At 36.4% G+C, this 115,343-nt stretch carries 100 protein-coding genes and 1 tRNA gene (1 of these 101 running past the window's edge); 13 read left to right on the top strand and 88 right to left on the bottom strand.

Features of this window, described 5'->3' with window-relative positions; genetic code table 11:
• Window positions 1–612: the end of a CTP synthase gene (locus H8S01_RS05110; protein ID WP_021865277.1), read on the top strand. The gene continues 999 nt to the left of window position 1, outside the view; only the last 612 of its 1,611 coding nucleotides appear in the window; its start codon lies beyond the left edge, outside the window; it ends in the stop codon at window positions 610–612.
• A gap of 109 nt (window positions 613–721) precedes the next feature.
• Here H8S01_RS05110 and H8S01_RS05105 read toward each other — a convergent pair whose 3' ends face one another.
• The 8 genes from H8S01_RS05105 to fliB all read right to left on the bottom strand — a co-directional run bounded on the left by H8S01_RS05105 (window position 722) and on the right by fliB (window position 16,310).
• Window positions 722–1,411: a 4'-phosphopantetheinyl transferase family protein gene (locus H8S01_RS05105; protein ID WP_186836425.1), complete on the bottom strand. Its 690-nt coding sequence runs from the start codon at window positions 1,409–1,411 to the stop codon at window positions 722–724.
• Window positions 1,412–1,949: 538 nt separating this feature from the next.
• Window positions 1,950–5,039, bottom strand: coding sequence for a leucine-rich repeat protein (locus tag H8S01_RS05100; protein WP_186836424.1), 3,090 nt, complete (start codon window positions 5,037–5,039; stop codon window positions 1,950–1,952).
• A 73-nt stretch (window positions 5,040–5,112) separates the two neighbouring features.
• Window positions 5,113–7,626 carry a leucine-rich repeat protein gene (locus H8S01_RS05095; protein WP_186836423.1) on the bottom strand — a complete coding sequence of 838 codons (2,514 nt, stop codon included), beginning with the start codon at window positions 7,624–7,626 and terminating at the stop codon, window positions 5,113–5,115.
• Window positions 7,627–7,644: 18 nt separating this feature from the next.
• Window positions 7,645–9,819, bottom strand: a complete 2,175-nt coding sequence (locus tag H8S01_RS05090) for a leucine-rich repeat protein (RefSeq protein ID WP_186836422.1) — start codon at window positions 9,817–9,819, stop codon at window positions 7,645–7,647.
• Between the two features lie 58 nt (window positions 9,820–9,877).
• On the bottom strand, window positions 9,878–11,953 hold the full coding sequence (locus tag H8S01_RS05085; protein ID WP_186836421.1) for a dockerin type I repeat-containing protein: 2,076 nt from the start codon (window positions 11,951–11,953) through the stop codon (window positions 9,878–9,880).
• 128 nt (window positions 11,954–12,081) lie between these two features.
• Window positions 12,082–14,073, bottom strand: coding sequence for a cohesin domain-containing protein (locus H8S01_RS05080; RefSeq protein WP_186836420.1), 1,992 nt, complete (start codon window positions 14,071–14,073; stop codon window positions 12,082–12,084).
• On the bottom strand, window positions 14,070–14,861 hold the full coding sequence (locus tag H8S01_RS05075; RefSeq protein WP_186836419.1) for a cohesin domain-containing protein: 792 nt from the start codon (window positions 14,859–14,861) through the stop codon (window positions 14,070–14,072). The genes H8S01_RS05080 and H8S01_RS05075 overlap by 4 nt, the downstream gene beginning before the upstream one ends.
• Window positions 14,862–15,149: 288 nt before the next feature.
• Complete coding sequence (gene fliB / locus H8S01_RS05070; protein ID WP_186836418.1) at window positions 15,150–16,310, bottom strand: flagellin lysine-N-methylase; 1,161 nt, start codon at window positions 16,308–16,310, stop codon at window positions 15,150–15,152.
• Between the two features lie 131 nt (window positions 16,311–16,441).
• Here fliB and H8S01_RS05065 point away from each other — a divergent pair, with 131 nt between their 5' ends.
• Both H8S01_RS05065 and H8S01_RS05060 read left to right on the top strand, forming a co-directional pair.
• Window positions 16,442–17,938, top strand: a complete 1,497-nt coding sequence (locus H8S01_RS05065) for an ABC transporter permease subunit (RefSeq protein ID WP_186836417.1) — start codon at window positions 16,442–16,444, stop codon at window positions 17,936–17,938.
• On the top strand, window positions 17,928–18,680 hold the full coding sequence (locus H8S01_RS05060) for an amino acid ABC transporter ATP-binding protein (RefSeq protein ID WP_207723025.1): 753 nt from the start codon (window positions 17,928–17,930) through the stop codon (window positions 18,678–18,680). The genes H8S01_RS05065 and H8S01_RS05060 overlap by 11 nt, the downstream gene beginning before the upstream one ends.
• 95 nt (window positions 18,681–18,775) lie before the next feature.
• Here the strand turns inward: H8S01_RS05060 and H8S01_RS05055 are convergent, their stop codons facing one another.
• Window positions 18,776–19,258 (bottom strand): hypothetical protein, encoded by a 483-nt coding sequence (locus H8S01_RS05055; RefSeq protein ID WP_186836416.1) that lies wholly within the window; start codon window positions 19,256–19,258, stop codon window positions 18,776–18,778.
• A 148-nt stretch (window positions 19,259–19,406) separates the two neighbouring features.
• Between H8S01_RS05055 and H8S01_RS14525 the strand changes: the two genes are divergently transcribed.
• On the top strand, window positions 19,407–19,811 hold the full coding sequence (locus H8S01_RS14525; protein ID WP_353964016.1) for a DUF2752 domain-containing protein: 405 nt from the start codon (window positions 19,407–19,409) through the stop codon (window positions 19,809–19,811).
• Here the strand turns inward: H8S01_RS14525 and H8S01_RS05045 are convergent.
• From H8S01_RS05045 to H8S01_RS05015, 7 genes are all read right to left on the bottom strand, one after another.
• On the bottom strand, window positions 19,771–20,568 hold the full coding sequence (locus H8S01_RS05045; RefSeq protein WP_186836414.1) for a prolipoprotein diacylglyceryl transferase: 798 nt from the start codon (window positions 20,566–20,568) through the stop codon (window positions 19,771–19,773). The two genes, H8S01_RS14525 and H8S01_RS05045, sit on opposite strands and share 41 nt — an antisense overlap.
• 68 nt (window positions 20,569–20,636) lie before the next feature.
• Entirely contained in the window at window positions 20,637–21,314 is a 678-nt protein-coding gene (locus H8S01_RS05040; RefSeq protein WP_186836413.1) for a YkgJ family cysteine cluster protein, read from the bottom strand.
• Window positions 21,307–21,954: an endonuclease III domain-containing protein gene (locus tag H8S01_RS05035; protein WP_186836412.1), complete on the bottom strand. Its 648-nt coding sequence runs from the start codon at window positions 21,952–21,954 to the stop codon at window positions 21,307–21,309. The genes H8S01_RS05040 and H8S01_RS05035 overlap by 8 nt, the downstream gene beginning before the upstream one ends.
• Window positions 21,955–22,105: 151 nt before the next feature.
• A complete protein-coding gene (gene hypB / locus H8S01_RS05030) occupies window positions 22,106–22,780 on the bottom strand; it encodes a hydrogenase nickel incorporation protein HypB (RefSeq protein ID WP_021867055.1) in 675 nt (224 codons plus the stop codon).
• Window positions 22,780–23,826, bottom strand: coding sequence for a DUF5692 family protein (locus tag H8S01_RS05025; protein WP_021867056.1), 1,047 nt, complete (start codon window positions 23,824–23,826; stop codon window positions 22,780–22,782). The genes hypB and H8S01_RS05025 overlap by 1 nt, the downstream gene beginning before the upstream one ends.
• Window positions 23,827–23,847: 21 nt before the next feature.
• Window positions 23,848–24,192, bottom strand: coding sequence for a hydrogenase maturation nickel metallochaperone HypA (locus H8S01_RS05020; protein ID WP_021867057.1), 345 nt, complete (start codon window positions 24,190–24,192; stop codon window positions 23,848–23,850).
• A 67-nt stretch (window positions 24,193–24,259) separates the two neighbouring features.
• On the bottom strand, window positions 24,260–26,959 hold the full coding sequence (locus H8S01_RS05015) for an FAD-dependent oxidoreductase (RefSeq protein ID WP_186836411.1): 2,700 nt from the start codon (window positions 26,957–26,959) through the stop codon (window positions 24,260–24,262).
• Between the two features lie 169 nt (window positions 26,960–27,128).
• On the opposite strand from H8S01_RS05015, the gene H8S01_RS05010 reads away from it, so the two are divergent.
• Together H8S01_RS05010 and H8S01_RS05005 are read left to right on the top strand one after the other, a co-directional pair.
• Window positions 27,129–28,337 (top strand): PqqD family protein, encoded by a 1,209-nt coding sequence (locus H8S01_RS05010; RefSeq protein ID WP_186836410.1) that lies wholly within the window; start codon window positions 27,129–27,131, stop codon window positions 28,335–28,337.
• Window positions 28,324–30,090 (top strand): ABC transporter ATP-binding protein, encoded by a 1,767-nt coding sequence (locus H8S01_RS05005; RefSeq protein WP_021867060.1) that lies wholly within the window; start codon window positions 28,324–28,326, stop codon window positions 30,088–30,090. The genes H8S01_RS05010 and H8S01_RS05005 overlap by 14 nt, the downstream gene beginning before the upstream one ends.
• A gap of 77 nt (window positions 30,091–30,167) precedes the next feature.
• Here H8S01_RS05005 and H8S01_RS05000 read toward each other — a convergent pair whose 3' ends face one another.
• Window positions 30,168–30,545, bottom strand: a complete 378-nt coding sequence (locus tag H8S01_RS05000) for a hypothetical protein (protein ID WP_186836409.1) — start codon at window positions 30,543–30,545, stop codon at window positions 30,168–30,170.
• Window positions 30,546–30,741: 196 nt separating this feature from the next.
• Here H8S01_RS05000 and H8S01_RS04995 point away from each other — a divergent pair, with 196 nt between their 5' ends.
• Window positions 30,742–32,112: a sodium-dependent transporter gene (locus H8S01_RS04995; RefSeq protein WP_021867062.1), complete on the top strand. Its 1,371-nt coding sequence runs from the start codon at window positions 30,742–30,744 to the stop codon at window positions 32,110–32,112.
• 87 nt (window positions 32,113–32,199) lie between these two features.
• Here H8S01_RS04995 and H8S01_RS04990 read toward each other — a convergent pair whose 3' ends face one another.
• Genes H8S01_RS04990 through H8S01_RS04975 form a run of 4 tightly spaced genes read right to left on the bottom strand, consistent with a single transcriptional unit; the run spans window position 32,200 to window position 35,866 of the window.
• The gene (locus H8S01_RS04990) at window positions 32,200–33,264 is read right to left on the bottom strand and encodes a Gfo/Idh/MocA family oxidoreductase (protein WP_186836408.1); all 1,065 of its coding nucleotides are present in this window, start codon (window positions 33,262–33,264) and stop codon (window positions 32,200–32,202) included.
• 11 nt (window positions 33,265–33,275) lie between these two features.
• Window positions 33,276–33,968, bottom strand: coding sequence for an SDR family NAD(P)-dependent oxidoreductase (locus tag H8S01_RS04985; RefSeq protein WP_186836407.1), 693 nt, complete (start codon window positions 33,966–33,968; stop codon window positions 33,276–33,278).
• 34 nt (window positions 33,969–34,002) lie between these two features.
• Window positions 34,003–35,031: an SPL family radical SAM protein gene (locus tag H8S01_RS04980; protein ID WP_243204216.1), complete on the bottom strand. Its 1,029-nt coding sequence runs from the start codon at window positions 35,029–35,031 to the stop codon at window positions 34,003–34,005.
• Entirely contained in the window at window positions 35,003–35,866 is an 864-nt protein-coding gene (locus H8S01_RS04975; RefSeq protein WP_186836405.1) for a hypothetical protein, read from the bottom strand. The genes H8S01_RS04980 and H8S01_RS04975 overlap by 29 nt, the downstream gene beginning before the upstream one ends.
• A 318-nt stretch (window positions 35,867–36,184) precedes the next feature.
• Here H8S01_RS04975 and H8S01_RS04970 point away from each other — a divergent pair, with 318 nt between their 5' ends.
• Window positions 36,185–37,285 carry an aldo/keto reductase gene (locus H8S01_RS04970; protein WP_186836404.1) on the top strand — a complete coding sequence of 367 codons (1,101 nt, stop codon included), beginning with the start codon at window positions 36,185–36,187 and terminating at the stop codon, window positions 37,283–37,285.
• A gap of 104 nt (window positions 37,286–37,389) precedes the next feature.
• Here the strand turns inward: H8S01_RS04970 and purF are convergent, their stop codons facing one another.
• The 27 genes from purF to glnA form a co-directional block, all read right to left on the bottom strand.
• On the bottom strand, window positions 37,390–38,829 hold the full coding sequence (gene purF, locus H8S01_RS04965) for an amidophosphoribosyltransferase (protein ID WP_330605495.1): 1,440 nt from the start codon (window positions 38,827–38,829) through the stop codon (window positions 37,390–37,392).
• Between the two features lie 30 nt (window positions 38,830–38,859).
• Window positions 38,860–39,735 carry a phosphoribosylaminoimidazolesuccinocarboxamide synthase gene (locus tag H8S01_RS04960; RefSeq protein ID WP_021867069.1) on the bottom strand — a complete coding sequence of 292 codons (876 nt, stop codon included), beginning with the start codon at window positions 39,733–39,735 and terminating at the stop codon, window positions 38,860–38,862.
• Window positions 39,736–39,860: 125 nt separating this feature from the next.
• The gene (locus H8S01_RS04955) at window positions 39,861–40,352 is read right to left on the bottom strand and encodes a hypothetical protein (RefSeq protein WP_186836403.1); all 492 of its coding nucleotides are present in this window, start codon (window positions 40,350–40,352) and stop codon (window positions 39,861–39,863) included.
• Window positions 40,353–40,497: 145 nt separating this feature from the next.
• Window positions 40,498–41,157, bottom strand: a complete 660-nt coding sequence (locus H8S01_RS04950) for a hypothetical protein (protein ID WP_186836402.1) — start codon at window positions 41,155–41,157, stop codon at window positions 40,498–40,500.
• Between the two features lie 31 nt (window positions 41,158–41,188).
• The gene (locus H8S01_RS04945) at window positions 41,189–41,830 is read right to left on the bottom strand and encodes a hypothetical protein (RefSeq protein WP_186836401.1); all 642 of its coding nucleotides are present in this window, start codon (window positions 41,828–41,830) and stop codon (window positions 41,189–41,191) included.
• Window positions 41,831–41,868: 38 nt separating this feature from the next.
• Entirely contained in the window at window positions 41,869–42,240 is a 372-nt protein-coding gene (locus H8S01_RS04940; protein ID WP_186836400.1) for a hypothetical protein, read from the bottom strand.
• A 460-nt stretch (window positions 42,241–42,700) separates the two neighbouring features.
• Complete coding sequence (locus H8S01_RS04935) at window positions 42,701–44,056, bottom strand: glycoside hydrolase family 28 protein (protein WP_021867070.1); 1,356 nt, start codon at window positions 44,054–44,056, stop codon at window positions 42,701–42,703.
• Window positions 44,057–44,168: 112 nt separating this feature from the next.
• Window positions 44,169–45,602 carry an Asp-tRNA(Asn)/Glu-tRNA(Gln) amidotransferase subunit GatB gene (gene gatB, locus H8S01_RS04930; protein ID WP_186836399.1) on the bottom strand — a complete coding sequence of 478 codons (1,434 nt, stop codon included), beginning with the start codon at window positions 45,600–45,602 and terminating at the stop codon, window positions 44,169–44,171.
• Between the two features lie 15 nt (window positions 45,603–45,617).
• On the bottom strand, window positions 45,618–47,063 hold the full coding sequence (gene gatA, locus H8S01_RS04925) for an Asp-tRNA(Asn)/Glu-tRNA(Gln) amidotransferase subunit GatA (RefSeq protein ID WP_186836398.1): 1,446 nt from the start codon (window positions 47,061–47,063) through the stop codon (window positions 45,618–45,620).
• Between the two features lie 12 nt (window positions 47,064–47,075).
• Window positions 47,076–47,369 carry an Asp-tRNA(Asn)/Glu-tRNA(Gln) amidotransferase subunit GatC gene (gene gatC / locus H8S01_RS04920; RefSeq protein ID WP_021867073.1) on the bottom strand — a complete coding sequence of 98 codons (294 nt, stop codon included), beginning with the start codon at window positions 47,367–47,369 and terminating at the stop codon, window positions 47,076–47,078.
• 125 nt (window positions 47,370–47,494) lie between these two features.
• Entirely contained in the window at window positions 47,495–49,240 is a 1,746-nt protein-coding gene (gene aspS / locus H8S01_RS04915) for an aspartate--tRNA ligase (protein ID WP_021867074.1), read from the bottom strand.
• Between the two features lie 462 nt (window positions 49,241–49,702).
• A complete protein-coding gene (locus tag H8S01_RS04910) occupies window positions 49,703–50,206 on the bottom strand; it encodes a hypothetical protein (protein ID WP_186836397.1) in 504 nt (167 codons plus the stop codon).
• A 127-nt stretch (window positions 50,207–50,333) separates the two neighbouring features.
• Window positions 50,334–50,846: a hypothetical protein gene (locus H8S01_RS04905; protein ID WP_186836396.1), complete on the bottom strand. Its 513-nt coding sequence runs from the start codon at window positions 50,844–50,846 to the stop codon at window positions 50,334–50,336.
• 145 nt (window positions 50,847–50,991) lie between these two features.
• On the bottom strand, window positions 50,992–51,672 hold the full coding sequence (locus tag H8S01_RS04900) for a hypothetical protein (protein ID WP_186836395.1): 681 nt from the start codon (window positions 51,670–51,672) through the stop codon (window positions 50,992–50,994).
• Window positions 51,662–52,318 (bottom strand): hypothetical protein, encoded by a 657-nt coding sequence (locus H8S01_RS04895; RefSeq protein ID WP_186836394.1) that lies wholly within the window; start codon window positions 52,316–52,318, stop codon window positions 51,662–51,664. The genes H8S01_RS04900 and H8S01_RS04895 overlap by 11 nt, the downstream gene beginning before the upstream one ends.
• Window positions 52,319–52,333: 15 nt before the next feature.
• Window positions 52,334–53,776, bottom strand: coding sequence for a hypothetical protein (locus H8S01_RS04890; RefSeq protein WP_186836393.1), 1,443 nt, complete (start codon window positions 53,774–53,776; stop codon window positions 52,334–52,336).
• Between the two features lie 263 nt (window positions 53,777–54,039).
• Window positions 54,040–55,161: a YibE/F family protein gene (locus H8S01_RS04885; protein ID WP_186836392.1), complete on the bottom strand. Its 1,122-nt coding sequence runs from the start codon at window positions 55,159–55,161 to the stop codon at window positions 54,040–54,042.
• A 4-nt stretch (window positions 55,162–55,165) separates the two neighbouring features.
• On the bottom strand, window positions 55,166–59,593 hold the full coding sequence (locus H8S01_RS04880) for a metallophosphoesterase (RefSeq protein WP_186836391.1): 4,428 nt from the start codon (window positions 59,591–59,593) through the stop codon (window positions 55,166–55,168).
• A 139-nt stretch (window positions 59,594–59,732) separates the two neighbouring features.
• Entirely contained in the window at window positions 59,733–60,407 is a 675-nt protein-coding gene (locus H8S01_RS04875; RefSeq protein ID WP_186836390.1) for a hypothetical protein, read from the bottom strand.
• Window positions 60,408–60,440: 33 nt separating this feature from the next.
• A complete protein-coding gene (locus H8S01_RS04870; RefSeq protein WP_186836389.1) occupies window positions 60,441–61,067 on the bottom strand; it encodes a hypothetical protein in 627 nt (208 codons plus the stop codon).
• A gap of 33 nt (window positions 61,068–61,100) precedes the next feature.
• A complete protein-coding gene (locus H8S01_RS04865; RefSeq protein ID WP_186836388.1) occupies window positions 61,101–61,721 on the bottom strand; it encodes a hypothetical protein in 621 nt (206 codons plus the stop codon).
• A 15-nt stretch (window positions 61,722–61,736) separates the two neighbouring features.
• Entirely contained in the window at window positions 61,737–63,311 is a 1,575-nt protein-coding gene (locus tag H8S01_RS04860; protein WP_186836387.1) for a hypothetical protein, read from the bottom strand.
• 209 nt (window positions 63,312–63,520) lie between these two features.
• Window positions 63,521–64,360, bottom strand: coding sequence for a bifunctional 5,10-methylenetetrahydrofolate dehydrogenase/5,10-methenyltetrahydrofolate cyclohydrolase (locus H8S01_RS04855; protein ID WP_186836386.1), 840 nt, complete (start codon window positions 64,358–64,360; stop codon window positions 63,521–63,523).
• A gap of 75 nt (window positions 64,361–64,435) precedes the next feature.
• Window positions 64,436–65,059 carry a cyclodeaminase/cyclohydrolase family protein gene (locus tag H8S01_RS04850; RefSeq protein ID WP_186836385.1) on the bottom strand — a complete coding sequence of 208 codons (624 nt, stop codon included), beginning with the start codon at window positions 65,057–65,059 and terminating at the stop codon, window positions 64,436–64,438.
• A gap of 31 nt (window positions 65,060–65,090) precedes the next feature.
• The gene (dapF, locus tag H8S01_RS04845; protein WP_186836384.1) at window positions 65,091–65,957 is read right to left on the bottom strand and encodes a diaminopimelate epimerase; all 867 of its coding nucleotides are present in this window, start codon (window positions 65,955–65,957) and stop codon (window positions 65,091–65,093) included.
• A 61-nt stretch (window positions 65,958–66,018) separates the two neighbouring features.
• Complete coding sequence (locus H8S01_RS04840) at window positions 66,019–66,573, bottom strand: ANTAR domain-containing response regulator (RefSeq protein ID WP_186836383.1); 555 nt, start codon at window positions 66,571–66,573, stop codon at window positions 66,019–66,021.
• A 19-nt stretch (window positions 66,574–66,592) separates the two neighbouring features.
• Entirely contained in the window at window positions 66,593–67,927 is a 1,335-nt protein-coding gene (glnA, locus tag H8S01_RS04835; protein ID WP_021867083.1) for a type I glutamate--ammonia ligase, read from the bottom strand.
• Window positions 67,928–68,117: 190 nt separating this feature from the next.
• Between glnA and H8S01_RS04830 the strand changes: the two genes are divergently transcribed.
• Window positions 68,118–69,443, top strand: coding sequence for a CapA family protein (locus H8S01_RS04830; RefSeq protein ID WP_243204213.1), 1,326 nt, complete (start codon window positions 68,118–68,120; stop codon window positions 69,441–69,443).
• Window positions 69,444–69,584: 141 nt separating this feature from the next.
• Here H8S01_RS04830 and H8S01_RS04825 read toward each other — a convergent pair whose 3' ends face one another.
• From H8S01_RS04825 to H8S01_RS04810, 4 genes are all read right to left on the bottom strand, one after another.
• Window positions 69,585–71,837: an ABC transporter permease gene (locus H8S01_RS04825; protein WP_186836382.1), complete on the bottom strand. Its 2,253-nt coding sequence runs from the start codon at window positions 71,835–71,837 to the stop codon at window positions 69,585–69,587.
• A gap of 20 nt (window positions 71,838–71,857) precedes the next feature.
• Window positions 71,858–72,556 carry an ABC transporter ATP-binding protein gene (locus H8S01_RS04820; RefSeq protein ID WP_021867086.1) on the bottom strand — a complete coding sequence of 233 codons (699 nt, stop codon included), beginning with the start codon at window positions 72,554–72,556 and terminating at the stop codon, window positions 71,858–71,860.
• Between the two features lie 182 nt (window positions 72,557–72,738).
• Window positions 72,739–74,811: a heavy metal translocating P-type ATPase gene (locus H8S01_RS04815; RefSeq protein WP_021867087.1), complete on the bottom strand. Its 2,073-nt coding sequence runs from the start codon at window positions 74,809–74,811 to the stop codon at window positions 72,739–72,741.
• Between the two features lie 52 nt (window positions 74,812–74,863).
• Window positions 74,864–75,196, bottom strand: a complete 333-nt coding sequence (locus H8S01_RS04810) for a DUF6110 family protein (protein ID WP_021867088.1) — start codon at window positions 75,194–75,196, stop codon at window positions 74,864–74,866.
• Between the two features lie 257 nt (window positions 75,197–75,453).
• Here H8S01_RS04810 and H8S01_RS04805 point away from each other — a divergent pair, with 257 nt between their 5' ends.
• Window positions 75,454–76,293 (top strand): polysaccharide deacetylase family protein, encoded by an 840-nt coding sequence (locus H8S01_RS04805; protein ID WP_021867089.1) that lies wholly within the window; start codon window positions 75,454–75,456, stop codon window positions 76,291–76,293.
• On the opposite strand, the gene H8S01_RS04800 is transcribed toward H8S01_RS04805, so the two are convergent.
• The 13 genes from H8S01_RS04800 to H8S01_RS04740 form a co-directional block, all read right to left on the bottom strand.
• The gene (locus tag H8S01_RS04800) at window positions 76,290–77,450 is read right to left on the bottom strand and encodes an MFS transporter (RefSeq protein WP_186836381.1); all 1,161 of its coding nucleotides are present in this window, start codon (window positions 77,448–77,450) and stop codon (window positions 76,290–76,292) included. The two genes, H8S01_RS04805 and H8S01_RS04800, sit on opposite strands and share 4 nt — an antisense overlap.
• Before the next feature lie 63 nt (window positions 77,451–77,513).
• Window positions 77,514–77,595: transfer RNA gene (locus H8S01_RS04795), tRNA-Leu, on the bottom strand.
• 29 nt (window positions 77,596–77,624) lie between these two features.
• Complete coding sequence (locus H8S01_RS04790) at window positions 77,625–78,848, bottom strand: glycosyltransferase (RefSeq protein ID WP_186836380.1); 1,224 nt, start codon at window positions 78,846–78,848, stop codon at window positions 77,625–77,627.
• 1 nt (window position 78,849) lies between these two features.
• Window positions 78,850–79,674, bottom strand: a complete 825-nt coding sequence (locus tag H8S01_RS04785; RefSeq protein WP_186836379.1) for an Mrp/NBP35 family ATP-binding protein — start codon at window positions 79,672–79,674, stop codon at window positions 78,850–78,852.
• A 270-nt stretch (window positions 79,675–79,944) separates the two neighbouring features.
• On the bottom strand, window positions 79,945–80,886 hold the full coding sequence (cysK, locus tag H8S01_RS04780) for a cysteine synthase A (protein ID WP_186836378.1): 942 nt from the start codon (window positions 80,884–80,886) through the stop codon (window positions 79,945–79,947).
• A 22-nt stretch (window positions 80,887–80,908) separates the two neighbouring features.
• Complete coding sequence (locus tag H8S01_RS04775) at window positions 80,909–81,808, bottom strand: NAD(P)/FAD-dependent oxidoreductase (protein WP_186836377.1); 900 nt, start codon at window positions 81,806–81,808, stop codon at window positions 80,909–80,911.
• Complete coding sequence (locus tag H8S01_RS04770) at window positions 81,802–82,212, bottom strand: M67 family metallopeptidase (RefSeq protein ID WP_186836376.1); 411 nt, start codon at window positions 82,210–82,212, stop codon at window positions 81,802–81,804. Before H8S01_RS04770 ends, H8S01_RS04775 begins: the two co-directional genes overlap by 7 nt.
• 47 nt (window positions 82,213–82,259) lie before the next feature.
• Window positions 82,260–83,066 carry a thiazole biosynthesis adenylyltransferase ThiF gene (gene thiF, locus H8S01_RS04765; RefSeq protein WP_021867096.1) on the bottom strand — a complete coding sequence of 269 codons (807 nt, stop codon included), beginning with the start codon at window positions 83,064–83,066 and terminating at the stop codon, window positions 82,260–82,262.
• On the bottom strand, window positions 83,053–83,271 hold the full coding sequence (thiS, locus tag H8S01_RS04760) for a sulfur carrier protein ThiS (RefSeq protein WP_021867097.1): 219 nt from the start codon (window positions 83,269–83,271) through the stop codon (window positions 83,053–83,055). Before thiS ends, thiF begins: the two co-directional genes overlap by 14 nt.
• A gap of 37 nt (window positions 83,272–83,308) precedes the next feature.
• Entirely contained in the window at window positions 83,309–83,629 is a 321-nt protein-coding gene (gene trxA / locus H8S01_RS04755; RefSeq protein ID WP_186836375.1) for a thioredoxin, read from the bottom strand.
• A gap of 30 nt (window positions 83,630–83,659) precedes the next feature.
• Window positions 83,660–83,911 carry a sulfurtransferase TusA family protein gene (locus H8S01_RS04750; protein WP_243204212.1) on the bottom strand — a complete coding sequence of 84 codons (252 nt, stop codon included), beginning with the start codon at window positions 83,909–83,911 and terminating at the stop codon, window positions 83,660–83,662.
• Between the two features lie 8 nt (window positions 83,912–83,919).
• Window positions 83,920–84,789: a 4Fe-4S binding protein gene (locus H8S01_RS04745; protein ID WP_021867100.1), complete on the bottom strand. Its 870-nt coding sequence runs from the start codon at window positions 84,787–84,789 to the stop codon at window positions 83,920–83,922.
• A 23-nt stretch (window positions 84,790–84,812) separates the two neighbouring features.
• Complete coding sequence (locus tag H8S01_RS04740) at window positions 84,813–86,054, bottom strand: O-acetylhomoserine aminocarboxypropyltransferase/cysteine synthase family protein (protein WP_186836373.1); 1,242 nt, start codon at window positions 86,052–86,054, stop codon at window positions 84,813–84,815.
• Between the two features lie 200 nt (window positions 86,055–86,254).
• Between H8S01_RS04740 and H8S01_RS04735 the strand changes: the two genes are divergently transcribed.
• Entirely contained in the window at window positions 86,255–87,256 is a 1,002-nt protein-coding gene (locus H8S01_RS04735) for a FecCD family ABC transporter permease (RefSeq protein ID WP_186836372.1), read from the top strand.
• Window positions 87,249–88,007: an ABC transporter ATP-binding protein gene (locus tag H8S01_RS04730; RefSeq protein WP_186836371.1), complete on the top strand. Its 759-nt coding sequence runs from the start codon at window positions 87,249–87,251 to the stop codon at window positions 88,005–88,007. The genes H8S01_RS04735 and H8S01_RS04730 overlap by 8 nt, the downstream gene beginning before the upstream one ends.
• Window positions 88,008–88,073: 66 nt before the next feature.
• On the opposite strand, the gene H8S01_RS04725 is transcribed toward H8S01_RS04730, so the two are convergent.
• The 16 genes from H8S01_RS04725 to H8S01_RS04650 all read right to left on the bottom strand — a co-directional run bounded on the left by H8S01_RS04725 (window position 88,074) and on the right by H8S01_RS04650 (window position 104,669).
• Window positions 88,074–89,147: an ABC transporter ATP-binding protein gene (locus tag H8S01_RS04725; protein WP_186836370.1), complete on the bottom strand. Its 1,074-nt coding sequence runs from the start codon at window positions 89,145–89,147 to the stop codon at window positions 88,074–88,076.
• The gene (gene cysW / locus H8S01_RS04720; protein ID WP_186836369.1) at window positions 89,140–89,973 is read right to left on the bottom strand and encodes a sulfate ABC transporter permease subunit CysW; all 834 of its coding nucleotides are present in this window, start codon (window positions 89,971–89,973) and stop codon (window positions 89,140–89,142) included. The genes H8S01_RS04725 and cysW overlap by 8 nt, the downstream gene beginning before the upstream one ends.
• A gap of 6 nt (window positions 89,974–89,979) precedes the next feature.
• Window positions 89,980–90,819 carry a sulfate ABC transporter permease subunit CysT gene (cysT, locus tag H8S01_RS04715; protein WP_186836368.1) on the bottom strand — a complete coding sequence of 280 codons (840 nt, stop codon included), beginning with the start codon at window positions 90,817–90,819 and terminating at the stop codon, window positions 89,980–89,982.
• A complete protein-coding gene (locus H8S01_RS04710) occupies window positions 90,797–91,873 on the bottom strand; it encodes a sulfate ABC transporter substrate-binding protein (RefSeq protein ID WP_186836367.1) in 1,077 nt (358 codons plus the stop codon). The genes cysT (H8S01_RS04715) and H8S01_RS04710 overlap by 23 nt, the downstream gene beginning before the upstream one ends.
• 398 nt (window positions 91,874–92,271) lie before the next feature.
• Entirely contained in the window at window positions 92,272–93,345 is a 1,074-nt protein-coding gene (locus H8S01_RS04705) for a LacI family DNA-binding transcriptional regulator (RefSeq protein WP_186836366.1), read from the bottom strand.
• 67 nt (window positions 93,346–93,412) lie between these two features.
• The gene (locus H8S01_RS04700) at window positions 93,413–95,110 is read right to left on the bottom strand and encodes a sulfate adenylyltransferase subunit 1 (protein ID WP_186836365.1); all 1,698 of its coding nucleotides are present in this window, start codon (window positions 95,108–95,110) and stop codon (window positions 93,413–93,415) included.
• Between the two features lies 1 nt (window position 95,111).
• On the bottom strand, window positions 95,112–96,011 hold the full coding sequence (gene cysD, locus H8S01_RS04695) for a sulfate adenylyltransferase subunit CysD (RefSeq protein ID WP_021867105.1): 900 nt from the start codon (window positions 96,009–96,011) through the stop codon (window positions 95,112–95,114).
• A 20-nt stretch (window positions 96,012–96,031) separates the two neighbouring features.
• The gene (locus H8S01_RS04690) at window positions 96,032–96,346 is read right to left on the bottom strand and encodes a 4Fe-4S dicluster domain-containing protein (protein ID WP_021867106.1); all 315 of its coding nucleotides are present in this window, start codon (window positions 96,344–96,346) and stop codon (window positions 96,032–96,034) included.
• Window positions 96,330–98,084: an adenylyl-sulfate reductase subunit alpha gene (locus H8S01_RS04685; protein ID WP_186836364.1), complete on the bottom strand. Its 1,755-nt coding sequence runs from the start codon at window positions 98,082–98,084 to the stop codon at window positions 96,330–96,332. Before H8S01_RS04685 ends, H8S01_RS04690 begins: the two co-directional genes overlap by 17 nt.
• An 18-nt stretch (window positions 98,085–98,102) precedes the next feature.
• Entirely contained in the window at window positions 98,103–99,164 is a 1,062-nt protein-coding gene (locus H8S01_RS04680) for an ABC transporter ATP-binding protein (protein WP_021867108.1), read from the bottom strand.
• A 14-nt stretch (window positions 99,165–99,178) separates the two neighbouring features.
• Window positions 99,179–100,051 carry a sulfate ABC transporter permease gene (locus H8S01_RS04675; RefSeq protein WP_021867109.1) on the bottom strand — a complete coding sequence of 291 codons (873 nt, stop codon included), beginning with the start codon at window positions 100,049–100,051 and terminating at the stop codon, window positions 99,179–99,181.
• Between the two features lie 48 nt (window positions 100,052–100,099).
• Window positions 100,100–100,954, bottom strand: coding sequence for a sulfate ABC transporter permease subunit CysT (cysT, locus tag H8S01_RS04670; protein WP_186836363.1), 855 nt, complete (start codon window positions 100,952–100,954; stop codon window positions 100,100–100,102).
• A 95-nt stretch (window positions 100,955–101,049) separates the two neighbouring features.
• Window positions 101,050–102,057 (bottom strand): sulfate ABC transporter substrate-binding protein, encoded by a 1,008-nt coding sequence (locus H8S01_RS04665; protein WP_186836362.1) that lies wholly within the window; start codon window positions 102,055–102,057, stop codon window positions 101,050–101,052.
• 25 nt (window positions 102,058–102,082) lie between these two features.
• Entirely contained in the window at window positions 102,083–103,015 is a 933-nt protein-coding gene (cysK, locus tag H8S01_RS04660; RefSeq protein WP_186836361.1) for a cysteine synthase A, read from the bottom strand.
• A 54-nt stretch (window positions 103,016–103,069) separates the two neighbouring features.
• The gene (locus H8S01_RS04655) at window positions 103,070–103,699 is read right to left on the bottom strand and encodes a precorrin-2 dehydrogenase/sirohydrochlorin ferrochelatase family protein (protein WP_186836360.1); all 630 of its coding nucleotides are present in this window, start codon (window positions 103,697–103,699) and stop codon (window positions 103,070–103,072) included.
• Between the two features lie 16 nt (window positions 103,700–103,715).
• Window positions 103,716–104,669 (bottom strand): ABC transporter substrate-binding protein, encoded by a 954-nt coding sequence (locus tag H8S01_RS04650; protein WP_186836359.1) that lies wholly within the window; start codon window positions 104,667–104,669, stop codon window positions 103,716–103,718.
• 130 nt (window positions 104,670–104,799) lie between these two features.
• Here H8S01_RS04650 and H8S01_RS04645 point away from each other — a divergent pair, with 130 nt between their 5' ends.
• Window positions 104,800–107,337 carry a glycosyl hydrolase family 95 catalytic domain-containing protein gene (locus H8S01_RS04645; protein WP_186836358.1) on the top strand — a complete coding sequence of 846 codons (2,538 nt, stop codon included), beginning with the start codon at window positions 104,800–104,802 and terminating at the stop codon, window positions 107,335–107,337.
• On the opposite strand, the gene H8S01_RS04640 is transcribed toward H8S01_RS04645, so the two are convergent.
• From H8S01_RS04640 to H8S01_RS04610, 7 genes are all read right to left on the bottom strand, one after another.
• Window positions 107,317–107,739 (bottom strand): hypothetical protein, encoded by a 423-nt coding sequence (locus H8S01_RS04640; protein ID WP_021867116.1) that lies wholly within the window; start codon window positions 107,737–107,739, stop codon window positions 107,317–107,319. The genes H8S01_RS04645 and H8S01_RS04640 overlap by 21 nt on opposite strands.
• A 180-nt stretch (window positions 107,740–107,919) precedes the next feature.
• Window positions 107,920–108,348 carry a hypothetical protein gene (locus H8S01_RS04635; protein ID WP_186836357.1) on the bottom strand — a complete coding sequence of 143 codons (429 nt, stop codon included), beginning with the start codon at window positions 108,346–108,348 and terminating at the stop codon, window positions 107,920–107,922.
• Between the two features lie 481 nt (window positions 108,349–108,829).
• Window positions 108,830–111,106: an EAL domain-containing protein gene (locus H8S01_RS04630; protein WP_186836356.1), complete on the bottom strand. Its 2,277-nt coding sequence runs from the start codon at window positions 111,104–111,106 to the stop codon at window positions 108,830–108,832.
• Between the two features lie 140 nt (window positions 111,107–111,246).
• A complete protein-coding gene (locus H8S01_RS04625) occupies window positions 111,247–112,407 on the bottom strand; it encodes a hypothetical protein (RefSeq protein WP_186836355.1) in 1,161 nt (386 codons plus the stop codon).
• Window positions 112,408–112,429: 22 nt separating this feature from the next.
• A complete protein-coding gene (locus H8S01_RS04620; RefSeq protein WP_186836354.1) occupies window positions 112,430–113,509 on the bottom strand; it encodes a phosphodiester glycosidase family protein in 1,080 nt (359 codons plus the stop codon).
• Window positions 113,510–113,731: 222 nt separating this feature from the next.
• Window positions 113,732–114,277 (bottom strand): hypothetical protein, encoded by a 546-nt coding sequence (locus tag H8S01_RS04615; RefSeq protein WP_186836353.1) that lies wholly within the window; start codon window positions 114,275–114,277, stop codon window positions 113,732–113,734.
• A 708-nt stretch (window positions 114,278–114,985) separates the two neighbouring features.
• Window positions 114,986–115,177: a hypothetical protein gene (locus H8S01_RS04610; RefSeq protein ID WP_186836352.1), complete on the bottom strand. Its 192-nt coding sequence runs from the start codon at window positions 115,175–115,177 to the stop codon at window positions 114,986–114,988.
• Window positions 115,178–115,343: the final 166 nt, after the last annotated feature.

The following is a 115,343-nucleotide window of genomic DNA, read 5'->3' as shown; positions in this document are numbered from 1 at the left end:
ACTGTTACAGCTGAAAATGCAGCTGAAATTCTTGGCGATGTATCAGGAATCCTTGTTCCTGGTGGTTTCGGCGACAGAGGTATTGAAGGCAAGATTCAGGCAATCCGCTATGCAAGAGAACACAATGTACCATTCCTTGGTCTCTGCCTCGGAATGCAGTTATCTATCGTTGAATTTGCAAGAGATGTAATCGGTTATACAGATGCACACAGCGTTGAATTAAAACCGGATACTACACACCCTGTAATTCATCTTATGCCTGATCAGGAAGGCATTGATGATATCGGTGGCACATTAAGACTTGGCTCTTATCCTTGTGTTCTTGATAAAACAAGCAAGGCTTACGAGCTTTATGGTGAAGAGCAGATTCATGAGCGTCATCGTCATCGTTATGAAGTTAATAATGATTACAGAAAAGTTCTTACAGAAAACGGCATGAAGCTTTCAGGTATTTCTCCTGACGGAAGAATCGTTGAGATGGTTGAAATTCCTTCACATCCATGGTTCCTTGCAACTCAGGCACATCCTGAATTAAAGTCTCGTCCTAACAGACCACATCCGCTTTTCAGAGGATTTATCAAAGCAGCTCTTGATTATCAGGAAAATAAATAAAAATAAATAAATCCCGGTAAAGATCTGAGGTGACACCTCATAATACTACTTTGCCGGGATTTTTCTAATTAAAAATATGATTTGATAACCATACATAAGTATAATAAATTTATTTTTTGACAACACATATTCTATACTCCTCAAATGATTTTTCTATCACATTCAGATTTTTTAAGCCTTGAAAATATGGCTGTTTTAAACATAATGCGATTCCATCACCTGTCATCTTTGAATATGCTTCTTTAAATGTCCATATTTTCAAAAATCTTTCTTTCTGTTCCGATTCCGACTCAGCTATGCACACCCATTCAGCTTCATCTTTATTAAAAAAACGTCTTGCAACGCTGCATACATCTTTTCTGTTTCCTTCCATATCAATTCCTATCGGTTTATCAGAAATAGCACATGCAACATATTTTCCTGAATGTGTAATATTAAAATTCAATTCTTTGTAATCTTTAAAATACGGTTTACCTTTTTTCTGATATTTAATTTTATAATCATATGATTTATCATATCCATCACATGCCTTAATTATGTCCACCATTACAATTTCACTATGATTATCCACTTTTTCTTGTCTTAAAGCATAATTTAATAACAATCCAGCAGCAATACAACGGCATTTATCCTCATTAAATCTCAATTTGTCAGCTTTACAACGTCGCCCTTCAGTAACAATATTATATGCTTTTTTATATAATTTTTCATCAAACACACTATTGCCATCAGCATCCCTATTAAAAAATACTTCTGTTGATGTAATATATATTGTAATTTTATTTAATTTTGCAGCCATACCTATTTCCTCACATATTTTGCTATTTAATTTCATGCCACCGCTGTAAGTCCCGGTACTTTTATCCGGTTTCGCAATTACCTATTTGTTATTTAATTATAACAGACTATCTGTAAAATCAAAATATTTTTACACATTTTCACTTGTAAAATCATTATATATATGTTATAAGTATATTTATAGATATGCATATTTATATATTTTTGTAATTTATACTATTATTATTAAGTCACTTTACATTTTTGACGTGAAAGGAAAAACATCGATGTTAAGGATTTTTATTGAAAAATAAACAAAATAGCTTTTCTTTTTATAACGGCGATAATAATGTCGTTATATCTGATGCAGTGGGCAATTTTGATATGTCGGATCGTCAACATATAATATTTCACGAATTGTCATATAAGCAATAGCTATAGTCTGGCAATATACAATACCAACCCTGACATACCGCAATGAAAATGGCGGTCAAAAAATGACCGCCATAAAAAATAATAAAAATTTACACACTTTACTTGACAAACTCGGGTTGTTAAATTTACGCTTCACCGAGCGTCACATCAAATCCAACTATCTTTTTAAGTATCTTTACTGCATCTCTTGTGTCAACTTTTCCGTCGGCATTGACGTCCGATGCTTCAAGGTCGATTGCAAATCCTGTGAATCCCGCAACGTATTTTTTAATTACTACAGCGTCACGGCTGTCGATTTTTCCGTCACCATTGGCATCACCGTAGGTTATTTCAGAAACTGTCTTTATATTAGTCTCTGTTACAAGATATGTACTAAAATGTCCTGTCTCAAAAATCAGAAATCCATTCTGACAAACTGCATTCATATTAGTAAACTTACCTTTTTCATTCACATAATAAACCTTACAGTTCTCTCCCATGTAACCATCAGGAACAGGTATTTTAACTGTGACTTTTTCGGACGGCTGAACTGTCTGTCCGCTCTCGTTTTTCAGCGAAATCTCATATGTAACAGATTTTACGTTTTCAGGTTTTACATCTGAATCTTCTATTTTTCCTGTAAAATCAATCTTTGAATATTCTTCGTCCGATTCTGTAAGCTGCCTGCTTTCAAGACTAATTTTTTCTTCATTGTCTCCTCCTATTGAAGAATCGTCTTTTGAATATTCTATCTTTATTCCGTCTGTAGTCTCTTTTTCGTTAAGCTCAATAAATCTGATTCCGTTTGCCTCGGCATATTCCTGTGCCTTACTTCCGGCATAGCCTGATATCGTAAAATCATCATATTTTTTATATGTTGCACTCTGTTCATCATAATAATAGCCAAAAGCATAATCCCGTATTGTTGTTACATTTTTAGGAACTGTAATATTTTTAAGATTATCACAATTTTGAAATGCACTTCTTAAAACAGAAGTTAATGTATCAGGCAGTACAATATTTGTAAGCTGCGTGCAATACGAAAACATAAAATCCCCTAAAAACTGCATATTTTCAGACAATACCACTTCCTTCAAATTTGAGCAATACTGAAAAACAGCAGGATTAGGCATTGTTATATTTACGGAAAGTTTTACTTTTTCCAATGAAGTACATTTATAAAATACAGCCTCTCCCATGCTTGTCACAGAATCCGGAATTACTACTTCTTTTAGTCCGCTGCATTCTCCAAAAGCATCCGTGCCAATATTCGTGACGCTGTCAGGAATATTTATGCTCTCCAAAGCCTTTGTGCCATAAAATGCAAAATCCCCGATAGTTTTTACTGTATCAGGCACAAAAAATTCTGTATCTTTAATTCCTGCAGGATAACACAGTATTCTTGTCATAGCTTTATTATATAAAATCCCTTTTTCAGACATATACCTGTCATTTTCACTGTCTACATTAATTGATTGCAAATCATAACAATACATAAATGCAGCCGCATCTATTTTTGTAACTGACTTTGGTATGTTAATCTTTTTTACATTCCCACTAAACAACAGATTACTATCTATTGTAGTAACTCCTTCTTCTATACTGATTTCTTCAACTCCTGATGCAGGAATACAATAAATTGCACTTGTCATAGCTTTGTTGTATAAAATGCCATTTTTTACAGTATAATTGTTATTTGTATCCGAAAGCACTATTTTGGAAAGATTTTTACAACCCCTGAATGTACTGCTTGAAATTATAGCATTATCCGGAAGTTCTACTGATATAAGTGATGTGCAGTTGTCAAATGCACCCGAACCTATTGACATAAGTGATTGTGGCAATTTAATCTGCTCTAGTGACGAACAAAAAATAAATGCCGAACCATCTATCTTTGTAACTCCTTCAGGTATTTCAATGTTTTTTAAGTTCTTACATCTATAAAATGCAGAGTTACCAACAGTAGTTACTGTACCTGGTATACTGATTTCTTCTAATAATTCACAGTCATAGAATGCATACTGTTCAATGCCTGTTATACCTTCATTTAATATAACTTTTTTTAAATTATTGCATTCCCTGAACGTACCATTTTTAATTGCTGTTACACTTCCGGGAACTTGTACCGAAACAAGTCCGTTACATCTATAAAATGCCAACGTCGTAATATTGGTAACACTGTCAGGAATGTCAATATTTTTCAAATTATCAAGTCTTGCAAACGCTTTTTCACCAATGTTTACAACTCCCTGTGGTATTTCAATCTCATAAAGATTATTACAATCAGCAAATGCAGAATAATCTATAGTCTTTGTACATTCGTCTACGATTACTTTTTCTGGTATCAGTGAGTTTACCGCACTGACAAGTATTCCATTTTTCACATCGTATAATATTCCGTCTTTGAATATGAAATTATTATTTTCATCCTCAATCTCAACACTTTGTAAAGCATCGCAATCTCCAAAAATTCCGCCTCCTATTGATTCTACACTTTGAGGTATAAACAGGCCTGTTAATGAGATACAGCCTTGAAAGCAGGTTTTTCCTATAATTTTTAAATTTGACGGAAGCTTGATATTTTTTATTTTTTCACAGTTCATAAATACGTAATTACCCATTTTTTGAACCGTTTCAGGTATAATGACTGTATCTGTTTTTTCAGCATCACCAAATGTTATGTATTCAAGATTTGCATCAGCCCCAAAAAGGCTGTCTGATAAAACAGTAAGATTTGATGGAAGCTTTATCTCTTTCAAATCACCGCAAAATCTAAACGCACCCGTTCCAATGCTTGTAACACTTTCAGGAACCGAAAGACTCGTTATTGACCAGCATTGGCAGAAAGCATAGTTTTCAATCGAAGTAATTCCATCAGGAATTTCTATATTTTTAAGACTTTTAAGTCCATAAAATGCCGAGTTTCCTATAACAGTCACCTTTTTACCGTCTATCTCTGAAGGAATAACAATACTTTCGTCTGTTCCTTTGTATTTTGTTATTTTAACAGTATCATCTGTCAAAATTGTGTAAGTGTACGTTGAATTGCCAACCGTGTAATCATAAGTTATCTGTGCCGCCTGAACCTGCATAAGTCCTGTCGCTGCACTCTCCTGCCATTTACTGTTTCCTGAATTTGCTCCAGCAAACGGAAGTCCTGTAAATACAAGCCCTGCTGACAGTGCAATGCATGCTATGCTTTTACATGTCTTTTTTGTAATTTTTTTTATTCTCATAAACTATCCTCCTGTATTAATTGACATGACGACTCGCAGCCGCCATATCAATATTATTATATTTAAACTTTCATTACGCTTCACCGAGCGTCACATCAAAACCTGCTATCTTTTTAAGTATTTTCACTGCATCTCTTGTGTCAACTTTTCCGTCGGCATTGACATCTGCTGCATCAAGGTCGATTGTAAATCCTGTGAATCCCGCAACGTATTTTTTAATTACTACAGCATCACGGCTATCGATTTTTCCGTCATCATTGGCATCACCGTAGGTAACATCATCTGAAGATACCAAATTAGTCCTAGTCACAAGATATGTGCTGAAATGTTTTGTTGTAAACACCACATATCCTGACTGATACTCCGCATTCATATTGGTAAACTGTCCTTTTTCATTAACATAGTAAACTTTATAATCTTTGCTATTATAATCTGAAAACACTGGTATCTTTACAAGAACACTCCCATCCGGCTGCACTGTCACGCCGCTTTCATTTTTTAATGATATTTCGTAAGCAATAAATTGTACTGTATCAGGTTTTATACCTGTATCTTCTATTTTTCCATCAAAATTAATTTTTGCATATTCAGGGTCACTATTTGAAAGTTCTTTTGTCACAAGACTTATACTTACGTCTTCTTCTCCTATTGTAGTATCATTTGTATATTCAATTTTTATTCCGTCCTCAGAACTTACACTTTTTATCTCTATAAATTCAAAGTTATTATCATTTGCATATCTTTGTGCTGCACTTCCATCTGCTCCATATATTTTAAAATTTTCTTTTTTTACCAAATCTCCATTATCCCAAATATATCCAAATGCCTTCTCGCCAATATCATTAACATCCGATGGTATTGTAATACTTTCAAGATTAATGCAGTCAACAACAGCATAATTACTAATATATTTAACACTTTCAGGAATATTTAGGTTTTTAAGATTATGACAACTCTCGAATGTTTCTGGATATATTTGTTCCAGATTTAATGGCATAATAACATTTTCAAGACTAAAACAGTCACAAAACATGGTATCCTCAAGCACTTTCATATTTGACGAAAGCTTTACATTTTTCAATAATTTGCAATCCAGAAAGACACCCGACGCCATTTCTTGTACTGAATCTGGAATTTCAATATTTTCTAAATTATCACATGCAATAAATGCATTGCTTCCTATGTTTGCCAAACCTTCATTTAGTTTTACATCTTTTAGATTTTTACACCCACCAAATGCCATTGATTCTATTGATTTTACATTTGAAGGAATATCTATTGATGTCATTTTATCATTTCCAGCAAATGCAGAATTTCCTATTGTCACAGTTTTGTCGCTTATAACATACGAATCTGTTTTATTTGCAGGAAAAACAATTAAATTTGACAAGTCTTTACTATATAAAACACCATCAATACTTCTGTATAAAGTATTATTATCAGATATATTTATTGCTTTTAGATTTTCACATTCACTCATTCCATCCGAACTATATATATTATATTTGAAATCTACAAGACTTTCCGGCAATGTAATTATTTCAGTATTTATACAATCAAATAAAATTTGTGCATCTATTTCGGTAACTCCATCTTTAATTATAAAATTTTTCTGTTTGCTTCCAGAAGTATATGTAACAAGATTATTTGTGTTTTTTTCATATATAGCATCATTATCAATAATGTAATTAGCGTTTGAAACCGTCAGATTGATTTTTTCAAGATTAATACATCCTTTAAAAACTCTCTTCCCCATTTTCTCTATATTATCAGGCAGCGTAATCACTGTTAATGATGAACAGCCGCTAAATGCGTAATCCTCTATAGTTTTTACACTCGATGGAAAACTAATATCTGTAAGCGACATACAGTTATAAAATGTACCATTTTTAATATTTGTAAGTTTTGATGGAAGTTTTACCTTTTTTAACCTGCTACAGCCACTAAATACATAATCTCCGCTTATCTCTACTAAATTTTCTGGTATACTTATCTCTATAAGACTACTACAATTTCTAAAAACATAACTATCAATCTGCGTAAGATTTTCTGGCAGCTTAACACTTTCAAGAGAAGAACATCCCTCAAATGTTGAAAAATATAATCTTGTAATATTATCTGGAATTTCTATTTCTTTTAATGAACTACAATTTCTAAATGTTCCATGTCCTATAAATGTTACTGTAGATGGTATATTTATTGATTCAAGGTTCTCGCAAGAATCAAAAGCAAAAGAATCCAATGTTGTAACACCTTCAGGTATACTCACTTTCTCAATTGAAGAATTGTAACTGGTAAAATTCAAACCTATTGTACTTACTTTTTTATCATTAATTTCAGCTGGAATGATTAATTCTTTTGCCGTTTTTACACATTCAGTAAGTTTTATTGTTCCATCATTTAATTCTTCATATTTAAAAGTTGTATTTCCATCTGAATATTGTAATGAATCAGCCGCCAAAACACTTACAAGATTTGTCTCCAATTTTTTTGCATCATAGGAAGCCGTATGTGGTATTCCTGTAAATACAAATCCTGCTGACATTACAATGCATGTAATGCTCTTACATATTCTTTTTAATCTCATTATACATTCCTCCTATGCTTACGCTTCACCGAGCGTCACATCAAAACCTGCTATCTTTTTAAGTATCTTTACGGCATCTCTTGTATCAACTTTTCCGTCGGCATTGACATCTGCTGCATCAAGGTCGATTGTAAATCCTGTGAATCCCGCAACGTATTTTTTTATTACTACAGCGTCACGGCTATCGATTTTTCCGTCACCATTGGCATCACCGTAGGTTATTTCGTTCATTCTGCCCTCAATGAATGTGAATCCGTTATCTTCAGCATATTTTTGTGCTGCTGAGCCTGCTTCACCGTAAATTGTGAAACCATCTGATTTTTCAAAACCATTGTCACCAAATACATATCCAAAAGCATAGTTTTCTATTACATTTACACTTTCAGGTATATATACTGATTTCAATTCTTCACAGTTTAAAAATGCTTCGTAATCAATTCTTATTAATCCATCATTTAATTCTATTTTTTTTATTTTACTGCCTCGAAATCCACCCTCTCCTATAATTTTTACCGTAGACGGAAGAATTACTTTCTCACAGTCAATCGTATTAACATCTCCAATCTTAATTACTTTAAACCCGTTCAAAGTTTCCGGTATATTTAATATCTTACTTCCTATATAATCGCTGGCAGTAATATATGCTCCGTTTCCGGGAATATTATATTTTAAAAATGTATACTCTCCTGATTGTTCTTTGACTGAAAATAATACATTACTACGCATCAGTTTAATACGTTCATTATTTTCATTTAATATGTAATTTCCTTCTTCGTCCTTCAAATCCCATAATAAATCGGAAGAACACGGCTCGCCCAATGTATACGTCCACTCAACACCTGTTTCGTTGTATATATTTTTAAAAGCCGAACTGCATGCAGCAAAAAAAACCTCCGGATATTCATAATACTCAAAATTTTCATATACAATAACCGCTTTAGATATATTATTTTTTAAAAGTTCAATGATTTTATCCGAAACTATTTTTGTTATCTCTTCTTTGCTTAATGTATTTTCCTGTTCCAATGTAATATATACATCATAAAAATTATAATAATCCGAATCGTCGGCATATTCCAATGCTTTAAATGTAAGATTTTGCGAATGTCTCTGTGAAAATGTTTTATATGGCATATTTACAAATGCTGTATTTATGCTGTTCACTCCTGCCGTGTCACTAAAATGATCTTTATCGATTCTTATTGAATCATCACTCCATGTAAGGTCCGATAAGTACCATTTATCATTGTCTAACTTTACTGCATTCCACGCATGTCCGCCGCCATCTGCATATCCTGACAACAATATCGTATCTACACCAATGTAATTAAGATATAGCTGTGCTGCCTTCGCATATCCCTCACATACAAAATCTTTCTTCTCCACACTTCCCATAATACTATGTGTATAATATTGTGTATTTTCATCATCACCGTAATAGTAATCTGAATTCAGACAGATTTCATCAAATACAGCAGTCTGCTTTTCATAATTTGTTGCATATTCTTTTGTCAAATCATAATATTCATGAATTCTTTTTTCTATAAGTTTCCTACATTCTGCTCTTCTTGACTTGTCCCGATAATTTACTGACCACGAATCATCACGGTTTAAGATATATATTATAATATCATCATCATTTTTAATTGTAATTCCCGCTCTTGCAGTTGTATAATCGGTATTTCCGTCTTCATCGTCACCTGTTGAATACATTGAATATAAAAAATAAAATATCGGCATGTCTTCATACAAAGCCGTTTCAACTATTGCGTACTCATCTTCAGTGAGATTATAGTCACTTTTATGCAGTAATTTATCTATACACCACTCATATTCATTATTACTGCTGTCATTTTCATCTTCCCAAAACAAATAATATGTAGCTTCCAGCTCACCATTATAAAAATCCCAGCATATATCCCTTAAATCTTTATAATATCGCTGCATGGTCTCACCAGAATCCCAAGTTGCAAGCTGATTGTAGCAATATAAATAACTTGTGCTTTCAGGTGTTATCTCAGGGTACTTGTTTTCCGTTTCATTATCCGAAATCGTCACTGTGTCATTTTCATGATAAGTGGTTTGTGCCGCATACGCCCTATATCCAATCCCGCCGAATATACCCGAAAATATCAGTAACACTACCATCGCTGCCGAAAGAAATTTAATTTTAATTTCCTGTCTGATACGCATAAATCAATTCTCCTTTTATCTTATAAATACAGTTTTATATGTTATAAATGTTTTTCATTTATGCCGCTCCGAGTGTCACATCAAACCCAGCAATCTTTTTAAGAATCTTAACAGCATCTCTTGTGTCAACTTTGCCGTCGGCGTTGACATCCGACGCTTCAAGGTCGATTGTAAATCCTGTGAATCCCGCAACGTATTTTTTGATTAATACAGCATCGCGGCTGTCGATTTTTCCGTCACCGTTGGCATCACCGTAGGTAACAGGAACAGCAGGTGTATACGCAACCTCAGGAAGTTCAAAAATCTTTGTATTACTTGGGCTGTCAATTTTTATTTTTCCCTGTTTTAATACAAATTCATCAATATAATCAAATCCTTCATTTTCATCGCATTTGAATATAACTTCCGATTCGGATTGATTTTTCATATTGATTTTATATACATCTTTACGCGTTGCAATATACATATAATCATCATAAATATACATACCGATGATTTCCTTAAATGTTTTAAAATCCGTGGCTTCGCTTCCATCTATTTTTGATTTTACAATCGTCTTTGTATTGCATATATAATACCAATAACCATTGTAATAATTAAATTGCTTAGCGTTTTTATTTCTGAAAATATAGCCCTCATATGAATCGCTTTTATCACACTTTACTGTCTCTGACCAACCGTAATGGTTCAATTCTGTAATTTCATCATCACTTTTCAAAAAGTAATCTGTATTATATACACCTTCCCAAAACGAATCTTTTCCCACATCATCCCATGTAGCATCAAGATGATAGTTGATACCATCCAAATTAACTATATTCCATGCGTGATCCAAATCCGATGAAGATGCAATATAATTGGTTATTTTATATTTTCTAAGCATATATTCCATAAAGTCTGCATATCCGCTACACACAGCCAGTCCGTTATAAACCACACCTTCTTTTTGATAACTTTCTGTAGGAATCGTGTCTAAAACAAAATTTTTATAATCATATTCACATTCCCTCATTGCCCATTCATATATCGCCAGCGTTTTTTCCAAATCCGACATACTTTCATCTATCTGTGCCGTAAGGTCTGCTATTCTTTTGTTGAATTTATTATATTTAGCGTAAGATAATTTCTCATCAAATTTGTTTTCTTCGTTAAAAAATTCAGCAGGAACCGTTAATGATAATGCCGCAAGATAATCTTCGTCATATTCCCGTAAAATAAAATTTATGTAAGAATATTGGGGTTTCGTGCTCAAATATCCGACATAATTGTATATATCACCTGCTCTGTCCTTATTTATTTTTAAGTCTCTTAACTGAATAGTATAAACATTATATGGCAAAGCCACCGAATACTTACCTTCAGTTATTCTTTCCTCAATAATTTTCATTTCTTCTCCGTTTTTTAACCGTTTCTGTAATACATCAAAATCATTTCCTGCCTGTTCTTTATTAATCGTCTGATTATTTTCATTTGTGTATTTATCTTTAGCAGAGACAAGCACACTTTTAATATATGTACCATCATCACTGATTTTAACAGAATCAATCCAATAATACTGTCTGTCGGAAACTCTTAAATCATTCAAATATCTATACATTTCCGCAGTTTTTTCTGTGGTGAATCTCCAATCCGAAATATCTATTCTTCCGCATGCTTTATCTATTTCTTCCGCAAGCAATTCTTTCCATTCACCGTTATCAAGTCTTGTATGTAATTTAATATAATCATTTTTTGCTGTTATTTTATCTATTGTATTATCTTTATTTACATATTTATCTTTTACAGAGTACCAAAGAACACTGTTTCCGATAAAATCGCTTATAAAACACAAATTCAGCCAATAATAATCACTCTGCCGCATTAATTCTTCAACATATTTATTTGCCGCATCAATTTCATCACTTTCCAATCCATTAATTATCTCTGTTAAATATGTATTTTCATCATCTGCATCAAATGTATTAATATTGTCTATACATGATTTAACCAGGCTTTCATACCCCTGTGCCGCATGCACTTTTAATACAGATTGGCTCAAAAAGACCTCCGGACATCCCGTAAATACCAATCCCGCTGCCAGCATTACACAGGCCGCACGTTTAATTGTCTTTTTATACGTGTATGCTTTTCCCATAACATTCCCCATTTCAAAAATATTCCTATAAAAAAAAGCGGACGAAAGTTTCCCTCCGTCCACCTGTTTTTAAACATTATTAAGAAACTTACTGTTCTTGTACAGTTTCTTATATTTTTTATTTTCTGTTATTTAACGGCTTTTCTTGACTTTTCAACTATTACTGCTGCAGAAGCCATCATCATTATTACTGCCATAATCATTACATAAATTGATGTATCACCTGTGCTTACTGATGCATTATTATCTGTTGAGGCATCTCCTGATGGTGTTGTGCTGTCATTATTTGTGTTTCCGTTATTTACATTATCAGGTGTTTCTGCCTTTTCTGCTATAGTTATTGCTGTCTTTGATGTGATTGTCACTCCGTCTGCTACCCATTTTCCATCCTTGTAAACTTCACGGTTGTATACAACCTTAAGTTCATAATCACCTGCATTAGCTACTGCAAATGTTGCCGTATACGGTGCAGATGTCCACTCACCGCTCGGATTAATGCTCCATTTTGCAGGTACATATCTCATATCGCCTGCCTGAGGATTTACATTATCCATTCCGATGCCTATAGCAGTAAATGTAATATCTTCGCCCTTTGTATACTGTGATGCCAAAGGATTTTCTGCCTTTTCATCTTTAACTTCCGTTTTTAATGATTCCAGTTTTGGAATTGTTACTTTTTCTGTCTCGCCGCATACAGTACATGTTCTTTCAAGAATACCATCTTCTGTTTCCGTTGCGTCTTTTTTTATAACATAATCGCTATATTTGTGGCCTGTTGCAGGGATTTCTTCTGTTGAAAGTACCTTATCACACACGCTGCACTTTGTTACTTTTTCGCCTGCTGTTGTACATGTTGCTTTCTTTGTTATCTCTGTTACTGCTGTATGTTTTCCTGTTGCCGGTATCTTTACCTCTTCTACCTCGTTACATACACTGCATGTTCTTCTCTTTAATCCGTCTTTTGAACATGTTGCCTCTGTAACTACTTCATACTCACCAAACTTGTGGCCTGTTGCAGGGATTTCTTCTGTTGAAAGCACCTTATCACACACGCTGCACTTTGTTACTTTTTCGCCTGCTGTTGTACATGTTGCTTTCTTTGTTATCTCTGTTACTGCTGTATGTTTTCCTGTTGCCGGTATCTTTACCTCTTCTACCTCGTTACATACGCTGCATGTTCTTCTCTTTAATCCGTCTTTTGAACATGTTGCCTCTGTAACTACTTTGTATTCTCCAAACTTGTGGCCTGTTGCAGGGATTTCTTCTGTTGAAAGCACCTTATCACACACGCTGCACTTTGTTACTTTTTCGCCTGCTGTTGTACATGTTGCTTTCTTTGTTATCTCTGTTACTGCTGTATGTTTTCCTGTTGCCGGTATTTTTACCTCTTCTACCTCGTTACATACACTGCATGTTCTTCTCTTTAATCCGTCTTTTGAACATGTTGCCTCTGTAACTACTTCGTATTCGCCGAACTTGTGGCCTGTTGACTTAACTGTCTTTGTATCAATTAATTCGCCACATTTTTTACATTTTACTTCTGTTACGCCGTCCTTTGTACATGTTACAGCTTCTTTTACAACTTCTTCTGTATCTGCATGCTTGCATAATACTTTTACATAAGAGTTTTTTGAATTTACCGTTATCAAATCACCATTAAAATTAGAAGGTACTAAATCTGTTATTTTTAACTCTGTATTTCCTATTGCGGCACCATCTTTAATTTTAAATTCTACAGTGTACAATTCTCCGCTCTTTTTGTTATCTTTTGCCATTGCAACTGCATAAGATACAAAATTTGTCATTTTTTCATTAGCATTTTTATCTCCCAATATAACTACATCTTCGATAAATACATCTTCCGATAATGTTGTCTTTACTAATTCCAACACATCCGGATCATAATACATTCTGAATTCAAATCCAGCTGTTCCCTGATTATTGTTATATGATACAGTTACTTTTACTGTATCCCCTTCATAGCCCTGTGCTGAAGTTACAGCAAGCTCTCCTACGTTTGCATCGCCTGCAAATGCGTTGCCCGTTGACACAAGAACTGTTGTTGCAATAAGGCATACGCTTAAAAATGCAGCTATAAATGCTTTGCTTTTTCTCTTCATTTTTTAACTCCTCCTGTTTTCCCTGATTTTTTCTTTATTAAAAACAACAATGCCACAATTGCAATTACTACTACAGCTATAACAATTACAATTATTACATTCGTTGATTTAACCGTATCTGATGAATTTACCTCTATTAAAGAAACACTATTTTCTTCTGTACCGTTTATATTTTTACTGTCCGATTTATCCATGCTATCTGATTTATTTATACTGTCTGATTGACCTTTAACTCCAGCCTGTTCTTCCGGCGTATTCTGTAAATTCTGTTTGTTTTGTATATTCTGTGCATTCTTATCTGAAAACTGTACTTTTATGTCTGTATTGACGTCTTCAAGATTGGAATCGCAAGCGTCAAACTCATCAATATAAACCGACTCATAAGTTAATTCTTTCTCATTCTCGCGATTTATTTTAAAGGTTATAGAAAACATAGTTCCCGTGTCTTTACAATCCTTTGCCTGTGCATATGCGTATCCTACAAATCCGTCCCCGTCGGGATTTATAATTGATGATTTAAAACTATCCAAAGTTTCATCAACCGAAACAATACTTAATAAACTGCTGTCATAGCACAGCTTAAACGACATTCCCGCAATTCCGGGATTTGATACCATCTTAAACTTTACATTAACAGTATCCCCTTCATGTAAAATCTCCAAAACCACCGATGCCGAACCTGCTGCTGTCACCGATTTTACAGGTATTGCCATCACTGCCGTGATTACACATAAAACTATCACGCAGATTCGTTCTAACAATCTTTCTAATTTATTTTTAAAAAACATTTTTTCTCCAAAAACAATATTTTATACCAAATTTATTTTACCCCCCCCCCGGTATTTTTCTGTCAATACACTTTTTAATAAATTCAGAATAATTTCTTCCGCAGTTTTTGCTAGATTCATATTTTTTTGCTGTTCTTATTATATATTAAGCAAAAACTAAAATTGTGTAATTCAACGTAGAACGCTGTTTTCACGACGCAGAATGTTTGTTTTTGCAAAAAAAAAAGACAATTATCCTTTTTTTATTGATAATTGTCTTTTTTTATATTTTTTATTTATTTTTATAACTCATACCATCATTCTTCTTAAGCTGCTATATCCGTAACATCTCATGCTCATGAATTTCTCACTATATTTTTCAAAATTAGTATATGAATGTTCAAATTGTCTTGAATAAAGATGTGCAATATCAACCTGCTCGGTCTTTGAAAGTTTTTTGCCATTAGCCGCCCACGCTGCAACATCAAGATGTCGTAATGCTGCATATCCGATTATCGCATTTTTTACTTTAAGCACAATATTAATATCATAAACTGCATCCAGAAAATACCGGTAAATATAGTACATAAGAAGCTGCCTGTACTCAAACTGTCTGTCATTATAATATTCCTCAAACTCAATTACATATTTTTCATATAATGAACCATCATGACAAGATTTCATAAACTTTTCCTGAATATCACAATACTTCAGCCAGTCCGGGTTAATCACTTCCATTCCGTTAAACTTTTCAAAAAATCTGCCTATATCTTTAAAGCCTCTGAATGAATCACATGTTTTCTTTTTCTTTGCATCAGCTATAATCTTATCAAGTATTTTTTCATCTTTAAAAGATTTTACAACATTGGCAATCAAATCGTCCCTTTCATCATCCATATGCTTCTGTATGCGTATAGCATATTCAATAAGTATAAGACAGACTTCATCAGGTGTATATTTTTTATTCTGAATAATATCATATGCACATTTCCTTGCATTACGAAGCTGCATATACAAAAAACCATCTATATCATTATAGCCTGTTAGCGGCTTACCGTCCTCTTCCTCGTCAAATGTCAGAACTTTATCATAATTAAATATTATCTCGCCAGCCGTCTTGCATGATGGTGCAATTCCTATCTCTTTCACACTTCCGTATTCATTAATAAATCGCGGAAATTCCGCACACGTATCACACAGCTTGTCTTCTCCCAATGCAATATACAAATCACACAGATTATTATCGTTAAGAAACGGACATCTTCCGTTTTGAAGTGTAAATGTGCAGCCTCCTTCTTTTTCGGGAACCATGACACTCTTTAACCTTTTGCCAAAATTTCCATCCACAGTCTTATAATATCTGTAGGATTTATCATCTACATCTACGTCCCATCCCGCACAACATGTATCGGTACACGCACCTGCAATGCACTTAAAATCTTTATAATAATGTGGTGTAACTATTTTCATACTTCTGCCTTTCATACATACCATTTATTTCATAAGATTACGATGCCTTACATCCAAATCTTAACTTGATTTACACTATGCAATAATGTTAATATGTTTAGAAGAATATCGCAATACAAAAGGAGGAGAAAATGCGAAAATATATGCTCGCAGCACTATGCTGCATAATGTCGCTTTTTATTCTTACCGGATGTAAATCATCTGTTCCGGAAAATACTGTTTTTTCCGTTGATGACTTATCCGGCAAGAAAATCGGTGTACAGCTTGGAACTACAGGTGACACATTAGTTTCTGACTATGAAGAAGATGGTTCCGGCACAGTAGTTGAACGTTATAATAAAGGTAACGATGCAATCCTTGCATTAAAACAGGGTAAAATCGATGCCGTTGTTATTGATGTCCAGCCTGCACAATCATTTGTCAAGACAAATTCTGAACTTATGATACTTAATGAAGAATTTGTTACAGAAGATTACGCCATGTGTATCTCAAAAAACAAGCCTGAGCTTAAAGCTTCCATTAACGAGGCATTAAATGTAATTAAAGCAAACGGCACTCTTGATAAAATCATTGACAATTATATCGGTGAAAATGCCGGAAAAACACCTTATATTTCACCTGACGGTGTAAAGCGTAACGGCACTCTCGTAATGGCTACAAACGCTTACTTTAAGCCATACGAATATTATGATAACGGTAAGATAGTCGGTATTGATGCCGATATGGCTCAGGCTGTCGCTGATTATCTTGGAATGAACTTAAAGATTGAAGATATGGAATTTGATTCAATCATTACCGCTGTCCAGTCAGGAAAAGCCGACTTCGGTGCTGCCGGAATGACCGTAACAGCCGAAAGACTTAAAAATATTGATTTCTCTGATACATATACAACTTCAAAACAGGTTGTAATCGTAAGAGATAATGATGCCATTAAGAATTCCGGCAATGTAGTTGAAAAATTCAAAAATGATTTCCTTACAGATAACAGATATCAGTTTGTGCTTACAGGTTTGAAAAATACTGTTTTAATTGCATTCTGTGCTGCTCTTATGGGTATCGTGATAGGTTTTGTAGTTGCTGTTATACGTTCAACACACGATAAGACAGGAACTCTTAAAATAGGTAATTTTATATGTAACCTCTACCTTACAATAATCCGTGGTACACCAACTATGGTTCAGCTCCTGATTATTTATTATGTAATATTTGGTTCAGTAAGTATTAACAAAATACTTGTAGCAATTCTTGCATTCGGTATTAACTCAGGTGCTTACGTTGCCGAAATTTTCCGTTCAGGAATTATGTCAATCGACAACGGACAGTTTGAGGCTGCAAGCAGCCTTGGTCTTTCATACAAAAAGACTTTTATATATGTAATACTTCCTCAGGCATTTAAAAATGTACTTCCTGCACTTGCCAATGAATTTATTGTTCTCTTAAAAGAGACTTCAATCAGTGGTTATATCGGTCTTACAGACCTTACGCGAGGCGGAGATATTATAAGAAGCATCACTTATGATGCAATGCTCCCACTTCTTGTTGTAGCATTAGTTTATCTTGTAATGGTTGTAATTCTTTCGGCACTGGTTAAAAAACTTGAAAGGAGATTAAGAAGCAATGAGCGATAATAACTCAAACGATAATATTATCTTAAAAGTTGAAGGCTTGAAAAAAGTTTTCGGCGACCATGTTGTACTTGAAAATATCAATACAACAGTAAAAAAGGGTGAAGTAATTGCAATTATCGGACCATCAGGCTGCGGTAAATCAACATTTTTACGTTCACTCAATCTCCTTGAAAAACCTACAGAAGGCCATATTTATTTTCATGGAACAGATATAACCGATAAAAATGTTAATATTAACAAACTTAGGGAAAAAATAGGAATGGTATTCCAGCATTTTAACCTTTTCCCTAATATGACAGTAAAGAAAAATATCATGCTTGCTCCTGTCCAGTTAAAGCTTATGAGCGAAGAAGAAGCTAATAAGAAAGCATTGGAACTTCTTGAACGTGTAGGGCTTTCCGACAAGGCTGACACTTATCCTAACATGCTCTCAGGCGGTCAGAAACAGCGTGTTGCCATTGCCCGTGCCATGGCTATGAATCCTGATGTTATGCTCTTTGACGAACCAACATCGGCACTTGATCCTGAGATGGTCGGCGAAGTTCTCGGAATTATCAAAGAGCTTGCCGAATCAGGCATGACAATGCTTATAGTTACACATGAGATGGGATTTGCAAAAGAAGTAGCTAACCGCTGTATGTTCTTTGCTGACACCAAAATCATGGAAGAAAATACTCCAAAAGAGCTTTTTGAAAATCCTCAGACACCAAGATTACAGGATTTCCTCTCAAAGGTACTTTAATTTTAACTGTCAGTACTAAACTTCAGGCATAAAAAAACTGCTGACCCGAATAAATAACGGTCAGCAGTTTTTTATGTTCAATTATTTACATTCAATTATTTAATATTCTTCTTCATAGCATCGAGTTCATCATCAATGCTCTTTGCATCATTCTTAAATTCATTGACGGACTTGTTGTTTTTCTTTGAATCGCCATTGTTTTTATTTGATGCAAACAACACTTTGGCAACAAATCCTGCCCCACCAAATATAAGAACAAGAATTAAAACCCACTCATATAAAGACATTGTTACAAGACGGATATCTGTATTAAGTATTACTGCTGCAAGTATAAGAATCACAGAAATAGCAGTAAATACTTTCGATGCAAACGAACTTGTCGCAAACATCCATATAATTCCGATAATAAGCGGAACTATCACAAGACCTGAACTGATACGGATTCCTGCTACTGAAAATCCGCCATAACCAAACCAGCTTGAATGTACAATCACTTTCTGTGAAAAAATAAATAATCCCACAGCAAGCATTACAATCCCTCCAACAAATTGTAACAATTCATTCTTTGTTTCCTTCAATTTTTCTACCCCTTTCAATTTTATTTAATCTATTGTATTATTTATACTAAGATTCTTAATAAATACCCTTCTGCGGCATCTACAACAAAACTTTTGACGGAGGATACCGACATTGAAAAATATACTTAAAAATATCTACAACGATATAATGCACATCAAAACATTCATCATTATATTTATCATTGCATTTATCTCGTTAAATCTATTATTTCATAAAATATGCCTGATTTCAATAATAACCGGATTTCCATGCCCCGGATGTGGTATGACAAGAGCGTTTGTAAACCTTTTGACATTTCATTTCAAAGACGCATTTTACTGGAGTCCATCCATATTTTTATGGGTACCGCTGTTAATTTATGGCATTTTAAACAGATATATTTTCAAGTGCTCAAATAAAATTTTTACAATTCTTTTATGTATAACAGGAATTATTACTATTATTATTTATATTGTAAGAATGATTACACTTTATCCTGACAACGCACCAATGGTTTATTACGAAAATAATATTATGCACTTGCTTTCTTATGGTTTATCACATATAAAATAATACTTCCTGCTACTATAAACAAAGAAATAAACTGTGATGTTGAAAGATTACCAACTGTCCCCCTCACGTCATTTCGTAGAAATTCAACAAGAAATCTTCCTATTCCGTACAAAAACATATAAATGCATCCTATATCTCCTGAAACCATGCCAAATCCCGTTTTTGCCTTCAAACTGCTCTCTTTTGCTTTCTCGAATACAACATCTGCGAGTATAATGAGGATTATCGCTATCGCAAAGTCTCCTACTGCAGATATAAGCTGTGTCGGAATCAGTTTTATTCCTGCCGGTGCAAGACTGTCTTCAGGAAATACCACACCAAACACTGAATCTGTAGGTCTTCCGTAACAACATCCTGCAAGAAAACATCCGATTCTTCCAAAAGCCTGTGCAAGTGCCACTTCCGGCATAACAATATCAAAATAATCCAGGAATTTTAACTTCTTCACTTTGCAATAAAGCATGCAGCAAAGAACACCCGAAATAATTCCTCCATATACTACAAATCCTTCTGAACCGATTACGGCTAGCGGATTTTGCAAAAACTCTTTAAGACTTACAATTATATATAAAATCTTAGCTCCAAGGAATCCTCCGACAGCCGCTATAATTGCAAGATCTATTATCGCTTCTTCTTTCATTCCTTTCTTTTTTGCTCTATATTCTCCCAGAAATAAAGCAAGTATAAATCCAATTCCTATCATAAGCCCGTAGCCGTGAACACTAAATCTGCCTATGTAAAATAAATCTTTTTTCATAAATCCTCCATGTGTGACTATATCTTTATTATTTTTATATAGCCCAGATATTTTATTACTTAAAAATTTTACCGCATTCCCAAATCAGTATATGCTTTCTGGATTCTTTCTCTTACTTCTCTAAAAAATCCATCTGCATCTGATGACATATACGGTGTGACAAAAAATGTTTTTAATGTATACATGCACAAAATTCTTAATTGCTGCTCGTCTAAATTCAATGCAGCACTCTTAATCTGCTTGAGATAAACATGCCATAAAATTATAAATTCCCTGTATGGCTCACCCTCATGCATATCAATCCATTTTTTTACTTTTATCTTAAACAGATTGTCCTTGTTGCACTGTCCTTTTTGAAGAATATATTTAAAATGCGTATCATCTTCCCAATATCTCCCAAGCGGAAACATCCTGCAGACCCCAGGTCTTGCATCATGTATTGCACATCTGTTGTCACTAAGCAGAAATCCACACGCATTAGTATCCGGGTTCATTCTCATATTCGGAAGCATAATACCATCAACAATATTTATCTCTATCTTATCATTAATAAGCTCGTTAAATGACTTTCCCGTCTTTTGTGTCAATCTGTATACATCATATGGGTCAAGCACTATTGAAGCTTCCATTCCCTTACAACATACCTGCCTGCACCCGGCACAATTGCCTGTATCTGCCTTTACACAGTCATTTTCCGAATAAAGTTTTCCGTCAGATATTTCTTCAAGACTTTCCTGTCTAATCATATTCTTTTACTCCGTTTCTTTTGCAAATATCGAAAAGACAGCATTTTGTGCAATGCGGCTTTGTTCTTGCCGTACAGACATCACGCCCGTGACAGACCAGCCTGTGGCACAAATCGCTTCCCTCTTCCGGCGGAACTATCTTCCATAATGCCATCTCAACTTTTTTTGGCTCTTTTTCGTCTTTTACAAGACCAATTCTGTTTGACAGCCTTATGCAATGTGTATCCGTTACTATAGCAGGCTTCCCAAACACATCTCCCATTATAAGATTGGCACTCTTTCTTCCTACCCCCGGCAGATTTAAAAGTAAATCAAAATCATCCGGTACTCTGTCATTAAACTGTTCATGCAGCATTTTCATACATGCACTTATGTCTTTTGCTTTACTTTTGCCGAGTCCGCATGGATGAACTATTTTTTCAATATCATCAACATCTGCCCCGGCAAGTGCTGCCACTGACGGATATTTTTCAAATAATCCGGCAACAACCACGTTGACTCTCGCATCAGTACACTGTGCCGCAAGCCTTACACTTACAAGCAGCTTCCATGCTTCATCATAATCGAGTGTACAGCCTGCATCCGGATATTCTTTTTTTAGTCTATCTATAACTTCAAGTGCTAACTGTTTTTTAGTCATAACCAGTAATACTACTCCTTTATGCGATTACCGCTTTCCTGTCTTTTTAAGTTTATCACGCATATAGATAAAACTCAATAACAAAAGCTGGCAGGTTTTTGATACCTGTACACCGATATCAGAAACCTGCCAGACAATTAAAATAAATAAATTATTTATTCCATTCTGTAACTTTTTCTTTAAGCCAGTTACACCATTCGTCTACTCCCTCACCTGTTTTTGCGGAAATAGGGAATATTTTAAGATTCGGATTGCGTTTGTACGCATACTCACGCACTTTTTCCATATCAAAATCAAAATAATCGCAGACATCAATTTTGTTGATTATCATTGCATCGCAAATTGTAAACATAAGCGGATATTTAAGCGGCTTATCATCACCCTCAGGCACTGACAATATACATACATTCATTGATGCACCTGTGTCAAATTCAGCCGGACAGACAAGATTTCCTACATTTTCAAGGATTGCAAGGTCAAGGTCTTTTGTATCAAGTTCCTTAACGCCCTGTCTTGTCATATCGGCATCAAGATGACACATTCCGCCTGTATGAAGCTGTATTGACTTTGCATTGGTCTTTTCGGCTATTGTATATGCATCTACATCTGAATCTATATCAGCTTCCATAACTCCGATTTTTAAATCTTTTTCAAGACGGTTTATCGTCTGTACAAGCGTTGTTGTTTTTCCGCTTCCCGGTGCCGACATAAGATTTAAAAGAAATGTCTTTTCACTTTTTAACTCTTTTCTCAGCTTTTCAGCATCCGCATCATTATCTGCAAATACACTCTGCTTAACTTCAATAATCTTCATTTTGTCTGTCATTACATATTGCTCCTGTCTGCTGCTGCTTTATAATATCTGAAATCCGTAAAAATTTCACCCTTATACGGATTTGTCTTAGTCTTTACTGACTTATAAATGATGTATGCAAGTGCAATTACATTAACAATGAGTGCTGTAGCAGATACTATTGTCATTGCTGTAGGGTCAGCATTTACTGATGTTCCCGCTGCAATTCCGTTTAATGTTCCGTCAGCATACTGCTTTGTAAGTGTTGCCCATGGATAAATCTGTGTTCCGTCTGACATTGTTTCCTGGAAAAGAGGGAACACCTGTGCAAACATACACCATACACACAATGTGTTTGCCCTGTTCATAATCCAGCCACCCTTGTTCCAGCAAAGTGCTGCAATTGTAGGTGCAAGTAAAAGTGCTACACCACAGAACCATGAATGTGTTGGGAGACAGTTGTATGTATAAGCAAAATTCCATACATCGTAAACAAGGATATATACCCATATCATATCAGGCCATATCATATCTTTTTTATCTTTTGATGAATATACTGCCCACCAGCCAGTCATACAGAATATGTTAATCAGACCTGCAATACCATTCATTACATTGTGCCATCCACCATAAAGCCATACATCTTCTGATGAAAGCCACCATTTATACCATCCGTTGATTGCTGATTCAAAATCACTTGCAACAGCAATAAGAATATTAATTGCAACTATTACAAACGGATATGCCTTAAACCAATGTGTCTTACCGATTCCCCAGCCATACTTTATCATCATAAAACCAATACAACCTGCAAGTGATGCATAAAGCTTCATATAGTGGAACCAGCCGTTCATATAAACATGTGTCTGGTTTTCAACAGCCCATGTCTGCCCTGCTGCCGCACATGCTGCAATGACAATAAAATATATTGTAAGCACAACCGGTACAGCACCAAATATTATAAGGCCACCAAGCTTTGTACGTCTTGCAACCTCATTTAAAAGTATAAGTCCTACAAGGACTAAAATCATTGCTCCCCATTGATAGAGAGCATTTCCTCCGTAAACATGAAATAACATAGATTTCTCCTCCTTTGTTTATCAGCACGCTTCGATTTCTTTTATATTGCACTCATTTCCTACCGCAAGCCACGTATTATAACCTTTACAGTATGGACATTGTCTTCCATATTGCACTGTAGGATAAGTCTTTTCACAGTCATCACAATACGTAACCGCCTCTATTTTTTCAATTATCAACTTTGAGTCTTCAATAAGTTCATCTTTTTTACGGTAGTATTCCCAACAATCTGTGAGATAACTTTCCACTATGCCTGACACTTCTCCGATTTCAAGTGTGACACTGCCGATTTTACTTACATTTTCCTGCAATGCTACATGTTTTAATGTCTTGGCAACATGGACTATAATTCCCAATTCATGCATAAATTTCTCCAATCCGGCACGCTTATGCGTGGCATGCTATACTTGTGTGCACACAAATCCTGCTTGCTTATTTTTTATCTTTGTTAAACTTAATCTTGATTTCTCTCTTAATCATATAAGGAAGAATCTTTTTAAGTTTATCTTCTGATTTTGTCATTCGGCTTGCATCAGGCAGGTCTCTTGAAAGATGTATAGCATCAAATTCGCACTTTGTTGTACAAAGTCCGCATCCGATACATTTGTTAGGGTCTACAACTGTAGCACCACATCCAAGACATCTTGAAGCCTCTGTTTTAAGCTGTTCTTCTGTGAATATCTCACGTAAATCCCTGTATGTTGATGCTGCATCGCCTGATTTTCTGCCCGGTCTTTGTCTCTTTGCATTATCATACTCTTCAATGTCAAGATTATTCTTATCAAGCTCAATGAAATGTCTTAAATCTCTTGCAAGTGTGAGACTATGACCCTTATGTACAAATCTGTGAATTGATACACAACCTTCTTTTCCGGCTGCAATTGCATCTATTGCAAATCTAGGTCCTGTATATACATCACCGCCGACAAAAATATCCGGTTCTGCCGTCTGATATGTAACAGGATCCGCTTTTGCAGTACCATTTTTATTAAGTTCAACTTTTGTTCCTGCTAAAAGATTTCCCCAGATAATCTGCTGTCCAATTGAAAGAAGAACATTATCGCACTCTATTGTAATAGTATCATTCTCGTCATATACAGGAGCAAATCTCTTTTCTGCATTAAATACTGAAGTACACTTTTTAAGAACAACTGCTTTGACTCTGCCATTTTCAGTGATAATCTCTTTTGGTCCCCAGCCGTTGTTAATGCTGATATTTTCTTCTAATGCCTCTTCAATCTCATCTTTTGCTGCCGGCATCTCATCACGGCTTTCAAGACAATACATAGAAACATCATCTGAACCTGCACGAAGTGCTGTTCTTGCAACATCCATCGCAACATTGCCGCCGCCGATAACAACTGTTTTGCCACTAAGCTTCATATGTTCCTCATCTTTATTTACTTTGTTAAGGAACTCTATTCCGCTCATGACGCCCTTTGCATCTTCTCCCGGAACTCCTGCCATTCTTCCGCCTCTCGCACCGATAGCTATATAGAATGCTTTGTATCCTTCATCACGAAGCTGCTGTATCGTCACATCACTTCCGACATCAATGCCAAATCTGAATTCAACACCCATAGTCTTAAGCACTTCTATCTCTGCCGCAATAACATCTTTTTCAAGCCTGAATGACGGAATACCATTAAGAAGCATTCCTCCGGCTTTGTCTTCACGCTCGAAAACTGTTACAGGATAGCCTTTACATCTTAAATAATATGCTGCTGACATACCGGCCGGTCCTGCACCAACTATGGCAATCTTTTCTTCAAACTGTTTACCTTCATGATTTACAGTCTTAGGAATATATCTGTCTTTTTCATTAATCTCTTTTGCTGCGATGAACTTTTTAATCTCATCAATTGCGATAGGCTCATCAATCGTGCCTCTTGTACAGGCATCCTCACATCTTCTGTTACATATTGCACCACATACTGCCGGAAATGGATTTTCATTTTTGATAAGCTTCAATGCATCCATATATCTACCCTGCGATGCCATCTTTATGTAACCCTGTACAGGAAGATGTGCCGGACAGGCGGTCTTACAAGGTGCTGTACCTGTATCATAACAGTTAATCTTTGCATTATCCCTATAATCTGGATCCCATTTTTCTTTGCTCCACTTAACTGCATCAGGAAGCTCCGCCTGCGGATATTTAACCTGACCATCCTTTGTACAAAGTTTCTGTCCGAGCTTTGCTGCTCCTGTAGGACAAAATTCAACGCATCGTCCGCATGCGACACACTTATCTGATTCTACACTTGCACGATATGCTGAACGCGAAAGGTTCGGTGTGTTAAACAGTTGTGAAGTTCTAAGTGCGTTACAGACACCCGGTGCACAGTTACATATTGCAAATATCTTATCTTCACCATCAATGTTAGTAATCTGGTGTACAAAACCATTATCTTCGGCTCTTTGCAATATCTCAAGCACTTCATTGAGGTCTATATAACGTCCCTTTCCGGTCTCAACAAGATAATCAGCCATATCGCCTACACCGATACAAAGCTCACCCTCAATCTCACCGGTACCCTCACCGCGGACTCTCTGCTGTCTTCTGCACGAACATGCTCCGACTGCATATTTATTTTCATATTTCTTTAACCAGTATGAAATATGCTCAACACTTACTGACTGCTGTGTTGCCGGAATAGCCTGTTCAACAGGTATAACGTGCATACCGATTCCTGCACCGCCAAGCGGTACCATCGGTGTGATTTTTTCAAGCGGAAGTCTTGACATATTCTCAAAGAAATCTGCAAGTTCAGGATGTTCTTCAACCTGTTTTTCATTCATCATCATAAACTCAGCACAGCCCGGAACAAACATAGGAAGTATGTACTGCTTTACATGATCTTTATTTTCCCAATTATATTCTATAAGACCTATAACGCTCATTTCCTGTAAAAGTTCTTCTGTGCGTTCCAGACTTTTTCCGCACTTTTTGGCAATCTGTGGTGCCGTTGCAGGTGCTCTTACTTTCATAGAAAGTGCAACTTCTGCCATCTCATCGGTTATAACACCGGCAAGGCCCCAGTATTCAGGGTCTTTTGTCGTAACCTTGACACCGATTCTGTCTGTAATCTTCTGACCCAGCTTCAGAATCAGTTCTCTTTCTTCTGCCATATTTATCCTCCGTTCAGATTGTTTTAATTATAGTACAATTATACTACCCGTTTGTTAAAAAAACAACAATTTATAAACAATTTGATTTACAAATTTAGTCTATTTGATTAACTTTTGTGCATATGCTATTATGATTAAATAAAATAAAGAAAGGACAGGATTAATCACCGTGACAATTGCAGACTACACTCTCGAATATATAAATGGCATTCCTTATCTTATGCCTTATGGACAATCTGTTGCAGATTTAAAAAAATGTGTGAAACTCAATGACACCGGCATTTTTATATGGAACAGCCTTTCCGATGGCTTTGGAAGAGATGAAATTTTATCTGAAATGTGTAAAAAATACAACGCCGTTACTACCGATGATAAAACTATTCTTTCTGACGATCTTGATTCATTTTTAGACATACTTACAGCCTACAGGGTTTTTGAACGTGAAAATGATATTATAACCCTGCCGGATAATTCTAAACCGCATCATTTAAGAATTAATACAATTTCTATATGCATCAATGCACCGGATGAATATGTTTCAGACAATTTTTCCATTTTCCGCTATGATGACAATGAAGATTTGTCATTTGATACATTTAAGGATACAGTGCATGACGATATTACAATTAATATAACGCATTTTATTCCGTTTTTTCATCGTGGAAAAAAACAGGTTTTAAGAACTGATGAACTCACTCTTCTTGAAGATGATTCATTTTACATATGTAGATATAACAAACCATACGGACTGATTGAATGGCATCTTTCAAAGGACGGACGCACATGTAATATGTACTGTAAACGCACATCTGATACAGATTCAGACAAACCGGACATAAGTGAAGAAATATTTTTTGCCATAAGAACAATCTTTCTTTATAATGCTTCTTTTAAGGGAATGTATGCCATACACTCGGCATCAGTCCTTTATAAAGATAAAGCATGGCTGTTTTCAGGTCATTCAGGTGCCGGGAAATCAACGCATACAAATATGTGGAAAGAACTTTTTAACACGCCTGTCATTAACGGTGACTTAAATCTTATAGATATAAATACCACAGATGGAATTCCTGTAGTTATAGGAATTCCGTGGTGTGGCACTTCCGGCATTTATACCAGCCGCAGTTACCCGCTTGGCGGAATAACTTTTATAAAAAAAGACATTACTGACCAAGTTAGGCGAATTGACGGTGACGACGCTGTTTTAAGTATTGCACAACGCATGATATCACCGTGCTGGAATACCGGACTGCTTGAAAATAATCTTGCAGCATCAGAAAAAATAGCTGCCGGAATTACAGTTTTCAGACTCTGCTGCACCAAAAATCCTTCATCCGCATTTTTAATGAAAGAAGAAATCGACAATGAATATCATTAAACATATTATAAGGCGAATTAAAGAAGGCATGTTAAAAGACATGCTCCGACAGACTGTATGGATTTACGGATATGCACGACATTACTGGAAATCTATGATTTTTTATACACTTTCGGGGCTTACCGGAACTGCTATCGGACTGTTATCAAGTATTATTTCCAAAGATTTAGTAGATATTATAACCGGCCACCAGACAGGTGAACTCTTGAAAACCTTCTGCATGATGATTGGTTTTACAATTGGAAGTCAGGCAATATCACAGTTTACTTCATACCTTTCATCAAAGATAAGCATACGTGTTGACAATGAAATAAAAGCCGATATCTACGAGAAAATGTTATCGACTGACTGGGAGGCAATAACACATTATCACACAGGTGACCTGCTTGTCAGATGGAGTTCGGATGCATCCAATATTTCCAACGGAATATTGAGCTTTATCCCGAATCTTATAATTTATCTTTTCAAATTTATTATGGCTCTGGGCATTGTTATTTACCATGATGCAACATTTGCCATATTTGCATTAATCGGCATGCCTGTAAGTGTACTTATGTCAAGAAAACTCATGAACCGCATGGTCAATAATAATAAAAGAAGTGCCGCTCTGAATGCCGAAATGTCTGGCTTCAACCAGGAGTCACTCTCTAACATACAGACAATCAAGGCTTTTGACCTTATAAAATTGTATTGTGAAAGATTAAAAGATTTACAAACTAAATACCTGAAAATGAGACTTGAATTCAACCGCATGTCAGCTGTGACATCATTTATTATGGCTATTGTGGGAATGGCAGTATCTTACAGCTGTTACGGCTGGGGAATTTACCGTGTATGGAGCGGTGCTATAAGTTATGGTACTATGACGCTTTTCCTCTCACTTTCAGGTCAGCTTACAGGAACTTTAAACTCACTTATCTCACTTGTTCCTACAGCAATCAATCTTACTACCTCTGCAGGCCGTCTCATGGACATTCTTAACATGCCACGCGACGATTACTCGCAGACCGAAGAAGTTACACAGCTTTCCGATATGGGAAAAAAATATGGCATACGCCTTGAAATCAGCAATATGTCCTATAAATACAACTCAGGTACAGAAGTTTTTAAAAATGTCTCTTTTGAGGCTGCTCCACATGAAATTGTGGCACTTGTCGGTCCTTCCGGTGAGGGAAAAACCACTATGCTCCGCATTCTTCTCTCTCTTCTTCATCCATACGAAGGAACGTGCCTGCTAAAAAGCGGGGAGAATTACAATAACAGTCTTACACTTTCGCCTGCCGCAAGAGCATTATTTTCATATGTTCCACAGGGAAATACTATGTTTTCCGGCACAATTGCTGACAATATGAGAAGTGTAAAGCCGGATGCAGCAGATGCTGAAATAATTGAAGCTTTAAAGCTTTCATGTGCATGGGAATTCGTTTCGGAACTTCCTGACACAATCAACAGTGAAATAAAAGAACGCGGCGGCGGATTTTCCGAAGGTCAGGCACAGCGGCTCTCAATTGCCCGTGCAATCCTTAGGAAATCGCCTATTCTCCTGCTTGATGAGGCCACTTCCGCACTCGATGTTACAACAGAAAGAAATGTTCTTAAAAATATTATGAAAGATGATTACCCTCGTACATGTATTGTAACAACTCATCGTCCTACTGTTCTTACCATGTGTGACCGTGTATATTCAATCCATGACATGCAATGTACTCTTCTTAATGATGATGAGATTGAGGAAATCACAAGAAATTTTTAAATGTGTTATGAGAATCACAAAAAACCGCATCACCGGCAAAACCGATGATGCGGTTTTTATTATGTTATCTTAATTAATTACGCATTATCTGTCATATAAGCATATGTTACAGATAATCCTGCCTCTGATGTTACAATAACATCCCCCATTCCGATGTTATCCTTTGGATTATTCCAATATGAAAATGCAATCTTAATCTCCGGACCCGATGTAAGTACAGGCGTACCATTAGAACTACTGTATTCTACAGACTGGTTAAATCCAAGCGTTAAAAGCTGCTGGCTGCATGTATGACTTGTATCATGTCTTGCATTAACCTGAATTCTGTAATCGCCCCTGCCAAACTCCGGTCTCTGATGTATATTAGTTGTGACTGTATAACAACCACTCGCTGCATAAACCCCTTCAGCAACATCGTCACAACCTACAACTACAGGTTTCTTGTAATCGGTCATAAAAATCCACCTCCAAAAAAACTAATACCTTCAGTAACTATTATAGTATATCATATGTCAGGCATATGTCAATTTGCATATTTTTTTATTTTTTATTTAGTCATTCTTCTAAAATGTAATAATTTAACGCATTACTCTTGCATGAAATCCAAAAAAAGGATATATTTTAAATATCAATTTTTAAAGGAGTTTTATAATGGAACAAAGAGAATCCCTTGGCTCCCGCCTCGGTTTTATTCTGTTATCTGCCGGTTGTGCAATCGGCATCGGTAATGTATGGAAATTTCCATATATAACAGGACAATACGGTGGCGGAGCTTTTGTTGTTATCTATCTTATATTCCTTATTCTTATGGGTGCTCCCATTATGACTATGGAATTTGCTATCGGCCGTGCCAGCCGCAAAAGCCCTTTTCTTGACTGTAAAGTGCTCGAAAAGCCGGGTACAAAATGGCACTATCATGGTTATCTTGCCATTGTCGGCAATTATCTTCTGATGATGTTTTATACGACCGTAACAGGCTGGATGCTTTACTATTTTTATAAAAGTCTCACAGGTCATTTTAATAATGCATCAGTTGAAACAGTAAGCACAACTTTTACAAATATGACAGCAAACCCATATATCCTTGTCGGATTTATGATAATTACAGTTGTTACTGGATTTCTTGTATGCTCACTTGGTGTACAGAATGGTGTTGAAAAAATTACAAAGGTAATGATGCTTGCACTTCTTGCACTTATTATATTACTTGCAATTCACAGCATGCTTCTCAAAGGTGGTATTGAAGGACTTAAGTTTTATCTTGTTCCTGATTTTAACAAGGTTGCCGAAATCGGGCTGTTTAATGTTATTGTTGCTGCAATGAATCAGGCATTTTTTACATTAAGTCTCGGAATTGGTGCAATGTCAATCTTTGGAAGCTATATTGGAAAAGAGCAATCACTCTTTGGTGAATCAATAAGAGTTTGTATACTTGATACATTTGTTGCTATATTTGCCGGTCTCATAATTTTCCCAGCATGCTCTGCATTCGGTGTTAATGCTGACAGCGGTCCAAGTCTTATATTTGTGACACTGCCTAATATTTTCAGCAATATGGCAGGTGGACAGCTTTGGGGAAGTCTTTTCTTCCTCTTTATGTCATTTGCAGCATTTTCAACCGTAATTGCCGTATTTGAAGGTATTATTGCATGTTTCATGGATATGACAGGTGTTTCACGTAAAAAATCATGTTACATTAATATTATAATTATGATAATACTTTCACTTCCATGTGCGTTGGGCTTCAATATTTTATCAGGAGTTAATCCTCTCGGTGCCGGCTCAACAATCCTTGATCTTGAAGACTTCCTTGTAAGTGATTTAATACTCCCTATAGGTTCACTCATCTATCTTTTATTCTGTGTATGCAAAAATGGATGGGGCTGGGATAACTTTATCAAAGAAGCCAATACAGGAAAAGGCATTAAGTTAAGCAGTAAATTAAAAATATATCTTACATATGTACTTCCTCTTCTTATTATTTTCAAATTCATAATCGGATTAAAAGCCAGATTTTTTTAAATCTGTATTATTCTAAAAAATAATACAAAAGCAGCGGAATCCTGACACATTTCCAAGTGTTAAGTTCCCGCTGCTTTTTTGTTTTTCTTATTTCCATGGTCTGTTTTGTGATTTCTGTGGCTGCCATGAATTTCCGGCCGCAGTAGTCATAAGATTTGCCGTATATGCATCTTCAAGAGCATATCTTAAAGGATAAACTTCTTCTCCTCCGTCAACATATTTTTTCATTCCAGCCAGCACTCTCGCAGCCGCTGTTTCATCTTCACCAAGTCCACATATACCAAAAGGCGGAATGTACAATTTTCTTCCCCGGAAACTTACTGCCAATATTTCTCCTGTTTCCTCATCTTTATAAACATCCATTTTTTCTGATGCAGCAACATTATTATCTTTCAGGAAATATACCATATTATCTGTTATCTCGCCTCTTGTTCCACGAACATTTATAAATCTGTTTCTTATATCACTTCTGTACTGGTCTGACATAAAATCATAAAATGCTGTCTTTTCGTTGTCATATTCCATAATAAGGTGCTTTTCTTCTTTACTTACAACATCACCTTTTGTAAGAGTTTCGTAACGTGTTTTTGTATCAGTGACTTTCATCTGATATGCTTTTCCTATAACATTTACATCATTTATTCCTGTATCAAGAAACTCACGTATTATGCTGACTGCATGATAATCATGCATACATGATATAGTCATTGAAACAGATTCACCTATAAGACCGGATTTTACTATCTGTATTCTTGCATCATATGTCGGATAAAATGCATACTGTTCAGCAACCTGCAGCTTATTACACGTATAATTGTTGTTTTTTATATTTTCCCATACCTGAAAAAGTCTGCCGTTATCGAGCGAAACCGGGGTCTCTGAAAGAACCGGAATTCCGATATTCAGCCATTTTTCAACCGTATCACACATAAGTGTTTTCGTAACAGCTGATACAACAAAATCAGGCTTTGAATTTATCATATCTTCATCTTTACATGTCACAGGAAAATCGAATTTTTCTTTTACTCTGCATGCTGATTCCTCACTATGACAAAGAACCATACATATTTCAAACTGTTCAGGAAGTGCTTTTGCTATTCTGAAATACAAAGAAGCTCTGTAACCTGAACCTAGCACACCAAATCTTATCATATTATACCTCCTTATTTTCTTCTAATTCTGTGAAACTGCGGCTTAATGGTAATTTCCTGTATCACCGCACCGTCCCTGATATTTATTATATATTCAACCGTCTGTGCAACCTCTTGTGGCTCAAGATGTGCCGCCATATCCTCATCTTCTTTAAAATCCGCATTCCTGTATAAATCAGTGCTTGTCATATCAGGATGAACTGACACGACTTTCACTCCATATTTTCTTGCCTCATCAAACAGACTTCTCGAAAATGCCGTAAGCCCCGCCTTTGACGCACCATACGCACATCCATGCGGACTTGACTGTAATGCTGTAACTGATGAAATATTAATTATAAATCCTTTACTTTTCTTTAACTGACGCAGCACAAGCTGCGAAAGAATCATCGGTGCTTCAAAATTAGTTCTTACAATTTCCTTTATCTTTGCCGCATTAAGTTCTTCATGTAAACCATAATAACCGACACCGGCATTATTTATAAGAATATACAATTCATTCTCTGACATGATTTTTTTTAAAATCTGCGTTATTTTTTCTGTATCTGTTATATCACATTCTATCATGTTAAATTGTTCTTCTTTATGTACTTTTGAAAAATCTCTCGCAATTCCAAAAACTTCATATCCGTTTTTTACAAGCATTCTGCTTATCGCAAGACCAATTCCTGATGATGCTCCAGTTACAACCGCCGCTTTTTTCATATTTTTGTTTCTCCAGTCACAATCTATAATTTTATTATTTTTCCTGCCGCTCCCATAAAAATATTTTATCTTTTTCAACGTATCTGCTTACCAGCGATACCATATAATCTTCCATATCTCTCATAATTTCATCCGGATAATGATAATATCCATTATCATTTTTATATGGGAACTGAACAGCTGCACTAAATGGTTCTTCTTTACGCATATTTTTCATGTACTCCGCAGAAATTCTAAATGTTCCGACACTTATATCAAGAAGTTTATTTAAGTCAATTCTGCCTGTTATTTTGTCAAACATATCTGTATAAACACTTTTCCAGTTTTTACAATATATCATTGGGTCAAATGCAATCCGCGTTTTTAACCCCTTATCCAATGCAAGTTCAATACAGCTGATTCTTGAATCAAGAGAGGCTGTTTTGTGCTCGAATTTGGAAATAATTTCATCAGGTGACATCGTAAATGCAAATATAATATTGTCTGATGGAGCAATTTCTTTTAAAAATTTTTCACATGAACTTTTTGTTCTTATCTCAATTTTTAAATCAGTATGTCTTTCTGCAAAATCCACCCATTTTTTTGTATATCCGAAAATATTTTCTACTGCAAGCAAATCTGTATCATATGAAACGCAAAGATATACAGGATGTTTTTGCAGCAATTTATACACTTCATCAAAAATGTCGTCTAAATTAACAAACAGTACGACATTTCCTGATGGATACATGCCTTTAAGATAACAATACTCACAGTCAAACACACAATTCATCATACATGATGTATAATAAAAATGTTCATTTCCAAAGCTCTGGCATACAGGTGCACCAGCATATACAAGATTATTTTCTTTTTTTGCAATTATAAGATTCTGTGTCCTATGCTGCAAAACCGATGACTGCCGGCTTCTGCAGAACACATCTTTGTAGTGGTCGATATATATAATGTGTGACTGTGGAAATTTATTCAGGATTCTTACTGTATCGGGCATATCCGCAACCGATTTTTCAACATATATATGCGAAAAAAAACTGTTATAATAATCTGCTTTTAAGTTGTTCAAATCTCTTTTTTCCTTCTCTCTTATCATTACACGGCATCATATTTTCTTCATACATCTTACACACAACACCATTAATATCTATATTTTCAATAAAGCAATATCTTATATACTGCCTTAATTCATATTCCATCGTTTTTGAACAGCACAAATCCCGGCAAAGCTTGTCTGCAAGCTGCTTTTCCTTTGCTGCCTTTTCATCACCGGCACATGAAATATCATCCAGAATATCACGAAGCCTGTTTATATATTCACCAATAATATTAATATGATTTTCCACAAGTGCAGTTATATAATCCGGCGTTATCCCCTCTGTATCACCATTATCAGAGAGAATTTTTACAAAACTCATCTCGTGCGGTGCAAAAAAGTACGCACCTGCCTGCCATACAAATGCTGCTTCCATATCGTATAATACTGTATCTGATGTATTCTGCGGATTTTTGTCGTTTTTATTCCCAAAAAGAACGGCAGATGTTATAATTTCCGCTTCTTTAAAAGGATTTTTATATATCATATCAGGATAAAATGTACGTTTTGATGATTCATCCGTAATTTTGCTGCATATGTATATTTCATCCGAAGCCGATGCTGATGCTGATGCACAAGTTCCGATATTTACAAGAAAATTTTTGTCTGCTTTCAAATCAAGCTTTGCACATACACCCGCTACCGATGACGCAGCAGCAGCATTACCTGTCCCTGTAATAATTAACAATATTTCTTTTTCTTCATTTGCAAATACTGTAAACGGCATATATGACTCATCTTTTTTTAATCTGTATTTCTCAATCAGCGGTTTTGCCTCGCAGTAAATTGCCATTGCCAAAATTATCATTTTCTGCACTCCGGTCACATTCAATTTTTCATTATTATAGCAAATCTTCCCGTTTTTTTCCTGTTTTTTCTTTAATTTTAATAAATTAATTCACTGTTTAACTTTAAATTCCGTTCTTTATCATATATAATTTTATATAATAACGTATGCAATCTGCCCGCAGATACATATATCCACATAACTATGAGAAACACGCTCCGCGAGTTTCTCAAGTTATCGCGGCAGTCGCCAAGGTCTCGTGCAAGCACGGACTTTGGCTCGTTACACACGTATATAATATGCCACAAAAAATATCTATTGTGGCAGAATGGAGTATTTATGAAAAAATTAGGTTTCGGAACCATGAGACTCCCTCTTATTAATCCAGAGGATAAGACAAGCATTGACCAGAATTATTTTAATCAGCTTGCAGATAAATTTATTGAAAAAGGATTTAATTATTTTGATACAGCATATCCTTATCATGATGAAAAATCTGAAGGGGCAATTAAAAAAGCCCTGACCGAAAGGTATGACCGCAAAGATTACATACTTGCAGACAAGATGCCTACCATTCTTGTAAAATCCGGTGATGAATATCCTATGTACTTTAACAGACAGCTTGAAAGAACCGGTGCCGAATATTTTGACTATTATCTTATGCACAACATGGGAAAAGACAGATATGCAAAGACCACTGAATTCGGTGGATTTGAATTTGCCGAAGAGATGAAAAAAGAAGGAAAAATCAGAAAACTTGGATTTTCATTTCACGATGATGCTGAAACTCTTGACAGAATCCTTACAGAACACCCTGATGTCGATTTTGTACAGCTTCAGATTAATTATTTTGACTGGAATAACAAAATAATACAATCTCGTCTGTGCTACGAAACTGTCGTAAGACACTGCAAACCTATTATTGTAATGGAGCCTGTAAAGGGGGGTACTCTTGCAAATCTTCCAAAAGAAGCTGCTGATTTGTTAAGAGAATTCAATCCAGATGCTTCACCTGCATCATATGCTCTCCGGTTTGCGGCTTCACTTGATAATGTTTTTATGGTTTTAAGCGGCATGAATACAATGGAACAGGTACTTGATAACACTTCTGTTTTTGATAATCTCACACCGCTTAATGAAGAGGAAAAAGAAATTCTTGAAAAAGTTATTAAAATAATTGAAAAATCGGTTGAAATTCCTTGTACATCATGTGGCTACTGTATGGAAGTCTGTCCGAAAAACATACCTATACCACAGCTTTTTGGTCTTTACAACAACTATAAAATTAACAATAATTTTTCAAACATGTACCACAACCGCATAATTTATAACCGTGGAAAATCTTCCGACTGTCTGAACTGCCACCGCTGCGAAAAGAACTGTCCGCAGCATATTGCAATTCCTGACAATCTCAAAAAGATTGCAGCCTTTGAAAAATAATATGTAAAAAATAATTAATTAATAAAAAGCAAAAACCGCCAGATCCGTTATTGCACGGATTCTGACGGTTTTATGTATACACTAAAATTGATTTTTAATTTTAATCAGCCCATCTCTCCACGAATGTCCCGTGTAGGCGGATCCATCGGATAATTACCTGTAAAGCAGGCATCACAGAATCCCGTTCCTCCACAAATCATCTCGCTTAATCTGTCAACTTCAAGATAACCGAGCGAATCTGCTCCTATTATTTTACAGATTTCATCTACTGTCTTTCCTGTAGCGATAAGCTGGTCTTCTGACGGAATATCCGTACCGAAATAACAAGGATGTTTAAACGGCGGTGAGCTTATACGCACATGAACTTCCTTTGCTCCGGAATTTTTAAGAAGGCTTACAATTCTTGCACTTGTTGTACCTCTTACGATTGAGTCATCAATCATAACAACTCTCTTTCCGGCAACTGCTTCTTTTAATACGTTAAGCTTAACTTTTACGCTTGATTCTCTCTGTGCCTGTTTCGGCTTGATGAAAGTTCTTCCGACATAGTTATTTTTTATAAATGCATTTCCGTAAGGAATACCTGATTCAAGTGAAAATCCAAGTGCCGCAGGATTTCCCGATTCAGGAACACCCACAACCAAATCTGCATCTACAGGATGAGTTTTTGCAAGAATACGTCCTGCGTTAATTCTTGATTCATATACACCCATTCCATCAATCTTACTATCAGGTCTTGCAAAATAAATATATTCGAATATACATCTTGCGTTATTTTTCTGACAAAGTGATGTATCAGATTCAATTCCTTTGCTTGTAATTGTTACAACTTCACCCGGAAGTACATCTCTTACAAATTCCGCACCGACTGTATCTAATGCACAGGTCTCTGATGATAAGAAATATGTATTATCTCTCTTACCAATGCAAAGCGGCTTAAATCCAAACGGGTCTCTTGCACCGATAAGCTTTCTCGGACTCATTACTACAAGCGAATAAGCACCTTTTATCTTTAACATTGCATTTTTAACTGCCTCTTCGACAGTTCCTACTTTGAGTCTTTCTCTCGCAATAAGATATGCAATTACTTCTGAATCAATAGTTGTCTGAAAAATAGCACCTGTATATGACAATTCCTCACGCAGCTCAACTGCATTAAGAAGATTACCATTATGTGCCATACCGAGTGTTCCCTTGACATAATTAAGAACAAGAGGCTGTGCATTCTCACGGACACTGCTGCCAGCTGTCGAATAACGCACATGTCCGACACCGATATTTCCTTTTAATTTTTCAAGATTTTCCGGATTAAACACTTCATTTACAAGACCCATATCTTTGTAAGACATTACCTTGCCCTTAGGGCCATTGGTATCACTTACGGCAATACCGCAGCTTTCCTGTCCTCTGTGCTGTAATGCAAAAAGACCATAGTATATTGTAGATGCAACGTCTTCTCCATCAAAATCATATGCACCGAATACTCCGCACTCCTCATGAAGCCCGTCAAAATCGGCTGTATTCATAATATTATTGTTATCCATCAACTTCTCCATACTCTTATTTGTCTAAAATTATTTAGAAAATGGTGTGCCTGTTAAAAGTTCATATGCTTCTTTGTACTTGTCAACGGTCTTTGTTACAACCTCATCAGGAAGAAGTAAATCATTATCAGGATTTGCCTTTAACCAGTCTCTTACAAACTGTTTATCGAATGAAGGCTGTCCCTGACCAGGCTTATAGCCTTCCAATGGCCAGAATCTTGAACTGTCCGGTGTGAGCATCTCATCGCCGATTACCACATTGCCATCTTCATCAAGACCGAATTCAAACTTTGTATCAGCAATTATAATTCCTTTGCTGAGTGCATATTCTGCACATTTCTTATAAAGTGTGATTGTGCAGTCCTTTATTTTTGTAGCATAGTATTCGCCTTTTCCAGGAAATGCTTTTTCAAGAACTTCAATACTTCTCTCATATGAAATATTCTCGTCATGGTCGCCAACTTCAGCTTTTGTACTTGGTGTGTAGATTGGCTCAGGAAGCTTTTCAGACTCCTGTAATCCTTCAGGAAGCTTAATGCCACAGACTGTTCCGTTTTCTTTGTAGCTTGCCCAGCCGCTGCCTGTGATATAACCTCTTACGATACATTCAATAGGAAGCATCTTTAACTTCTTGCACTTCATGCTTCTGCCTTTATACTCATCCTTATGGAAGAATTCAGGCATATCATTAACATCTACAGAAATCATATGATTAGGAACTACGTCCTTTGTATAATCAAACCAGAACTTTGACATCTGAGTAAGAATAGCGCCCTTATCAGTAATCTTGTTCTTCAGGATATTGTCAAATGCTGATATACGGTCTGTTGCAACCATTATCAAGCTGTCACCATTGTCATAAACTTCTCTTACTTTTCCTTCATAAAGTAATTTTAAGTTTTCCATTATAATCCTCCGTTTCTGTACATGTCTGTCCCAGCATAAGGACACATGCCATTATATTAATATTGGTTAAGCATGTCACTTTTTAAAGCAACACAGACAAATTATATAACAAAGAAATGTCAAAATCAATAATCTGTGTGTTTTATGCAAAAATAATATTCATTGTCAGTGTTCTTATATATTACTATGTATGATTTTGGAATCTCACCGTTCTGCGGTTTCTGATATTTTGTTGCACCTTCTATATATCTTGGATAAATAATATAATATGCCAGCAATTCCGCACCAGCTTCAATCATCCAATCCTCATCGAAAATTTTATCCGTATCCGGCTCTGTCTTTTCCTCTTCATAATAATATATCAGACTTCTCATTGCTTTATCCTCTACAACAGTTGCGTTAAGTTCATAAGGATATACCGTTATATTCTGATATGATAATGCCTTATAATCTCCGATTCTGCTTCTGTCAAAAGCATTATCAAGCTTTTTAAGCAATTTATCAGAAGAACTTCCACTTATTTTAAACTTTCCAATATAATCACCAGTATTTTCGTCATAATCAAATCGCACTTTTTTGCAAAACACTGGTATTGTGAAATCTTTTTCATACCACATTATGGTGTGTTTCATTATATACCTGGGACTTTTTATGTAAAATATTCTTCCTGCTATCACCAATACAATACCAGCGAGCAGAATTACTGGTATTATTGTTTTTTTATTTGATTTAATAAAATCACCTCCTGCTTTATCATTTGATTTATGTATTCTTATTCCATTTCAAATTTGGTCCTCCCCAGTCCTCCAATTCTGTATATACAACATGCTTTATGCTTATATAATATTTATTTTGTTTATTTTTATATACTGTCACAAAACTGTCTCTTTCTTTTCCATCATATTGATATAATGTATAATTCAAATATTTATCCGCATATATTTCATATATCGCCAAAATCTCCGCATCAGCCTCCGCAAGCCAGCTTTCTTCAAATAAATCTGCCGAATTTATGTCTTCTCTGTTATATAATGTATTATTTTTTTCTTTATCTTCTAACAACAGCCAATTCCATACCAACGTACTGTTTAATGTGTTAGAATCTATAATTTGTACATTTTTCTCATCAATCCACGGCTTCTTTTTCAAAGAAACATAACTTCTGTCATACAAATAATTTAATTTTTCCAATATTTTGTCTGCCTGTCTTTTGCTGATTTCAAACTTTCCGCAATAGCTTCCTGTTTTTATGTCATATTCAAATCTTATCTGCCTGCAAAATACAGGAATTGTAAAATCTCTTTCATAACGCATTACCGTTCTTTTTATTATCTGTCTCGGGCTTATAAAATACAGAACCACAAATACTATAACAGACAGACAAACCGACAATTTTATTAATATTCTTTTCTTTTTATTCATCTGACCCCCTTATAATTTATGAATTATTACTTTACTTCAAATTAGGCCCTCCACAATCCTCTAATTCTGTATATACAACGTATTTTATACTTATATAATATTTATTTTGTTTATTTTTATATACTGTCACAAAACTGTTTCTTTCTTTTCCATCATATTGATATAATGTATAATTCAAATATTTATCCGCATAAATATTATATATCGCCAGAATCTCTGCATCAGCTTCTGTAAGCCAGCTTTCTTCAAATAATCCCTCTGATTTTATATCTTTTCTGTTATGTAATATTTCACCTGTATCTTCAGATTCCAATAACAAATTCCATATTATTGTACTGTTCAATATAGTTGAATCTAAAATTTGTGCATATTTATCTTCCATTATTTTTTTCTTCCAAAAATAAACATAACTTCTGTCATACAAATAATTTAATTTTTCCAATATTTTGTCTGCCTGTCTTTTGCTGATTTCAAACTTTCCGCAATAGCTTCCTGTTTTTATGTCATATTCAAATCTTACCTGCCTGCAAAATACAGGAATTGTAAAATCTCTTTCATAACGCATTACCGTTCTTTTTATTATCTGTCTCGGGCTTATAAAATACAGAACCGCAAATACTATAACAAACAGGCAAACCGACAATTTTATTAATATTCTTTTCTTTTTATTCATCTGACCCCCTTATTTTATTTATGTATCAAGCATATTTATCAGTTGATATAATCTATACATTTTTCCATCAGGTGCAGCACCTCATTTTGATTTACTACACCATCTCCAGCCAATACTTTTCCTGTGACTGACCTTGCAAATGCCGAGGCTATATTTTCTCCTGCTTTTTCTATTTTCCCTACACTACACTGTAATAAAACAAGTCTCTGTACAGGTTTCTTTTTTAATTTCTCTATATCCTGTATTGACATTCTCATTGGACTTGAACCAACATCACTGAATATTTCCGTTGGCGTACCGTGCATATTCATTATTAACGAATATATATTACAATCTTTTTCATCATACATCCCTAACGAATTCCATGCTTTATCAAATTCATCCTGTGTATCTGTCTTTATCTTCACCACAGCATATATTTTATTTCGAGAATTATATGGATTATTTTCATTATCTCTTATATTTTCCAATTAAATAATAATTTAATTTTTTTCATAACCCTCCTACTTGTCTTTTGCATTAAAAAAATCAGTTATACCAATACTTTAATATACAAAAAACATATATTTTTGTATTTATACAAGTACAGTATAACTGATAAATTTTAGTATGTCTATTAAATTTTAATATTCAAAAATATTCTTATCTGTTTATTCCAACCTTTCCAAGCAACTGCATAACATCACTCTCGCAACCGGCAAAATCTGCTTGATATATAGAAAATCCATCTGTCACCGTTGTTTTCAGCTCAAGATTTTTTATTTGTATTTTCAGTTTTGCCACCGTACGCAGTTAAATTAAATAATGTCATTACCTCCAATACGGCAGCAACTTTTGTATATACAGAACATCAATATATTTTCATTCTTTTTATATGATAACTATATTTTCCCCATTTATCACATTTTCTTTATTAGCTGCAAACACCGAATCTTTTATAGTAATATCGGAAATTGTATTTTCACGGCCACTTATTGGCTCGATTTTTACCGCTGTATCACAGCCGTTACATTCTATCTGCTCAATGAGGATATTTTTGAAATACGGCACATCGCTCTCATCAACCTGTGCAATCGTCTCATTTTTATCAAGTAAATTGAGCACATATCCCATCGTGAGGATTACAGCTTCGTTTTTTATGTCTATCATATTAATATTACGGATTGTAATGTCTTCTACAACACCGCCACGTCCCATTGCACTCTTTATGCGGATACCAACGTCTGTGCCTGCAAATGTACAGTTTTCGACGAGTATATTTTTTACATCACGCGACATCTCACTTCCGATTACGAATCCGCCATGGCCTTCATTTACTATGCAATCATGTATATAAAGATTTTCGCATGGGTCTTCAAATGTTCTCGCCTCAGCATTTTTTCCTGATTTTATGCAGATTGCATCATCACCTGTTTCAAATGTGCTGTTGTATATTTCAACATTGTGACACGATTCAACGTCTATTCCATCACCATTTTGTGCATAATACGGATTGCTTACCGTAATGTCACGCACAGTAAGATTTTTACAGAATATCGGATGTATGTTCCATGCAGGAGAATTCATAAATGTTGCCTGTTCCAGAAGTACATTGCTGCAATTTTTAATTTCAACCATAACAGGTCTGTAAAAATCATAATAATCTGCCGCCTGTGGCAATATGTCATGTGTTTTTCCCTGAATATTTGCCTTGTTTCCAAGATATGCACTTTCTGACGGAAACCATATGCCACCCTCTTTTGTTTCAATAACATAATCGCTCTTTTTAAGGAGTGCATCCCACTGTCTTTCTGTAAGCTTGAACTGTTTTACAGGACGCCATAAATCGCCGCTTCCATCTATAACACCATATCCGCTTATTGCGATATTTTCAGCTCCGTCCGCTGAAATAGGTGAAACTGTTCTTATACATTCCTGACCTTCATAATTAGTAATGACTAACGGATAGTCTTTCTTATTTTTTGTGAATTTAAGAACTGCTCCACGTTCAAGATAAAGACGAACCCCTGATAAAAGCCTGATTGGTGATGTCATCCATACTCCTTGCGGAATTACTACCGTACCGCCGCCCTGTGACGACATACTTTTTATTGCCTCATTTATGACTCTTGCATTTATTCTTCCTGTATCGTCATCATATACATTTTTAACAGCACCATATGCTGTAATTGATGTCTTTCTATCAGGAAATTCAGGAACTGCCACTTTAAAATTTTCTTTTAACATAAATTTCTCCTTATAAAATTTTTCTCATCTAATTATTCTTGATTCTGTACTTACCAAATTTATTTTCTAACAAAGCCGGACTGCATAACCAGCCCGGCTTCTCATGATTTTGTTATAAAAGCTCTTTTAAAATTTTATTTACAAGACCAGGATTTGCTTTTCCTTTCATTGCTTTCATCGTCTGTCCGACAAGGAAACCGATTGCCTTATCTTTACCATTTCTGTAATCTTCAACTGACTGCGGATTGTCTGCAATCACTTTTTCAACTACCGAACGAAGCTCGCCCTCATCGCTCACCTGTGCAAGACCTTTTTCTTTCACATAAGCTTCAGGGTCTACATCTTCGTCAAATATAACGGCAAATATGTCTTTTGCAACAGAACCGTTGATAGTACCTGCTTCTACAAGCTTGATAAGCTTTGCAAGATTTTCAGGTGAAAATGTAATATCTTCAGGCTCCATGTCCTTATCTTTAAGAATTCTCATTGTCTCGCCGAGAATCCAGTTAGAAACTTTCTTTGGCTGATTGCAAAGTGATGTTGTTGCCTCAAAAATATCAGCAAGTTTCTTGGAATCCGTAATAAGATTAATGTCATATTCAGGAATTCCATACTCTGTGGCATAACGTGCCATTTTTTCTGTCTTAAACTCAGGCTGACAGCTTCTGATTTCACCAAGCCACTCATCGCTTATGTTAAGCGGAACAAGGTCTGGGTCTGGGAAATATCTGTAATCCTGTGCATCTTCCTTTGAACGCATTGCATATGAATACGCCTTATTGTCGTCCCATCTTCTTGTTTCCTGAATAACGGCTTCTCCCGATTCAATCAAATCAATCTGTCTGTCACGCTCTGCTTCAATAGCTCTTGAAATAGCAGAAAATGAGTTAAGATTCTTTGTCTCTGTTCTTGTGCCGAATTCTGTACTTCCGACTTCCCTTACCGAAAGGTTTACATCAGCTCTCATTGAACCCTCCTGAAGTTTGCAATCAGATGCTCCGAGATACTGTATTATAAGTCTTAATTTTTCAAGATAAGCAATTACTTCCTCTGCACTTCTCATATCAGGCTCAGATACGATTTCGATAAGCGGAACGCCTGAACGGTTGTAATCAACGTATGAAACATCTTCCCAGTCATCATGGACAAGTTTTCCGGCATCTTCTTCCATGTGGATTTCATGGATTCTTATTGCCTTCTCTGTTCCATCTTCAAGCTTAATATCAACATGTCCGTTACGGCATATCGGAAGATATAACTGTGAAATCTGATAATTCTGTGGGTTATCAGGATAAAAATAATTCTTTCTGTCAAATTTGCAGTGCTGTGTTATTGAACAATTTGTAGCAAGACCAACTGCTGCCGCATACTCCACAACCTGTTTGTTAAGGACAGGAAGCGAGCCCGGCATACCTGTGCAGACAGGGCATGTATGTGTATTAGGTGCACCGCCGAATGCTGTTGAACAGCCGCAGAAAATCTTTGTTTTGGTAGCCAGTTCTACATGAACTTCAAGGCCAATAACTGTTTCGTATTGTTTCGACATATTATTTTTTCCTCCTTACTCAAATTTACCGCGTGCCTGCTCATATGCGTAGGCAGTCTGAATTAATTTCTTTTCGTTAAAGCAGTCACCGATAAGCTGGACACCTATAGGAAGACCGTTATCGTCTTTTCCGCACGGAACGCTTATGCCCGGAAGTCCTGCAAGATTTACGGAAATTGTATAAATATCACCAAGATACATCTTGATAGGGTCTGCAAGTGATGAACCGAGCTTAGGGGCTGTTGTAGGTGCAACAGGTCCGAGTATTACGTCATACTTTGCAAATGCCTCATCAAAAGCCTTCTTTATCATGGCTTTTACACGAAGTGCTTTAAGATAATAAGCATCGTAATAACCTGAACTTAATACGAATGAACCAAGCATGATTCTTCTCTTAACCTCAGGCCCGAATCCTTCTGAACGCGTCTTTTTATACATGCTGTGAAGTCCGTCATAATCTTTTGCACGGAAACCATATTTTACACCGTCGAATCTTTCAAGATTTGAACTTGCTTCTGCTGCTGCTATTGTATAATAAGTCGGAATAGCATACTCTACAAGACTCAAATCAAATTCTTCAACAATAGCACCTTTTGACTTTAAAACTTCCGCTGCCGAAAGAACCGCCTCTTTTACCTGCGGGTCAAGACCTTCTCCGAAATAATCTCTCGGAATACCAATTCTCATTCCAGCAACATCATCTACAAGTGCTGATGTAAAATCTGTATCTTTTCTTTCAACTGATGTTGAATCTTTCTTATCATGTGATGCGATTACTTCCATGATAGTTGCACAGTCCGTAACGTCTTTACAAAGAGGTCCAATCTGGTCAAGAGATGAACCGTATGCGATAAGTCCGTAACGTGAAACTGTTCCGTATGTCGGTTTCATGCCGACAACACCGCAGTATGATGCAGGCTGTCGTATAGAACCGCCTGTGTCAGAACCAAGTGCACAAAAGCACTCATTTGCTGCAACTGCCGCAGCCGAACCGCCTGAAGAACCGCCCGGTACATGCTCTGTGTTCCACGGATTCTTAGTCGGACCGTAAGCTGATGTCTCGGTTGTAGAACCCATGGCAAATTCGTCCATGTTTGTCTTTCCGATGACAACAGCTCCCGCTTCTTCTATTCTTTTTACAGCTTCACTTGAAAACTGTGGTATAAAATTCCCTAATATTTTTGATGAACATGTTGTAAGAACACCCTCTGTACACATGTTATCTTTTATTGCAATCGGCACACCTGCAAGAGGTCCTGTAAGTTCCCCTGCCTCAATCTTTTTCTGGGCTTCTTTTGCTGCCGAAAGTGCTGCTTCCCTGTCAAATGTAACATAACAGTTAAGCTCTTCTTCTTTGCTGTCAATGTTTGCAATAACAGCTTCCATTGCCTCTACCGCTGTGGTTTTTCCCGACTTAATCTGCCCGGCAAGTTCCACTGCTGTCAAATCCAACAATCCCATGGCCGCTCCTTTCTATTCAACAGTTTTTGGTACAACAAATGTCTTGTCTTTTCTTTCCGGTGCGTTGAAAAGTGTTTTTTCGCTTTCATCACCGTTAGTAACAACATCTTCACGCATTACATTTTCAATAGGAAATACGTGTGACATAGGCTCAACGCCTGTTGTATCAAGCTCATTAAGCTGGTCAATATAATCAAGCATGCTCGCCATATCTTTCTTAGCCTGTTCTTTTTCTTCGTCAGAAAGTTCAAGCTTGGCAAGGATACCTACATAATCAATCGTTGCGTCATCAATTACGTTTGCCATATAATCCTCCTTGTTTTGCGAAGCAAAATCCGAGCCCCTCACGGCGAGGAGAGGATTTGTCCTCCTTGTTTTGCGAAGCAAAATCCCAATGTGCGGCACTGCCGCACATTGCTCTCATGCGTATTTTAATCACGGACTTTTATGTGAACTTCTCTAAGCTGCTGCTCTGTTACCTCATTAGGAGCACCACACATAAGATCCTGTGCAGTACCGCTCATTGGGAATGCGATAACTTCACGGATATTTTCCTCATTTGTAAGAAGCATAATCATTCTGTCAATACCAGGTGCCATACCTGCGTGTGGCGGTGCACCGAACTGGAATGCGTTATACAACGCTCCGAACTTCTCCTTTAATACTTCTTCATCATATCCTGCAATTTCAAATGCCTTAACCATTATCTGCATATCATGGTTTCTTACGGCACCTGAAGAAAGTTCTACACCGTTACAAACAATATCATACTGATAAGCAAGAATATCAAGCGGGTCTTTTGTATTTAATGCTTCAAGACCACCCTGTGGCATTGAGAAAGGATTATGTGTAAATCCAATCTTCTTTGTCTCCGGGTCTCTTTCAAACATTGGGAAATCGTTGACATAACAGAAACGGTAAGCATCTTTTTCAATAAGGTCGAGTCTTTCACCGAGTTCTGTTCTAATCTGTCCTGCATAATATGCAGCTCTGTCTTCTTTGTCAGCCATGAAGAAAATTGTATCTCCTGCCTGAAGTCCTGCAAGTTCTCTGATTTCACCCTTTAACTCATCTGGAATAAACTTATCAATTGGTCCCTTATATGAAAGGTCATCTAATACTTCAAGATAACCGAGACCACCCATTCCGAGACCTGTAGCAAACTTGAGGAGCTTTTCATGCTGTCCCTTTGAAAGCTTTGCATGAACATTGATAGCTCTTACAGTCTTATTCTGGAACGGCTTGAAAGTACATTTATTAAAAAATTCAGAAAGGTCTATAATTCTTAACGGATTTCTGAGGTCAGGCTTGTCTGAACCAAACTCAAGCATAGCCTGCTTGTAGCTTATGATTGGATAAGGAGCCTGTGTAACCTTGAATCCCTTTGGTGCAAATTTTTCAAATGTTTCTGAGAGAACTTCCTCACCTACACGGAAAACATCTTCCTGTGTTGCAAAGCTCATCTCAAAGTCAAGCTGATAGAATTCTCCCGGTGAACGGTCAGCTCTTGCATCTTCATCCCTGAAACATGGTGCAACCTGAAAATATTTATCAAAACCGGATACCATAAGAAGCTGCTTATACTGCTGTGGTGCCTGTGGAAGTGCATAGAATTTTCCCTTGTATTTTCTTGATGGAACGATATAATCTCTTGCACCTTCAGGAGAAGAGGCACAAAGAATAGGTGTCTGAATCTCCAAAAATCCCATATCTGTCATTTTCTGTCGAAGGAATGAAATTACCTTTGAACGGAAAATGATATTGTCTTTTACTTTCTGATTTCTAAGGTCAAGATAACGATATTTGAGACGAACATCTTCTCTGACCTCTTTTGACGTCATAACTTCAAACGGAAGTGTCTGATAAACCTGTCCGAGCATGGTAATTTTCTTTGCTTCAAGTTCGATTGTACCTGAAGGAATCTTTGGATTGTATGTCTCCTCATCTCTCTTTTCCATGATACCTTCTATACTGATACATTCTTCTTTTTTGATTCCCTTTAAAAGTTCTGCATCTCTGATAACTACCTGAAGCACACCATACATATCTCTTAAATCGATAAATGATACACCGCCGTGGTCACGGATATTCTCTACCCAGCCCGCTACTCTTAAATTGCTGTCAATATCCTGTTCACTGACCTGATTTAATGTTCTGTCTCTGTAAATGTTTGACATCGTAATCTCCTTTCTTAACTACGCTCTTTTTGAAAAAGCCTTATGTGCGGCAAAATATGTTTTTAATTTTGTCACACACAAAAGCCCCGGAATACATTAATTGTATCCCGGGGCGAATAAACTTATTATCCGCGGTACCACCCGCATCAGATATGCACTTACAAAAATTACATATCTCTCATTAGCACTTAACGCGTGCAACGAAATAACCTAGCCGCCAAATTCAAATCATATCCGTCGGTTCAGCTATCCAACTCCGGAGTGTTCCCTCAATCAATTCCCTGCGGGTGCTCTCAGCCGACGACACCGCTTTCCTGTCAGGTTCCATGAAAAAGAGTCTCTTTCACAGTCTTTATAATATATTCTGTTATTGCCTTACAGAGCTGTCCGCCCACTAAAGACATTTTGATATTGGTATCATAACATACGAAAATATTTTATTCAAGGACTATTTGAAAAATTTCACAGGCTTTCCGGTCCATCCCAATCATCAAAATAAGTTCTTTTTACACATAAATAATATTTTCCTTCTGTATTTTTATATATAACTATATAGCAATATGGTATTTTCCCGTATTCATTTATATCCTGAAACAGTGTCACACTTTCTATATATCTTGGAGATGTCCAATAATACCCTATAAGTTCTGCATTATCCTCCAACATCCAGCTTTCAGGATATATTTTTTCTGAATCTATATTCTGTTTTTCTGCATGATTATCCGAAACTACAGTTGTATTCAATACAACTTCTCCCAATTTTCTTATTGAATCTCCCTGTTGTTGAAAAAATATATACTGCTGCTCTTTGGACCTTTCGTGTGCATTTTCAAGCTTATCCATTAACTTATCTTTGTCTTCCTCATTTAAACAAAATTTTCCTGTATAAGTATCTGTCTCACGGTCATAATCAAACTTCACTTTTTTGCAGAATAACGGTATTGTAAAATCTTTTTCATACCACATAACAGTATCTTTTATTATATGCCTCGGACTTTGTTTGTATATGTTTAAAATTATAAATATAAACATTACAGCTACAATTATTACTAATATGTTTATTAATTTTATTTTAGATTTTTTCATAATTTTTTTAATATAAATCATTCCCCTCTCTCTTTATACAAAGATAATATTTTCCTTTTTTATCTCTGTACACCATAATATGACATATCGGTCTGTGTCCATCAACCAATTCCGAATCGTTAAATAATGCACCATATCCTGTTTGTGGCTGTGTCCAATACAATAATAAAAACTCGTCTTCATCTTCTATCATCCAATTTTCAGGATATATTTCATTAAAATCAATATCATCTCTCTTTTTTACTTTTCCCATATATGTCTTATACATCAGATTGCTAGAAACTGCTGTTGTATTTAATATTTTTTCACTTAATTCACTTATATCATCACACGAATGTTCATTTTGAACATCTATTGAATCACAATACCTTTTCCTTGCACTATTCCATTTATTATAAATCCTATCAGCCTGTTTTTTTGTAATTAAAAATTTACCTGTATATTTACCCGTCTCCCTATCATACTCAAACCTTACTTTTTTGCAGAATAACGGTATTGTAAAATCTTTTTCATACCACATAACAGTATCTTTTATTATATGCCTCGGGCTTTGTTTGTATATGTTCAAACACATTATTATAAAAAACAAGCTTAATATTAATATAATGCCTATTTTTATTTTTGTTTTCACTTTATCACCTTTCATATTTTCTGCTATAACATTGTTATCTCATATCAAGTCCTTTCCAATTAGAATACTCTGCTCTTTTTATACAAAAATAATATTTTCCTTCTTTATCCATATATATAAGGACATAACTAATTGGTACGTTTTCTATATCGCTTTCATTAAATAATCTTGCATATCCATATTGTGGCATAATTCTATATAATAATATCAAATTTTCCTCATTTTCTATCAGCCAACTTTCCGGGAAAATTTCCTGAGAATCAATATCATCTCTCTTTTTTTCTTTTCCCATATATGTTGTATACAACAGATTCTTAGAAACCACAGTTGTATTTAATATTTTTTCACTTAATTCACGTATATCCTCCCCTTTGTACTCATTTTCTGCATGTGTTGAATTTCCTGACCTTGCTCTCGCACTAGTTAATTTCTTTTTAATTTTATCAGCCTGTTTTTTAGTAATTAAAAATTTACCTGCGTACTCTCCAGTTTCATCATCATACTCAAACTTCACTTTTTTGCAGAATAACGGTATTGTAAAATCTTTTTCATACCACATAACCGTATCTTTTATTATGTATCTCGGGCTTTGTTTGTATATATTCCAGCATATTATTATTAGCAACAGACTTAATACTAATATAATGCCTATTTTTATTTTTGTTTTCACTTTATCGCCTTTCATATTTTCTGCTAAAACATTGTTACCAAACATCTGGTCCGTCCCAGTCGGAATAATCTGTTCTTTTTATGCAAAAATAATACTTTCCGGTTTTATCTTTATATATAACTATGCAACACCTTGGCACCTTTCCATTAATCAAGTTACTATAATCGGATAAAACAGTTTCATCACAACTGTCTTTTATATATCTGGGTTCTGTTAAATAAATTGCTATTAACTCATCACAGTTTTCCAGCATCCATTCTTCCGGATATATTTTATCTATCTGTATATCGTCTCTCTTTTTTTCTTTTTTAAAATAATACTTATATAAAAGATTATATGATACCATCGTTGTATTAAGCGTTTTTTTATCCAAATCTCTTAAATTGCCTTTATATTTATCAATACTATTTGTTACATTTACGCTTCTTTCGTTAAATTCTTTTAAATTATCAAATAAGCTATCTTTTTGTTTTTCACTTATTGCAAACTTTCCTGTATAATTACCGCTCTTTTTATCATACTCAAACTTCACTTTTTTGCAGAATAACGGTATTGTAAAATCTTTTTCATACCACATAACCGTATCTTTTATTATGTATCTCGGGCTTTGTTTGTATATGTTCAAACACATTATTATAAAAAACAAACTTAATATTAATATAATGCCTATTTTTATTTTTGTTTTTTTCATATTTCCACCTATTATCTAAACAGAAAACATATTTATTAATTGATATATTCTATATGAATTTCCACTTAATTTTGTATACGTTATACTTTTTTCATCCAGATCATATTTATAAAAATACCAACCATTTCCCACTGCCTCATATCTTACATATATTTCTGATTTTTCAGAAAAAAATTGGTCATTTGCATCATCTCTACTATTTAGTTTATAGTATTTTTTCACATTTACTTCCGCATCTCCTGCCAACACCTGTCCGCTTATTTTTTTTGCAAATGCAGATGCAATATTTTCTCCTGCATAATCTATATTTCCGACCGAACACTGCAAAAGTATAAGTCTTTGAACAGACTTTCTTTCAAGTGAATTAATATCATCAATATTCATTCTCAGACTATAACCTTTTCCGGATCCATTTGATATTTCCGTCGGCGTTCCATGCATGTTCATCATAACCGCATATACGCAACATGCACTCTCATTAAATTTGCCTACATTTTCCCACGCTTCTCTAAACTTTTGTTCATTATTTGTTTCAAACTTAACAACTGCATATATTTTATTTTTATAATTATAAGGATTACTCTCATCCTCTTTTATAGTTATTAAATCAGCCACATCACTTTCTGACTGTTCTTTTCTGTCCTCAATATAAAAATAATATGCAATATTTTTATACTCTTTACCTCTTATGTGCAAACATTTATCGTACTCATCTTTACACACACTGCAAAACATTTTTTCTGTTGTTGCACATATTGTATTTCCGTATATTTGTCCATCCCAATGTGAACACGCTCCATTCGGGTCATAATAATTATTTCCGCATATATTACAGAAAGTTATTTTATTGGCCTCACATACTGTTCCTCCGTAACTATTACCTTCCCAATGCGAACATGCTCCATTCGGGTCGTAATAATTATTTCCGCAAATATTGCATATTGTTGTTGTGCTACATTCTACATCACCATATACCTGACCTTTCCAATGTGAACACGCCCCATATTCATCAAAATAATTATTCCCGCAAATATTACATATTGTTATTTTATCTAATTCACAATAACCCTCATCATACCATGCACCCTCACTGTGCGGACAATCACCGCCCCAATAATTGTCTCCGCAAATACTGCACACATATATTTCTTTCGGAATACATTCTGTTCCGCCGTAATAACTTCCTTTTTCATGCGAACATGCTCCGCCAGCATCAAAATAATTATTTCCACAGATATTACATCTCTCCCACGGCTTACATTCAACCCCACCATATTCAACACCTTCTTCATGTGTACAGTAAACCATATTCTCTCCACATATATTACAATATTTTTCTTCATATGGTTTACATTCGCTTCCGCCATATGACGCACCCTTTGTATGTGAACACAATACACTGTTAAAATCATGACCGCATATATTGCATATCTCTATTTCACTTACAACACATTCCACCTGTTCCAATCCTGCATATGCTTTACTTGTGTTTTTAAACATGCACATAAGAAAAACAAAGCACACTATCATCATTTGAAATAACAATTTAATTTTTTCATAATCCTCCTCTTTTGTCTTATTCACTCATCAGGCATAATTCAAAATAAAAAAACAGTTACGCCTGTACTTTTGTTAATAAAACACATATTTTTGTATTTATACAAGTACAAGTGTAACTGATTAATATTTTCGTGTCAATCACTTTTATATTTTGAATATGCCTACTTTTTCATTTTCAACGCCACCGTCGTTATAAATGCCTGTATAGGAACCGTCAGTATCACGCCGATTGTACCGCAGAGTCCGCAGACTATTTCTGTTATTATGGAATTGTAACCCATAATCTGAAGGTAAGGCATCTCATAAGAATATATCGTAAGAAGTGTTCCCGTTGCCGAACCCGTGTATGCAAGAATGAGTGTATTTGACATGGTTCCCATCATATCGTGTCCGACGTGCATGCCTGACATAAACAGCTCTTTTGCTTTCAAATCAGGTGCCTTTTCGTGAATCTCGGTTATAGCGGCAACTATAGATACGCTTACGTCCATCACCGCACCGAGTGACGATATTAATATTCCCGCATACAAAATATCCGAAACATGCAGTTTTGAACTGTTGGCTATATATATCATTGATTCCGCATCAGACATGTTATATCCGTTGAGATTTGAAAGGCTGCCCGCAATCATTGCAAGGCCTCCCGACAAAACTATGCCTACTGTTGTTCCGATTATTGCACAGACCGTCTTTGAAGAAACTCCGTTTAATATATATATCGACGCCGCAAGAATCACAACCGATGTGAGAAGTGCCGCAAATATCCCGTTCAGACCGATATAAAGAAGCGGAACATACATACATATTACACATATAAATGTAAATATCAGTGCGTAGAGTGCCGCTGCTCCTTTTTTGCCTCCGACAAGCACAAGACAAAGCGAAAACAGCCCAAGCAGAACATATACCATCATTGTCCTGTCATAATTGTACACAGAACCCGTAATCACACCATCTATATCTTTTACTACCGCAATAACCTTTGTTCCTGTCGTGCAGAATGCACCTCTTTGAAATGAATTTGAGTTATCAAGTTCACAATTCTGCCCCTTATACTGACCGCCGGTAATCTTTGCGGATACTTTCTGTGCACCGCCGAATGGCTGTCCGCCCGAATTATCTTCTATAATTTGTGTGACCTTTGCTTTTACATATACAACATTATTATTTGCTTTAATATGAGTTCTCTTAATTTGACAACTTCCGATGATAATCCCCGCAAGAATCACCATCGGAAGAAGTACACGGAGAACTCTTTTATATAAATTTCTCCTGTTATCCATTAAATTATGCCTCTTTTTTCTTTATAACGGTAACTGCCCCGATACCTGCCGCTGACAGTCCAAGAAGCACAAACAGCCATATCTTTGCCCTGTCACCTGTTTCAATCGAACCAATAAGCTTATCAGAATTTGTATTTTCCTGATTATCTGAATCGCTGCCGCCCGTATTGACACTTTCATTTTTCTTTGCTGTCGTAAATTCATATACACCGCTCTTTTCAATATCCGACGCTGTATTGGTTACAACCGCATACCACGCATAATCTGTATTTTCTTTAAGATTTGTCAATTCAAGTACAGCCTTTCCTGTTGCACCGTTTGTTTCTGCATTTACACTTCCAAGCTTCTCATTTGTATACACGTAAGCTGAAAAGCTCTTTTCAAGAATTGTCTGCTCTTTCGTATTAAAATTAACGTCGAGAACCATCTGGTCAACGCCCGTTGCTGATGCACCTTCTACATTTAATGTGTGAAGTTCTGTATCATAATAGTTAAAATCGTCCATGCAAGGAGAATATGAATTCATATAAATCTTGTTATTATCAAGGTCAAAATACAGGAACTTAATATATTCGTTACCGCCTTCAAATCCTGACTGATAATCGGTACAAATCTGATATACTGTTCTGTCATTCCTGCCGTCGCCGTCATCATCAAACATTACAGTCTCATATGATGAGCCGTGATAATGGCCGTTTAATACCGCAAATACATTAGGATTCTTTTCAACAACATATTTCTGTACAAGCTGTCCATAATAATCAAGATAAGTTCCGCCGCTCTGCTTTACATTTGTGTATGTATGGAAGCAAAGGATTGCCTTTCTGTCACTGTACTGTGAAAGGACCTGATTCATCCAGTCAATTTCGTCCTGATAAATATTCCAGCTCATGTATACAATTATAAAATCCTGTCCGCCCTCATTTATCAAATCATAATGGCCTTTATTGTTCTGATATGTTCCACCATATGTAGGCTGTGTCTTAAATCTGTTTTCTCCGAAATATTTGTAATAATTTTCATAATCTGCAAGACCTGCCGCAACATCGTGATTTCCGCCAAGAACACCGTAAGGCATACCTGCTTTGTCAAGAATTCCCATTGCTTCGTCTGCATTTTCCCACTCATAGGTCATATCGACATCATCTACAATATCGCCTGTATGAATAACATACTTAATTTTACGCTTGTCAGCATTATTTACAATCCAGTTATTAATATTAGTAAAATGATGCTGCCATTCCTCCGCATAATACTGTGTATCCGTTTCCCACGCGAAACAGAAATCGTAATCGTCCGGAACATTTGTACCATCCCAGTCTGCATTATTATTTACTTTTTTATCAGTAACTGTATCAAGTTCCGGAAGTGATGAATCAGCAGTACACTGGACAATAATCGTCGCATTTCCGTCTTTTACATGATTTGCAGCTGTAAATCCGGCTTCTTTTATTGTTCCGTTTTCATCTGCTTTTGCGATTTCATCCCATTCATTTGTAGCTGTATTTAACACATACATTGTACTTGCATGCGTATCGTTACTGTTTGAAGCTTCACCGTCCCAGTTTGCGGCAATAATTTCATCATCTTTTACATCAGGTACATTTACCGTGTACTGTATATACGGAAGAATACCTTCTGATGTATCTGTTTTTATACTGTCGGCTTTTATCCTTTCAGCCCTGTAAAATGTTGCCGTTGTATCTGACTTGACATTTTCAAGGTTAAGATAAAGAGAAGCACTGTTATCCGTAATATCCGATGTTAAACCGTCCTTAATTGTTACCTTTGCACTGTCTGCCATAAATACCGCTGTCTTTGTTGTCTCATTTCCTGCAGCATCTTTTGCAAATGCTGTAATTGTATGCTGTCCGTCGCCCAAAGCAAAAGAGGTTGTTTCATATGTATCATTAATCTGCTCGCCGTCAAGAGTCACAACGAATTCTTCCAGTGTATTTGCTTCTGTAACTTTAGGACTGAGTGTAATATTTCCACCCAAAATGTCACCATCTTTTACACCAAGCTCAATCTCAGGAGCTTTGTTATCCACAATAAAAGTAACTTCTTTTGTATTTATGCCGTCAGTTACCTTTAAAGTATGTTCACCTTCTGAAAGCTTTGTTGTATCCACCTGTGTACCAACTGCAGTAACTTCTGTAGCCGGAACTGTAAAACTCACATCCATATATGGACACATACCAGCTGAATCACCAATATAATGAACTGTTTCATAATCTGTGCTAAGATTTGTCTTTGCACTTGTAGCTGCATCATCCGGTCCGATTGACACCGGATAGTAAACGTTTCCATTAATAAGTTTTAATGCAAGATTTTTAACTGTAAAATCTTCTCTGTTCGCATCCGGCATAAGATATTCGTCACCTGTCGTGCCATATGTACCAGCCCAGAAACGGAGTGTCACATCATAAGCTGCCTTTTCTTCGTTATATTTAAAATATCTGTTATCAATATGTAGTGCCTGACCATCAAGTATTTGGTACTGCCACTTTCCTATTGAAGCAATTGTTTCGTTATCTGTTGTTGTAACAGCATTTCTGAAATAGCTGTCCCTGCCGTCAGCATGGAATGTAAAATACGCTCCGTCTTCAAGCATTGGCGTTGTTGTGCGTTCAATATCATCAATATATATTTTTGATGATAAATTATTGCCTCCGTCATTAGCTGTCATTGTTACGATTCCACTGACTTCCTCTTTATCACCTATATTTGTTCTGATTCCGTCAGTTTCATTTAATTTGTTAATTTCCACCTTGTAAATATTACTTAATGTGCTGCGGTATCTGTTATCCGCACTCACGTAAAATTCAACATAATCATGTGAAAATAATTCATCCGCTGGAATCAATACTTCATAAAGATTAGGAACTCTCCTGTTTACTTCTGTTGTTTTATTCCAGCTTCCTGTTCCGTCAAATCTGTAATATGTACTGATACCTGTTCTTGCAAGATTTCCTGTCTGCTCAAAATGGAAATCAACTCTTAACTCATCACCCTGCATAATAGATTTTGGAACAGTATCATTAAGCTGTAAAGTCAATGCTGAACCATCATCTTTTGCATATGTATACTGTTCTGTGCTTGCATTTCCCATTGAAGTTGCTGCATTTGCTGTTTTAAGAAGCATTTCAGGTCCTTCTGGATTTACCATAAGTTCAGCCGATTTGTTATCCTTGCAGTCAGAATTACCAACATAGCAGTAATTTGACACAAGTTTTCTTGTTCCGTCAGAATTTTTCTTATAAATCTCAACTGCACGGTTTGTATTGTTCATACCATTCTGACCCGTAACAAGATAAACCGGAACATCTTCACTTATTTTATAAGCATCACGGAATTCTTTCTCTGTAGGAAAACTTGTATAATTTTTCAGAAAATTAATTCTGTAAAACCATATTACCGCTGTTTTTCCTGCCGGAATAACGCAGTTATCAGATGAACCTATACCCGACTCTGTATTTTCATCATAACGGCTTACATCAAGAATTTTTCTGCTGCCCTCTTTAACTTCATATCCAAACTGATATTCGTTATTCAAATCAACATCATGGTCTGTTGTATTGACAACTTCGACACATTCCATCAAATCATCACTGATTCCATATACACTGCTTCTGTTTATATCATTCGGTCTTACTTCCGTAATAAACACACCGTTGGCAATCTGTGAATCAGGAACTTTAGCCTTTACAAGACCATTAAGTTGTCCTGAGTATACATATCCCGGTGAAGGCTCACACATATCGCGGTATACTTCCATTTCATTTCCAATATCGGGAATTGAAAGCTCAACCGAAAATCCGTCCATTGTATTAACCTTATCCGTAGCCGTAAATGTTGAAACCACATTATTGCCAGCTTTTGTTTTTAATGAAAATGTTGATGTAACGCCCCAGTTCACACCACTTGTAACTTTAAGAACAACTGCATCGTCAGGAATTCTCATCTCTTCCCTGAATTCTGCTTCTGTAGGAATCGTAGTTGTGACATCACTTCTATAATTCCACAGTACAACCTTCTCTTCCGGCTGTATTACAACATCAGCATTATCATCCATTGTTGTAACTTTTTGAACTGTATCGTTATATACAAACTCATATGTATCGTTAAAATTAACAGGATTTTCATATGTACTTGTAATCTCGACAAATTCCATCAAATCGGTTGTACTTTTATATAACCTGATACTTTCGTAACCACTTTTTTCTCTTGAATTATTCTTCACACTCCGGTCTACGTCATTCTGATAAATCTCCGTAAGCCAAAGTCCCTCTTTGTTAAAACTCTCATTTACCGAAACATCTGCACCGCCTGTCTCGCTCGCAATAAGCGGTGAAATATTACCTAAGATACTGCCTGCTATCATAACAGCAGCCACAGTTCCCGCTACAATCCGTTTTTTTCTCCTTTTCATGACGTTCTCCTTATTAGTATAATTGCTCAAACATTTGAAAACGTCATAATTATAGTAATGTCATGTAAAATCCAATATCACAATTTGAAGAAATTTATGTAAAACTTTGTAAAATTTTTCAAAATATAATAATAGATTATCACTGCTTATTTTCTTCTTTTAATTCTTTCTCCTTAAACTCCCACTCTCTTAATGTATAATCCCAGTTCCTGTATGCCCACCTTTTTATACACAGATAATATTTATCATCTGAATTTTTATATATAAGTATAAAATTCTTTGGCACAACATCCCTATCTTCATCTGTTTCAAAATCCTCACTAAACAGCTTAGTTCCTGTTACATAATATCCTATAACATCAGAATCTTTATCAATCATTGTCTTTTTATCATGTTTCCATATATCTTCTTGTATTATTCTATTGCCGGATTTCTTATAATTATAAAATACCGTAAGGTTATATACTCTTGTGGTCTTTTCTAATTGCTCTCTTTCTTCATCACCGCCATTTTTGCTATTTTCAACCGCTGTTAAATATCTTTGTCTGTCACTATTCAACTGATTTACCATATTGGCAGCCTCTTTTTTGCTTATTTCAAATTTAGCCGTATATACATTAGCATATTTGTTATATTTTATATTAATTTTTTTACGTTCAAATATTATTTTTTTAACGGACTTTGGCATTGTAAAATCTTTTTCATATGGCATAACTGTATTCTTTAAAATTACACGCGGTGATTGTGCGTAACATAATAATCCCGCAATCAAAACAACATACGCCGCTATCACTAATGTTAATTTCTTCTTCATTCAGTCTCCCACCTTCAACAATAAATTATAATTTTACCAATCTTGTGGCTTACACCAATCTCCTCGTACATATCTGCATATACGAAAATAATATTTGTTATTTGTATCTTTATAGACAATCATATTACAAGCTGGTGCTTGACCCTCAATAGCATTTCCATCTTGAAACACAGAACGTGTTGGTCTTTTTTTATCTTCATAGCCACAATTTGTATCCCAACGTTGTGGCTTAGTATAATAGTATCCTAATACTTCAATATTTTCACCCAAATTCCATGCAGCACTTGTGGTTATACTTTTCGTTTCATCAGAATAAACATATTTACTGACATTTGTTGTATTCTTTTTTATTTCCAATTCTTTATATGACAATCCCTCTTCAGATTGTTTCATAGAATTTTCAAATCTTTCCAAAGCATCGTCTAACTGTTTAACGATTTTCTCTGCCTGGTCTTTACTCACTTCAAATTTACCATTATATAACCCTAAATCATACAACTGCTTAAATTCTACTGTTTTACAAAATATGGGTATTGTGAAATCTTTTTCATACCACATTGCTGTATTTTTTATAACTGTTCTTGGACAATATATATACGTTAATATTCCTGCTACCAGCAGCATATACGCCGCTATTGCTAATGTTAATTTCTTCTTCATTCGGTCTCCCACCTTCAACAATAATTTATAATTTTACCAATTCTGTGGTTTACACCAGTCTCTTAGTACATATCTGCATATGCAGAAATAATATTTGTTATTTATGTCTTTATAGACAATCATACTACAATATGGCATTGCATCATCAATCCTATTACCATCATAAAATAAAGACCTTGGCGGATGACTTCCATCATCACAATTTACTTCCCAAATTTGCGGAAATGTATAATAAAATCCTATCACTTCGATATTTTCTTCCAAATTCCACACATCACTGATTACACTATCTTTTTCGGTTATTAAGTTTGTTCGGTTTCTCACATCTGTTGTATTTTCCTTTATTTCAATTTCTTTATATGTTAATTTTGAATATGACTGCTTTTTAGACATTTCATATCTTTCCACAGCATCATCTAACTGTTTAATGATTTTCTCTGCCTGGTCTTTACTCACTTCAAATTTACCGTTATATAACCCTAAATCATACAACTGCTTAAATTCTACTGTTTTACAAAATATAGGTATTGTGAAATCTTTTTCATACCACATTGCTGTATTTTTTATAACTGTTCTTGGACAATATATATACGTTAATATTCCTGCTACCAGCAGCACATACGCCGCTATCGCTAATGTTAATTTCTTCTTCATTTGTTCTCCCCTTTCTTATACATTCAACATCTTTATCAACTGATATATTCTATACATATTATCAATTTGTGGCGGTGCCATGTATTCATATCTTATAACCTCTTCATTCCAGTTATATATATACTGATACCAACCTCGTCCGTCAGCATAATATGTCGTATAAAATTTTTGATTTTCCACATAATATATCTTTACTTTTACATTAGAATCATCAGGTTTAACTTTATAATTATGAACTTCTTTATCCCCTGCAAGCACTTTGCCTGACACTTTCCTTGCAAATGAAGATGCAACATTCTCTCCTACATAATCAATATTTCCTGCACTACACTGTAATAATATTAACCGCTGAACTGGTTTTCTTTCTAAGTCATTAATGTCATCCAATGTCATTCTAAGTGAATATCCTTTCCCTACGCCATTTGATATTTCTGTTTCAGTTCCATGCATATTCATAATAACAGCATATATGCAGCAATCCTCTTCTTCATATACTCCGTCATTTTCTTCTTTGTATATTCCAATAGAATCCCATGCAGAAATAAAATCATTTACATTATTTGTTTCTATCTCAACAACTGCATATATTTTATTATCCTGATGATATTCGTTATTTTCATTATTGCGTATCGCACCTAAATCATTAATATCTTCTGTAATCTGTTCTTTTCTGTCTTCTATGTAAAAATAATAAGCAATATTTTTATACTCATGTCCTATTATATGTGCACACTCCGAATACCAGTCATTACATACACTGCATACCGTTCTGTTACTCGTTTCACATACTGTATCGCCATAAATCTGTCCAGTCCAATGTCCGCATGCACTTGGATCATTATAATTATTTCCACACAAATTACATATCGTTATTGTATTCGATTCACATACCGTACCACCATAACTATTACCTTTCCAATGAGAACAAGCACCTCCTGCATCATAATAATTATTTCCGCAGATATTGCATATTGTTATTGTACTACATTCTATCTGATTATATATTTCCCCCTCCCAATGACTGCACGCACCATTTGGGTCATAATAATTATTTCCACAAATATTACATATTGTCATTTTATCTAATTCACAGTATCCTTCATCATACCACGCACCTTCACTATGAGGACAATCTCCGCCCCAATAATTATCACCACAAATACTGCATACTAATATTTCATATGGCAAACACTCTGTTCCTCCATAATAATTACCTTTCCAATGAGAGCATGCACCTCCTGCATCATAATAATTATTTCCACAGATATTGCACTTTTCCCATGGATTACACTCTACACCTCCATATTCAACTCCTTCTTCATGCTCACAATATCTCATATCCTCACCACAAATATTGCAATATTTCATTTCCTCCGGAGTACATTCATTTCCTTCATACGTTATTCCCTTTGTATGGGAACACATCTTACTATTGTAATCATGACCGCAGATATTACATATTTCTATTTTATATAATACGCATTCCACCTCTAACTCCCCTGCATATACTTTCTCTGGTGCTTTTATAAAACATAAAATTGCCAAAAGTACAATAACTAAAATCTTACCCAACACATTATTTTGCTTCATAATCCTCCTTTGCATGCACATATAGCCCCAATACACTTTACAGTTTTTGCTCTAATTGGCAGTCATAATAGCAAAAAAACAGCCATGCATGTACCATTTGTGCATAAATAACATATTTTTGTATTTATACGGGTACAAGTATAGCTGTTTTTTATTTTTCTGTCTACAATTTTTATATTAATTGTTAAATATTTTTTCTGAGAGTTCAATTACAATTTTCTCATCTTTGCTGCACGAAGAAGATGCTTTGCAAGAACTGAAGTTGTTACTGAACCAACACCACCAGGTACTGGTGTTATAACCGATGTCTTTTCTGCCACGCTGTCAAAATCGACATCACCGCACAGATTTCCGCTTTCGTCCACATTGATTCCGACATCTATTACAACCGCATCATCAGCGACATAATCAGGCTTTATCATTTTTGCAGAACCCGCCGCCGCAACAAGCACTTCTGCATTACGGCATGTTCCTGCCATATCTTTTGTCTTAGTGTGGCATACAGTAACAGTCGCATTTTTTTTCATAAGCATCATTGCAACAGGTTTTCCGATTACAAGGCTTCTTCCGACTACCGTAACTCTCTTTCCTGTCAGGTCAATCCCGGCATAATCAAGCATTTCAATTACAGCTTCCGCCGTACACGGTGCAAAACCGTTTACATCGCCTGCGTATACTTTTGCAAGATTAATCGGAGAAATTCCGTCAAGGTCTTTTACCGGGTTGATTCTTTCTTCTATTGCTTTTTCATTGATGTGCTTAGGAAGCGGTCTCAAAAGAAGGATTCCATCTATATTATCATCATTATTAATCTTATCAAATTCTTTCTGGAATTCCTCATCTGTTATATCCTGAGGAAATACATATGATGTGCAGTCAAATCCGACCTTATCCATCTTTTTTGTCGCACCGCGTTCATACGAACAATCGTCGGGACGCTCTCCCACACGGATAATCGCAAGATGCGGCTTGATACCAGCCTCCTGTGATTCTTTTATAAGTTCTTCATTAATAGCCTGTGCAACAGGCAGACCCTTTAAAATTTCCATTTTCATACTCCCTTGTACTTTTATGCTCAACCTATGCCAAAAAATCCCGTACATTTATGCCAATATTATTGTTATTTACCTTACCTTGTCCATTACAGTCTCATAAATGCTGTCCGCAAGCTCATTTCCCTGTACCAGCATTTCATCAGCACGCATATTCATATCATCTGCAACAACCATATTTTTCATAAGCTTTGTATTAATAAATACGTTAAGAGACGCACCGTTTAAAGCAGCTTTTGCCATCTGTATGCCTACACCGACATCACTTATTGCAAGTGTACTTCCTATAACAGAAAGTCTTTCAAGAATTTTCATTGATTCAAGAATTTTCTCCATTAATTCAAGAGGTGTTTCGCTTGCTGCCACAAGACACTTTTCAAGGACTTCTTCTCTGTGTGTTTTCTCTTCTTCTGTATCTTTTGGAAGTCCGTATGCTTTTGACAATGGTTCAAATGCAACTGCATCTTTTTGCATATAATCCGCAAGTTCATCTGTGAGCTTCCCTGCTTTTTCGATTATCTGCTCAATTTCTTCCTGATACTCGGCATATTTTTTCTTGCCTGTTGTAAGATTGGCAACCATTGAGCCAAGCGACATGCCAACTGCTGCCACATATGCACTCGCACCTCCGCCGCCGGGAACAGGTGCCGAACTTGATAATGTTTTTAAAAATGTATCCATACTCTGCTGTGTCATAATAATACGCCAATCCTTTCTTTATTTACATCTACTCATCAATCTCTCCCGTGCAGATTGTCACTGCCGGACCTTCAAGATATACTGTGTTATTTTCTCTGTCCCAGTTAATTTTCAAATCACCGCCGAGAAGGTGAAGTGTCGCTTCGTCATCGCACATTCCATTCAAAACGGTTGCTACAAGACTTGCACATGCTCCCGTGCCGCATGCAAGTGTCTCGCCTGAGCCACGCTCCCATACACGCATGTTAAGATTCTTTCTGTCAACTACCTGAATAAATTCAGTATTTACCTGCTCTGGAAATGCTTCATGTTTTTCAAAACCCGGTCCGATTTTTTCAAGTTCAAACTTCTTTATATCTATATCGTTGTCAAGATAAACTATCGCATGCGGATTCCCCATTGAAACACATGTCACATTGTATGACTTTCCATCAACTACAAGAGGCTGATTAATAACTGCAGTCTCTCCGTCTGCCGGCTTCAAAACAGCTGTATTTACAGGTACCTTTTCTGCCTCAAGAATAGGTGCTCCCATATCAACTTTTACAGATTCAACCTTTCCGTCATCCCCAAGCTTTAATTCAAGAGTCTTTACACCTGACAGTGTATCAACTTTTACTGTAGTTTTATCGGTAAGCTTATTGTCATATACATATTTTCCGACGCAGCGTATTCCGTTACCGCACATCTTTCCCTGCGAACCGTCCGCATTGTACATTTCCATGAAAAAATCAGCCTTGTCTGATGATTTTATAAGAATCATTCCGTCAGAACCGATTCCGAAATGTCTTTCACTTACCTTAATTGCCGTCTTTGACGGATTTTTTAACAACTTCTTGGTGCAGTCAACATAAATGTAATCGTTTCCCGCTCCCTGCATCTTTGTAAACTTCATAAATTTTTAGCCTCCTTGTTTTGCGAAGCAAAATGCGACTGCCCTTGCAGGAGCAGAGGATTTAGCCACCATCATATATGCTTATCACCATCTGTGCAGATTCTACCATAGTATTTCCGCTGTCCATGCTGCACTTCTGTATGTATCTGAATGCTTCCGGCTCTGACATGTTATTTCGTTCCATCAATATCGCCTTTGCATCATCTATTATTTTTTGTTCCTGCGGGCTTCTCCTTCTTGGCTGGCTGCGAAGCTTTCTTCTTCTCCTGACCTGTGCCTGAAGCATCATCTCTATTGTGGAACATAAATCATTTACTTTTATAGGCATTGCAGCACAGACAATATCATTATCCTGACAATCTCCCCAGAGGTTTCTCGATGCCACAAGAAGCATCTCAAAACTTTTTGGCTTATATTCGTTTAATTCCGTGTAAATCATGTTGTCCGACAGCTTATAACCACAGATAATAATTCCATCTGAAAGATTATCTGCCTGATTGATAACCTGTGCCCCCGTTATACACGGAATTGCAACTTCATATCCTTTTCGTACCAGAAGATTGCGGACTGCTTTCGCCTCCTCAATCTTTGGAAATGCCACAATTAAAGTTGACATTAATTACACTTCCTCCAAATTAGAATTTCGCAAGATATTCGTCAATTTCCCACTGGGAAACTCTTGTACGGTAATCTTCCCATTCTTTTAACTTGGCTTCGGTATATTTTTCTACTATATGATCACCTAAAACATCACATACAAACTTATCATTTTTCATACACTGGACTGCTTCATAAAGATTTTCAGGAAGTGTCGCAATACCGGATGCTGCTCTCTCTTCATCTGTCATCTCAAATATATTGCAGTCAACACTTGCAGGAACCTTTAACTTTCTCTTAATTCCGTCAAGCCCTGCTGCAAGGCAGAGTGCAAGCACAAGATATGGATTAGCCGATGGATCAGGATTTCTAAGTTCAACCCTTGTTCCATTTCCTCTTGATGCCGGAATTCTTATAAGCGGACTTCTGTTTGTTGCAGACCATGCAATGTATACAGGAGCTTCATATCCCGGAACAAGTCTCTTGTAAGAGTTTACAAGTGGATTAGTTACTGCTGCCATTCCCTTTGCATGCTCTAAAATACCGGCAATAAAGTGGTACGCATCTTCTGAAAGTCCCAATTTATCTGAATCGTCAGCAAAAATATTCTTTCCGGCCATTGTGGCAAGAGACATATTAACATGCATACCGGAACCATTAATTCCATACTTCGGCTTTGGCATGAATGTGGCATAAAGACCGTGGCGTTTTGCTATAGTCTTTACTGTAAGCTTAAATGTCATTATATTATCTGCTGTGATTAAAGCTTCATCATATTTAAAATCAATCTCATGCTGTGCAGGTGCTACTTCATGATGTGATGCTTCAATCTCAAATCCCATATCTTCAAGTGTAAGAACCATATCACGTCTTACATTTTCACCTAAGTCTGTAGGACCTAAATCAAAATATCCCGCTCTTTCATGTGAAAGTGTCGTCGGCTGTCCATTATCATCAGTATGGAAAAGGAAAAATTCACATTCCGGTCCAACCTCAAATAGATAGCCCATATCAGCAGCTTCTTTTATGACTTTTTTCAAAACATTTCTTGAATCACCCATAAATGGTTTTCCGTCGGGTGTGTATACATCGCATATAAGTCTTGCAACTTTTCCCTGCTGCGGTCTCCATGGAAATATCTCGAATGTATCATAATCTGGGTAAAGATACATATCTGATTCTTCTATTCGTACAAAGCCTTCTACAGATGAACCATCAAACATGCATTTGTTATCAAGAGCCTTTGCTAACTGGCTTGATGTAATTGCAACATTTTTTAATACACCGAATATGTCAGTAAACTGAAGACGGATAAATTCAACATCGTCTTCCTCTACCATTCTAAAAATATCTTCTTTAGAGTATCTTCCCATAATCTGCCTCATTTCTTCCGCAAAATGTGCGGCGTGATATATTTTTATATAATTTAATCTTTTATATAATACAACATTTTTAATTCGTTAGTAAATACTATCTGACTTAATTTTATTTATTACTTGAACTAACGTCCACATTTTAGTAATATATGTGATGTACATTAACTTTTTATGAAAGGGATAAAAAATGGATACGCAAAGAAAAAAATACAAAATTAAAAAGAAGAAAAAACAGATTAATTATCTGCCTGCCCTGATTGCTCTTGTTCTTATTTTATGTGTGAGCATCTGCGTTGTTGTTTTTGCTGTTTCACACTCTAAGAAAAATAAATCAGATATTGCCTCTTCGGACAATGCTTCAGGCAATATAGAAATGACAACTGTACCGGAAACTACAACAAGTGAGCCGGAAGTTGAAATTAATGTGTGTATGATTGGCGATATGCTCATACACGAAGGTGTATACAAAACCGGTCTTGAAAGTGATGGAAGTTATAATTTCGACCATCTTTTTGCAAATATTTTGCCTGATCTGGCAGCTTCTGATATGAATATTGTAAATCAGGAAACTATTCTTGGCGGTACTGAAATGGGTCTCGGCGGATATCCCGCATTTAACAGTCCACAAGAAATCGGTGACGCTGAAGTCAAAGCAGGATTTAACATAATTCTCCATGCAACAAACCACACACTCGACCGTGGTCTTTCAGGCGTCAACAATACTATTGAATTCTGGAAAACCAAACATCCGGATACAACATATCTCGGAATCCACGACAGTGAAGAAGATGCCAAAAATATTTATGTATACGAAAAACAGGGCTTTAAGGTTGCTGTTCTTAACTATACATACGGAACTAACGGAATTGCAATTCCTTCATCAGCACCTTACTGTGTTGACACATTTGATGATGAGGCAAAGGTAAGAGATGATATCCGCAGGGCCCACAAGCTTGCTGACATGGTTATTGTATGCCCTCACTGGGGTACCGAATATGTATATGAATCAACTTCTTATCAGGATCAGTGGACTAATGTTTTCCTTGAAGAAGGCGTTGATGTCGTACTCGGAACACATCCTCATGTAATTGAACCTGTAAAAGAATTCACAAGAGAATCTGATGGTCACAAAATGGTTGTCTACTATTCTCTCGGCAACTTTGTTTCAAATCAGGATGAAATACCACGTATGATTGGCGGTATGGCAAAACTCACTCTCTACAAGAAAGGTGATAATGCTTCTATCAAATCTTATGAATTTGAGCCTGTCGTAACGCATAAACGCTACGGCTACAAAGAAATCACTACATATAAGCTTTCTGATTACACACCTGAGCTTGCAAGCCAGAACAAGATTCTTTCAGACCCTACATGCTGTTATACAGGTTACTTCGGATGTATATGCGGTGCTACATTATTTGATTATCCTACACACGGTCCAAGAAATTTCTCAGTTGACTACTGTAAGCAATTCTGTAAGGCTGTTTTAGGCGATATTTATAAAGACGAATAAACAAAACAGTTTGGACAATTTCGTAATGGCCATATGAATACACAACCCCCGATGCCATAAATACTGAGGTGTCACAAAAATTATACTTTTGTGTACATCCCACCGGCAACGGGGGTTTTCTGTATCTTTTATACTATATTTTTATTCTACATTCTTCAATGCTTCATCCATTGGAATTTTTCTTATTTTCTTATATTGCAATGCACCTATTATGGAATATGCTGCAACACCTATCACAAACATTTCCACAAGGACATACGACGGTGCTTTATATGCAAGCCATCCTGGGTATGTCCCCATAATTGCTCTCCACAGAAATCCTATTGTAAAATCGGACAGTGGAACACTTATAACAAGTGAAATAAATACGACTATCGCCGTAGCTGCAACATACAGCCTCATTATCTCATTTCCCTTATAACCGAGAATCTTGACTATCGAAATTGCATTGGAATTCTTCTCAAGAATAATCTTTGAAAGAAGATAAACCATAAGCATATAAAGTGCTACGGCAAATACAAGCCATATATAAAACATTCTTCCCATTGAATCTGTAAGCTGGTCGGCAACTATTGTCATATCATTTTGTGTAAGCTTCGTAGCAACATATTTTTCATCAATATCAAGTTCGTTGTCAGTAAAATATCCCGAATAATACGTATCCGGTTTATCAAAATCATCACGGAATCTGTCTATGTCCATAAATACCGCCAGACTTGACGGATAGACATAGCTTCCGGCAATTTTATAAGTATATTCTTTATCCTCATATTTTTCTTTTAAAGTTATTGTATCACCCTTTTTAAGCCTGTATTTATCAAGGACTCCGTCAGAAACATATATTTCATTATCTTTTAATCCCGAAAAATCAATATCAAAATACTGCGAGTCTTCATTTAATCCATATACCGTAAATTCATCATTCAGACCATTGTCTCTTTGCATTTCAAGCTTTGTTATGGCATATTTTTCCGCTTCATTATATTTAATTTCCACAGGCATTTTTAAAATATACTGATATTTGCAAGGCATATTATCAATAATTGTCTTTTTATAGTCATTAAGAACCGGCTGCATAACAAGTCCGAACAGCAGCATTATGCTTGAAAATGCAATTCCTATAAGCATTATTATGTAACTCGAAATATTCTGGAAAATTATTCTTGTCCTGAAACGTGTAAAAAATTTCCATTCAGGAATCTTAACAGCCTTTCTGTTTTTGCGTTTTTTCAAATCACGCCTTATAAACTTCAGAGGTGACAATTTCAGCATTTTTGTAAGCATGAAAAGATTAATCACAAACATAAGCACACAAGGAATAATTGTTGTCATAACAAATGCATAAGGCGACCATATTGTCGTGTATACAGTAAGGCTGTAACTGTTATAGTAAATGGCAGCAACTATATCTTTAAATATCGTATATCCAAGTATATTGCCGATAATCGCACCGATAAACATAATTATCATCGGCAGTTCCATATAATGTATAACAAGCTCTTTACGTGTATATCCCGATGCGCGGAGCGTACCGATAACCGTAGATTCTTTCTCAATTGTACTTATTGATGTAACCGCAAAAATAAATGCCATGATAATTATTACAATATATAAAAGCACCATTACCATTGCTGTATCCGAGCCCATATCGTCACCCGCAAAATGAATCGCCTGATTATCAGGCTCCGGTACAAAATCAGTCATCACCGCATTTTTTGCAAGGAATGTTTTAATATCGTCTGATTTATCTTTTTTCTCTTTATCTGTCAGCGATGTGTTGTCATATTTCCATGCATAACAATATTTTAAATTATTATCGCTTATTCTGTTAAATGCTTCCGGTGTCACAACAGCAACTGTAAAATTTTGTGCATCAAACATTAAATCCGTATTGCTTCTGAATAATGCACTGTAGTCAGATAAGGCAACCAGCCCTGTAATCTCATATTCTTTTTTATCAAGAGTTACTTTATCGCCCACTTTTAAATCTGCACTGTCAGCAAATTTTCTGTCTATTGCAATCTCTCCGTCTTTTTCGGGAATTCTTCCTTTGTGTACGCTCACACCATCTATATCTTCACGATTTTTATAAATTCTGTAAGTGTGCTCTCCCTCTTCTTCCTCTTTGTAAAAAAGACTATAAACAGTTATGTCCTCTTCATCTTCAAGTTTGTTTTGCAATGTCCCGGTAATCTCATCATTTAAAATAAAATGTCCGTCTTCGATATTATATTCTTCAAAACTATCATTGTATGTCTTTACCATACTTTTTCCGGCGACGAGAAATCCCGACACCAGACCAATCGTAAGTGTCATAAATAAAAATATCACAAGATATTTTCCAAATTCGTCTTTAAGCTCTCTTGGGAGTCTTTTTCTAAGCGGATTTTTCATATTTAACCTCTACTTTCCATTTACCATTCAAGCTGCTCGGCCGGAATTTTATTTTCATTATCATATTCTTTTCTTATTCTTCCATCATGCAGATGAACTACTTTATCCGCCATATTTTTTATCGCATCATTGTGAGTTACTATAATTATTGTATTGCCATACTGTTTATTTACTTTTTCAATAAGTTGTAAGATTTCTTTTGATGTATTGTAATCCAATGCTCCTGTCGGCTCATCACAAATTAAAATATCCGGATTTTTTACGATAGCTCTTCCTATTGCCGTTCTTTGCTGCTGTCCTCCGGATAACTGGTTAGGCAGCTTATCTTTATGTTCCCACAATCCCAGCGTGTTAAGAAGCTCATTCAAATCAAGCGGACTGTCGCTAAGATACGCACCGACCTCAATATTTTCTTTTACCGTAAGATTAGGAATGAGGTTATACATCTGAAAAACGTATCCGAGATGCTTTCTTCTGTATAACGAAAGCTGTTTTTCTTTCATGTCTTCAAGCTTTGCACCATCAATTATTATGTTGCCGCCGTCAGCCTCATCAATTCCGCCTATAATATTAAGAAGCGTTGATTTTCCCGAACCAGATGGACCCAGAAGCACACATATTTTTCCTTTTTCAACCCCGGTTGTCACATCCTTGAGGACATGATTCCTGTTTTCCCCCTCACCGTAATACTTGTTAATCTTTTCAATCTCTAAAAACATAAATCCTCCTATCTTGTTTTGCGAAGCAAAAACACTCTGCAATTTTATATTTATAACTTTTGTTAGTTTTCACTAACCCAAGTTTAAAAATTTAGTCTGTAATCATTCACGTTATATGCCATATGACATTTTTATGCGATACAACTTACCTACCGCGAATGTATTACAGACTTAAAATCCCGTCAGATTAACTTTTCGAGACTCTTTAAACTTATTGCTATTGTTGATGTATTATGTAACAGTGCTGATGTTGTAGGTGGAATTATACCCGCAACGCCAAGTACAATAAGGGTTGAATTGATACCCATAATCATTCTGTAATTCTTATGGATACGTTTCATAAGTGCATTGCTTATATGTTTTAATGCAACCAGTTCATAGAGGTCATTTCCCTCAACTGTGACATCTGCAATTTCTCTTGCGAGCTCTGCTCCATCACTTATTGCTATTCCTACATCTGCTGCAGAAAGTGCCGGTGAATCGTTAATTCCGTCTCCAACCATGATTACTTTGTGTCCAAGCGATTTTTCTTTTTCAACAAATTTTGCCTTATCTTCCGGCAGAACTTCTGAATAATACTCATCAACACCTATTTTTGCAGCAACAGCTTTTGCTGTACGCTCACTGTCACCTGTCATCATTACAGCTTTCTTTATTCCCGCTTCTTTAAGCTTCTTTATAATATCTGCTGCTTCTTCTCTTATAGGATCCTCTATACAGATTACTGCCGCAAGTTCATTTTCGATTGCCATATACAATCTTGAATATTCATCCGGCAGGCCATCAAATAATTCCTTCTTATCATCAGGTATAATGCATTTTTCATCTTCAAATACAAAATGATAACTTCCGATTATTACTTTTCTGCCTTCTATCTGTGATGAAATACCATGTGCAACTATGTATTCTACTTTTGAATGCATTTCCTCATGCACAAGATTCTTATTCCTTGCAGCTCCCACAACAGCCTTAGCCATTGAATGAGGAAAATGTTCTTCAAGACATGCTGCAATTCTTAAAAGCTCATCTTCTCCAAGTCCATTAAATGAAACAACCTGTTTAACTGTAGGTTCTGCCTTAGTAAGTGTGCCGGTCTTATCAAATACTATTGTATCTGCCTCAGCAATGGCTTCCATATACTTTCCGCCTTTTACAGTTGCACTATATGTTCCTGCCTCATTAATAGCACTTAACACTGACAAAGGCATTGAAAGCTTTAATGCACATGAATAATCAACCATGAGTATTGATAACGCCTTTGTCACATTTCTTGTAAATAAATATGTGAGTGCAGTTCCTGCAAGTGAATAAGGTACGAGCTGATCTGCAAGATGTGATGCTTTGCTCTCAACTGATGATTTGAGCTTTTCTGATTCTTCTATCATATGAACAATATTCTCATACTTGCTTCCACCATTAGTAGAACGCACTGAAATTGTAATCTCGCCCTCTTCAATTACTGTTCCGGCATATACAATCGCAGATTCACCTTTTCTTACCGGCATTGATTCACCTGTCATTGAAGCCTGATTTACCATTGCTTCCCCGGAAACTACTTCGCCATCAAAAGGAATTACATTGCCGACTCTTATTCTTACATTATCGCCTGCCTCAATTTCATCTGATGGAACAAGTATTTCCTGTCCGTCTTTTACAAGCCATACCTTTCCTATATTAAGAGACATGCTTCTGGCAAGGTCGTCTACGGATTTCTTATGTGTCCACTCTTCAAGAATTTCACCTATGCCAAGCAGAAACATTATTGAGCCTGCTGTTGCTGTATCATTTCTTAAAATAGAAACTCCAATTGCTGTCGCATCAAGAACCGGAACCTCAATCTTTCCTTTTGCGAGAGTTCTTATCCCCTCCCAGATATACTTGAACGACCTTACTATTGTAATGCCTGCCCTTATAGGAAGTGGTACGAAAAGCTTATTGCCAACTCTCAAAACAACCCTGTTTATAAGCTTTTCCTTGTAATAATTATTAAGTTCCCTGCCTGAATTATCAAGATATGTCTGTGGAACATCCACATTTTTATAATTAAACTGCTGTAACAGTTTAATCACATGTGACCTGCTGCCGCTGTAACAGATAACTACATCATTAACTCTTTCATTAACTTTAACTTTTGTGACACATTTCTGTCCATCAAAGTAATATTGCAAAATGTCTGCCTCACGGCAAGTCATCTCATTCTGCTTTACCCTGACACGCATTCTTCCTCTAATCTCATCTTTAATAACAAATTTCATAAGATTGTGCCTCTGTATATTTCTAAATTATGTAATACTATTTATACAATAATTATTGTTCACTGCATCCACAGCCACATTCAGATTCTTCTGACTTAGCTTCTTCTAACTCTACATCCTCTGTAGCAGATTCATCCTCGTACTCAGCTGCAGCTGCCTTACGGTCATCATTAATCTGAACTGCTCCTGCATAAATGTCCTCGCAATTATCCTGTACATTTGCTGCAATCTTCATAATACAATCTTTCATTCTAAGGACAGCTGCTGTGCATCCTGTATATACTTTCTTGGCATCTTTACTTGAAAGAAGTTTGATTCCTGCTGTTCCAAATAAAACGCCTGCCGCAAAAAGTCCTGTTTTCTTTCCGTCAAATTTTACTGCCATAATTATTTCCTCCTTGTGTTTACGGGTTAATTAATTTCCTGTTTTTCCCATATTTTTAACGAAATATATCTCGTTCAATTTAGTTTACACCTGAAAAAAATCAGCCGCAACAAAAATATCCTTATTGATATTTCTTTATCAATAAGGATATTTCATCAATTTTTATTATATATAATCATTTTTTTATATAGAAAATCATATTATGTTTAAACAACATATTTTAGTTATAATTCCACAATCTATGCATGGAGGTAAACATGAAAAAATCTATATTTCAATCAATTATCCTGCTCGCACTTATAATGGTGCTTGCCTGCTTATTCTATCTTACCCCCGATAAAAAAAGCAAAAATTCCCATCCCGTATCATCAGGAAGTGTCTCTTACATAAAACCCGGAAGCGGAATAGGCGGTGGCGACATTAACGGAAATGCTGTCGCCGGCAAAAAATCACTTCCTATTTATTGTGTAAAACATGATGACAGTGAAAAATGCATTTCTATATCATTTGACGCTGCCTGGGGTGCCGACGATACAATAGAAATTCTTAATACTCTCGATAAATATAATGTAAAAGCAACATTTTTCATGACCGGCGGCTGGGTTGACTCTTATCCAGACATGGTAAAAGAAATCTGCTCACGAGGCCATGACCTCGGAAACCACAGCCATAATCACAAGCAGATGAGCAAGCTTTCCGCATCTGAACAAAAAGACGAAATAATGTATGTAACAGACAAAGTCAAAGAACTTACAGGATATGATGTATTTCTTTTCCGTCCTCCATACGGTGACTATAATTCAACGTTGATTAACACTGTATATGGATGTAACCATTACCCTATACAATGGAACGTTGACAGCCTTGATTGGCGTGATTATGGAGTTGAAAACATAATAAAAACCGTCACCAATCACAAAGCTCTCGGTAACGGTTCTATAATTCTTATGCATAACGGTGCAAAATATACTGCCAAAGCTCTCGGCACTGTAATTGAAACACTCCAGTCACAAGGATACACCTTCATTCCAATATCAGAAATGATAATACGTGATAATTTTCACATGGATGGAACCGGAAGACAGATTGCAGATTAACCACGCTTTTTCATACCGACATTCACAGCTGCCATAACTAGCATACCAACTGCATTAAATGCAAGCACAAGTATTGCTGCTGTCATTCCTATTCTGTCTGCAAGAAAACCAACTATCTGCGGCGTAACTATTCCTCCAAGTGCTGCTATGGCAAGAAAAAGTGACATTCCTGCCGTAGAACCTTTGATAATGCTGCCGACACTTGATACTGTTGTCGGATATATTCCGGCAAAGAAAAAGCCAAGTCCCGCAATTGCCACAGTTATTACCGGAAGGCTGTGCGTCGCTGTAAGCAAAAAGAAAAATATTGTTGTAGCAACGCAATATGCCAGAATAAGTTTATTTTTATCAACTTTTGATGATAATTTTGCTGTTAGCAGTCTTCCAAGCATTACCATAACCCATGTAACTGATACAAGATTAGTCGCATATGCACTGCTCATTATGTTCATACTCTTAAAATATGTTACAAACCAGCCATTTACACAGTTTTCAAGCCCAAGATATAAGAAAAGCAGTAATCCACAGACATAAAATACAGGACTTTTGTAAAATGGCTGTGCCATGCTGCCCTCATTCTTACCCTTCTTAGACTCAACAGGCCAGTTGTAATCTATTTCCATCCATACATATAAGATAACAGACAGTGCTGAACCGGCAATTATAGTATAAGCCGGTGCACGCCATCCAAATCCGTTTCCTATATAAAGCGATGTTATAAATGGTGCAAGAAATGCTCCCGCTGCAAATGTCATATGTAAAAGGTTAAGTGCCGTCGGCTTGCCGTTTGAATTATCATTGACAACAGCATTATTGATAATGCTGACAGAACCTCGTCCGATTCCGACAAGAACAAACGCTGCATATATTACCGGCACCGGTGGAAGAAGTGTTATAACAAAAAGCATTACCGGTATTAATGCAGAAAATATTATTATAGTTGCTTTTCTTCCTATCTTTGATGCCATCGGCGGATTCACAAAGCTTGCAATAAGATTACCTATTGCAAATGCAGATAAAAATCCACCGGCAACACTGTAATTAATTCCTGCTTCTTCTATAATATAAGGAAGAATTGCACCAACTAAAAGTACCATTGCACCATTTACAAAAAATGAAAAATAGCACGGAAAAAACAATCTGAATTTTGATTTCATTTTTACCTCCAAAAATATGCATACAAAATGGCACGAAGCTAACGATTAACTTCGTGCCATTTATGCGGATGACAGGAATTGAACCTGCACGTCTGTTGACAATAGAACCTAAATCTATCGCGTCTGCCAGTTCCGCCACATCCGCAAGCGATATATATATTATCACAAACAGATTTAAACTGTCAAGTTCATCCATTCAATCACTTTATTTGTACGCATTTCCCATTTATGATTTTCTACACATATCTTATATGCATTTTCTGCAATATGTTCCAATTCGTCGTGATTCGTCAGCAGTCTTTTAATTTTATCAGCCGCGGCATCAATATTTTCAAGATTATAAAAAATAATATTCTCTCCATCAATAAAATTATCTTTCAGATATCCGCTTGTATCCGTAACACAGACAGCACCGTTTAACATTGAATTAAACACTCTGTCGTGTGCTCCCTGTTTAAACCACGGCATTACATTTACTGATATTTTTGAGCGGCTTATCATGTCAAGACATTCCTGTGACGAAACATTTCCGGCAGTAATAATATTTTCCGGGTGACGACATTCAAGCATATCCCAGCCGGCACCAAATGTATGAACCTTTATTCCACTGTCCGCAAGCCTTGCAATCACTTCTGCCCTGAAATAAAATCTTACAGACAAATCAACAAACATCAGGTTAGGCATTATCTGTTTTAACTCATCGTCCGTAAATTGAATACCCTGATTCTTTAGTTCTTCTTCGGCTGCATCTTCAACAATCATTTCAGGGTGTTCTATAAGCTTTCTTACAAGTCCTCTGTAGAATTCCTGATAATCACTGTCAAGATGTGCTATAAACCTGTCAAAAGAATTTACAGGTGTATAATTTCCCGTAAATATAACATCAATGTCACGCTTATCTACTGGCAGAAATTTATCTGAAAGAATATCTCTTTTTTCATTAAGTTCAGTTCCGCCAAGCACAAGAAATCCGTCATCAGGTGCAAGCTGCACACCAGGAAAAAACCTTTTCATATATCTTATATGGTTCTTGTCAATGCTTATCTGCATATAATTTTCCGGACGCAGCGGCAGATATTTATGATAATACAGCGGATGGTCAACAACCATGTTATAAACGGGAATTTTCGTTTCATTCCAGAAGCTTCCGCCTTCAAATGATTCGTCATAAAGCCCGTCTTCGCCTGCAATACCATTAAAATTAAATGTGAACGCCATGAATTTTTTTGATTTATCAGCCTTATAAAAATCACAGAGCTGTTTTGCTGACAATCCGCTTAATACAAGGTCAAACCAATATATTTCATATCCGTGTTTTTGAAATGTTTTTGACATCTCAATACTGAAATATTCCTGTGTCTCCACTCCACCCTTAAATAAAATGACGACTTTATCCATTTTAACAGTTCCTTATTGCCTCAAATATATTATCGAGTGCGGAAACGTCAAGATCTTCTGCAAATCCGCCATCCACTTTTGATGCTGCCTCAGGATTTATCGGAAGCTTAGCAACCGCCTTAATATCATGTTGTGCAGCAATCTCATCAATATGGCTCTTTCCAAAGATTTCATGTTTCTTACCGCAGTCAGGACATTCAAAGTAAGACATATTTTCAACAATTCCAAGTACAGGAATATCCATCATATTTGCCATATTAACCGCCTTTTCCACTATCATTGAAACAAGCTCCTGCGGAGATGTAACAACAACAATTCCTGCAACAGGAAGTGACTGGAATACCGTAAGCGGAACATCACCTGTTCCCGGCGGACAGTCAACAAACATACAGTCAATATCTCCCCATTTTACATTTTCCCAGAATTCCTTTACTGCACCGGCTATTACTGGTCCTCTCCATATAACAGGGTCTGTCTCGTTATCCATTAAAAGATTCATAGACATTACCTTGATTCCGCCATTCGTAACTTCAGGATAAATAACTGTTCCTTCTTCATCACACTTTGCCTTCTCTTTAAGTCCGAATGACTTAGGAATTGATGGACCTGTTATATCGGCATCCATGATAGCAGTTTTCAGACCGTTTTTTGCCGAATTAACAGCAAGAAGCGATGTTACCATAGATTTGCCGACACCGCCTTTTCCGCTCACAACCGCAATTACTTTCTTTACTCCCGCATAGTTATCTTTATTTTTTTGCTCCTCTACTCTTTCGGCACAGTTAGAGCCGCAGCTTGAACAATCATGTGTACATTCTTCACTCATTATATATACTCCTTTTCCCTTCTCCCAAATGTTGGATGTTTCTCCCAATTATAATATATTTTGGGAGAAAATCAAACTAATCGGGAGAAAAATAATTTATTATATTATTCTAACCACTTGTACCGTTTTAATTAACGGTATCAACCATAAAAAGCTGCACCTTAACGTTTTTTACCCGTCAAAGTACAGCTCTTTTCATTACACAGATTATTTCTATGGAATATTTAATCAAATCTGTATATTTTTTACATTTAACTTACATCGATAAAATCATTTTTTACCTGCAAATACAGGTGTTGAAAGGTATCTGTCTCCTGAATCAGGAAGCAAAACTACAATTGTCTTTCCTTTATTTTCAGGTCTTTTTGCAAGAATGTCAGCAGCCTTTAATGCAGCTCCCGAACTTATACCTACAAGTATACCCTCTGAAAATGCAATGTTTCTCATTTCTTCAAAAGCATCATCATTTTCAATTTTTATAATCTCATCATATACTGATGTATCAAGAGTTTTTGGAATGAATCCGGCTCCGATTCCCTGAATTTTATGAGGACCGGCTTTGCCTTCTGAAAGTACAGGGCTTGTGGCAGGCTCTACTGCTACAATTTTTACATCAGGCTTCACACTCTTTAAATATTCACCTACACCTGATATTGTTCCGCCAGTCCCTACTCCGGCAACAAATATATCCACCTTGCCTTCTGTCTGTTTCCAGATTTCAGGACCTGTTGTCTTGATATGTGCCTTTGGATTTGCCATGTTATCAAACTGTGCAAGAATAACTGAACCCGGAATCTGCTCATGAAGTTCCTCAGCTTTTTCAATTGCGCCCTTCATGCCCTTAAATCCATCAGTAAGTACAATTTCAGCACCGTATGCTTTTAAAATATTGCGTCTTTCTATTGTCATAGTCTCAGGAAGAGTAAGTATTGCCTTATATCCTTTTATAGCCGCAACTGATGCAATTCCAATACCTGTATTTCCTGAAGTCGGCTCTATAATTGTAGCTCCCGGCTTTAAAAGCCCTTTTTCCTCGGCATCTTCAATCATTGATAAAGCTACTCTGTCTTTTACAGAACCTGTAGGATTAAAATATTCAAGTTTTGCTATTACATTTACATCACTGATTCCAGACTTCTTCATATATCTGTGAAGAAATAAAAGTGGTGTATTTCCTATTAAATCCGTTGCACTATGATACATATTCTCCATTTTCTTACTCTTTCTCCATTTCTTAAATGTTTCTGAGATATTCCATAACTGAATATATCGCATTGGCACCGTCTGCCGCAGCAGTTACAACCTGTCTTAACTGCTTTGTGCGGACATCACCGGCTGCAAACAGGCCATTTACTGTCGTCTTTGTATCTTCCGATGCCTTTACATAATTGCTCTCGTCGAGCACGCCGAACTCTTTTAACAGTTCTGTCTGGGGAATCATTCCGACTGCTGCAAAAAGTCCGCTTATATTAAGCTTTGTTTTATTGTCAAGAATTATACCGTCAATTTTTTTATCTCCGGTGATTTCCTCAACTCTGGCATTCACTATAATTTCTAGATTTTCTTTTTGTTTTAACTTCTCAAGTGTTGTAGCAGAACCTCTGAAAAATTCACGTCTGTGGACAAGGTATACCTTTTCACATATGTCAGAAAGATACATTGCATCATCAAGTGCAGTATCACCGCCGCCGATTACTGCAACTCTCTTTCCTTTATAGAAAGCACCATCACATACAGCACAAAATGACAATCCTCTGCCATAATATTTTTCTTCACCCGGTACGCCAAGTGGTCTGTTTTTACAGCCTGTGGCATATATAACCGCTTTACTTTCAAGCGTTATATCTTCATCACAGCCTATTATCCATATCCCGTCTTTTTGCCCTAAAGACAAAACCTGTGCTTCCGTGAATTCGACGCCGAGACTTTCTGCATGCTCACGGAACTTTTCACCGAGGCTGTAACCGTCGATTCCCGGAATTCCCGGATAATTGTCAACTCTGCTGCTCTCTGCTATCTGACCTGTTCCAAGATATTCTTTTTCCACAACTGCAACATTAAGATTAGCTCTTTTGGCATAGATTGCTGCGGTAATACCCGCAGGACCGCTTCCTATAATAACAACATCTAACATATAACTAATTCTTCCTTTGTCGATACATCGCCCTCAATGTGAAATGAATTAAGCACCGGCTTTTCCGGCTCCATTAATGAAAGAATCATATAACTTGCCTTGCTGTCATATGCAAGACGTTTATCTTCTTCTGAAGGTCTTGAAGGTGATTCCGGATGTGAATGCCAGTTGCCAAGCGGAACAAGACCATTTGCCCTCATATCCTTAACTGCTGCAAGCTGCTCTTTCGGGTCAAGTGAAAAATGCTCATTTGAATGGTCAATATTTGTAAGAATATATACTTTTTTAATCTCTTTATCACCGCCATTCTTAACGCCTGCAATAAGTCCGCATGCCTCTTCCGGAACGCATGACTTTGCATGTTCTAAGATAAGCTCATAATCTTTTTTTGTCATCGAAATCATAATCTGCTCCTTTATTGAACATTATTTTTTCAGTAGTTCATTGCACTTTATTTATCAGTACATTCTACCTGTTCGTAGTCGATAAGTTCTGTTATTGTAGGATGACTTCCGCATACTGCACAACCATCTGTATTTGATGGAAGTTTAATCTTGTGGAATTCCTGATTAATTGCATCGTATGTGAGAAGGTAACCTGTAAGAAGCTTGCCTACACCTGTTATGTATTTGATAGCTTCCATAGCCTGAAGACTTCCGATTACACCTCCCATGGCACCGATTACACCAGCCTGCTTACATGTAGGAACTGCATCCTTTGGTGGTGGATTCTTGAATACACATCTGTAGCATGGTCCTTCTCCCGGAACATAAGTCATGAGCTGACCCTTGAATCTGATAATTCCGGCATGTGAAAATGGCTTCTTAGCCATAACACAGGCATCATTAATAAGGAATTTTGCAGGGAAATTATCTGTTCCGTCAATTATGAAATCATAATCCTTGATTATGTCCATGATATTTTCACTTGTGAGGAATTCTCTGTATGTATTAACTGTAACATCAGGATTCATGGCATTGATTGTCTCTTTTGCAGACTTAACCTTTGCCTTGCCGATATCAGCTGTCTGATGAATAATCTGTCTCTGAAGATTGCTTAAATCTACATCATCGGCATCAACAATTCCTATTGTACCTACACCTGCTGCTGCAAGATACATTGCTGCCGGTGCTCCGAGTCCGCCGGCACCTACGATAAGTACCTTCGCATTAAGAAGCTTTCTCTGGCCTTTGGCACCTACTTCTTTTAAAATGATATGTCTTGAATAACGTTCAATCTGTTCATCAGTCAATGCCATAGCTTCCACCTCCCATGAAGTAAAGGAATTCTACATTATCGCCATCCTTTAATACTGTGCTGTCCTTTGCTGCACTTTCAACAAATTCTTCATTAATTGAAACTGTTACATACTCCGGTGTCTCAACATTTTCCATTTCGATAAGTTCCGGTAATGTAAGTCCGTCTTTTACTTCTTTTTCTGTTCCTGATACTGTAATCTTCATATTTTCCTCATTTCCGCCTGCCGGCTTTTTATTTTATTTATTTGAGATTTTCCTCAATCCATTCTACAAGCTGTGGTTTTCTTACAGCTCCGCTCTGTCTTGCCTTCTCGCTTCCTTTGTTAAACAAAAGAAGTGTTGGCACAGACTGTACATCGTAACTTTCTGCAAGCTCTGTATCAAAATTAATATTAACCTTGTATACTGCAAGTTTTCCTTCCATATCATCTTCTACATCACCGATAACAGGTGTCATCTTTTTGCATGGAACACAGCTGTCTGAATAAAAATCAACCAGAACGGGAATATCGCTTTTTAATACCTTGCCTTCAAATTCATCCTTATTAACTCTTGCTGCCATATATACCTCAATTCCTACGGGATTCCGTATTTATTCTTCTACCTTTTTAACAATAAGGTTATATGTACCGTCTTCATTATTAACAAGTTTAAGTATCTGATGTCCTTCTTCTTTAATGCTTCTTGGTACATTCTGGACAGGTTCTCCGTCGTTCATTCTTATCGCAATAACTTCGCCGTCGTCAAGCTCATCAATAGCAACTTTTGCCTTTACAAATGTAAGTGGGCAAACTTTATCAGTTATATCAACTGTATCATCAATCTTAATTCCTTCAATTTCCATTCTCAACCTCATTCCTGGCCCTTATAAGCCGCCTGTATTTCTTTTCTGAATTCATCTTCCCCAACTCTCTGAAGAAGAAGTCTGAATCTCTCGCCCGGATTAGCATTCTTTTCAAAAAAGCCAATCGCTGCATCTGTTACTCTGAATAATGTATCTTCATCTGTTATAAGAGGGAGAATTGTCTCGCCCTTGTAAATATGATTGCCGAAAAGACCGCCGAATGAAACAATATATCCACTCTTGCCTTCCCATGCATCTGTCGGACAGGATTTTACGCATCTGCCACAGTTATTACACTTTGAATAATCAACAGTAACCTCTGTGCCTGTGCACTTGATTGCACCTGTACGGCATGCCTTTTCACATACACCGCAGTTGATACATTTATCCTTTACCCATGTAACTTCCATGCCGCCTTTGATACCTATATCATTTTCCTCTGCTTTAAGGCAGTTATTCTGACATCCTGTAACACCAAATTTGAACTTATGCGGAAGTTCTCTTCCGAAATAATGTTCGTCAAGCTTCTTTGCAAGTGAATATGTATCTATACATCCGCTAGGACAAATCTCAGAACCCTGACAGGCTGTAACTGTACGAACTCTTGGTCCGCACACACCCGGATTAACTCCGCCTTTTGCAAGCTCTGCCCTTACTGTCTCGACATCTTCAAAATTAATGAAAGGAATTTCAACTCCCTGTCTTGATGTCATATGAACATAACCTTTTCCATATTTCTCAGCAACCTCAGCAACTGCCTTGATATTTTCTGCTGTAAGATTACCACCTACAACCTGAATTCTTAATGAAAAATAACCTTTCTGCTTCTGTCTCATGAAGCCGCCTTTTTTTAATGATGCATAATCAATGTTTGCCATAATCGTTTTCTCCTTTTAGCTTATTAGTAAACATCCTTAACAGACTCTATAGCTTGTTTGAAATCATCTATCAAATCTTCAATGTCTTCAATTCCGACGCTTATTCTTATCAAATCGTCAAATACACCGGCTGTTTCTTTTTCTTCCTGTGTGCTATGGACATTAAGTGTTGATTCAGGGTGAATAACAAGTGTTTTTGTATCACCTATGTTTGATACTATAAGTGGAAGCTTTAATGCATCAATTATTCCGAATGCTCTCTTCTTGTTTCCTGTTCTTATTGTTATTATTCCACCGAACTTATCGCCAAACTGCTCTGTTGCTATATTATGCCATTTGCTGCCTGCAAGTCCCGGATAATTCACTTCAATATCACTATATTCTGTAGCAAAAAATTGTGCAAGTGTTTTAGCATTATCACAAACACGTTCCATTCTAAGTCCGAGTGTTTCCATTCCTATGCTGTTATAAAAAGCATTCTGTGGCGAGAGACAGGCTCCCGTATTTCTGAACAACCCGTTTCTTAACTTCGCTGTATAAGCAAATGGTCCAAATTTCTTAAAATCTTTCATGCCCGGATACTTTTCTGTATCCCACTTAAATTTACCGCCGTCGGTTATAACTCCTGAAATTGCACTGCTGTTCGCATTAATATACTTTGATGTAGAATTGACAACTATGTCTGCACCGAGGCTTAACGGCTTTACAAGATAAGCTGTCGCAACTGTATTATCCATAATGAGCGGAATATCAAAGCTATGTGCAAGTTCTGCAAGTTTCTTTATATCGGTAACATCAAGTCTCGGATTGCCTATTGTCTCCGCAAAATAAAGTCTTGTATGTTCATTGGTTGCAGCCCTGAATTCCTCAAGATTGTTATTTTCAACATATCTTGTCTTAATTCCGAAGCTTTCCAGATCCCTGAATAAATCAATGCTGCCACCGTAAAGACTGGCACTTGATACAATCTCATCACCGGCACAGAGTATATTGCAGAAAGCGTTATACAATGCAGCCATTCCTGAGGCACAAGCAACACTTGCAACGCCTCCCTCAAGTGCAGTCATTCGTTTTTCAAAAGCATCAATAGTCGGATTGCTTATTCTTGTATAAGAAAATCCCGGTGCTCTGTTATTAAATATTTTTTCTAATTCCTCAGCCGATTCATGCTCAAATGCACTTGACTGGTAAACAGGTGTAAGAGTTGCACCCGTGGCTTTATCGCCTCTAAAATCTCCATGTAATAACGCTGTGTTAAATTTCATATGTGACCTCTTTTTATATTAATCCTATCAACTTAATATGATATTATCATACACTTATTTTGACAAATGTCAACCATAAATTCATATAAATCTTATTAATTTAGTATGATATTGTTTTTTTTCAGTGTTTCTGCTACAATAACGACATTGGACACCTGCCAGTCCACTCATAAATTTTACGTATTAAGGGATAATTTTATATGACTAAAAAGAAAAAGATAAGTATATTTATTTTACTTGCAGTAATACTTGTTATTATGATGTTTTTAAGTATTCTGTCGGGAAGTGTATATATAAAACCACACGATGTTTTTAATGTATTAACAGGAAACGATTCTTCCTCAGTAAATGCACTTCTTATATTTAATATCAGGCTGCCGCGTATGATTGCCGGTGTTTTTGCAGGAATGGGACTAGCCTGTGCGGGCGTGATTCTACAAAGCGTTATGAATAATTCGCTTGCAAGCCCGAATACAATCGGCGTCAATTCAGGTGCAGGATTTGCCGTAATGCTCGCACTCTTTATTTATAACGGAAGCTCATCACACTCCGCTGTTTTTGCATTTGCGGGAGCTTTAATTACGACATTTCTTGTATTTGGAATCGCATATCTTGGCGACAATTCAAGAACAACAATAATTCTTGCCGGAATAACTATTTCTTCTTTGTTGAGTGCCGGAATCAACACAATAAAATTAATAGACAGCGACATAACAATCAATATAACAACTTTTATGATAGGAACACTCAACGGAATCACTTCAAAGGCAATCATTATTCCGTGTATCGGAATTGCCGCCGCTGTTCTTGTTTCAATATGTTTTTCACGCCACTTAAACATACTTAATCTCGGCGATGACATAGCACGTTCACTCGGATTAAATGTCGGTGTGACACGCCTTATTCTTATGACTCTTTCAAGCATTATGGCTGGCTGTGTTGTAAGCTATGCCGGACTTTTAAGCTTTGTTGGGCTTATCGTGCCTCATATTGGAAGAAAACTTTTCGGAAACGACGCACGCATATTGCTGCCGTGTTCTGCACTTCTCGGTGCGATATTTGTAATCTCATGCGACCTGCTCGGCAAAATAATCGCAGCTCCGTATGAACTCCCGGCAGGCATTATCATGTCATTTGTCGGCGGACCGTTTTTCTTATATCTTTTACTTAAAAAGAAAGGAGGACGAAGAGTTAATGCTTAGTTTTAAAAATGTTAATGTATCTTATCACAGCGATACAATATTAAAAAACATTTCACTTGATGTACCATCAGGCCGTATAACAACTATCATAGGTCCTAACGGCTGTGGAAAAACAACACTGATATCAAGCCTTAATAAAACCGCTGATTTGACAGAAGGTTCAATCGTACTTGAAGGCACCGACCTTTCAAAAATAAGTTCAAAAGAACGTGCAAAACTAATTGCATTTCTTCCGCAGATACGCCAGGTAATCCCTGCAATTCCTGTAAAAGTGCTTGTAGAACACGGAAGGTTTCCACATCTTGGATTTTCACGCCGCAAGACAAAAGAAGACACAGACATTGTAAATAAAGCGATGGATTTTACAGGTGTCACAAAATATTCCGATATGTATGTAAACACTCTTTCAGGCGGTGTAAGACAGCGTGTGTTTTTTGCCATGATACTCGCACAGGACTGCGATACAATTATTCTTGATGAACCTACAACCTACCTTGACATTGAAGGCCAGCGTAACTTTTACAACATGATTCTGTCTTTAAAAAAACGGGGAAAGACTGTGCTTCTGGTTTTGCACGATATATCAAAAGCACTTGAAATATCAGATAAAATCGTAGTTATGAACAATTCAGAAATCGTCTTTGACGGCACACCCGCAGACTGCATCGAAAGCCATATTATCGAAGACGTTTTTTCGGCATCATGCCGCCGTCTTAAAGATGAAAAAGGTGAATATTTCCTGTTTGAATAATTTCCTGCATCCACGGACTTTGACACATTCCCCATAAAGAACAATTGTTATATAAGGCTTAAAACCTTATATAACAATGCTGTCATTTCCTGAATAAATACTGTTTTCTCTTGAAGACGCCTTTGTATCGTCAATCTCAAATACTTTTCGTATAAATACCTTTACATTTTCCCCCTGTATAACCTGTTTTTGTCCTACATTCCTGTAAGCTGTTATCTCACTTCCTTTAATATTTAACTTTAATTCAATAATATTTCCTTTAAAAACAACTTTTGAAACTACCGCATCATCAACCGATGCCGCATGTTCTATAGATTCATCTTGAGCATATACATTCACAAATTCGGGGCGTATAACTGCTTTTCCCGGTATTCCTTCAAATCCCTTAAATTCACTGATATTTTCAATCACAGAATTATCGCCGAGAAATGCCGCCGCAAAAGGTGTCTTAGGATTATTGTAAATATCTGAAGGTGTTCCTGTCTGCTCTACTTTTCCGTGATTCGTAAGTATTATCTCATCTGCAAGTTCTAACGCTTCCTCCTGGTCATGCGTGACAACTATGCTTGTGATTCCGACCTCGTTAATAAGTTCACGAAGCCATCCTCTTAATTCTTTACGCACTTTTGTATCTATAGCTGCAAATGGTTCATCAAGAAGAAGAAGCTGTGGCTGTGTTGCTATTGCTCTCGCAAAAGCAACTCTCTGACGCTGTCCGCCCGACAACTGTCTCGGATAACGTTTTTCCATTCCTTTAAGTCCCACAAGCTCAATCAGTTCATTCACTCTCTTTTTAATATAATTTTTGTCTCTTTTTTCTATTTTTAATCCAAATGCAATATTTTCATAGACCGTTTTATAACGGAAAAGTGCGTAACTCTGGAATACAAGACCTATTCCTCTGTCTTTTGGCTTTACATCATTCACTCTTGTACCGGCGATATAAATATCTCCTGAATCGGCATTTTCGAGGCCTGCAAGCATTTTTAATATTGTTGTCTTTCCACTTCCCGAAGGACCTAAAAGTGCAACAAGATGGCCTTTTTTGATATTTATATTTATATCCTTTGACGCCTCAAATCCACCAAATGATTTATTTACATTTTTTAATTCAACATAGCTTTCCTTTTTTTCACTCATCTTTTACACTCTCCTCTTCGCTCTTTTTTCCGTAATACTCTAAAATATTTCTTGTGATTAATATAATCAGTGCCATAACCACAAGTATTGATGACATAGCGAATGCACCTGTGAAATCAAATGCCTGATAGGTAACTTCTATGTGAAGTGGCATTGTATTCGTCTTTCCCCTTAGGTGACCCGATATTACCGAAACCGCACCGAATTCTCCCATTGCCCTCGCACTGCAAAGCACTATTCCGTATAGCAATGCCCACTTTATATGTGGAAGCGTAACTTGTGTAAATATCTTAAAAAATCCAGCTCCCATAAGGGCTGCTGCCTCTTCCTCGTCGGTTCCCGCCGCTGTCATTACCGGTATTATTTCTCTTGAGATAAATGGAAATGTCACAAATATTGTCGCAAGCACTATTCCCGGCACCGCAAAAATTATTTTTATTCCCATTTTTGTAAGATATGGATATAAAAACGAATTGCGGCCGAATGTCAGTAAAAATATAAGTCCGGCAATAACAGGAGAAATAGTAAGCGGCAGATCTATCAACGCCGATATTATTTTTTTACCTTTAAATCTGTATTTTGTTATTGTCCATGCCGCAAATATTCCAAAAAATGTATTGACAATAACCGTTATTACCGTAACTTTTAATGTCAGTAATATTGATTTTACTGCATATTTATCTCCAACCGCTTTCAAAAAAGCCGAAACACCGTCCCTAAAAGCTGTCGTTACCACATATATTAGTGGCAGTATCAGCATAACTGTCAGAAAAACAGCACACAGCGTTATAAGCAGCCATTTTATAATTTTATTTTCCTTTTGCATAAAACATCATCCTATTCCACTGATAATTTTTGATGAACGGCTCTGAATAACCGCATTTATAAGAAGTATTAAAAACGCTGCAACAAGCATTACTAATGCTATTGATGTCGCTGATGCATAATCGTACTCCTGTAACTTTGACATTATAAGAAGCGGTGTGATTTCTGTCTCATATGGCGTATTTCCTGCTATAAACACAACACTTCCATATTCCCCGAGGCATCTTGCAAATGCCATTGTAAATCCCGCCACAAGTGATGGTACTATCTCGGGAAGTATTACTTTAAAAAATGTCTGTGCACCCGATGCACCAAGCATCTGTGCCGCCTGTTCATATTCTTTGTCGATTTTTTCAAGTACGGGCTGGACACTTCTTACCACGAAGGGTATTCCTATAAAAATAAGTGCTGTCGTTATTCCAAGCCTCGTATATGCTATTTTTATTCCAAAATGGGCAAACAGCCTGCCCACCCAGCCGTCAGAAACGGTCAGGTGAGTAAGTGCTATACCTGCAACTGCTGTTGGAAGTGCAAACGGCAGTTCAATTATTCCGTCCATAAACCGCTTAAACGGAAAATCATATCTTACAAGCACCCATGCAAGAACTGTTCCCATGACAAGATTTACAAATGATGCATAAAATGCTGTCGTAAAACTTACCCTGTAGCTTGCAAGCATTCTTGGTTTTGTCACTGTTTCAATAAATCCCGCAAATGACATTTTAGATGAATATACAACGAGTGAGCACAGCGGAATTATTACTATAAATCCGAGTATTGCCATTGTTATGCCAAATGAAAGTCCGAATCCCGGAATTACGCTTTTATTTTTTCTCGTAAATCGCATCGAATACACCTCCGTCTGAAAAATGCTTCTTTGTTGCTTCGCTCCATCCTCCAAAATGCTTGATATCTGTCAAATCAATATTTGTCACAATCCATTTTCCGTCAGACGGAATCTGTGTTATTGTATTTGAATTTCCCGTGTATACATACTGCGAAAGAATGTCTTTATTTGAAGGGCGGTAATACCATTTTGCCTCTAGTTTCTGTGCGTCATCAGAATAAAGATATTTCAGATATTCTGTAGCAACATTTCTTGTGCCTCTATTGTCAACAACTTCATCAACTACGGCCACTGTAGGCTGGCATAATATTGAAACAGATGGAACAACAATCTCATATTCGCCTGGATGTTCATCAAGTGAAAGAAATGCCTCATTTTCCCATGCTATAAGCACATCACCCTGACCGTTTTCAACAAATGATGTTGTTGCACCTCTTGCCCCCGAGTCAAGTACAAGAACATTTTTATAAAGTGTCTTCATATTTTCCTTAATTGTGCTCTCCAGCTGACCCTGTTTTTCAAAGTAATACCATGCCGCAAGATAATTCCATCTTGCTCCTCCACTCGTCTTCGGATTAGGTGTTATCACACCGACATCGCTTCTTAATAAATCGTTCCAGTCGTTGATATTTTTCGGATTTCCCTTTCTTACAAGAAATACTATGCTTGATGTATAAGGCGAACTGTCAAGGTCGAATTCATTTGTATAACCTTCCTCAATCAGCCCCGCATTTTTGACTGCATCAACGTCCCCCTCAAGTGCAAGTGTAACTACATCAGCTTCAAGTCCGTTCGCAACTTCAAGTGCCTGTTTGCCAGAACCTCCGTGTGACTGTGTTACTGTTACATCCTGTCCGTTCTTGTTTTTCCAATACGTTGCAAATAAAGAATTGTATTCCTTATATAATTCTCTTGTCGGGTCATACGATACGTTCGTAATCTCAACGCCCGGCTGGCTGCTTGTATCTGCTGCCTTTGAATTGCCGCAGCCTGTAAGCACTCCTGCTGCTACAACAAATGTTAATCCTATTGCCAATAAACTTCTCTTTCTCATATAAAATCCTCCTTGTTTTGCGAAGCAAAATCCGAACACCTGTGAGGAGAGGATTTAGCCCCCTTGTTTTGCGAAGCAAAATCCCAATGTGCATCTTTGATGCACTATGTCTCTGTGAGGAGAGGATTTAGCTTCATTGTTTTCCTAGCTTTTAACTAGGATTTATATGAATTATATTGCCATATTTGTTTATTAACAACGTACATTTGCGAAATCGTTTTCATTTATTAGTATGTATTTTGTAATTTTCTGTTATTATGAGCTTGTAATTCAGCTTGTTTTCATAACAGAAAATGCTTTTATGAAATCGTTTACACCCAGATATTTTCTGGTTCAAACACCATTTCACAAAAGCATTGTTACGTTTATATTCAGTTTTAATGATATTTTTTTGATTTTTATATGTAATACTCTGTAATATACGTCTCATCTGCTGGTGCACAACTGTTTCTTACAACAAGATTTCCCTCTATTTCAAGACGTATTACATTCTTATGCCTGCCTGTAATTCTGTCGATTAACAGCTCAACACCGAATCTTCCCATTTCCTCTTTGGGAAGATTGACTGTCGTCAGCATCGGTTGTGTATACTGGCTTTCTTCAATATTGTCACTTGATATTATAGACGGTATGTAATACCTGTTTCTGTAATGATTGAGACATTTTATAAGTCCTATCGCCGTAATATCATTGGCACAGTAAAATGCCGTCGGTTTATCATCATTTTTCAATACTGATTCCATAACCTGGTATCCTTCCGCCTCTGTCTGATTTGTCTCATACACATAATCAGGAACAGCCTCTATGTCATACTTTTTAAGTGTCTCAAGATACCCGGTATAACGTGCTTCATTTCTCACATGACCGACATAAGCAATATTTGTGTGTCCCAGCTTTATAAGATGTTCTATCGCCGATGAAGCTATTTTTGTGCCGTCACACAGCACCTCGTCAACCTCGTAATTAGTTGAATTACGGTTTACAGAAACAACATTTTTAAAACGTGTTTTGAGTTTTTTTAAAGCTTCTTTGTTACATCTTCCTATAACAATCAGACCGTCGCATTTGCCGCCTGTCTGTGCGTACATCTCATCTGTCAGCTCATCGCACCTTGCTCTTGCTGACTTCTTATCGTCAGAAAACACAGAATTGTACCATACAGCAGACAATATACATGATTTCTTGTGAATTTCAGATTCTATTACTCTTAAAACCTCATCAAAAAATGGGTCTGAATGTGTATGGTCTGAACGCGTGATAAGTATATTAATAAAATAATTCTTTGTGCCGTAGGCTTCACCTTTTTTCAGACTTCTTGCAGCTTCGTTAGGCGTATAATTAATCTGTGCGGCCGCCGCCCATATTTTCTCCCGCAGCCCCTTTGTTTTGCACTTGTAATCAGGATTATTAAGAACCCTCGAAACTGTTGCTGCGGACGCACCTGTCATCTGCGATATTTTTTTAATTGACATAAAATATCTCCCTCATAAAATTATCGGGGCTGCCACACCGGATTGGTGTGGCAGCCCCGCATTTACCTTAATTCCAGATTTCGTCCTTAAATACAATCTTTCTGTATGTCTCGAATGTAATCCATTTATTAAAGAATTCACTGCTTATATTACCATTCTGTGCATTAAGCTCAGAAAGAAAAGCTTTCAAATCTTTCTCATCCGCAATCTTAACAGCAAAACCGCGTCCGTTGATTACAGGAACATCTGAATATCCATACTCGTCAAGGCTTCCGATTCCGACAACCATACGGTCGCGAACCTTAACTGCAACTTTATCACGAAGAACCACAATATCAAAATCATCAGGATAACTGTAACTTTCACCATTTACAGGAATCTCGTCACCGACTGTATATGTCTTTCCTGAAGGTCTTACCTTGTTAATTGTCATACTGTCGAGATTATAATAGAACTCCTCAAAAATATCACCGTTTGCCTTATATGAACCATATACAAACGCAGCCTTTAAATCCTTGCTGTCATCAACCTTTGATGTCTCTACAACACCGCACGCAGATGTCATGTTTGTAATTCTGTCGATAAGAATAAGCTCGCCGAGTGTCTTATGTTTCTTGAACTCATCAATAACAATTTCTTCCTGAAGTGCAATATCACATACGGCAATCTCATTTTTCTTTAATACATTGGCAGCAATATACTCACCTGTATTAACATCAATCTTATACTGTATATTTTTAAGGATGGCTGGCATCTGCTTTGTTCCGAGTTTTACAATATAATCAGTTCCCGGCGTAAGCTCGTTATCGTCCATCCACAGAATTGTTGCAGTAAATGACTTGCTTATAGGAAGATTGTTTCCTGCCGCAAGAACACAGCCTCTTGAAACATCAACTTCCTTATCAAGCTGGATTGTAACAGGCTGACCCATAAATGCACTCTGTGAATCCTTGTCACCGACAAGAATACTCTTAACATGTGCATGTTCTTTGCTTGGAAGTGTTACAATGTCATCACCGACTTTGATTTCACCTGATTCAATCTGACCCTGGAATCCTCTGTATGTATGGTCAGGACGGCATACACGCTGTACAGGCATATAGAAGCCCTCTTCCTGCTTCTTTTCAGTAACATCTACATTTTCAAGATATGTAAGAAGTGCTTCACCCTTATACCAAGGAATATTGTCTGATTTCTTAGTTACATTATCGCCCTCTGTAGCTGATACAGGAATAATGTATACACTCTCAAGCGAAAGTTCTTTTGAAAGCTCATCTATCTGTGATTTAATCTCATTAAACCTGTTCTCGTCATAACCGACTAAGTCCATTTTATTTACTGCAAATACAAAATACTTAATTCCCATAAGTGCACAGATTCTTGCATGTCTTCTTGTCTGGACAAGAACACCCTGCTTTGCATCGATAAGAATTACGGCAAGGTCTGCAAATGAAGCACCGACCGCCATGTTTCTTGTATATTCCTCATGTCCCGGCGTATCGGCAACGATAAAGCTTCTGTTATCTGTTGTAAAATATCTGTATGCAACATCAATAGTAATTCCCTGTTCTCTTTCTGCCATAAGACCGTCAAGAAGAAGTGAATAATCAATAGCACCGCCGCGGCTTCCGACTTTACTGTCAAGTTCAAGTGCCTTTTCCTGGTCGGCATATAAAAGTTTTGAATCATATAAAATATGACCTATAAGAGTTGATTTTCCGTCATCAACGCTTCCGCATGTAATAAATTTTAATAAACTTCTCATCCTAGAAATAACCCTCCCTTTTTCTTCTTTCCATGCTTCCTGCCGCCTCGTTATCAATAACTCGGGTTGTTCTCTCGGAAGATACGGCTGAAAGTGTCTCATCAATAATTTCATCAAGTGTCTTTGCTGTAGATTCTACACCGCCTGTAAGAGGATAGCATCCAAGTGTACGGAATCTTACGCTCTTCATCTCTACCTTCTCGTCCGGTCTTAATTTCATTCTGTCATCATCAACCATGATAATATTGCCGTCACGGTATACAACAGGTCTTACATCTGCAAAATAAAGAGGTACAATCTCAATCTTTTCTCTCTTTATATACTGCCATATATCTGCCTCTGTCCAGTTTGAAATAGGGAAAACTCTTATGCTCTCGCCCTTGTGGATTTTTGAGTTATATAACTTCCACATTTCAGGACGCTGGTTCTTAGGATCCCATGCATGGTTTTCATTTCTGAATGAGAAAATTCTTTCCTTTGCTCTTGATTTTTCCTCATCTCTTCTACCACCGCCGAAAGCCGCTGTAAAACCGTATTTGTTTAACGCCTGCTTTAAAGCCTGTGTCTTCATGATATCTGTATATGCAGAACCGTGGTCAAATGGGTTGATTCCCTGCTTTACGCCATCTTCATTGATATATTCAAGCATTTCTATTCCAAGCTTTTTAGCCTGCTCATCCCTGAACTTAATCATTTCTTTGAATTTCCATGTTGTATTTACATGTAAAAATGGAAATGGTGGTTTTTCCGGATAAAATGCCTTCATTGCAAGATGAAGCATTACCGAGCTGTCCTTTCCTATTGAGTAAAGCATTACCGGCTTTTCACACTCAGCTGCAACTTCACGGATTATGTAAATTGCTTCTGCTTCAAGTGCATCAAGATGTGATAATTTTTCCATTACATTTTTCCTCCATTCACTTAATATTTGTTAGATTCTTTTTTATCTATAATTATTGTTTCTGTGCTTCCGTCTGTTTTATGGATATTCCAGTCAAGGAAATGGTCTCTTGATTTTACCGTCATACTGCTTCCCATTCCTCCTATATCCGCTCCGAGATAAAGTCCTATGGCATCAAACTGACACTCCTTTATACATGAGCAGCACCCCCAGCAATCCTTAGGATACTTAATAAATGCCTTTCCATCCTCATCTTTTTTGATAAGGCTTCCGGGACAGACCTGCGTACATTTGCCGCATTTTCTGCATTTTTCTTTATCAATTATTATGCTCATAGCTCTCACCCCTTCCCACAAGCTGTCTTGTGATTATCTTTATTTCTCCGTCAACTTTCTTTGAATTGACGTATTTGAGCCATTCATCACTCTTTTCAGGGTAATCAAGATTCTCATCAAAACTGTGCCACCGTGTCTCTTTTCTCGCTTTAAGATGCTCTATAAGTGTAAGGCATACTGTAAGTCTTTCCTTTAACTCATATGCAAACATAAGCTCATGGCAGTCATCAGCACTGACATTTTCAGCAAGTTCCTGCAATTTCTTTATCTTTTCTTTTGCAAGTTCAAGCTGTTTTTCATTGAACTGATAATGGCTTCCGATACCTCCGGCATAAGCATCCATAACCTTCTGCATGGCATCTTCAAGCTGTTCTGTCGTGTATACACAATCTTTATTATTTAAAATTCTGTTATACTCGTTTACTTTTTCATCAAAAGCTTTATCAATGCCGCATACGACATCATTTTCATTATTTACCTTTTTATCTTCTGTTGTTTCGCTGACCTTTTGTGCATCAAGCTCTTTTACCATAGTTTCCGCAGCAATCTCACCTTCAACCATAGCCCCCGTAACATACTTCTGAGGACAGCCGCCTGCCACGTCTCCCGCTGCAAAAAGATTGTGAATTGTAGTTCTTCTTTCCGTGTCAACCCAATAGCCGCTCGCTGTGTGTCCGCCTACAACATAAGGTTCCGTTCCCTCAATCTCAACATTCTGCTCACTTGGGTTCTTTCCCGATTCAATCCACTTTAATGTCTGGCTCGGTGCCATGTTCAGATATGCTTTCTTTAACGATTCATCCTGTGCTTTGCTTATTCCTTCCGTTCTCAGATAACAAGGGCCTCTTCCCTCAATATTTTCCATGACAGTTCCGTATACTCTCTGTGAAGTTGTAAGACCATATTTTGTCTCGTATATCTCGCCCTTTGAATTAACCTGCTTTGCACCGACACCCTGTGCTATCGTTCCTGTCGGAGCTATCGTATCTTTACATCTGAGTGCTATAAAACGCATTTCAAATGTTGTCATCTCAGCTCCCGCATTTATTCCCATTGCGTATCCCGCTCCCGTATTAAACGGCGGATACCACATTTTGTGTCTTGAAAATCCCGGATTGTTTGGTCTGTAAAGACCTGCCGCACCGCCTGTCGCACAGAGAACTTTCTTAGCCTTTATAAGATATGCCGTTCCACTTTTTTCTCCGTTTTCTTCCGTTTCATCTATACTGAATCCGTATGCTCCGCAGATTGTATTATTTTCAACATAAAAATCCGTGATATTTACCCTGTTAAGAATTGTGCAGTCCGGAAGTGCTTTTACCGCATCTGCAAGAATCGGCTTGATATTCTCACCGTTAATTTTTATGTTTCTGTTGCCTCTTGCGACATATTTGCCGTTCTCATCCTTTAAAATGACAAGTCCAAGTTTTTCCATCTTTTCCGTGACACGGTTAAGTCCCTCAGACATTGTAAGAAGCAAATCCTCTCTTACAATTCCGTCTGCGTCTTTCTTTGCGTAATCAACATAATCTTCAGGCTTTCTGCCCTCAACGATGTATGCGTTGATTGCATTTACTCCAGCTGCAAGACAGCCGCTTCTTTTTATATTGGCTTTCTCTGCGATAAGCACAGAATATCCCGATTTTTCTGCAATCGTCAACGCAGCATAACAGCCTGCTGTTCCGCCGCCGATGATAAGTATGTCTGTATTAAGTGTCTCTCTTTTTTTAATCTGCATAACACATTTCTCCAATCCCTAGATATAGAATACGTCATCTTCCTGCATTTCTTTATTTTCACACAAATATGCTTTCGTGTCGTCCATTACATAGATTCTGTATATTAAAAGATTAACTTTTTCGCCAATCTCAAGTGAATCTTTCTCAAGCGACCACTCGCCTGTGATTTTTATTCCATGGACATCAATCGTAACGTCAAGCCTGTTGCCACGGAAAACAACGTCCTCGACAATTCCTGTCTCTGCCGCACTCATGTATCTGTCGAGCTTTCCAAACTTTGAAATTTTGACAAATTCAGGTCTTATAACCGCCTTGTCCGCTCCCTCTATCTTGTCAAAGCCGTTCAATGTATCATAATTATGTACTTCTGACGGCCTTCCGATAAATTGTGCAACAAATGGTGTATCAGGTGATTTGTAAATCTGTGACGGCGTTCCCATCTGCTCGATTTTACCGTGGTTCGTAATGATAATCTCATCGGCAACCTCAACAGCTTCGTCCTGGTCGTGCGTTACAAATATACTCGTAATTCCAAGCTGTGTAACCATGCTTCTAAGCCACAGTCTCAATTCAGAACGAACCTTTGCATCAATGGCGGCAAATGGTTCATCAAGCAGAAGCACCTGCGGATTCGGAGCTAATGCTCTTGCGAAAGCAACTCTTTGTCTCTGTCCGCCTGAAAGCTGGTTCGGATACCTTTTTTCCATTCCCGAAAGCCCTGTTATCTCAAGAAGTTTCATAACGCGTTCTTTTATTTCGGCTTTCGGAACCTTCTGTAATTCAAGTCCAAATGCCACATTATCGTATACCGTCATATATCTGAATAATGCGTAACTTTGAAATACAAAGCCGATTCCTCTCTTTGATGCAGGAATATCATTAACACGTTTTCCGTCTATAAAAATATCTCCCGCATTAGGAGTCTCAAGCCCTGCAATCATTCTAAGAAGCGTTGTCTTTCCGCTTCCCGACGGTCCGAGAAGTGCGACAAGCTTACCTTTTTCAATTCCGAAACTCACATTGTCAGAAGCCCTGAAATCGCCATATTGTTTATAAATATTTTTCATTTCAACATACATATTTCACACCACTCTCAAGAAGCTGCCTGCTCCTGACCTTTCTTTTTCGCCCTGTATTCAAGTATATTTCTAAGCACAAGCACAACAACCGCAATAATAACAAGTATTGAAGATGCTGCAAATGCCGCCGTAATCGAGTTTTCCGTTCCAGACATATACAATGCGTCTATTTCAAGAGGAAGTGTAAATGTCTCGCCTCTCGTCTTTGATAATGCATTTACCGCACCAAACTCGCCGAGTGCTCTCGATGTACAAAGAATAATTCCATATATTAAAGCCCATTTTATCTGAGGAAACGTAATCTTAAAAAAGATTTTGAATCCGCCCGCTCCCATAAGAGCCGCCGCTTCCTCCTCGTCTTTTCCCTGTGCATTAAGCACCGGAATAATCTCTCTTGATACAAACGGAAATGTTACAAATATTGTCGCAAGCACAACTCCGGGAATTGCAAATGCGATTCTTACATTCGCTCCGAATACCGAATTAAACCATCTTATAACAGGATAAAACCAGCCGAGACGCCCGAATGTCATAAGAAACGCAAGTCCAACGATAACGGGTGATATTGAGAACGGAATATCAATAAGTGTCGCAAGCACCTGTTTTCCCTTAAATGAAAACTTTGTCGTAACCCATGCCGCACACAATCCAAAAAATGTATTGATAACAACCGCAATAACAGTTGCAAACAAAGTAACCTTCAAAGCACTGACAACATATTTTGACGATACCGATTTAAAATAAAATCCAAGTCCCTGCTTGAGCGAGCTGGATACAATACAAAACAGCGGCATCACAAGCATAAAAAATACAAATAAAACGCTTATTGTTATAAGAACATATTTAGTTATCTTTTTTCTTTTTTCAAATTTTTCCTGTTCATTCATAACTTTTCCCATCCTGTTTTTATCATCCGCCATTTTAACATTGTATGATTATATATTATTGGTTCTTTTTGCCTGCTTCATCTGGATAACATTTATCGCAAACAAAAGCAGAAATGATATTACAAGCATCACAAGTGCTATAGCTGTTGCCGACGCATAATCAATATAACTTAACTTCTGCATTATTACATACGATACAACCTGTGTATGCTCTTTGGCACTGTTGCCCGAAATGTAAATAACGCTTCCATACTCACCGATTCCTCTTGCAAATGCAAGCCCAAAACCTGTAAGTATCGCAGGTCTCAACTCGGGAAGTATTACCTTAAAAAATGTCTTTGACGGCGACGCACCAAGTATGTAAGCTGCTTCCTCATACTGTCCGTCAAGTTTTTCAAGCACCGGCTGCACATTTCTTACTACAAACGGAATTCCGATAAATATAAGTGCAACTATAATTCCAAGATGTGTGTAACTTACCTTAATTCCTATTGCGGCAAGCGGTTTTCCAAGTATTCCCGTATCCGAATACATCTTTGAGAGCGTTATGCCCGCAACTGCTGTCGGAAGTGCAAAAGGAAGCTCTATAAATCCGTCAAGAATACGCTTTCCGGGAAAGTCATATTTTACAAGTGTCCATGCAAGAATTACTCCAAATATTACATTTATCACCGCCGCTATAAAAGAACAGACAATACTCGTCGTAAATGCGTAAACTACATTCTGCTTTGTAATCAGTTTTATAAATTCCGACGGTGGCAGTTTCAGCGAATATACCATAACCGATGCCAGCGGAATCAATACAATAAGTGAAAGCATCGTCACCGTAATTCCCATTGTAAGCTTAAAGCCCGGAATCACTCTGGTTTTCTTTGCTTTTTTTAATTTTACGGTTTCTTCCATACTTATTTTTCCTTTCCGCTTTTATTTCTGTGTATATATAAATATAATTTTCGCACAACTTCATACCCTATATAAATACAACTTCATATCTGCACTTAGTTACACAGCTTGTCAAACAATGCACCGTCATCAAAATACTGTTTATACGCATTGTCCCAGCCGCCGAAATCATTAATTGTTGTACATTTTACATTCAGATTAAATTTATCCGAATATTCATTAAGGATTTTTTCATCACTTGGGCGATATCCGTAATCAGCCACAAGTCTCTGGGCATTTTCCGAATACAGATAAGAAAGATATTCTCCTGCTGCCTGCCCTGATTTATTAACTTTTACATTATCATCAACAACCGCAACGCTCGGCTGTGCAAGAATACTTACTGACGGCGTTACAATCTCATATTGCCCCGGATAATTGGCGACTGTCATCATTGCTTCATTTTCCCATGCAATAAGAACATCGCCTTTCTGATTCTCAACGAATGTTGTCGCTGAACCTCTCGCTCCCGAATCAAGAACTGATACATTAGCATACAATTTTTTGATAAATTCATTCTGCTTAGCTGTATCCGTATATTTCTCCCTGGCATAACTTAATGCCGCAAGAAAATTCCAACATGCACCGCCGCTGCTTTTCGGGTCCGGCGTTATAACTTCAACACCGTCTTTAATCAAATCATCCCAGTCTTTTATATTTTTCTCATTTCCTTTTCTTACAAGAAAGACCATTGTTGAAGTGTATGGTGCGGAATCATTGTCATATTCCTGCTTCCAGCCACTGTCAACAAGTCCGGTTTTTTCAATAAGTGAAATATCATGTTCAAGTGCAAGTGTGACAACATCTGCATTACAGCCTTCAACAACTGACCTTGCCTGACTCCCGGAACCGGCATGTGACTGTATTACATTCACCGGCTCACCATATTTTTCTTCATAATAGCTTTTGAAAATCTCATTATAGCTTTCATAGAATTCCCTTGTGGCATCATATGAAACATTGGTGATTGTCATTATATTCGATTTTTCACGGCCGCATCCCGCAAGCCCCGTAAAAACACATGCAGCTAACAAAACTGCCTGCATTTTATATATTTTTTTCATATGGTTTACCACCCATTCCTACAGCTTAAAATTCAAATAATGATGTCGATAAATATCTTTCTCCCGTATCAGGAAGGAGAACAACTATATTCTTTCCTGCATTTTCAGGCTTTCGTGCCTCCTTTAAGGCTGCACAAAGAACTGCTCCCGAAGATATTCCAACAAGCAGGCCTTCTGACTTTGCAACCTGTCTCGTCGTCTCAAACGCCTCGTTATTTCCTATAGTTATAATCTCATCAACTATACTTGTATCCATAACCTCAGGTATGAATCCGGCTCCTATACCCTGTATCTTGTGAGGACCAGCACTACCACCGGAAAGAACCGGTGAACCCGAAGGCTCCACGGCAACTATTTTTGCATTAATTCCAGCTTCTTTAAGACCTTTTGCAGTTCCCGTTATAGTTCCGCCTGTTCCAACTGATGCAATGAATATATCAACCTTTCCGTCTGTCGCTTCTGCGATTTCCTTTGCTGTTGTAACCCTGTGAATCTCAGGATTGGAAGGATTGTCAAACTGCTGTGGAATAAATGCGTTGCCGTATTCTTCCTTTAACTGTTCAGCCTTTGCTATTGCACCTTTCATTCCGAGTCTTCCCTGTGTGAGAACAACTTCTGCTCCAAGTGCCGTTACAATCTTTCTTCTCTCTACACTCATAGTGTCAGGCATAGTAAGAATAAGCTTTAATTTCTTTGCGGCACACACACCAGCAAGTCCTATTCCCGTATTGCCGCTTGTAGGCTCTATAATAACCGTATCTTTATTAATCTTTCCCTGTTTGATTCCGTCTTCAATCATCGCATATGCAACTCTGTCTTTCACGCTGCCAAGCGGATTGAAATATTCAAGCTTTGCTATTATGTTTGCACTAACATTATTGTCCTCTTGAAAGTTACATAACTGCAACATCGGAGTACGTCCAATAAGCTCTGTTATCTGTTTTGCTATCTCTGCCATAATAACCCTCTTTTCTTTTTAAGTTCTGCAACTTTTATTATAATACACTACTATTCATATCGTTTCAATAGGATTTAAGAATTTATTTAAAATTTTTTCCAGTTCTTCATCATCCGGAATGTTTCTCCGGCTGTATGTAAGCTCTGCCATATATGAAAGAAAACGTGCCCTTAGCACATCATTGCTTATCTTTTGTTTAGCGTAAGGACGCAATTTTTCAAGGTAATCAAGTATTTCTTCTATATTGTCAGGCAGAATATTGTCAATTTCTCCGGCAAGAAGTGTTGTGATTCTTGGGCTTGCACCACTTGACGATATTCCTATTTCCAGCTTTCCGCGGCTTACAACCGACGGGAATATAAAATCACATTTATCTTTTACATCAACTACATTAATAAGTATTCCTTTATCGTTACAAAGACTTGTTATATGCTCATCAAGTTCTTCATCACCTGCCGCTGCAATAACAAAACGCACACCTTCTACGTCGCTGTCCTCAAACTCTCTTTCTTCCCACTCAACACCTTTAATATTTTTAATTCTCTCATCAACCTTTTTGGCAACAACCTTTATCTTAGGTCCATAATCCAGTATTCTCTTCACCTTGTGAAGTGCAACCTTTCCGCCGCCAACAATAAGTACCGAAACATCCTTTAATTCTACATAAAATGGAAAATATGCCATAATTGTCCACCCTCCTCTAATACAAAATATCCGCAAGTTTCTGATAAGCCTCACCCCAACGCTCATTAGGCTTAAAATTGTAAAGACTCTTATCAAGCACATAATATCTGTTATTTTTTACTGCTGTAAGACTGTTCCATACAGGATTGCTCTTTAAAAGTGTGTCAACATTCTTTAATGCCGCCTCAGTATTAGTTCCCTGAATTGTCACAAAAATAAAATCGGGGTCTTCCTTTACAATAGCCTCGAGACTCAGGTCATCAAGCAAAGAACTGTCGCTGTCGGCAATATTTACACATCCCAAATCTTTTAAAATCTCGCCGCTTACAATTCCATCGCTGCCCTTCGCCTTGATATTTTTGGAAGCTGCACGAAGAAGCAATATCTTAGGATTGCTGCCGTCAATCTGTTTTTTTGCATTTTCAACTTCTGTCCGCACAGAAACACCATTTTTTTCATATAAATCCTTGCGTCCCGTTATATCTGTGCATATATCAAGCATTGCTATATAGTCTTCATAATTATTAACATCAAAATATGCAACTGTAATTCCTGCATTTTCCAATGTTGCAAGCATTTCGACATCAGGCTTTGTATTGGCACTGGCAATAACAAAATCAGGCTGTGAAGCTATAAGAAGCTCTACATTCGGTTCAAGTATCGCCCCAAGCTTGACAACAGAATCGTCGAGTCCCAAATCAAGGCTGTCCCACGCATCATTAACCGAAGCCACAAGCTTTCCGCCCGCAAGAAGCCACACATCAGAAAAACTTCCGAGAAGCGAAGCCGTTCTGTCTGCCGATTTTACGGTAACACTTCTGCCCAGTGCATCTGTAAATGTAACACCGTCCTGCACATCAGCATTGGCATTATCAGAATTTTTCACTCCGCATCCTGCAAGTGCAAATATTGAAATTAATGTTGTAATAATTAGTACGTCTGCAATTAATTTTTTAACTGTCTTCTTCATATTCTACCTTTCCTACCGTATTACTATGTTTTATTTTTCATAGCGTACTATAATTTCATATAAAATGCAACAAAAATATGCTACAATTGTTTGAGGTTTATTATTGAAAATATGGAAACGGAGGATAATTATGTATTCAAATTATTTTACTGAAATAATACCCTATGCCGGATATGATATAAAACAGATTGCATGGCACGAATGTATGGCATGCGGCAACGGACACATAGGCGTTCTCACATCTGGTGCCCCCAAAAACGACAGCTTTATTTTTCAGAATACTGAATTTGTAATGCCATCAGACGAGCCAAGATGTGTTCCCGCAGAAGTAACAGAACAGCTTGACGAAGCAAGACAATCTGTAATAAATATGGACGACACATGGAATATACATAACAGAAAAAGAACCAATATGTACTGTTATCATCCGGGCCACCAGTTAAGAATATCTTTAAAAAATGCCTCAGATATTACAGACTTTGTGCGTTCTACAGATTATGAAACATCTGAGCTGGTTTCATCGTATAACATGTCAGAATACAATACATATGCAAATCATATAAAAAAACGTACCTTCGCATCATCTGTTGACGATGTAATAATCACAGAAATATCAGGTAACAGTTTCACTGTTGACATATCAATTGATGATTTTGAATCAATGCACAAATTTGGCAGACAAAAAAGCGGTGACGCACCCGAATTAAATATGAAATATACGCGGTTTGCAACTGATGGATTAATCGGCTTTTGTGCATTGTATCCGCAATACGAAGAAAGTGAATTAAAAAATGGAGGATTTGCAGGCGTAACACGCATTATCCCTTATGACGGAACAACTTCCCTATCTTTTACGGACACTGATATGCGTGCAAAATCATGCCTTGACCCCAAAAATCCCATCATAACATTTTCAGGCAAAAAACTTGTTCTTATAACATACCTTGACTGGACTTATAAACAGCCTGATAAAATAACCGCAGATTTTTTCACAATTCCACTTGTCTCACAATGTATAAATAAAATTAATAAAACATTAATAAAATACGCTGACGCAAGTTCTTTATTTTCATATGAAGCTGCACTAAAGCCTCATATAGAAAAATACAGCAGTATTTTTAACCATGTCAGCCTGAAACTTAACAACGCCGATAAAGCTCTCAGCAACGAAGAATTATTACAAAAGCAGAAAAAAACTGATTACATACTGCCTGAACTTCTGAAACGTGTATACAACCATGGCAGATATGCAATGTATTCCTGTGCCGGACATACTGCACCTCGTCTTTCGGGGCTTTGGACAGGCGAATGGAATATGCTGTGGAGAAGTGCCTACACAATGGACGCCAATGTAAATATTCAGGTATCAGGCATGAACACATGCGGAATGTATGATGCAGGCAAAGGTTACATCTGGTTTGTGTTAAAACAGATTCCCGACTGGGAAATCAATGCCAAAGCCGTTTACGGCATGAAAAACGCTGTCCTCACCCCCGTAAATACCGACGGTCACCGTGCAATGATGGTTGAATATGACATCAATTATCCATTTCAGTACTGGAATGCTGGAGCAAGCTGGATGATTATTCCGATTTATGAATTCATGCAAGTCTATGGCAACGTCACAATCACAACACACGATGAAAATATAATACGTATATATAATAAAAACATTTTCCGCATTAAAGAAGACATTCTTCTTCCTTTACTTGCAAAAACATTCAACTTCTGGGAACAGCTTTGTACTCCCGAATATTTTACAGATTCAAACGGAAATGCCCGCTTTGTAAAGGGAAAAACATCATTGGAACCAGATGAAAAATACCTTATAATACCATCGTTTTCACCCGAAAACAAACCGCTCGGTTATAAAAGTGCAATCACTGCCAATGCGGCTATGGATATAGCTGCTGCCGTTGATTCTCTTAATATGTACAAAAATATACTCTCAGACATAAAGCCTAATGGTTATCAGAAAACCCTTGAAAAAATCACACATCTGATATCGTGCCTGCCTGTATATATGTTTGATAAAAGCGGTGCAATAAAAGAATGGTCCATGAACGAATACAAAGAAAATAATGCCCACCGCCACATAAGCCATCTTTATTGTGCATGGCCATCATCAGAAACACAGCACAATCACGCACTTGCATCCGCATGCCGTCAGGCAATAATTAACCGTAACCGCGAAAACACGGGAAAAGACGACACCGCATCACACGGCTGGATTCACAAAGCTCTCGTAGAAGCCCGCCTCAAAAACCCGGAAGCTGTATATAATACGCTTTTGCTGCTTTTTAAAAGCGGCATATTTTACAACACATTTTTTACAGACCATAATACAGACCGCTCAAAAGGCGTATTCTGCACAGACACTCTTCTCGGAATAGTCGGCATCATAAACGAAATGCTGGTGTACTCTGACGAATGTACGGTCGAACTGCTCCCTGCATTAAACACAGGTCTTATTAACGGCGAAATATGCGGTCTTCTCACAAAATGCGGCATAAAAATAAACCGCCTGTTATGGAATAATAACAAGCGGTCTGTATACATAGATATATCTGCATTACGTGATACATCATTCAATCTTATATATGATAATGAATCAATACACCTTGATATGAAATCTGGCGAACAGACATTACATAAATTCCTTCATTGATGTATACACATGGAAACCTTTATCAGTCAGATACTTTTCAACTTCAAAGCTGTCTTCTGTTCTGAATACAATAACAGGCTCCTGGTTATGGCTTACAAATGTAAAAATGCAGTCCAGATTAGTACGTGCATTTTTAAGTTCCTTTAAAAAATCAGACATATTTGTAAATCTTTCCTGGAGTCTGACTGCTATTACGAATCTTTCAAGTACAGTATATCCCTTTGAAGAAAGCACATCATTACATCTGTCAGGGTCGTCCACTATCATATGAAACACACCAAAATCCGTAGCATCATATGTTGACAGTCCATAACATTCAATATTATTTTCCTTTAAAATTTCAACAACATTAAATAAGTTACCCGGATTGTTGGAAACAAGTACCGATAATTGCTTAATCACAGATTAGCCCTCCTTTAATTTTAAATACAATTATTGTATTGTACCACCTCTGTATGACATAAGCAATGTTTTAATTATTTTATTCCTCTAAAAGCCATTTCCATGCAGGAACAACATCAATTATATCAACTATATCATCTTTGAAGTTACTGTCTGATATTATATTTTTTCTCAGTTTTTTCACGGCGTATATCCATCACTAATAAGCTGCCATTTCCCATTTTCATCTTTTTTTTGGAATATCCATTTCCAGTCATTATATGTTGTATTTCTGTTCATTTTACCTATTTTTTTGTTTCCGGTAATAATTTTTGTATGCAATGTTATTTTACTGTCGGACGCAGTCTTATAATTTTCCCCACCTGTCTGCGTATACCACATATCTGATATGCTGCATCCAGCATAAGATTTTTCAAAAATACTTTTAAGCTCACTCATTGCCTCTTTAACTTCAAGTGATGTAAAAGGAGCCGAACCATTAACTATTCGTCCCTCTTCAATACATACACCGCCTTTGGATGTATTAACAATATTTTGTATAATAAATACTATAATTACAGCAATTATTAATCCACTCACTGCTATCACTATTTTTCTTTGTTTTTTCATTTTACACCCCCGCTTTTTCTGCTATTTTCTTATAATTCCATAAGCTGAATATCCTGCATATTGTTCCCAAGGATTACTTCTGAACTCATTACCTAAAACAATACACTGTCTAATTTCATATTACATAATCTGACACTTTTTTCAATAATAACTCTGTGAACAAATAGTATAACCCTTTTTGTGTATATTTTTCACACAATTCAAACTGTTATTTTATTATAATATTGGGGATTTTATTAAAAATAATATTTTAAGACTTCTTTTAGATATTCTCTCCTATGTAAAGCTTATATTCTAATCTCTTTGCAAACTCAGCAATAACAAAGCCACATAATCAAAGAGCATACCAGCCTAAAAGCAACTTGACTCTGTCATTAATTGTTCCATGAAATTTGTCACTGGATTTCTCATAAACAAAAAATTAGACTGCATCACAAAACAACCAATGTTACATAAAATATCAACTATATTATCTTTGAAGTCACTGTCTGATATTATATTTTTTCTCAAATTCTTCTTCAGGTACCGGGCGTGAAAAATAATATCCCTGAAACATCCTGCAGCCCATCTGTATAAGCATTGTAAGCTGCTGGGATGTTTCAACACCCTCTGTTATAACTTCCATTCCGAGTTTCTGTGCAAGGAAAATAATACTTTCAAGAATATCCTGGCCTTTCAACTCATTCTCCGTGGCATTTAAAAATCCCATATCAATCTTTAAAATATCAGCACTTATATCTTTAAGCATATTAAGAGAAGAATATCCGCTTCCAAAATCATCAATTTCAATCTTAAAGCCATAATCCTGAAGGCATTTTATAATTTTAATATTTCTCTCAAAATTATCCATAATAGTTGTTTCAGTTATTTCAAGCTTTAACTTTTCCGGATTAATTCCATTTCTTTCAACAATATCTACAAATGTTTCATAAACATCAACAAGATAAAAATCTTTTGTAGATATATTAACAGATATATGATACTGTTCTTTTCCCAGTTCTTTCCACTCTTTTAATTTAGCTGCCGCTTTTTCCCACATATATTTGTCAATTTTGTAGATAAGTCCTGCCTTTTCAAGCACATCAACAAATACTGCCGGAGATAACAGGCCTTTTACAGGATGTCTCCATCTCACCAATGCTTCAGCACCTCTGGCAACTCCCTTAAAATCAACCTGCGGCTGAAGATACATAACAAATTCTTCATTATTTAACGCACGCTCAAATTCACCAATAATACGTCTCTCTTCAATTGAATTTTCAAGCATTGCATTATTATAATATGCTATATAACTGTGATAATCATTTTTAATTGTATCGCCTGCAATATTAGCCTTATCGCACATTATACTGACAGGCTCATCCAAATTTTCAATATCATAAACCCCTATAAATACATGCATTCTGAATGCATTATTATCAAACTGTTTTTTAAATTCATTCAGTCTGCTTATAATCGCTTTTTCATTGAATTTTTCTTTTGGCATACATAGTGCAAACCTGTCATTTTCAATTCTTGCACATATTGAATCATCTTCCAGATATTTATTAAGAAATTCTCCTACTTTAACAAGAACTTCATCACCTTTTTTCAGTCCAAATAATTCATTAATAAATTTAAAATCTTTTATATTACTGCACAATATACAATACTGTATGCCACTGTTTTTATTTACGATTTCATGTACATGGCTATAAAAATATTCTTTATTATATAATCCTGTAAGGCTGTCGTGTGATGCTTTATACTTTTCAATTTCAATCGACTTTATATCTTCGGTCTTATCATTAAATACAAAATAATCGCATATAAAATTATTTTTATCATCAAATATACGTTTATATATCACATCATAATTTTTACTTTCACCATCAACGACTTTCACAGCTGAATACTCAATATTATTTTCTCTTTTATCTGCAATTTCCTCAAGCCATCTGTGATATCCCGTTTCCAACTCACTATACTCATCACACAAACTAAATACTTTTTTTATATAATCATTACAATGTATACATTTTCCCCTGTTATCAAAACATATAATTCCGCTATTCATATCTTTTATAACAAGTGAAAGCGTATTTTCAATCAGTTCCTCAGGAACATAACTCAATGTAAAATAATATATAAACACTGACATCAACCCAAATGCTACAACTGAAATGTCATAAACAGAATTAGATTTAAAGAAAATAATATCTAATACAGCTGCTATAAAAAGTGATGCAAAAATAACTTCATATCTTATTCTGTAAAACTTGGAAGATTTCATTATCATAAACATGTATGAAACGAGAAGAAGAAGCACAACTGCAAAATTATATATAAAATGTATTTTTACAAAAATACTGTCTGTAAATCTTAAATGTAACTCGGCATCTGTAATAAATTCTACTGAAAACATCTGACCTGTCCATATATTGGAAAATAATAGTACAGTATCAAACATACCATATATAACCATAGCTTCTTTAATAATTCTGACTTCATCAAATAAGCCTGTATAATATTGTGTATAATACATCAATAATATAAGAAGCCAGTCATATCCTGCAAACATAAGACCACGGCAAAAAGTTACTACCTTGATATTATTGGAAAATGTAAATATCATAAATGTAATACCAAATAGTACCGCACCTGTTTCATACAAAAACACTATTCTGGCAAGATTCCCTTTTTTATTCTTTGCCTTTAACGCACATGCTCCAAGTAATATTATAAGCAATATTATAATGATTCCATAAATTATTTTCATAATATCTCCACGTTATTAAAACAATGTTTATAGTCCCATTTTTAATTCAACCGATTATACTTTATTTTATAATTTCATGTAAATAGTGCTATTGTTGTATTTTCTGTTTTTCATTTAGTACATGGTACCTGTATTACAACTTATTTTGTTGTTGCAATCATGTCGGCAATAGCCCAATTTCCCTGGTATTTTACAAAATAAAATGTTGAATCAATAACATCTTTTCTAGCACCGCCGGATGTAAGTGTCATATTCTTGGTAAATGCAATATGACATGAATAACAGTTATCGTTATATTCAATATAATTATCAACTACCACACCTGTATAAGGATTACCTGAAAGTACATGGTCACTTATAAATGTAATATCAGGACTTACCGAATAGTCTTTTGCAAGATTCCAATAATATGAATCCTCAATAAGATATTGCTGTACAGTTGCAAGACCGTGACCTGCACCGCTTAAATCATTAGTAAGGAAATTATCCCATATTTTTGCCATGTTAAGAGCCTCTTCTTTTCTGTCTGATGGCATATCAGATGAATCCCATCCTGCACCGGCTGTAATATTGCCCTTAGAATCTACATTGACAGCGACTTCACTTCCTGCCGCACTATAAATCTTAATTTCAGGTTTGTTTACAAATCCTGTCAGCTTATATTCTACAGATTTTGGCATATCAACATACTTAGATACATTAACAAAATCAGGATTTTCAACCATTTTGCCTGTTTTATAATTATCTGATACCTTAATTCCATTAACAGTAACTGTGTAATCCTGTGGAATCAAAACAGTATAGTCAGTAGTTTTAGCAGAAAATGCCGGCTCGATTGACTTGATTTTCCAATCAAATACTGTAAGAATCCCAAGAACAACATGCTGATTTTTCGCTTCAAGTGTCATCCTTGCAGCCAGTTTGTCATCAGCATATATATCATACTGCGGCTCTTCTGTATTATAACTTCCCTCTGACTTCTTATATGTATATCCGGATACACCATCAAATTCTGACATATACATATTGACAAATGTATCTTTCCCTTCAAATTCACTGCTTGCAGGAAGCTCTATATTGTCCGCAAGAGTCTTATCATCAACCATTTTTTCAAAGTCTTTAAGAAATCCATCCATAACTTTATCTGACTGTGAATTCTCATATTTCTTAACGCATGATCCTGTATATATATATACGCAGATTCCTATAATTAACAAAACAACAGCATATATGATAAGCCCTGTCCAATAATTTAATTTTATATTAAATTTTCCTGTTTTGTTTTTAGTATTGTCTTTCATTATTACAATTCTCCTCCCTCGTCTATTTAGGCATTACAACAAACGCTGTTGGCAGTTTCCATGACGAATTCTGATAATAAAATGTCACACTCGTCATCTCATAGCTGCCATTGTAAACCATAGTTGAAGAACTGCCGCCGTCAAGATTTGCTGCATTAACAGCACCGTATTCCTGCATGACTGAAATAAGGTCTGATGCCGTTGCTCCAAGATGTCCTGAAGCGCCTCTTCCATCTGTAACCAAAAGAAGAATTGCACCGTCTGCTCTTTGTCCTATAACTGTTCTTGGATTAGCTCCACTTCCCTGACCCTTTAAAGCTCTAGCCTCATTATTAATTATAAGTGAAACAAAATGATTATTTGCATCAGAACTTTCTTCCTGGAAAGCAACCGCATCCCTGATTCCGGCTTCCGCTACATATTTTTCAAAATCTGCTGCCGACATCCCATCTATATCTTTGATTACAAGAAGATTGTCCTTATTAAGCCCGATAAGGTAAAGTCCTGTCAGCGACGAAGGACTATTATATGTAATATTTCCATCCTGTACAACTATTCCAAGTGGTGAACCCCCTCTGTTTCCTGATGAAACATAAAGACCTCCGTTGACACCGGCAACTGCACCTGCACCGCTTACAATCTGGTCAAGTTCTTTACCATAATCTCCCCATGGATATGTAGTTCCTACTTTGACCTGTGAAGTATCCTTTATAATAAGCATTTTACCAAAAAAAGATCTTCCTGATATCTCTACCATTCTTATGCCATTCTCATCAAACTGCTCCGCTTCCTCATTATTATCCTTTACTGACTCATCCGAAGCAGATATATTAATAAGTGATGTATCAATATCCGAATCAAGAGTTTCCATCTTATTAGCATTAATTACCTCATTAATCTGATCATCTGTACAGAACCATGATGCAAGAAACTTCATCTGACCAGATTCAAGAACTGTTGATATAAAAAGATTTCTTGCTGATGGTGCCGAATTACTGCATATCCGTTTAATCATAAAAAATAAAGTTCCTACAAGCATTATCACTGTAACAAGAATTACTAACAATACTCTGACTATGTTTCTGGCTATTTTCTTCTTCATACTAATCTCCATTCTTTGAATTCTTTCACCATTTTATTTATTAATCAGTAATATATTTTTATAAGTCAGAAAATAGATAGCCTTTTTCTTCAGACTATCTATTTTTATCTTTAAATCTTCTCAGGAATTATCAACCAATTCATATTCCAACATCACATTTTTATTTATTTTAACATAAAACATAAAAGAATAAAAGGATAATTGTCATTTAATTCCACTTGTTTATGCACGCTTATAAACAATTGGTTCATCATATCCAAAAGTTCTTTTTCCGTTAACTTCCATGCTTTCAGATACTTCCAGACAGCTATCCGAAAACCTTTCCCAAAGCTTAAATGTCATTACCGGAGAAAACTGGCTTGTGCTGCCTCCCTCCCAGACACCATTCTTTTCATGATAAAGTGCCGGTATAAATTTTTCAGATTTTTTCAGTTCAGTATAATCAACATTCTTCATGGAATTATATGAAAATGTATTCTTATCTTCTCCTGCCGGAATTTCATATGATGAAAGACTAATTCCATCCTCAGTTTCTGTAATAAGAAAAAGATGTGGTGATGCATGTCGCTTTCCATTGATTTCATAATAACTTTCTTCAACAACAAATTTTCCATTAAAATCCACAGGAATATTTTTTATTTTATCATTACATATGGTATTGATGTGTTCTGCGTAAGGATATATTTTTCCTGTCTTCTGCATCATATCAAACTGCTCTTTGTTATCAAAATGTCCTGTCATCATTCCTATAAAATTATCAAGTTTCATCTTGTTGCCTCCATCTTAAATTTATATACAATTAATCCTGCAATGTTTTATTTTTCAGTTGCAGCCCCGGCAGTAACAACACCATTTCAATGTTCAACCGCCACGATGAGTGAACCAAAATCCCACCATCTGTGTTCTCAATTCTTTGTTCAGAACCCCTTTTACATATATGCACCAAATTGCCCAACCTGTCAACAAATATTTCCAATATTTATGCGGGTTTTCAAAATCACAATAATTAATGCATGGAAATAATAAAGAATGAATTTCTTCATAAGACGCCCGTTCCCCTCCTAGTCAGTAGGCACGAAAAGAAAAAAGGGAATGGTCAACCAACCATTCCCTTTGCAATGAGCCCACCGGGGTTCGAAGCCGTGAGACCGCTTGAACACTGGTTTTCTTCTGACTCCTTTATGGCACTAGTCCAGTAGGAGCCGATAGCATGTGTAATGATTTTTATGTAATGCTTATTGATGAAATAAGTGCCGGAAAAGTGCCTGAAATATTTTCAATTATTCTTACGTGATTTCAAGCATCATATGATTAGCTTATATGTAATGGCTAAATCCGTACCTTCCAACATCCTGTAAGTTATAGTCTTTAGTCTGCTCTTATTAGAATTAGCATTCACCAGAGTATAGACAATCCTTTCCTTTAGCTTCTCCAAATTGATTTCACAATCAAACTTAGGAAACAGGCTTCTATTAATCACATTACAATCTCATCAACTGATTCACCAGTCCAGTAACATATCTTTGCAACATTCATATCTTTTTTCCTGACCTGAATTCCTTTCAGTTTTGTGTCATTATTCTTCATAACTTCAACTCTTTTCACCTCATATTCTTCTCCAAGTCTTTTCTGCACTTCATCAATCACATCATTCATTTTGTCATCCATAACAACCTCGTATTATATAGTAGTAGTTTTTAGAGACCATCTCCAAAGTCTTAATAACTGTTAAATCATAGTCTCTTCTTTACCTCTTCTGTAGGTTCGACTATGATATATAAGATACTGTGGATTGGTTGTAATCACCTACCACCCGATGGTTTTAAGGAGGCTC

The organism is Lachnospira hominis (ex Liu et al. 2021), assembly GCF_014287955.1.
Taxonomy (GTDB): Bacteria; Bacillota; Clostridia; order Lachnospirales; family Lachnospiraceae; genus Lachnospira; species Lachnospira hominis.
The sequence above is the reverse complement of the archived record's forward strand: the minus strand, read 5'-3'. Positions and strand labels throughout refer to the sequence as shown.

Bases quoted from the DNA above. Each gene is read 5' to 3' on its own strand.
- H8S01_RS04650 (WP_186836359.1), bottom strand. From the start codon at position 104,669: ATGAAGAAGACAGTTAAAAAATTAATTGCAGACGTACTAATTATTACA.
- H8S01_RS04675 (WP_021867109.1), bottom strand. From the start codon at position 100,051: ATGAATGAACAGGAAAAATTTGAAAAAAGAAAAAAGATAACTAAATAT.
- gatA (WP_186836398.1), bottom strand. From the start codon at position 47,063: ATGGGATTGTTGGATTTGACAGCAGTGGAACTTGCCGGGCAGATTAAG.
- H8S01_RS04880 (WP_186836391.1), bottom strand. From the start codon at position 59,593: ATGAAAAGGAGAAAAAAACGGATTGTAGCGGGAACTGTGGCTGCTGTT.
- H8S01_RS05015 (WP_186836411.1), bottom strand. From the start codon at position 26,959: ATGGCAGAAGAAAGAGAACTGATTCTGAAGCTGGGTCAGAAGATTACA.
- H8S01_RS05000 (WP_186836409.1), bottom strand. From the start codon at position 30,545: ATGACCGATTACAAGAAACCTGTAGTTGTAGGTTGTGACGATGTTGCT.
- H8S01_RS05045 (WP_186836414.1), bottom strand. From the start codon at position 20,568: ATGAAAAAAGATTTATTTTACATAGGCAGATTTAGTGTTCACGGCTAC.
- H8S01_RS05060 (WP_207723025.1), top strand. From the start codon at position 17,928: ATGAGCGATAATAACTCAAACGATAATATTATCTTAAAAGTTGAAGGC.
- H8S01_RS04970 (WP_186836404.1), top strand. From the start codon at position 36,185: ATGAAAAAATTAGGTTTCGGAACCATGAGACTCCCTCTTATTAATCCA.
- H8S01_RS04655 (WP_186836360.1), bottom strand. From the start codon at position 103,699: ATGGCATATTTTCCATTTTATGTAGAATTAAAGGATGTTTCGGTACTT.
- H8S01_RS04955 (WP_186836403.1), bottom strand. From the start codon at position 40,352: ATGTGGTATGAAAAAGATTTCACAATACCAGTGTTTTGCAAAAAAGTG.
- H8S01_RS14525 (WP_353964016.1), top strand. From the start codon at position 19,407: ATGCACATCAAAACATTCATCATTATATTTATCATTGCATTTATCTCG.
- H8S01_RS04825 (WP_186836382.1), bottom strand. From the start codon at position 71,837: ATGAAAAATCCGCTTAGAAAAAGACTCCCAAGAGAGCTTAAAGACGAA.
- H8S01_RS04790 (WP_186836380.1), bottom strand. From the start codon at position 78,848: ATGGATAAAGTCGTCATTTTATTTAAGGGTGGAGTGGAGACACAGGAA.
- H8S01_RS04800 (WP_186836381.1), bottom strand. From the start codon at position 77,450: ATGAAATCAAAATTCAGATTGTTTTTTCCGTGCTATTTTTCATTTTTT.
- H8S01_RS04635 (WP_186836357.1), bottom strand. From the start codon at position 108,348: ATGAAAAAACAAAGAAAAATAGTGATAGCAGTGAGTGGATTAATAATT.
- H8S01_RS05005 (WP_021867060.1), top strand. From the start codon at position 28,324: ATGAATATCATTAAACATATTATAAGGCGAATTAAAGAAGGCATGTTA.
- H8S01_RS04735 (WP_186836372.1), top strand. From the start codon at position 86,255: ATGACTAAAAAGAAAAAGATAAGTATATTTATTTTACTTGCAGTAATA.
- H8S01_RS04750 (WP_243204212.1), bottom strand. From the start codon at position 83,911: ATGGAAATTGAAGGAATTAAGATTGATGATACAGTTGATATAACTGAT.
- aspS (WP_021867074.1), bottom strand. From the start codon at position 49,240: ATGTCAAACATTTACAGAGACAGAACATTAAATCAGGTCAGTGAACAG.
- H8S01_RS04860 (WP_186836387.1), bottom strand. From the start codon at position 63,311: ATGAAGCAAAATAATGTGTTGGGTAAGATTTTAGTTATTGTACTTTTG.
- H8S01_RS04690 (WP_021867106.1), bottom strand. From the start codon at position 96,346: ATGAGCATAATAATTGATAAAGAAAAATGCAGAAAATGCGGCAAATGT.
- H8S01_RS05025 (WP_021867056.1), bottom strand. From the start codon at position 23,826: ATGTTATTTCATGTTTACGGAGGAAATGCTCTCTATCAATGGGGAGCA.
- cysT (WP_186836368.1), bottom strand. From the start codon at position 90,819: ATGCGATTTACGAGAAAAAATAAAAGCGTAATTCCGGGATTCGGACTT.
- H8S01_RS04875 (WP_186836390.1), bottom strand. From the start codon at position 60,407: ATGAAGAAGAAATTAACATTAGTGATAGCGGCGTATGTTGTTTTGATT.
- H8S01_RS04815 (WP_021867087.1), bottom strand. From the start codon at position 74,811: ATGAAATTTGTTATTAAAGATGAGATTAGAGGAAGAATGCGTGTCAGG.
- H8S01_RS04610 (WP_186836352.1), bottom strand. From the start codon at position 115,177: ATGGATGACAAAATGAATGATGTGATTGATGAAGTGCAGAAAAGACTT.
- cysW (WP_186836369.1), bottom strand. From the start codon at position 89,973: ATGCAAAAGGAAAATAAAATTATAAAATGGCTGCTTATAACGCTGTGT.
- cysK (WP_186836361.1), bottom strand. From the start codon at position 103,015: ATGGCAGAGATAGCAAAACAGATAACAGAGCTTATTGGACGTACTCCG.
- thiF (WP_021867096.1), bottom strand. From the start codon at position 83,066: ATGGCATTGACTGATGAACAGATTGAACGTTATTCAAGACATATCATT.
- gatC (WP_021867073.1), bottom strand. From the start codon at position 47,369: ATGGCAAACGTAATTGATGACGCAACGATTGATTATGTAGGTATCCTT.
- H8S01_RS04810 (WP_021867088.1), bottom strand. From the start codon at position 75,196: ATGGCAGTAAAATTTGACGGAAAGAAAACAGGACTTTTTGCGGCAGGC.
- H8S01_RS04905 (WP_186836396.1), bottom strand. From the start codon at position 50,846: ATGTGGTATGAAAAAGATTTTACAATACCGTTATTCTGCAAAAAAGTA.
- H8S01_RS04710 (WP_186836367.1), bottom strand. From the start codon at position 91,873: ATGAGAAAGAGAAGTTTATTGGCAATAGGATTAACATTTGTTGTAGCA.
- H8S01_RS04975 (WP_186836405.1), bottom strand. From the start codon at position 35,866: ATGATAATTTTGGCAATGGCAATTTACTGCGAGGCAAAACCGCTGATT.
- H8S01_RS04895 (WP_186836394.1), bottom strand. From the start codon at position 52,318: ATGAAAAAAACAAAAATAAAAATAGGCATTATATTAATATTAAGTTTG.
- H8S01_RS04730 (WP_186836371.1), top strand. From the start codon at position 87,249: ATGCTTAGTTTTAAAAATGTTAATGTATCTTATCACAGCGATACAATA.
- cysT (WP_186836363.1), bottom strand. From the start codon at position 100,954: ATGGAAGAAACCGTAAAATTAAAAAAAGCAAAGAAAACCAGAGTGATT.
- glnA (WP_021867083.1), bottom strand. From the start codon at position 67,927: ATGGGAAGATACTCTAAAGAAGATATTTTTAGAATGGTAGAGGAAGAC.
- H8S01_RS04805 (WP_021867089.1), top strand. From the start codon at position 75,454: ATGAAAAAATCTATATTTCAATCAATTATCCTGCTCGCACTTATAATG.
- H8S01_RS04615 (WP_186836353.1), bottom strand. From the start codon at position 114,277: ATGAAACTTGATAATTTTATAGGAATGATGACAGGACATTTTGATAAC.
- H8S01_RS04995 (WP_021867062.1), top strand. From the start codon at position 30,742: ATGGAACAAAGAGAATCCCTTGGCTCCCGCCTCGGTTTTATTCTGTTA.
- H8S01_RS04935 (WP_021867070.1), bottom strand. From the start codon at position 44,056: ATGTTAAAAGAAAATTTTAAAGTGGCAGTTCCTGAATTTCCTGATAGA.
- H8S01_RS04885 (WP_186836392.1), bottom strand. From the start codon at position 55,161: ATGGATAACAGGAGAAATTTATATAAAAGAGTTCTCCGTGTACTTCTT.
- H8S01_RS04770 (WP_186836376.1), bottom strand. From the start codon at position 82,212: ATGATTTCGATGACAAAAAAAGATTATGAGCTTATCTTAGAACATGCA.
- H8S01_RS04625 (WP_186836355.1), bottom strand. From the start codon at position 112,407: ATGAAAGACAATACTAAAAACAAAACAGGAAAATTTAATATAAAATTA.
- H8S01_RS04900 (WP_186836395.1), bottom strand. From the start codon at position 51,672: ATGTTTGGTAACAATGTTTTAGCAGAAAATATGAAAGGCGATAAAGTG.
- H8S01_RS04840 (WP_186836383.1), bottom strand. From the start codon at position 66,573: ATGTCAACTTTAATTGTGGCATTTCCAAAGATTGAGGAGGCGAAAGCA.
- H8S01_RS04680 (WP_021867108.1), bottom strand. From the start codon at position 99,164: ATGTATGTTGAAATGAAAAATATTTATAAACAATATGGCGATTTCAGG.
- H8S01_RS04855 (WP_186836386.1), bottom strand. From the start codon at position 64,360: ATGGAAATTTTAAAGGGTCTGCCTGTTGCACAGGCTATTAATGAAGAA.
- H8S01_RS05095 (WP_186836423.1), bottom strand. From the start codon at position 7,626: ATGAGATTAAAAAGAATATGTAAGAGCATTACATGCATTGTAATGTCA.
- H8S01_RS05040 (WP_186836413.1), bottom strand. From the start codon at position 21,314: ATGATTAGACAGGAAAGTCTTGAAGAAATATCTGACGGAAAACTTTAT.
- H8S01_RS05065 (WP_186836417.1), top strand. From the start codon at position 16,442: ATGCGAAAATATATGCTCGCAGCACTATGCTGCATAATGTCGCTTTTT.
- H8S01_RS04745 (WP_021867100.1), bottom strand. From the start codon at position 84,789: ATGGCAAACATTGATTATGCATCATTAAAAAAAGGCGGCTTCATGAGA.
- H8S01_RS04785 (WP_186836379.1), bottom strand. From the start codon at position 79,674: ATGAGTGAAGAATGTACACATGATTGTTCAAGCTGCGGCTCTAACTGT.
- cysD (WP_021867105.1), bottom strand. From the start codon at position 96,011: ATGGAAAAATTATCACATCTTGATGCACTTGAAGCAGAAGCAATTTAC.
- H8S01_RS04830 (WP_243204213.1), top strand. From the start codon at position 68,118: ATGGATACGCAAAGAAAAAAATACAAAATTAAAAAGAAGAAAAAACAG.
- H8S01_RS04665 (WP_186836362.1), bottom strand. From the start codon at position 102,057: ATGAAAAAAATATATAAAATGCAGGCAGTTTTGTTAGCTGCATGTGTT.
- H8S01_RS04910 (WP_186836397.1), bottom strand. From the start codon at position 50,206: ATGTGGTATGAAAAAGATTTTACAATACCGTTATTCTGCAAAAAAGTG.
- cysK (WP_186836378.1), bottom strand. From the start codon at position 80,886: ATGGAGAATATGTATCATAGTGCAACGGATTTAATAGGAAATACACCA.
- H8S01_RS05035 (WP_186836412.1), bottom strand. From the start codon at position 21,954: ATGACTAAAAAACAGTTAGCACTTGAAGTTATAGATAGACTAAAAAAA.
- H8S01_RS04850 (WP_186836385.1), bottom strand. From the start codon at position 65,059: ATGACACAGCAGAGTATGGATACATTTTTAAAAACATTATCAAGTTCG.
- H8S01_RS05075 (WP_186836419.1), bottom strand. From the start codon at position 14,861: ATGTTTTTTAAAAATAAATTAGAAAGATTGTTAGAACGAATCTGCGTG.
- H8S01_RS04740 (WP_186836373.1), bottom strand. From the start codon at position 86,054: ATGAAATTTAACACAGCGTTATTACATGGAGATTTTAGAGGCGATAAA.
- H8S01_RS04820 (WP_021867086.1), bottom strand. From the start codon at position 72,556: ATGTTTTTAGAGATTGAAAAGATTAACAAGTATTACGGTGAGGGGGAA.
- H8S01_RS04775 (WP_186836377.1), bottom strand. From the start codon at position 81,808: ATGTTAGATGTTGTTATTATAGGAAGCGGTCCTGCGGGTATTACCGCA.
- hypB (WP_021867055.1), bottom strand. From the start codon at position 22,780: ATGACAGACAAAATGAAGATTATTGAAGTTAAGCAGAGTGTATTTGCA.
- dapF (WP_186836384.1), bottom strand. From the start codon at position 65,957: ATGAAGTTTACAAAGATGCAGGGAGCGGGAAACGATTACATTTATGTT.
- H8S01_RS04945 (WP_186836401.1), bottom strand. From the start codon at position 41,830: ATGAATAAAAAGAAAAGAATATTAATAAAATTGTCGGTTTGCCTGTTT.
- H8S01_RS04685 (WP_186836364.1), bottom strand. From the start codon at position 98,084: ATGCAGATTAAAAAAAGAGAGACACTTAATACAGACATACTTATCATC.
- purF (WP_330605495.1), bottom strand. From the start codon at position 38,829: ATGGATAACAATAATATTATGAATACAGCCGATTTTGACGGGCTTCAT.
- thiS (WP_021867097.1), bottom strand. From the start codon at position 83,271: ATGAAGATTACAGTATCAGGAACAGAAAAAGAAGTAAAAGACGGACTT.
- H8S01_RS04705 (WP_186836366.1), bottom strand. From the start codon at position 93,345: ATGTCAATTAAAAAAATATCGCAGATGACAGGTGCGTCCGCAGCAACA.
- H8S01_RS04700 (WP_186836365.1), bottom strand. From the start codon at position 95,110: ATGAGAAGTTTATTAAAATTTATTACATGCGGAAGCGTTGATGACGGA.
- H8S01_RS04985 (WP_186836407.1), bottom strand. From the start codon at position 33,968: ATGAAAAAAGCGGCGGTTGTAACTGGAGCATCATCAGGAATTGGTCTT.
- H8S01_RS05090 (WP_186836422.1), bottom strand. From the start codon at position 9,819: ATGCGTATCAGACAGGAAATTAAAATTAAATTTCTTTCGGCAGCGATG.
- H8S01_RS04725 (WP_186836370.1), bottom strand. From the start codon at position 89,147: ATGAGTGAAAAAAAGGAAAGCTATGTTGAATTAAAAAATGTAAATAAA.
- H8S01_RS04960 (WP_021867069.1), bottom strand. From the start codon at position 39,735: ATGGAAAACTTAAAATTACTTTATGAAGGAAAAGTAAGAGAAGTTTAT.
- H8S01_RS04645 (WP_186836358.1), top strand. From the start codon at position 104,800: ATGTATTCAAATTATTTTACTGAAATAATACCCTATGCCGGATATGAT.
- H8S01_RS05080 (WP_186836420.1), bottom strand. From the start codon at position 14,073: ATGAAGAGAAAAAGCAAAGCATTTATAGCTGCATTTTTAAGCGTATGC.
- H8S01_RS04990 (WP_186836408.1), bottom strand. From the start codon at position 33,264: ATGATAAGATTTGGTGTGCTAGGTTCAGGTTACAGAGCTTCTTTGTAT.
- fliB (WP_186836418.1), bottom strand. From the start codon at position 16,310: ATGAAAATAGTTACACCACATTATTATAAAGATTTTAAGTGCATTGCA.
- H8S01_RS04630 (WP_186836356.1), bottom strand. From the start codon at position 111,106: ATGAAAATAATTTATGGAATCATTATAATATTGCTTATAATATTACTT.
- H8S01_RS05020 (WP_021867057.1), bottom strand. From the start codon at position 24,192: ATGCATGAATTGGGAATTATAGTCCATGTTGCCAAGACATTAAAACAT.
- H8S01_RS04865 (WP_186836388.1), bottom strand. From the start codon at position 61,721: ATGAAGAAGAAATTAACATTAGCGATAGCGGCGTATGTGCTGCTGGTA.
- H8S01_RS05085 (WP_186836421.1), bottom strand. From the start codon at position 11,953: ATGGGAAAAGCATACACGTATAAAAAGACAATTAAACGTGCGGCCTGT.
- gatB (WP_186836399.1), bottom strand. From the start codon at position 45,602: ATGTCGAAACAATACGAAACAGTTATTGGCCTTGAAGTTCATGTAGAA.
- H8S01_RS04950 (WP_186836402.1), bottom strand. From the start codon at position 41,157: ATGAATAAAAAGAAAAGAATATTAATAAAATTGTCGGTTTGTCTGTCT.
- H8S01_RS04620 (WP_186836354.1), bottom strand. From the start codon at position 113,509: ATGAAGAAGAAAATAGCCAGAAACATAGTCAGAGTATTGTTAGTAATT.
- H8S01_RS05100 (WP_186836424.1), bottom strand. From the start codon at position 5,039: ATGAGAATAAAAAAAATTACAAAAAAGACATGTAAAAGCATAGCATGC.
- H8S01_RS05105 (WP_186836425.1), bottom strand. From the start codon at position 1,411: ATGGCTGCAAAATTAAATAAAATTACAATATATATTACATCAACAGAA.
- trxA (WP_186836375.1), bottom strand. From the start codon at position 83,629: ATGGCAGCAAGAGTTAATAAGGATGAATTTGAAGGCAAGGTATTAAAA.
- H8S01_RS04870 (WP_186836389.1), bottom strand. From the start codon at position 61,067: ATGAAGAAGAAATTAACATTAGCAATAGCGGCGTATATGCTGCTGGTA.